The 113897-nt window shown below is 72.6% G+C and carries 100 protein-coding genes and 4 pseudogenes (2 of these 104 running past the window's edge); 48 read left to right on the forward strand and 56 right to left on the reverse strand.

Annotated elements, in window-relative coordinates; translation table 11 throughout:
• Positions 1 to 748, forward strand: the 3' portion of a protein-coding gene (locus ABZ454_RS00775) for an SDR family oxidoreductase (RefSeq protein ID WP_359535340.1). 11 nt of this gene lie to the left of the window's left edge; the window shows 748 of its 759 coding nt (coding positions 12–759); its start codon lies beyond the left edge, outside the window; it ends in the stop codon at positions 746 to 748.
• Between the two features lie 259 nt (positions 749 to 1007).
• Here the strand turns inward: ABZ454_RS00775 and ABZ454_RS00780 are convergent, their stop codons facing one another.
• The 6 genes and pseudogenes from ABZ454_RS00780 to ABZ454_RS00805 all read right to left on the reverse strand — a co-directional run.
• Entirely contained in the window at positions 1008 to 1517 is a 510-nt protein-coding gene (locus ABZ454_RS00780; RefSeq protein WP_359535342.1) for a GNAT family N-acetyltransferase, read from the reverse strand.
• A gap of 71 nt (positions 1518 to 1588) precedes the next feature.
• Positions 1589 to 2767: a DUF6596 domain-containing protein gene (locus ABZ454_RS00785; protein WP_359535735.1), complete on the reverse strand. Its 1179-nt coding sequence runs from the start codon at positions 2765 to 2767 to the stop codon at positions 1589 to 1591.
• 8 nt (positions 2768 to 2775) lie between these two features.
• Positions 2776 to 3183: a YciI family protein gene (locus tag ABZ454_RS00790; protein ID WP_356319313.1), complete on the reverse strand. Its 408-nt coding sequence runs from the start codon at positions 3181 to 3183 to the stop codon at positions 2776 to 2778.
• Positions 3184 to 3445: 262 nt separating this feature from the next.
• A complete protein-coding gene (locus ABZ454_RS00795) occupies positions 3446 to 3784 on the reverse strand; it encodes a MerR family transcriptional regulator (protein ID WP_356319312.1) in 339 nt (112 codons plus the stop codon).
• Positions 3785 to 4365: 581 nt separating this feature from the next.
• Positions 4366 to 5148, reverse strand: a complete 783-nt coding sequence (locus ABZ454_RS00800) for a polysaccharide deacetylase family protein (RefSeq protein ID WP_356319311.1) — start codon at positions 5146 to 5148, stop codon at positions 4366 to 4368.
• A 217-nt stretch (positions 5149 to 5365) separates the two neighbouring features.
• Positions 5366 to 5515, reverse strand: a pseudogene (locus ABZ454_RS00805) (SMP-30/gluconolactonase/LRE family protein); the annotation flags it as partial.
• Between ABZ454_RS00805 and ABZ454_RS00810 the strand changes: the two are divergent.
• Positions 5513 to 5665: pseudogene (locus tag ABZ454_RS00810) on the forward strand (Lrp/AsnC family transcriptional regulator); the annotation flags it as partial. The pseudogenes ABZ454_RS00805 and ABZ454_RS00810 sit on opposite strands and share 3 nt — an antisense overlap.
• Before the next feature lie 159 nt (positions 5666 to 5824).
• On the opposite strand, the gene ABZ454_RS00815 reads toward ABZ454_RS00810, so the two are convergent.
• The gene (locus ABZ454_RS00815) at positions 5825 to 6448 is read right to left on the reverse strand and encodes an SMI1/KNR4 family protein (RefSeq protein WP_359535346.1); all 624 of its coding nucleotides are present in this window, start codon (positions 6446 to 6448) and stop codon (positions 5825 to 5827) included.
• Between the two features lie 176 nt (positions 6449 to 6624).
• Between ABZ454_RS00815 and ABZ454_RS00820 the strand changes: the two genes are divergently transcribed.
• Positions 6625 to 7950: an ammonium transporter gene (locus ABZ454_RS00820; protein ID WP_359535348.1), complete on the forward strand. Its 1326-nt coding sequence runs from the start codon at positions 6625 to 6627 to the stop codon at positions 7948 to 7950.
• Positions 7947 to 8285, forward strand: coding sequence for a P-II family nitrogen regulator (locus ABZ454_RS00825; protein ID WP_356319305.1), 339 nt, complete (start codon positions 7947 to 7949; stop codon positions 8283 to 8285). Before ABZ454_RS00820 ends, ABZ454_RS00825 begins: the two co-directional genes overlap by 4 nt.
• 30 nt (positions 8286 to 8315) lie before the next feature.
• Here ABZ454_RS00825 and ABZ454_RS00830 read toward each other — a convergent pair whose 3' ends face one another.
• The 7 genes from ABZ454_RS00830 to ABZ454_RS00860 form a co-directional block, all read right to left on the reverse strand.
• Positions 8316 to 9050, reverse strand: a complete 735-nt coding sequence (locus tag ABZ454_RS00830) for a dienelactone hydrolase family protein (RefSeq protein ID WP_359535352.1) — start codon at positions 9048 to 9050, stop codon at positions 8316 to 8318.
• 152 nt (positions 9051 to 9202) lie between these two features.
• On the reverse strand, positions 9203 to 9874 hold the full coding sequence (locus tag ABZ454_RS00835; RefSeq protein ID WP_359535353.1) for a response regulator transcription factor: 672 nt from the start codon (positions 9872 to 9874) through the stop codon (positions 9203 to 9205).
• Entirely contained in the window at positions 9871 to 11064 is a 1194-nt protein-coding gene (locus ABZ454_RS00840) for a sensor histidine kinase (RefSeq protein ID WP_359535356.1), read from the reverse strand. Before ABZ454_RS00840 ends, ABZ454_RS00835 begins: the two co-directional genes overlap by 4 nt.
• Positions 11065 to 11069: 5 nt before the next feature.
• Positions 11070 to 13298, reverse strand: a complete 2229-nt coding sequence (locus ABZ454_RS00845) for an MMPL family transporter (protein ID WP_359535358.1) — start codon at positions 13296 to 13298, stop codon at positions 11070 to 11072.
• A 141-nt stretch (positions 13299 to 13439) separates the two neighbouring features.
• Positions 13440 to 14033: a GNAT family protein gene (locus ABZ454_RS00850; RefSeq protein WP_359535361.1), complete on the reverse strand. Its 594-nt coding sequence runs from the start codon at positions 14031 to 14033 to the stop codon at positions 13440 to 13442.
• A gap of 58 nt (positions 14034 to 14091) precedes the next feature.
• Positions 14092 to 14856, reverse strand: a complete 765-nt coding sequence (locus ABZ454_RS00855) for a peptidoglycan recognition protein (RefSeq protein ID WP_356319299.1) — start codon at positions 14854 to 14856, stop codon at positions 14092 to 14094.
• A gap of 294 nt (positions 14857 to 15150) precedes the next feature.
• Positions 15151 to 16698 (reverse strand): hypothetical protein, encoded by a 1548-nt coding sequence (locus ABZ454_RS00860; protein ID WP_359535365.1) that lies wholly within the window; start codon positions 16696 to 16698, stop codon positions 15151 to 15153.
• 300 nt (positions 16699 to 16998) lie between these two features.
• Between ABZ454_RS00860 and ABZ454_RS00865 the strand changes: the two genes are divergently transcribed.
• From ABZ454_RS00865 to crcB, 3 genes are read left to right on the forward strand one after another with little or no spacing between them, the layout of a single operon-like run.
• The gene (locus ABZ454_RS00865; protein WP_359535367.1) at positions 16999 to 17415 is read left to right on the forward strand and encodes a CrcB family protein; all 417 of its coding nucleotides are present in this window, start codon (positions 16999 to 17001) and stop codon (positions 17413 to 17415) included.
• Entirely contained in the window at positions 17412 to 17780 is a 369-nt protein-coding gene (locus ABZ454_RS00870) for a DUF190 domain-containing protein (protein ID WP_359535369.1), read from the forward strand. The genes ABZ454_RS00865 and ABZ454_RS00870 overlap by 4 nt, the downstream gene beginning before the upstream one ends.
• Positions 17777 to 18151: a fluoride efflux transporter CrcB gene (gene crcB / locus ABZ454_RS00875; RefSeq protein WP_356319295.1), complete on the forward strand. Its 375-nt coding sequence runs from the start codon at positions 17777 to 17779 to the stop codon at positions 18149 to 18151. The genes ABZ454_RS00870 and crcB overlap by 4 nt, the downstream gene beginning before the upstream one ends.
• Positions 18152 to 18229: 78 nt before the next feature.
• On the opposite strand, the gene ABZ454_RS00880 is transcribed toward crcB, so the two are convergent.
• The 9 genes from ABZ454_RS00880 to ABZ454_RS00920 all read right to left on the reverse strand — a co-directional run bounded on the left by ABZ454_RS00880 (position 18230) and on the right by ABZ454_RS00920 (position 30917).
• Positions 18230 to 18541: an SCO5918 family protein gene (locus ABZ454_RS00880; protein WP_356319294.1), complete on the reverse strand. Its 312-nt coding sequence runs from the start codon at positions 18539 to 18541 to the stop codon at positions 18230 to 18232.
• A 123-nt stretch (positions 18542 to 18664) separates the two neighbouring features.
• Positions 18665 to 20242 (reverse strand): DEAD/DEAH box helicase, encoded by a 1578-nt coding sequence (locus ABZ454_RS00885; RefSeq protein ID WP_359535373.1) that lies wholly within the window; start codon positions 20240 to 20242, stop codon positions 18665 to 18667.
• 421 nt (positions 20243 to 20663) lie between these two features.
• On the reverse strand, positions 20664 to 20867 hold the full coding sequence (locus tag ABZ454_RS00890; protein WP_015609674.1) for a cold-shock protein: 204 nt from the start codon (positions 20865 to 20867) through the stop codon (positions 20664 to 20666).
• Positions 20868 to 21230: 363 nt separating this feature from the next.
• Entirely contained in the window at positions 21231 to 24260 is a 3030-nt protein-coding gene (locus ABZ454_RS00895) for a glycoside hydrolase family 38 C-terminal domain-containing protein (RefSeq protein ID WP_359535376.1), read from the reverse strand.
• 50 nt (positions 24261 to 24310) lie between these two features.
• Positions 24311 to 26380, reverse strand: a complete 2070-nt coding sequence (locus ABZ454_RS00900) for an endo-beta-N-acetylglucosaminidase (RefSeq protein WP_359535379.1) — start codon at positions 26378 to 26380, stop codon at positions 24311 to 24313.
• Positions 26381 to 26453: 73 nt separating this feature from the next.
• On the reverse strand, positions 26454 to 27707 hold the full coding sequence (locus tag ABZ454_RS00905; protein WP_359535382.1) for a glycosyl hydrolase: 1254 nt from the start codon (positions 27705 to 27707) through the stop codon (positions 26454 to 26456).
• A 47-nt stretch (positions 27708 to 27754) separates the two neighbouring features.
• Complete coding sequence (locus tag ABZ454_RS00910) at positions 27755 to 28615, reverse strand: carbohydrate ABC transporter permease (protein ID WP_359535385.1); 861 nt, start codon at positions 28613 to 28615, stop codon at positions 27755 to 27757.
• Positions 28612 to 29481 (reverse strand): sugar ABC transporter permease, encoded by an 870-nt coding sequence (locus ABZ454_RS00915; protein ID WP_356319318.1) that lies wholly within the window; start codon positions 29479 to 29481, stop codon positions 28612 to 28614. The genes ABZ454_RS00910 and ABZ454_RS00915 overlap by 4 nt, the downstream gene beginning before the upstream one ends.
• Before the next feature lie 149 nt (positions 29482 to 29630).
• On the reverse strand, positions 29631 to 30917 hold the full coding sequence (locus ABZ454_RS00920; protein ID WP_359535388.1) for a sugar ABC transporter substrate-binding protein: 1287 nt from the start codon (positions 30915 to 30917) through the stop codon (positions 29631 to 29633).
• A 408-nt stretch (positions 30918 to 31325) separates the two neighbouring features.
• Here ABZ454_RS00920 and ABZ454_RS00925 point away from each other — a divergent pair, with 408 nt between their 5' ends.
• Positions 31326 to 32351 (forward strand): LacI family DNA-binding transcriptional regulator, encoded by a 1026-nt coding sequence (locus ABZ454_RS00925; protein ID WP_359535736.1) that lies wholly within the window; start codon positions 31326 to 31328, stop codon positions 32349 to 32351.
• 185 nt (positions 32352 to 32536) lie between these two features.
• On the opposite strand, the gene ABZ454_RS00930 is transcribed toward ABZ454_RS00925, so the two are convergent.
• On the reverse strand, positions 32537 to 32875 hold the full coding sequence (locus tag ABZ454_RS00930; protein WP_356319288.1) for a MerR family transcriptional regulator: 339 nt from the start codon (positions 32873 to 32875) through the stop codon (positions 32537 to 32539).
• A 622-nt stretch (positions 32876 to 33497) separates the two neighbouring features.
• Between ABZ454_RS00930 and ABZ454_RS00935 the strand changes: the two genes are divergently transcribed.
• From ABZ454_RS00935 to ABZ454_RS00955, 5 genes are all read left to right on the forward strand, one after another.
• The gene (locus tag ABZ454_RS00935) at positions 33498 to 33944 is read left to right on the forward strand and encodes a hypothetical protein (RefSeq protein ID WP_356319287.1); all 447 of its coding nucleotides are present in this window, start codon (positions 33498 to 33500) and stop codon (positions 33942 to 33944) included.
• 2 nt (positions 33945 to 33946) lie between these two features.
• A complete protein-coding gene (locus tag ABZ454_RS00940) occupies positions 33947 to 34507 on the forward strand; it encodes a toxin (protein ID WP_356319286.1) in 561 nt (186 codons plus the stop codon).
• A 50-nt stretch (positions 34508 to 34557) separates the two neighbouring features.
• On the forward strand, positions 34558 to 35823 hold the full coding sequence (locus ABZ454_RS00945) for an MAB_1171c family putative transporter (protein ID WP_359535391.1): 1266 nt from the start codon (positions 34558 to 34560) through the stop codon (positions 35821 to 35823).
• Positions 35820 to 36425: a hypothetical protein gene (locus tag ABZ454_RS00950; protein ID WP_356319284.1), complete on the forward strand. Its 606-nt coding sequence runs from the start codon at positions 35820 to 35822 to the stop codon at positions 36423 to 36425. Before ABZ454_RS00945 ends, ABZ454_RS00950 begins: the two co-directional genes overlap by 4 nt.
• A 104-nt stretch (positions 36426 to 36529) precedes the next feature.
• A complete protein-coding gene (locus ABZ454_RS00955; protein ID WP_359535394.1) occupies positions 36530 to 37594 on the forward strand; it encodes an NAD-dependent epimerase/dehydratase family protein in 1065 nt (354 codons plus the stop codon).
• 3 nt (positions 37595 to 37597) lie between these two features.
• Here the strand turns inward: ABZ454_RS00955 and ABZ454_RS00960 are convergent, their stop codons facing one another.
• Both ABZ454_RS00960 and ABZ454_RS00965 read right to left on the reverse strand, forming a co-directional pair.
• Positions 37598 to 38704 carry a HAMP domain-containing sensor histidine kinase gene (locus ABZ454_RS00960; protein WP_359535397.1) on the reverse strand — a complete coding sequence of 369 codons (1107 nt, stop codon included), beginning with the start codon at positions 38702 to 38704 and terminating at the stop codon, positions 37598 to 37600.
• A gap of 8 nt (positions 38705 to 38712) precedes the next feature.
• A complete protein-coding gene (locus ABZ454_RS00965; RefSeq protein WP_359535400.1) occupies positions 38713 to 39777 on the reverse strand; it encodes a response regulator transcription factor in 1065 nt (354 codons plus the stop codon).
• Between the two features lie 123 nt (positions 39778 to 39900).
• On the opposite strand from ABZ454_RS00965, the gene ABZ454_RS00970 reads away from it, so the two are divergent.
• The 3 genes from ABZ454_RS00970 to ABZ454_RS00980 are packed head-to-tail and all read left to right on the forward strand — an operon-like array spanning position 39901 to position 42088.
• Positions 39901 to 40653, forward strand: coding sequence for a glycosyltransferase family 2 protein (locus ABZ454_RS00970; RefSeq protein WP_359535403.1), 753 nt, complete (start codon positions 39901 to 39903; stop codon positions 40651 to 40653).
• Positions 40650 to 41309, forward strand: a complete 660-nt coding sequence (locus tag ABZ454_RS00975) for a DUF2064 domain-containing protein (RefSeq protein WP_359535406.1) — start codon at positions 40650 to 40652, stop codon at positions 41307 to 41309. The genes ABZ454_RS00970 and ABZ454_RS00975 overlap by 4 nt, the downstream gene beginning before the upstream one ends.
• Positions 41306 to 42088 carry a class I SAM-dependent methyltransferase gene (locus ABZ454_RS00980; RefSeq protein ID WP_359535408.1) on the forward strand — a complete coding sequence of 261 codons (783 nt, stop codon included), beginning with the start codon at positions 41306 to 41308 and terminating at the stop codon, positions 42086 to 42088. Before ABZ454_RS00975 ends, ABZ454_RS00980 begins: the two co-directional genes overlap by 4 nt.
• Here the strand turns inward: ABZ454_RS00980 and ABZ454_RS00985 are convergent.
• Positions 42040 to 42561 carry a hypothetical protein gene (locus ABZ454_RS00985; protein WP_356319277.1) on the reverse strand — a complete coding sequence of 174 codons (522 nt, stop codon included), beginning with the start codon at positions 42559 to 42561 and terminating at the stop codon, positions 42040 to 42042. The two genes, ABZ454_RS00980 and ABZ454_RS00985, sit on opposite strands and share 49 nt — an antisense overlap.
• A complete protein-coding gene (locus ABZ454_RS00990; RefSeq protein WP_359535737.1) occupies positions 42528 to 43772 on the reverse strand; it encodes a molybdopterin-dependent oxidoreductase in 1245 nt (414 codons plus the stop codon). The genes ABZ454_RS00985 and ABZ454_RS00990 overlap by 34 nt, the downstream gene beginning before the upstream one ends.
• A 220-nt stretch (positions 43773 to 43992) precedes the next feature.
• Between ABZ454_RS00990 and ABZ454_RS00995 the strand changes: the two genes are divergently transcribed.
• Complete coding sequence (locus ABZ454_RS00995; RefSeq protein ID WP_359535411.1) at positions 43993 to 45387, forward strand: hypothetical protein; 1395 nt, start codon at positions 43993 to 43995, stop codon at positions 45385 to 45387.
• Between the two features lie 49 nt (positions 45388 to 45436).
• Positions 45437 to 46285 carry a GNAT family N-acetyltransferase gene (locus ABZ454_RS01000; protein ID WP_359535414.1) on the forward strand — a complete coding sequence of 283 codons (849 nt, stop codon included), beginning with the start codon at positions 45437 to 45439 and terminating at the stop codon, positions 46283 to 46285.
• A 14-nt stretch (positions 46286 to 46299) separates the two neighbouring features.
• Here ABZ454_RS01000 and ABZ454_RS01005 read toward each other — a convergent pair whose 3' ends face one another.
• Together ABZ454_RS01005 and ABZ454_RS01010 are read right to left on the reverse strand one after the other, a co-directional pair.
• On the reverse strand, positions 46300 to 46686 hold the full coding sequence (locus ABZ454_RS01005) for a hypothetical protein (protein WP_356319274.1): 387 nt from the start codon (positions 46684 to 46686) through the stop codon (positions 46300 to 46302).
• Positions 46687 to 46775: 89 nt separating this feature from the next.
• Positions 46776 to 48143 carry an MFS transporter gene (locus ABZ454_RS01010; RefSeq protein ID WP_359535738.1) on the reverse strand — a complete coding sequence of 456 codons (1368 nt, stop codon included), beginning with the start codon at positions 48141 to 48143 and terminating at the stop codon, positions 46776 to 46778.
• A 215-nt stretch (positions 48144 to 48358) separates the two neighbouring features.
• Here ABZ454_RS01010 and ABZ454_RS01015 point away from each other — a divergent pair, with 215 nt between their 5' ends.
• On the forward strand, positions 48359 to 49006 hold the full coding sequence (locus ABZ454_RS01015; protein ID WP_356319273.1) for a TetR/AcrR family transcriptional regulator: 648 nt from the start codon (positions 48359 to 48361) through the stop codon (positions 49004 to 49006).
• On the opposite strand, the gene ABZ454_RS01020 is transcribed toward ABZ454_RS01015, so the two are convergent.
• Positions 48976 to 49737: a helix-turn-helix transcriptional regulator gene (locus tag ABZ454_RS01020; RefSeq protein ID WP_359535417.1), complete on the reverse strand. Its 762-nt coding sequence runs from the start codon at positions 49735 to 49737 to the stop codon at positions 48976 to 48978. The genes ABZ454_RS01015 and ABZ454_RS01020 overlap by 31 nt on opposite strands.
• A gap of 77 nt (positions 49738 to 49814) precedes the next feature.
• Here ABZ454_RS01020 and ABZ454_RS01025 point away from each other — a divergent pair, with 77 nt between their 5' ends.
• The 6 genes from ABZ454_RS01025 (at position 49815) to ABZ454_RS01050 (ending at position 55639) form a co-directional block, all read left to right on the forward strand.
• Positions 49815 to 51032, forward strand: coding sequence for an MFS transporter (locus tag ABZ454_RS01025; protein WP_359535420.1), 1218 nt, complete (start codon positions 49815 to 49817; stop codon positions 51030 to 51032).
• Positions 51033 to 51110: 78 nt separating this feature from the next.
• Positions 51111 to 51596: a peroxiredoxin gene (locus ABZ454_RS01030; protein WP_359535422.1), complete on the forward strand. Its 486-nt coding sequence runs from the start codon at positions 51111 to 51113 to the stop codon at positions 51594 to 51596.
• 105 nt (positions 51597 to 51701) lie between these two features.
• Entirely contained in the window at positions 51702 to 52211 is a 510-nt protein-coding gene (locus ABZ454_RS01035) for a hypothetical protein (RefSeq protein ID WP_359535426.1), read from the forward strand.
• A gap of 75 nt (positions 52212 to 52286) precedes the next feature.
• A complete protein-coding gene (locus ABZ454_RS01040; RefSeq protein WP_356319268.1) occupies positions 52287 to 53723 on the forward strand; it encodes an SPFH domain-containing protein in 1437 nt (478 codons plus the stop codon).
• 195 nt (positions 53724 to 53918) lie between these two features.
• The gene (locus ABZ454_RS01045; RefSeq protein ID WP_266417117.1) at positions 53919 to 54389 is read left to right on the forward strand and encodes a TrkA C-terminal domain-containing protein; all 471 of its coding nucleotides are present in this window, start codon (positions 53919 to 53921) and stop codon (positions 54387 to 54389) included.
• A gap of 2 nt (positions 54390 to 54391) precedes the next feature.
• Complete coding sequence (locus tag ABZ454_RS01050; RefSeq protein ID WP_359535431.1) at positions 54392 to 55639, forward strand: cation:proton antiporter; 1248 nt, start codon at positions 54392 to 54394, stop codon at positions 55637 to 55639.
• A 17-nt stretch (positions 55640 to 55656) separates the two neighbouring features.
• Here ABZ454_RS01050 and ABZ454_RS01055 read toward each other — a convergent pair whose 3' ends face one another.
• Positions 55657 to 56202, reverse strand: coding sequence for a MarR family transcriptional regulator (locus ABZ454_RS01055; RefSeq protein ID WP_356319266.1), 546 nt, complete (start codon positions 56200 to 56202; stop codon positions 55657 to 55659).
• A gap of 183 nt (positions 56203 to 56385) precedes the next feature.
• Positions 56386 to 57033 (reverse strand): class I SAM-dependent methyltransferase, encoded by a 648-nt coding sequence (locus tag ABZ454_RS01060; protein ID WP_359535435.1) that lies wholly within the window; start codon positions 57031 to 57033, stop codon positions 56386 to 56388.
• A gap of 180 nt (positions 57034 to 57213) precedes the next feature.
• On the opposite strand from ABZ454_RS01060, the gene ABZ454_RS01065 reads away from it, so the two are divergent.
• On the forward strand, positions 57214 to 57741 hold the full coding sequence (locus ABZ454_RS01065; RefSeq protein ID WP_356319263.1) for a nitroreductase family deazaflavin-dependent oxidoreductase: 528 nt from the start codon (positions 57214 to 57216) through the stop codon (positions 57739 to 57741).
• Between the two features lie 15 nt (positions 57742 to 57756).
• Here the strand turns inward: ABZ454_RS01065 and ABZ454_RS01070 are convergent, their stop codons facing one another.
• Entirely contained in the window at positions 57757 to 59301 is a 1545-nt protein-coding gene (locus tag ABZ454_RS01070; protein WP_359535438.1) for an MFS transporter, read from the reverse strand.
• 149 nt (positions 59302 to 59450) lie between these two features.
• The gene (locus tag ABZ454_RS01075; protein ID WP_359535440.1) at positions 59451 to 60536 is read right to left on the reverse strand and encodes a helix-turn-helix domain-containing protein; all 1086 of its coding nucleotides are present in this window, start codon (positions 60534 to 60536) and stop codon (positions 59451 to 59453) included.
• 301 nt (positions 60537 to 60837) lie between these two features.
• Here ABZ454_RS01075 and ABZ454_RS01080 point away from each other — a divergent pair, with 301 nt between their 5' ends.
• Complete coding sequence (locus tag ABZ454_RS01080; RefSeq protein WP_359535442.1) at positions 60838 to 61500, forward strand: hypothetical protein; 663 nt, start codon at positions 60838 to 60840, stop codon at positions 61498 to 61500.
• A gap of 176 nt (positions 61501 to 61676) precedes the next feature.
• A complete protein-coding gene (locus ABZ454_RS01085; RefSeq protein ID WP_359535445.1) occupies positions 61677 to 63686 on the forward strand; it encodes an NAD-binding protein in 2010 nt (669 codons plus the stop codon).
• Positions 63687 to 63715: 29 nt separating this feature from the next.
• Here the strand turns inward: ABZ454_RS01085 and ABZ454_RS01090 are convergent, their stop codons facing one another.
• Positions 63716 to 64126 carry a VOC family protein gene (locus ABZ454_RS01090; RefSeq protein ID WP_359535447.1) on the reverse strand — a complete coding sequence of 137 codons (411 nt, stop codon included), beginning with the start codon at positions 64124 to 64126 and terminating at the stop codon, positions 63716 to 63718.
• A 284-nt stretch (positions 64127 to 64410) separates the two neighbouring features.
• On the opposite strand from ABZ454_RS01090, the gene ABZ454_RS01095 reads away from it, so the two are divergent.
• The 3 genes from ABZ454_RS01095 (at position 64411) to ABZ454_RS01105 (ending at position 66719) form a co-directional block, all read left to right on the forward strand.
• Positions 64411 to 65502: an LLM class flavin-dependent oxidoreductase gene (locus ABZ454_RS01095; RefSeq protein ID WP_359535449.1), complete on the forward strand. Its 1092-nt coding sequence runs from the start codon at positions 64411 to 64413 to the stop codon at positions 65500 to 65502.
• A 4-nt stretch (positions 65503 to 65506) separates the two neighbouring features.
• The gene (locus ABZ454_RS01100) at positions 65507 to 66160 is read left to right on the forward strand and encodes an FMN reductase (RefSeq protein WP_359535451.1); all 654 of its coding nucleotides are present in this window, start codon (positions 65507 to 65509) and stop codon (positions 66158 to 66160) included.
• Between the two features lie 136 nt (positions 66161 to 66296).
• The gene (locus ABZ454_RS01105) at positions 66297 to 66719 is read left to right on the forward strand and encodes a universal stress protein (RefSeq protein WP_356319255.1); all 423 of its coding nucleotides are present in this window, start codon (positions 66297 to 66299) and stop codon (positions 66717 to 66719) included.
• A 175-nt stretch (positions 66720 to 66894) separates the two neighbouring features.
• Here the strand turns inward: ABZ454_RS01105 and ABZ454_RS01110 are convergent.
• Positions 66895 to 67287 (reverse strand): annotated as a pseudogene (locus ABZ454_RS01110) (hypothetical protein); the annotation flags it as partial.
• 119 nt (positions 67288 to 67406) lie between these two features.
• On the opposite strand from ABZ454_RS01110, the gene ABZ454_RS01115 reads away from it, so the two are divergent.
• The 4 genes from ABZ454_RS01115 (at position 67407) to ABZ454_RS01130 (ending at position 71729) form a co-directional block, all read left to right on the forward strand.
• The gene (locus ABZ454_RS01115) at positions 67407 to 68300 is read left to right on the forward strand and encodes a hypothetical protein (protein WP_359535455.1); all 894 of its coding nucleotides are present in this window, start codon (positions 67407 to 67409) and stop codon (positions 68298 to 68300) included.
• Positions 68301 to 68448: 148 nt separating this feature from the next.
• Positions 68449 to 69402, forward strand: coding sequence for an NADP-dependent oxidoreductase (locus tag ABZ454_RS01120; protein ID WP_359535739.1), 954 nt, complete (start codon positions 68449 to 68451; stop codon positions 69400 to 69402).
• A gap of 76 nt (positions 69403 to 69478) precedes the next feature.
• Positions 69479 to 69730, forward strand: coding sequence for a DUF2630 family protein (locus ABZ454_RS01125; RefSeq protein ID WP_356323344.1), 252 nt, complete (start codon positions 69479 to 69481; stop codon positions 69728 to 69730).
• 97 nt (positions 69731 to 69827) lie between these two features.
• On the forward strand, positions 69828 to 71729 hold the full coding sequence (locus tag ABZ454_RS01130) for an FUSC family protein (RefSeq protein ID WP_359535740.1): 1902 nt from the start codon (positions 69828 to 69830) through the stop codon (positions 71727 to 71729).
• A gap of 13 nt (positions 71730 to 71742) precedes the next feature.
• Here the strand turns inward: ABZ454_RS01130 and ABZ454_RS01135 are convergent, their stop codons facing one another.
• Entirely contained in the window at positions 71743 to 72150 is a 408-nt protein-coding gene (locus ABZ454_RS01135) for a S4 domain-containing protein (protein ID WP_356323347.1), read from the reverse strand.
• A 303-nt stretch (positions 72151 to 72453) separates the two neighbouring features.
• Between ABZ454_RS01135 and ABZ454_RS01140 the strand changes: the two genes are divergently transcribed.
• Positions 72454 to 74073, forward strand: coding sequence for a VWA domain-containing protein (locus ABZ454_RS01140; protein WP_359535459.1), 1620 nt, complete (start codon positions 72454 to 72456; stop codon positions 74071 to 74073).
• A gap of 147 nt (positions 74074 to 74220) precedes the next feature.
• Here the strand turns inward: ABZ454_RS01140 and ABZ454_RS01145 are convergent.
• A pseudogene (locus ABZ454_RS01145) lies at positions 74221 to 74391 on the reverse strand (ATP-binding protein); the annotation flags it as partial.
• A gap of 225 nt (positions 74392 to 74616) precedes the next feature.
• Here ABZ454_RS01145 and metG point away from each other — a divergent pair.
• The gene (metG, locus tag ABZ454_RS01150) at positions 74617 to 76221 is read left to right on the forward strand and encodes a methionine--tRNA ligase (protein ID WP_359535462.1); all 1605 of its coding nucleotides are present in this window, start codon (positions 74617 to 74619) and stop codon (positions 76219 to 76221) included.
• 121 nt (positions 76222 to 76342) lie between these two features.
• Here the strand turns inward: metG and ABZ454_RS01155 are convergent, their stop codons facing one another.
• Together ABZ454_RS01155 and aspS are read right to left on the reverse strand one after the other, a co-directional pair.
• Entirely contained in the window at positions 76343 to 77167 is an 825-nt protein-coding gene (locus ABZ454_RS01155) for a L,D-transpeptidase family protein (RefSeq protein ID WP_356323353.1), read from the reverse strand.
• 328 nt (positions 77168 to 77495) lie between these two features.
• A complete protein-coding gene (gene aspS / locus ABZ454_RS01160) occupies positions 77496 to 79280 on the reverse strand; it encodes an aspartate--tRNA ligase (RefSeq protein WP_359535465.1) in 1785 nt (594 codons plus the stop codon).
• 150 nt (positions 79281 to 79430) lie between these two features.
• Between aspS and ABZ454_RS01165 the strand changes: the two genes are divergently transcribed.
• Positions 79431 to 81530 (forward strand): SpoIIE family protein phosphatase, encoded by a 2100-nt coding sequence (locus tag ABZ454_RS01165; RefSeq protein WP_359535467.1) that lies wholly within the window; start codon positions 79431 to 79433, stop codon positions 81528 to 81530.
• 97 nt (positions 81531 to 81627) lie between these two features.
• On the opposite strand, the gene ABZ454_RS01170 is transcribed toward ABZ454_RS01165, so the two are convergent.
• The 3 genes from ABZ454_RS01170 to ABZ454_RS01180 all read right to left on the reverse strand — a co-directional run bounded on the left by ABZ454_RS01170 (position 81628) and on the right by ABZ454_RS01180 (position 84349).
• Complete coding sequence (locus ABZ454_RS01170) at positions 81628 to 82716, reverse strand: AI-2E family transporter (protein WP_359535470.1); 1089 nt, start codon at positions 82714 to 82716, stop codon at positions 81628 to 81630.
• Between the two features lie 84 nt (positions 82717 to 82800).
• The gene (locus ABZ454_RS01175) at positions 82801 to 83757 is read right to left on the reverse strand and encodes a pirin family protein (RefSeq protein ID WP_356323361.1); all 957 of its coding nucleotides are present in this window, start codon (positions 83755 to 83757) and stop codon (positions 82801 to 82803) included.
• A 151-nt stretch (positions 83758 to 83908) separates the two neighbouring features.
• Positions 83909 to 84349, reverse strand: coding sequence for an SseB family protein (locus tag ABZ454_RS01180; protein WP_136207169.1), 441 nt, complete (start codon positions 84347 to 84349; stop codon positions 83909 to 83911).
• Between the two features lie 205 nt (positions 84350 to 84554).
• Here ABZ454_RS01180 and ABZ454_RS01185 point away from each other — a divergent pair, with 205 nt between their 5' ends.
• The 4 genes from ABZ454_RS01185 to ABZ454_RS01200 all read left to right on the forward strand — a co-directional run bounded on the left by ABZ454_RS01185 (position 84555) and on the right by ABZ454_RS01200 (position 91323).
• Complete coding sequence (locus tag ABZ454_RS01185) at positions 84555 to 86381, forward strand: acyl-CoA dehydrogenase (protein ID WP_356323363.1); 1827 nt, start codon at positions 84555 to 84557, stop codon at positions 86379 to 86381.
• A 283-nt stretch (positions 86382 to 86664) separates the two neighbouring features.
• Positions 86665 to 87963 (forward strand): M18 family aminopeptidase, encoded by a 1299-nt coding sequence (locus ABZ454_RS01190; protein WP_356323365.1) that lies wholly within the window; start codon positions 86665 to 86667, stop codon positions 87961 to 87963.
• A 90-nt stretch (positions 87964 to 88053) separates the two neighbouring features.
• Positions 88054 to 88272, forward strand: a complete 219-nt coding sequence (locus ABZ454_RS01195) for a DUF6458 family protein (protein ID WP_359535474.1) — start codon at positions 88054 to 88056, stop codon at positions 88270 to 88272.
• A 123-nt stretch (positions 88273 to 88395) separates the two neighbouring features.
• Complete coding sequence (locus ABZ454_RS01200; RefSeq protein WP_359535476.1) at positions 88396 to 91323, forward strand: BTAD domain-containing putative transcriptional regulator; 2928 nt, start codon at positions 88396 to 88398, stop codon at positions 91321 to 91323.
• 215 nt (positions 91324 to 91538) lie between these two features.
• Here the strand turns inward: ABZ454_RS01200 and ABZ454_RS01205 are convergent, their stop codons facing one another.
• On the reverse strand, positions 91539 to 93350 hold the full coding sequence (locus ABZ454_RS01205; protein ID WP_359535477.1) for an NHL domain-containing thioredoxin family protein: 1812 nt from the start codon (positions 93348 to 93350) through the stop codon (positions 91539 to 91541).
• 64 nt (positions 93351 to 93414) lie between these two features.
• On the opposite strand from ABZ454_RS01205, the gene ABZ454_RS01210 reads away from it, so the two are divergent.
• Positions 93415 to 93906, forward strand: a complete 492-nt coding sequence (locus ABZ454_RS01210) for an LURP-one-related family protein (protein ID WP_356323374.1) — start codon at positions 93415 to 93417, stop codon at positions 93904 to 93906.
• A 63-nt stretch (positions 93907 to 93969) separates the two neighbouring features.
• Here ABZ454_RS01210 and ABZ454_RS01215 read toward each other — a convergent pair whose 3' ends face one another.
• A complete protein-coding gene (locus ABZ454_RS01215) occupies positions 93970 to 94770 on the reverse strand; it encodes a carbon-nitrogen family hydrolase (protein ID WP_359535481.1) in 801 nt (266 codons plus the stop codon).
• A 176-nt stretch (positions 94771 to 94946) separates the two neighbouring features.
• On the opposite strand from ABZ454_RS01215, the gene ABZ454_RS01220 reads away from it, so the two are divergent.
• The gene (locus ABZ454_RS01220) at positions 94947 to 95771 is read left to right on the forward strand and encodes a maleylpyruvate isomerase family mycothiol-dependent enzyme (protein ID WP_356323378.1); all 825 of its coding nucleotides are present in this window, start codon (positions 94947 to 94949) and stop codon (positions 95769 to 95771) included.
• A 55-nt stretch (positions 95772 to 95826) separates the two neighbouring features.
• Here ABZ454_RS01220 and ABZ454_RS01225 read toward each other — a convergent pair whose 3' ends face one another.
• A complete protein-coding gene (locus ABZ454_RS01225; protein ID WP_359535484.1) occupies positions 95827 to 97137 on the reverse strand; it encodes an MFS transporter in 1311 nt (436 codons plus the stop codon).
• Positions 97134 to 97808, reverse strand: a complete 675-nt coding sequence (locus ABZ454_RS01230) for a GntR family transcriptional regulator (protein ID WP_359535485.1) — start codon at positions 97806 to 97808, stop codon at positions 97134 to 97136. The genes ABZ454_RS01225 and ABZ454_RS01230 overlap by 4 nt, the downstream gene beginning before the upstream one ends.
• Positions 97809 to 98199: 391 nt before the next feature.
• Between ABZ454_RS01230 and ABZ454_RS01235 the strand changes: the two genes are divergently transcribed.
• Positions 98200 to 99114, forward strand: a complete 915-nt coding sequence (locus tag ABZ454_RS01235) for a D-alanyl-D-alanine carboxypeptidase (protein ID WP_356323384.1) — start codon at positions 98200 to 98202, stop codon at positions 99112 to 99114.
• Positions 99115 to 99613: 499 nt separating this feature from the next.
• Here ABZ454_RS01235 and ABZ454_RS01240 read toward each other — a convergent pair whose 3' ends face one another.
• Positions 99614 to 100276, reverse strand: a complete 663-nt coding sequence (locus tag ABZ454_RS01240; RefSeq protein ID WP_359535487.1) for a DUF4232 domain-containing protein — start codon at positions 100274 to 100276, stop codon at positions 99614 to 99616.
• A 475-nt stretch (positions 100277 to 100751) separates the two neighbouring features.
• On the opposite strand from ABZ454_RS01240, the gene ABZ454_RS01245 reads away from it, so the two are divergent.
• Entirely contained in the window at positions 100752 to 101783 is a 1032-nt protein-coding gene (locus ABZ454_RS01245; protein WP_359535490.1) for a helix-turn-helix transcriptional regulator, read from the forward strand.
• A gap of 44 nt (positions 101784 to 101827) precedes the next feature.
• Here the strand turns inward: ABZ454_RS01245 and ABZ454_RS01250 are convergent, their stop codons facing one another.
• Positions 101828 to 106129 (reverse strand): S8 family serine peptidase, encoded by a 4302-nt coding sequence (locus ABZ454_RS01250; RefSeq protein ID WP_359535492.1) that lies wholly within the window; start codon positions 106127 to 106129, stop codon positions 101828 to 101830.
• A gap of 293 nt (positions 106130 to 106422) precedes the next feature.
• Here ABZ454_RS01250 and ABZ454_RS01255 point away from each other — a divergent pair, with 293 nt between their 5' ends.
• A complete protein-coding gene (locus tag ABZ454_RS01255; protein WP_359535494.1) occupies positions 106423 to 107145 on the forward strand; it encodes an alpha/beta hydrolase in 723 nt (240 codons plus the stop codon).
• 79 nt (positions 107146 to 107224) lie between these two features.
• Here the strand turns inward: ABZ454_RS01255 and ABZ454_RS01260 are convergent, their stop codons facing one another.
• From ABZ454_RS01260 to ABZ454_RS01270, 3 genes are all read right to left on the reverse strand, one after another.
• The gene (locus ABZ454_RS01260) at positions 107225 to 108655 is read right to left on the reverse strand and encodes a S41 family peptidase (protein WP_359535497.1); all 1431 of its coding nucleotides are present in this window, start codon (positions 108653 to 108655) and stop codon (positions 107225 to 107227) included.
• Between the two features lie 328 nt (positions 108656 to 108983).
• On the reverse strand, positions 108984 to 109163 hold the full coding sequence (locus tag ABZ454_RS01265) for a DUF397 domain-containing protein (RefSeq protein WP_359535499.1): 180 nt from the start codon (positions 109161 to 109163) through the stop codon (positions 108984 to 108986).
• Between the two features lie 2 nt (positions 109164 to 109165).
• Positions 109166 to 110044 (reverse strand): helix-turn-helix transcriptional regulator, encoded by an 879-nt coding sequence (locus ABZ454_RS01270; RefSeq protein WP_359535502.1) that lies wholly within the window; start codon positions 110042 to 110044, stop codon positions 109166 to 109168.
• A 213-nt stretch (positions 110045 to 110257) separates the two neighbouring features.
• Between ABZ454_RS01270 and ABZ454_RS01275 the strand changes: the two genes are divergently transcribed.
• Positions 110258 to 110719 carry an ATP-binding protein gene (locus ABZ454_RS01275; protein ID WP_359535504.1) on the forward strand — a complete coding sequence of 154 codons (462 nt, stop codon included), beginning with the start codon at positions 110258 to 110260 and terminating at the stop codon, positions 110717 to 110719.
• Between the two features lie 271 nt (positions 110720 to 110990).
• On the opposite strand, the gene ABZ454_RS01280 is transcribed toward ABZ454_RS01275, so the two are convergent.
• The 3 genes in view from ABZ454_RS01280 to pdhA are tightly spaced (at most 11 nt apart) and all read right to left on the reverse strand, a layout consistent with a single transcriptional unit that may run on beyond the window.
• Positions 110991 to 112394: a dihydrolipoamide acetyltransferase family protein gene (locus tag ABZ454_RS01280; RefSeq protein WP_359535506.1), complete on the reverse strand. Its 1404-nt coding sequence runs from the start codon at positions 112392 to 112394 to the stop codon at positions 110991 to 110993.
• A gap of 11 nt (positions 112395 to 112405) precedes the next feature.
• Complete coding sequence (locus ABZ454_RS01285) at positions 112406 to 113386, reverse strand: alpha-ketoacid dehydrogenase subunit beta (protein ID WP_356322869.1); 981 nt, start codon at positions 113384 to 113386, stop codon at positions 112406 to 112408.
• Between the two features lie 2 nt (positions 113387 to 113388).
• A protein-coding gene (gene pdhA / locus ABZ454_RS01290) for a pyruvate dehydrogenase (acetyl-transferring) E1 component subunit alpha (protein WP_359535508.1) crosses the window boundary here: on the reverse strand, positions 113389 to 113897 show its final stretch. 655 nt of this gene lie beyond the right edge of the window; 509 of the gene's 1164 nt are visible here — the last part of the coding sequence; its start codon lies off the right edge, out of view — the gene reads right to left on this strand; its stop codon occupies positions 113389 to 113391.

The following is a 113897-nucleotide window of genomic DNA, read 5'->3' on the forward strand; positions in this document are numbered from 1 at the left end:
CACCGGCAAGACCGTGCTCGTCACGGGTGCAGGTTCCGGTCTCGGCCGCGCGATCGCGCTCGCCTTCGCCGCCGAGGGCGCGTCCGTGGTCGCCGCGGGTCGTACCGCGGCCACCCTGGACGAGACGGTCGGCCTCGTCGAGGCGGCGGGCGGCACGGCTGCCGCCGTCACGGTCGACGTCACCGACTCCGACCGGCTGCGGGACCTCGTACGCGAGAGTGTCACCCGTTTCGGCGGGCTCGACATCGCGGTCAACAACGCCGGGATACTCCGCGGCTCCGGACCGGTGGGAGACGTGAGCGAGGAGGACTGGGACACGGTGCTGCGGACCAACGTCACAGGCGTCTGGCTGGCCATGAAGCACGAGATCGCGCACATGAAGGACAACGGTGGCGGCGCCATCGTCAACATCGCCTCCAACCTGGGCGCGCACCGCCGAGTCCCGAACGCCGCCGCGTACATCACCTCCAAGGCAGCGGTGTCCGCGCTGACCCGCGCCGCCGCTCTCGACCACATCCACCAGGGCGTCCGCATCAACGCGGTGAGCCCGGGCGCCTCCGCCGCTCCCATGTCCCTGCGGCCCGGCGAGACCGAAGCCGGCCGCACCGAGCGGATGAAGTCGGAGAACCCGCTCGGCCGGGTCGCTGAGGCCGGAGAAGTGGCGGCCGCGGTGCTCTACCTCGCCTCACCCGCAGCCGGAGCGGTCGTCGGCGCCGACCTGGTCGTCGACGGTGGGGCATCCGCCTGACGCCGGACCACGTCGTACGCGCCCCCGGGGGCAGGCCGGGCCTCGCACTCGACCACCATGGGCAGGCCGGACCTCGCACTCGTCCAGCGGATGCAGGCCGGGCCTCGTGTTCCCGGGGCCGACCGTCCGAGGAGTACGGCGAGTGCCGCGGGGACCACGATCGGTCCGGAGCTCATGGGGCCGCCCCGGCTGTCGTGCCACGCCCCGCTCCCCTCCCCGCAGGCCACCCCGGGGTCCGCCCCGGACCACGTCGTCTCCCCTAGCACACGTCCTTGCGCATGAGCGTGCACATGGTTTCGTACCGGCGCAGCGAACCGTCCGGCGCCTCCACGTCCCAGGCGTCCGGCCGGCTGCCGTAGGCCTCGTACCCCAGGCGTTCGTACAGCGCCCGGGCACGGGGATTGCTCTCCTCGACCCCGAGTTCCGCGCGCCCCGGGCCGCGTGACCTGATGCGGTCCTCCGCCGCGCGGATGAGCACGGTACCCAGGCCGCACGACTGGAGCGCCGGGGCCACCGCGAGCTGCCACAGCGTGCCGGAACCGGCCGCGACCTGATAGTCGACGCCGCCGATCGCCACCGGAAGACCCACCGGCGTACAGACCGCCAGGTAGTCCACCTCCCCGGCCGCCGCGCGCTCCAACTCACGGGCCACCTGCACCAGATGGGCCGACGAGCCCGACCAGGCACAGGCCGGCAGATCGGCGGGCGTCAGGTCGCGGACGTGGACGGGGACGACCACCTGGGCCGGCCCGACGGATGAAGGACTCATGCGCCCATCCCAGCAGGGCGAAGGTGATCCGCCCAGTGCTTTTCACCGTGCTTTCGGCGGCCGTGGCGCTGTCAGCGGCGGGCGTTGAGCCGGGCGGCCTGGCGGGTCAGATGTTCGCGCTCGGCGAGGTTGGGTGCCTTGTGGGCCGCCTCGGCGTACAGCCGCGCCGCCGTCTCCAGGTCGCCGTCGTGCTCGTGGAGGTACGCCGCCACCGCGGTGTGGCGGGGCAGCGAGGCGTCCAGCGCGGCGAGCTCCTTGAGGCCGGCGCGCGGTCCGTCGGCCTCGGCGACGGCCACCGCGCGGTTGAGCCGGACGACGGGGTTGTCGGTCAGGCGCGTGAGCTCGTCGTACCACTCGACGATCTGCACCCAGTCGGTCTCCTCGGCGGTGGGCGCGTCGGCGTGGAGCGCCGCGATGGCGGCCTGGGCCTGGAACTCGCCCAACCGGTCGCGGGCGAGAGCCGCCTGGAGGATCACGACGCCCTCGGCGATCGCGTCGGTGTCCCACCGGCCGCGGTCCTGCTCGGCGAGCGGTACGAGACTGCCGTCGGGCGCGGTCCGGGCGGCGCGCCGGGCGTGGTGGAGCAGCATGAGGGCGAGCAGCCCCGCCGCCTCGGGGTGGTCGACCCGGGGTGCGAGCTGCCGGGTGAGCCGGATGGCCTCGGCGGCGAGGTCGACGTCGCCGGAGTAGCCCTCGTTGAAGACCAGGTAGAGGACGCGCAGCACGGTGGCGACGTCGCCGGGCTGGTTGAACCGCACGCCGGACACGGTGCGCTTGGCCCGGGTGATGCGCTGGGCCATCGTCGCCTCGGGCACCAGGTAGGCCTGGGCGATCTGGCGGGTGGTCAGCCCGCCGACGGCGCGCAGCGTGAGCGCGACCGCCGACGACGGGGTCAGGGACGGGTGGGCGCACAGGAAGTAGAGCTGGAGCGTGTCGTCGACGGCGGGAGCGGGCCCGGGCGCCGGCTCCTCGTCGACGCGGTGCTCCCGTCGGCGGCGGGCGGTGTCCGCCCGCGTCGCGTCGAGGAACTTTCGCCAGGCCACGGTGACCAGCCAGCCCTTCGGGTCGCGCACGGGGTCTCCCGTGCGCGAGCCGGGCTCCGAGCCGGCGGTCGGGTCCGCCGGCCGGACGCGCATCGCCTCGACGAGCGCGTCCTGCACCGCGTCCTCGGCCGCCGCGAAGTCGGCTCCGCGGCGGACGAGGATGGCGAGCACGCTCGGGGTGAGGCCGCGCAGCAGAGCCTCGTCCATCGGTGAGGTCACTCCGTGATGGTGGGCGGCGCGGTCAGGAACGGGCGCAGCTCCAGCCACTCGTGGATCGGCTTGCCGCCCGCGCCGGGTGCGGCCGACAGCTCCCCGGCCAGCTCGACGGCGCGCTCGTAGCTGTCGACATCGATGATCATCCACCCGGCGATGAGGTCCTTGGTCTCGGCGAACGGGCCGTCGGTGACCGGCGGGCGCCCCTCACCGTCGTAGCGCACCCACGCGCCCTCGGGGGCCAGGGCCTGACCGTCGACGAACTCGCCCGTCTTCTCCAGCCGGGCCGCGAAGTCGTTCATGTACTGCATGTGCGCCGAGATCTCCTCCGGCGTCCACTGGTCCATCCGTACGTCGTTGACCGAAGCCGGAGCGCCGCGGTAGTGCTTCAGGAGCAAGTACTTGGCCATCGTGTCTCTCCTCGCTGGAGCGACCCTTCGTGGTCGCGTTCAATGCGGGGACGGAGCCGGTCACCGGTTCTCGACATCGCCGTCCGAACTTTTCCGAACTTTCTTCGACGAGCTGGGTGAGGCGTCCCGCGGGGTCCTGGCACAGCGTGGCACGGGGGCCGGGGCTTCGGAGACCGGCATGGCCGGGACGCCGCGTGGACGCCGCGTCCCGGCCGGCGTGCGTGCGCGCTGCCGGGCAGGCGGGTGCTGCCCGGGTGCTGCCTCAGCCCGTGGGCGGAGAGCCCGCCGATGCGGTGGCGCGACGGTATTCGGCGTTGATGCGCTGTGCCTCTTCGAGCTGGTCCTCAAGGATGACGATGCGGCAGGCGGCCTCGATGGGGGTCCCCTGGTCGACTATTTCCCGGGCGCGGGCGGCGATGCGCAGCTGGTAGCGGGAGTAGCGGCGGTGGCCGCCCGCGGAGCGCAGCGGGGTGATGAGGCGGGCTTCACCGAGGGCGCGGAGGAAGCCCTGGGTCGTGCCGAGCATCTCGGCGGCCCGGCCCATCGTGTAGGCGGGGTAGTCGTCGTCATCGAGACGGCCGAACGAATCATCTGCTGTCATTGCACCTCTTCCATGGCACGCGTGGAGGGGCCCTGGTGCCACTGGCACCAAGGCCCCGAAGGAATTGCTACACCATCTGCCGGCCGTCGTGTCGCACCGGCCCTCTGAGTCCGCGGACCCGGCCGGTATACCGGCGGGGGTGCGGGGATCGTGGTTGCTCGACCGGAGACCACCTCACTCTCGATGTCCTGCGGCACCCGAGCGCAGTCGTTCCGCCCGGGCTCTGCTCTCGGCGGCCCCTGTTCACCGCGGGCCGCCCGGTCCGGTCGTCAGCCCCGTCACCGCCCCGACACACATGGCTCCGGAACTCCACCACCGCACCGTCCTGCGAACTGCTGTACCGCGACTACTTCACTGCGGTCGCGGGTCCTGCTGCCGGGCAGTTCATCTCTGCCCGGCCTTCGTCGATCTCGTCTACGAGAAGAACCATACGCAGCACTCGCCGCCATGTCTACTCTCGCCACAGTAGATTTTCGCGTGTCGGGCAGACAGATAGTCGGGCGTGCCACCGAGGGGCACGAGGACGGGGCGGGAACGAGGCCGGGGGCTGGGCCCCGGCGTCCGTGCGGGTGGTCCCCCGCTCACCGCACCGGAAAGCCGAAGGAGTAACCCTGCTGCCTCAGCCAGGGCAGAACCTGGCGCAGGGCGGCCAAGGTCTGGGAGCGGTCCCCGCCCGCGTCGTGGAAGAGGACGGTCGGCCCGTTGGATATCTCGCTCTTGACGGTGGCGACCATGGTGTCGACGCCGGGATGCTCGAAGTCCTTGGTGTCGACGTTCCAGCCCAGCGGCCGCATCCCCCGGGACGCGGCGAGCTGCCGGCTGTACGGGGTGAAGGCACCGCCCGGGGCGCGGTAGTACTGCGGCCGGACACCGCCGGACGCCTTGGTGATCATGCGTTCGGCGTCGAGGATCTGCTGGGACTGGTACGCCTCGGACTTGGTGTCCATGGTGGTGTCGTGCGAGACCGTGTGGTTGCACAGCCGGTGCCCGTCCGCCACGACCGCCTTGACCAGGTCCGGGTACGCCTGGGCCTGCGTGCCCACCATGCAGAACGTGGCCTTCACTCCGTTGTCCTTGAGCAGGCGCAGTACCTGGGGCGTCCAGGTCGGGTCCGGGCCGTCGTCGATGGTGATGTTGACGCCCTTGGCGCCGCGGTCCGAGGCGTGCGCGATGTCGGCCGCCACCTTGGTCACGGTTTGCTCCTGCTGCCGGGCGGCCGGCGTCGAGACGGACGCCTGCGGCTGCTGCCCTCCGGTGGTGCCGGCCTGTGCGGTCCACACCGAGGTGGCCGCGGCCATCGCCGTCACTCCGAGTGCCGCCGCGAGAAGCCTGGCGTGCCATCCCCTTCCCTTGTGCTTCGCCATGTCCGCCCCGCCCCTTTGCTGTCTTCGCCGATGCCCTGCCCCCATCAAGACATGCGAACGCGCGTACTGGCTGCCTCTGTTACCGATCGCAGACAAATCCGCAGGGGACCGGCGACAAACGCGGAGGGCCCGCGACGCACGGGGGGTGCCAGGGCCACCCGCCGGCCGGTCCGGCAACCGGATCGCCTGTCCGGCAGTCACCTCTCAAAAGGCAGTCACGGATGAAATCGGCCCGGGTGTCGGAGACGAACGGCTGCTGCTCGTCAGCCGAGAAGACCAGCCCGTTCGGTGCTCCGAAACAATCGGCCACCAGGCGCACTTCGCCGGTGAGTGGATCGACGCGGTAGACGTTGTTGGAGCCGATCTCGCCCGGCGGACCACGGCCGTCGTGGACCCGTCGGCACTGGGGTACGGCGTGCTGGCGTACGTGACGGTGGACTCCACCCGCTGGATGGGCGATACGGCACAGGAGTTCGCGGCGCTGCCCGAGATCGTGGAAGCTCATATCGTCGCCGGCCGGGACGGCGCAGTACGGGTTCGGCGGGTCTCCTCGATACACGTCGTCAGCCGATGGCGTGGGGGCGCTACCCGGAGAAGAGACCGGATTCCGGAGTAATCGCGGCTGGTCACACAGCCGTTGGCGGCCCACCGGCGTCGCGGCCCGGCCTGCGGCCGGTCACCGCGCCCCCGGCGGGAGCCCGGCCTCCCCGTCCCGGCCCTCGAAGCTCGTGAAGAAGTGCCTGTCGAAGTAGCGCGCGGTGGAGCAGGGATGCCGCCGGTCGGTGAGCAGACGGTGGATGAACTCCGCGGTCGAGCCGTCGAACCGGTGGCGGTCCGCGTAGTCCTCCCCCATGACGAGGATGGGCCACCGCTCGGGGTCGTCGCCCTCGGTGAGCCAGGAGAACGAGGTGCGCCCCTCCGTGCTCCCCCACTGCAACAAGCCGCCCGGCGCCGGGTGGAGGCCGTACGGCTCCCACCACCGGCCGCCGTCCTCCGCCGCCGCGCGAGCCCAGAACTCGTTGAACGTGACGAGGTCCAGGCTGCCGGGCGGGCCGTCGGGGAGCAGGAGGCCGAGGTAGTCGTCGAAATCGCCGTACCCGAACCGCTCGACCAGCTCCTTGTAGTCACCGGGCAGCGCCGTGCCGAGCCGGGTCTCGACCGCCGCCCAGTCGACCGCGGGGGCCCTGCGGTCGTCCGTCCAGCCCGTGACGGCGACGACCCGGTCCACCCAGGACGGCTCCGTCGCCGGGCGCGCCGGGGGTGCGGTCCGCCCGGGCGCGTTCGACTCCCGTTCTTCCATGCCCGGGAGTCAACCACGTGGTGCCCGCCACACGGACGGGCATCGTCCACGCCGTGAGACTTCGGCAACACCCGTGCAATGAAATGCGCCGGAAACATCCAGGTCCCTCCGACGAAACGCGCACCGGTCACGCTCACTGTCGCCCGCACCGCACACGCCCCGAGGAGGACTCCCCCGTGACCCCCGTGACCGTGGCCGCGGCCGGCATCGACACAGGTGACACCGCCTGGCTGCTCGCCGCCACCGCACTCGTCCTGCTGATGACACCCGGGCTGGCGCTCTTCTACGGCGGCATGGTCCGGACGAAGAACGTACTCAACATGCTGATGATGAGCTTCGTCTCGATCGCGCTCGTCACCGTCGTCTGGCTGCTCGCCGGGTACTCGCTGGCCTTCGGCGACGACGCGTTCGGCGGGCTCGTCGGGGATCTGGGGCACGTCGGCCTGGCCGGCATCGGGCCCGACAGCGTGACCGGCAGCGTGCCGACCCTGCTGTTCACCACCTTCCAGCTGACCTTCGCGATCGTCACCGCGGCGCTGATCAGCGGAGCGATCGCGGACCGTACGAAGTTCGCCGCCTGGCTGGTCATCGTGCCGGTGTGGACGCTGCTCGTCTACGCCCCCGTCGCGCACTGGGTCTGGGGTCCGGGCGGCTGGATCAAGGACTCGCTGGGCGCGCTGGACTTCGCCGGCGGGCTCGTCGTGGAGATCGCGTCCGGGGCGTCCGGGCTGGCGCTCGCGCTCGTCGTGGGGCCGCGCATCGGGTTCAAGAAGGACGCGATGCGCCCGCACAACCTGCCCATGGTGATGCTCGGCGCCGGACTGCTCTGGTTCGGCTGGCTCGGCTTCAACGGCGGCTCCGCCCTCGGCGCCAACGGCCTGGCGGCCGCCTCCGTCCTCAACACCCTGGTCGCCGGCTGCACGGGGCTGCTCGGCTGGCTCTTCGTCGAGCAGAAGCGCGACGGCCACCCCACCACGTTCGGCGCGGCCTCGGGCGCGGTCGCCGGGCTGGTCGCCATCACTCCGGCCTGCGGCACCGTGGGCATCCTGGGCGGCGCCGCCGTCGGGCTCACCGCCGGCGTCGTCTGCTCGTACGCGGTCGCGTGGAAGTTCCGCTTCGGCTACGACGACTCCCTGGACGTGGTCGGCGTGCACTTCGTCGGCGGCATCGTCGGCACCCTGCTCATCGGCCTGTTCGCCACGGCCACCATGACCGGTGGCGCGGACGGGCTGTTGTACGGGGGCGGGTTCGGCCAGCTCGCCCGGCAGGCCGTCGCCGTACTGGCCGTGGCGGCGTACACGTTCCTCGTGACGTACGGGATCGGCAAGGCCGTCGACCGGTTCATGGGTCTGCGGGCCTCCGCGGACGAGGAGCTCACCGGCCTGGACCAGACACTGCACGCGGAGAGCGCCTACGATCACGGCGCCCTGGGTCACGGCGCTCCGCAGGCCGCGACCGCCCGGCCCACGCCGCTCTCCAAGGACAGGAACCCCTCGCCATGAAGCTCATCACCGCCGTCGTCAGACCGCACCGCCTCGACGAGGTGAAGACCGCGCTGCGGGAACTGGGCGTGCACGGCCTCACCGTCACCGAAGCCAGCGGCTACGGGCGGCAGCACGGCCACACCGAGGTGTACCGGGGCGCCGAGTACCGGGTCGACCTGGTCCCCAAGGTGCGGATCGAGGTCGTCGTCGCGGACCCGGAGGCCGAACCGGTCGTCGACGCGATCGTGCGCGCCGCCCGCACCGACCGCATCGGCGACGGCAAGGTGTGGGTGCAGTCGGTCGACACGGTGGTGCGGGTCCGCACGGGCGAGCGCGGACCGGACGCGCTGTAGGCACTCCGTCCCGCGCTCCGGGCGGAGCCCTCACTTCCTGCTCAGGGTGCGGTCGAGGAGCGGGAGCAGGCGGTCCCAGTGCCGCTGGAGGCCGGAGGGGCTGAAGGCGTCGGTGTCGGACATGGTGAAGCCGTGGAGGGTGCCGGGGTAGATCTCGGAGGTGTAGTCGGCCCCCGACGCGTCCAGGGTCCGGTTGAGCGCGGCGAGGGCCTCGGGCGTCAGGTCGCCTTCGGCGTGCCCGAGGTGGACCTCCGCGGTCAGTTCGGCGAGGTGGTCGGTCACGTCGGCGGTCAGGGGGCCGTGGAACGCGGCGACGGCGGCCACCCGGCCGGGGTGGGCCACGGCGGTGCGCATCGCCACGAGACCGCCGATGCAGTAGCCGGTCACCGCGACCGGGCCGGCCCCGGCCTCGGGCCGGCCGGTGAGGAAGCTGAGGTAGGCGTCGGCGTCGCGCAGGGTGCGTTCGGCGGTGTGCGCCTCGATCAGGGGCATCAGCCGGGCGAACACCGCGGGCCGGGCCTCCGCCCCGATGAACTCGGGAAGTTCGATCACCGGTGTCGGGCCGTGCCGGTAGAAGATGTTGGGGACGAGCACGTAGTACCCGTGCCCGGCCAGTTCGCGGGCCATGTCCCGCAGCACGGGCCGGATGCCGAAGCCGTCCGGGTACATCAGCACCCCTGGGTGCCGCTCACCGCCGTCGGGGAAGGCGGCGAAGGCGTCGGCCTCGCCGTCCGCGGTGGGAATGCGCAGGGTCGTGGTGGGCATCGAGTTCTCCTGGTGTGAGAGATGTGTCCGGACCATGGTCCACACGACAGGAGGCGGAGCCCGCGCGGCGACCGGCAGGGGGCCGGAACCGGCCCGTACGGCCGCGGTCGGCGGTGCGCCGGGTCGCCGGTCCGGGCAGGCAAAAGGTGTGTCTACGCTCCACCGGCCAGTCCCTCACGCCGGTGCAGCAGACCCGCGTCCATCGCGACCACCACCGCCCGTGTGCGGTCGTTGACGTCGAGCTTGGCGAAGATCCGCAGGAGATGGGTCTTCACCGTGGCCTCGCCGATGAACAGCCGGCGGCCGATCTCGACGTTCGACAGGCCCTCCGCCACCGCCCCGAGCACCTCGGACTCGCGGGCCGTCAGGCTCACGGCCACGGGCCGGCGCATCCGGGCCACCAGCCGCTGGGCCACCCGGGGAGCCAGGACGGTCTCCCCCCGGGACGCCGAGTGGATCGCCTCCACCAGCTGTTCGCGGGTGGCGTCCTTGAGGAGGTAGCCGGTGGCGCCCGCCTCGACGCCCCGCTCGATGTCCGCGTCGGTGTCGTACGTGGTGAGGATCAGCACCCGGGTGGGCGCCTCGCCCGCGACGATCTCCAGGGTGGCGCCCACCCCGTCCAGGACCGGCATCCGCAGGTCCAGCAGCGCCACGTCCGGCCGGAGCCGTTCGACGAGACCGACCGCCTGGCGGCCGTCGCCGGCCTCGCCGACGATCTCGACGGTGGGTTCCGAGGACAGCAGCGCGACGAGTCCGGCGCGCATCACCGTGTGGTCGTCGGCCAGGATGATCCGCAGGGGCGCAGGGGTGGTCTCTGTCGTCATGTCACACCTTGACCGTCGAGGGCGAGCGGGATGGTGGCGAGTATCCGGGTGCCGTCGCCGAGCGAGCTGGTGACGGTGAGGCCGCCGCCGGACTCGGCGAGCCGCTTGCGCATCCCGTTCAGGCCGAAACCGTGGGCGTCCTCGACGACGAACCCGCGGCCGTCGTCCGTGATCTCCAGCTCCACGGCGTCGGGCCCGTGCGCCAGGACCACGCCGACCGTGGACGCCGACGCGTGCTTGCGGATGTTGGCCAGGGACTCCTGCGTGCAGCGCAGCAGGGCGATCCGGGTCGGCTGGTCGCACACGATGTCGGCCAGCTCCGACGTCACGTCGAGTCCGGTGTCCTCGGTGAAGCGTTCCAGCGTGCGGCGGAGCGTCGCGGCGACCGATCCGGGCGCCACACCGCTGCTGGGGGCGGCGCCGACCAGGACCCGGGCCTCGGCGAGGTTCTCCCGGGCCGTCTGCTCGATGGACTGGAGCTGCTGGGCGCTCCGGTGGACGTCCACGGCCAGCTGCGACCGGGCGGCCTCGGCGAGCACGATGATGGAGGCGAAGCCCTGGGCGAGGGTGTCGTGGATCTCCCGGGCGAGGCGTTCGCGTTCCTCCGCCGCGCCCTGGCGCTGGTAGACCTCGGCCAGTTCGAGCTGGGTGCTCTTCAACTCGGTCCTGAGCGCGGCCCGTTCGTCGCGCTGGGCCAGCACCCTCGGCGTCATCAGGGCCATCGCGGTGGCCACCACCCAGACGCCGAGGGAGGAGGCGCTGTTCTGGAGGAATGCCTCCACGTGTCCGCCCTCCCTCAGGCTGCCGCCGATCGTGATCCCCGCGGCCCCGAGGCCGGTGAAGAGGATGGCGCCCCGGGGGCTGTCGGCGAAGACGATGAACTGCGTGAGCATCACGGTGTAGAAGACCCCGAAACCGTCGCCCTCGTACGCCAGGCCGCCCAGCACGACGACGAGCACGCACAGATAGGCGTACGGCCTGCGGACCCGGTCGCCGGGGCGTAACCGCACCAGTGCGTAGCAGAGGGCGAGCACGGCCGTCAGCGCGAGGATCCAGGCCTTCCGGTGCGCCGGGGCGCCGCCCGTCGCCGTGATCAGGGTGACCAGGGCGAGGAGCGCCCAGGACAGGCCCTCCCACCCGTGGAGCACCCAGATCCAGACAGGGTCACCGCGCTGGGGCCGTTGCAGCATGCCCGTCAGACTACGTGGGGGAGCGGCCGGCCGGCCTGGGCGGACGGGACGGACGGGTCCCCGGGCTCCGTGCGGCGCGAGCGTCGCAGGGGGCGCCAGGCGCGCTCCCCGAGAAGCAGCAGGACGGACGGCAGGATCATCATGCGGATCACGACGGCGTCCAGCAGGACCGCCACCGCCAGGCAGAAGCCCATCTGCTTCATCTCGGTGAGGTGCAGGAAGACGAAGGCCGCGAAGATCGTGACCATGACCAGCGCCGCGCTCGTCACCACCTTGGCCGAGCGGGCGATGCCGTCGACCACCGCCTCGCGGGCCGTCATCCCGTGGTCCATGGCCTCCTTGATCCGGCTGACGACGAAGACCTGGTAGTCCATCGACAGGCCGAAGAGGAGCACGAAGAGGAAGAGCGGCACCCGGGAGGCGATGGCGCCGAGGGAGTCGAAGTCCAGCAGGCCTTCGGCCCAGGTGCCCTGGAAGACCAGGACGAGTGCGCCGAGCGCGGCGGCCGCGGAGAGCAGGTTCAGTACGACACCGAGCAGGCCGACGATCGTGGAGCGGAACACCACCGCGGTCGTCAGGAAGGTGAGCAGCAGGAGGAATCCGATCACCAGCGGCAGCTTGCCCCGCTCGTGGTGCACGTAGTCCTGGCCGCGGGCCACGTCGCCGCTGACCGCCACGTCGGTTGCCCGCAACGCACCGGCTGTCGCGGGGATGTAGCGGTCGCGCAGGTGGTCGAGCGAGGCGATCGCCTCGTCGGAGGGCGCCGGGTGCGGCACCGCCAGTTCCAGCACACTGATCCGGCCGTCGGCGGAGGTCCGCACCACGGGGTCGCCGGTCCGGGCGAACAGCGGGTCCGCCTGGGCGGTCCGGCCGAGCGCGGTCAGCGCCTGCCTGACCTCGGGCGCCCGGTCCGGGGCGCTCCGGGCCACCACCTCGTGCTTGACCAGGAGTTCGGGGTACGCGGCGGTCAGCCGGTCGTAGACCTGCATGGCCGGGATGGAGCGGGAGAAGGTGTCCTTGCCCGGGTCGATGAGCCTCAGGCCCAGTGCGGGGGCCGCCACGGCGAGCATGACCAGGACCGATACGCACAGGGTGATCGCGGGGTGGCGCTGCGCGGGGCGCATGAGCGCGCCGAAGATCCGGCCGTTCTCGGGCTTCGCCGCCTTCGTGCGGACCGGCACACCGCGCTTCGCCCGGCGGGCGGCCTTCTTCGCGGCGCGGCGTTCGGCGCGGTGGCCGAGCTTCACGAGCAGGGCGGGCAGGACGGTGAGCGAGCTGAGCACCGCCACGGCGACGACGAGGATGGTGCCGGTCGCGAGGGAGGAGAAGATGACGTCGGTGGCCAGGTAGAGGGTGGCGGTGGAGACGATCACCGCGAGGCCGGAGACCACGACGGCCCGGCCGGCCGTCGCCGCGGCGAGTTCCACGAGCGCCTCGGAGCTGAGCCGGCCGGCCGCCCGGGACCGCTCCTCGCGTTCGCGCTTGAGGTAGAACAGGGTGTAGTCGACGCCGACCGCGAGTCCCATGAGCAGGATCATGTTGGTGCCGACGCCCGGGTCGGGCATCAGGTGGGAGGCCAGCATGGCCAGGCCCATCGTCGCGGCGATCGAGGAGAGCGCCAGCAGCAGGGGCACACCGGCCATGACCACCGAGCCGAACACGACCAGCAGGATGACGAGCGTCACCGGCAGGGAGAGCCGCTCGGACAGCGCCAGGTCGTCGCCGCGCTGGTCGTTGACGCCCTTGCTGATGGCGGGTGAGCCGGTCTCCTCCACGATCAGGTCCGGGTGGGCGTCGGCCACTTCCGCGGTACGGCCGAGGAGCGGGACGACGTTCTTCTTGCCGTCCAGCTCGGCGCCCTTCATGACCACGGTCACCCGCAGGGCCGTGCCGTCCTTCGAGCGGACGGGTGGCGCCACGCTCTCCACCTCGGACAGCGCGGCCATCCGGGTCGTGAGCTCACGGGCCGCGGCGGTGGCCTGTTCCGTGTCCAGGGGGCCGGATCTGGCCCGGATCAGGACGTGTTCGGTGGGCCGGCGCTGGAGGCCGCCGTCGGTGGCCATCGACTCGGCGTGCCCCGCCTCGCCGACCCAGAAGTCCTTGGTGGTGGCGGGGTTGTTGCCGGCGGCGATGCCCGCGCCGAGGCACAGCAGCACGAAGACGAACCAGCCGACGATCGCGCGCCACGGATGCCGGGCGCTCCAACGAGCCATGTGTACAGGTCGGATTCTCATGCGTCCATGCTGGTTCGCAGGGGGGTCCGCCCGGCAGCCCCGGCCGGTGGAACCCCGTGTCCACCGGTCGGTGGACACGGGCCCGGCGACCCGCCCCCGTACCGACGCCGGCGGGCGGGCCGCGCTCTGCCCGACGCTCCGTCAGAGCCGGGCCGCGAGCCGTGATTTCGCCTCGGGCCATTCCTCGGCGAGCAGCGAGAAGTAGACCGAGTCGCGCCAGGTACCGTCGGGCCGGCGGCGGTGGCGGCGCAGCACCCCTTCGCGCCGGGCGCCGAGCCGGGCTATCGCCTCCTGCGAACGGACGTTGAGGTGGTCGGTCTTCAACTGCACCCGGCCCATGCCCAGTTCCTCGAAGGCATGACCGATCAGGAGCAGCTTCGCCTCGGTGTTGACCGCCGAGCGCCAGTGGGCGCGGCCGTACCACGTCCAGCCGATCTCCAGCCGTTCGTCGGTCACCTCGACGTCCAGGTAGGTGGTCCAGCCGATCGCCCGGCCGCTGCCGAGGTGGATGACGGCGAAGGGGACGTACACACCGCGTCGCGCCTCCGCCAGCAGGGTCGTGAGCTTCTCGCCGAGCTCCTGCACGGTGCGGGGAGTGGGGCCGCCCTGCCAGCGCCAGACCTCGTCGTCACCGCCGCCGGCGGCGAAGAGGTCGTCGAGGTGGTCCGGGGACAGCGGCTCGAGGCGCACGTGGCGGCCGGTCAGGGTCACGGGGAGCGGGGCGATGGCAGGCATGCCCGCATGGTAGCCCACTTCACACTAGGCGAAACCGTCGTATGCACTAGTGCAGAACTCAGGAGGGGGTCTCCGCGTCTTCCGTGCCCGTGCGCGCCTTGCGCAGCTCCGCCGCCGCGGCCCGGACAGCGGGCAGTTGCGCGTACAGCGCCTCGCCGGGGCAGTTGGTCTGGTACGCGTCGCGGTGCCCCGATATGACGTGCAGCACGGCCGTTTCGCCCTTCGCGTACCTGCTCGCGTCGTTCGTCGAGACCAGCCGCACCGTGCCGCGCGGATCCGCCCCGGGCCGCAGCTTCCACGCGGCCACCTCGGCCAGGGCCCGGACGATCGCCCGCGGCACCTGGGCCCCGCGCCCGTAGTTGCCCAGCACGGCTATCCCCACGCTGTCGGCGTTGAAGCCCGTGGTGTGCGCCCCGCGGACCTGCCGCGTGATGCCGCCGGCCCGGCCCTCGTAGATCGTCCCGCACCGGTCGACGAGGAAGTTGTAGCCGATGTCGTCCCAGCCGTTGCCCTTGATGTGGGCCTCCTCGACCGACCGCAGCATGCGCGGCACGTCCGCGCAGTCGTAGGTGTTGGACTCCCCCGTGTGATGGATGAAGACGGCCCGGGCCGCGCCCGTGTAGACCGCGTGCTCCCGCACCATGGCCTCGTCCGCGTGCCAGGCCGCCCGGGTGACGATCGGCGGCTGCGGCACCCCGGCGGCCCGCTCGTTCACCGGGGCGGCCGGCGGGGGCGGCGCGAGGCCCACCGGGGTGCCCCGCAGGATGAGGAGGGTGAGCGGGAGAACCGCGGCGGCCGGCCAGAGTCGGTGACGGAGCCACATGGGACCACCCTGCGGCCTCGCCGCCCAGCGCGCAGACAGGGTGGCCATTCGGGTGAAACCGCTGGTCCGGGCCATGCACGCACGGGGCGGTGTGGGCCGGTCGGGTGACACCGCCACCCCCGCCCGCCCCCGCGCGGGGCGGCCCGGGCAGCAGCCGCCGCGGCGCGACAGCCGGTACGTCCGGACAGCGGCTTCGGTCATCCGGCCACCCGCACGCCCGGCCGGCGACCACCGTCACGCGACAACCGGTGCGACGGCCGGCGACCACCGTCACCCGGCGTCCCGTACGCCCGGTCAGCAGCCGCTGCCACGCGGCAGCCGGTACGCCGAGTCCAGCCGGTACGTCCCGCCCTTCGGCACGGTCAGCCTCGTCCACTCGCCGTCCTGCCGCAGGCACCCCCCGGCGCCCCCGTCGGCGCCGCGCACCCGGAGCCACGGCGAATGGGCGATACGGACGGTCACCGATCCCGCCCGGGGCATCCGCACCACCAGCTCGGCGTCGCTGCCGCGCACGACCTCGGCGGGGGCATCCACCAGCGGCTTCGCGCCCCGGACCCGGTAGACCGTCCACCCGGCGTCCCGCCACACCTGCTCCAGCCAGGGCTGCCCGGCCCTGACCAGCTTCGCCTCGGCCTCGGCGGGGCCGTCCGGCCGCCCGTGGTGCAGCACCACGTAGCCCACGGCCCACCGGTCCAGCCAGGCACGGTAGCGGGCGGGGGTCAGCGTCCCGTCGTAGAAGAGCCGCCCCCGTTCGACGTCGAGCTGACGGTTCCAGCCGCGCGCCATGTTCACGTGCGGTGCGAGTGCGGCCGCCTCGCGGTGGTTGCGGGCCGGGACGACCTCCACGCGGCCGAGACCGGCGTCGAGGCGGCGCAGTTCACCCACCACGCCCTCGGTGCGGGACGCCCAGGCCGGCACATCGGTGGACACCTGGAGGTCGTCCACGGTCTTGTCGACGAGCCACTGGGCGGACAGGACGAGGGCGGTCGCCATCACGGCCGTCCGCCCCCATGCCTTCTCCCGTACGAGGGCGAGGGCCACCACGAGCAGCACGGGCACGGCGACGAGACCGAGCAGCCTCTCCACGTTCGTCCCTATCGGGGAGGCGATGAGGAAGGTGAGGAACACGCCGACGCCGTACACCACGGCGCCGTACCGCAGAAGACGCCATTCCCGCCCCGCCGGGGCCGCGACCGCCAGAACGGCGCAGACGGCGAGCGGCATCCACAACCTGCCGCTGGCCATGGGCTGTTCGCCCTCGAACGGGAAGATGACCGTGGTGGCGCCCACGACGGCGAAGAACGGCACCATCAGCACCGCGCCCTTGCGCCACTGACGGTCCAGGAGGTACGCCGCCCCCGCCACCACGAGGAACAGCCCCGCGACCGGGCTGGCCATCGTCGCCAGCGCCCCGGCCACCAGGGCGGTCACCGGGCGGTGCGCGTACAGGCAGGCGACGAGCCCCACGGCGACGCCGAGAGCGAAGGTCGTACGCCCGGAGGCGACGTTGCACCACAGGGCGAGGGCGGCCAGGACCGCGGGCAGGACCGCGTGCCGCACACCCCCGCGCACGAACAGGAGCGCCATGAGCCAGGTGCCCGCGATCCCGGCGGCCACGGACACCGTCCGGACGCCGAGGAAGGCCATCACATACGAGGAGAAGACGCTGTAGTTGGCCGTGTGCATCCCCCCGTACCAGGAGAGGTTGTAGGCCGCGTCCGGGTGGCGGGCGGTGAACCCCGACCAGGCCAGCTGTGCGGCGAGGTCGCCGCCGCCGGTGGCCAGGACGGCGGCCCACACGGCGTAGAGCGGGATCACGACGGCCACGGCGATGACCGGCACCGCGTTCCGCCGCCACCACGGCGGGCGGACCTCCGGCTCCCTCCCCCGTTGCCGGGGGACGCGACCCCGGCCCGGGCCGCCCACAACCGTCCGCAACTCCCCGCTGGCATACACCCGGGCCACCCTAGGACAACACGACCCCGCCGGGTACGGGCGATAGCCTGGAGGGAGCGGGGCCCGGCGGCGGTCGCTGCGCGGCGATGGGGCCCGCCGTACCCGACCCCGGCCGGAGCCGGTGACGGTCCGGCTCGCTGGCGTGCGCACCCGCGTCCGGCGTGCGAACCGGCGAGTAGGAGACGCGTGTCCGTGAAGTTCCGCACCCCGCAGACCGCGGTCGTGGCGGTGGTCGCGCTCGGCGGCGCGGTGGGCGCCTCCGCCCGCTACGGCGCCGCGCTCCTGTGGCCCACCGCGCCGGGCGGGTTCCCGTGGACGACCCTCGTGGTCAACGTCGTCGGCTGCGCGGTGATCGGTGTGTTCATGGTGGTGATCAGCGAGGCGTGGTCGGCCCACCGCCTCGTGCGGCCGTTCTTCGGCACCGGGGTACTGGGCGGGTTCACCACCTTCTCCACGTACGCCGTGGACATCGAGCGCCTCGTCGACGGCGGCCGGGCCCGTACCGGTCTGGTCTACCTGGGAGTGACACTGCTCGCGGCCCTCGCGGCGGTGGGAAGCGCGGTGTGGCTGACGCGCCGCGCACTGGCGTGGAGGCAGGCATGACGACGCCGAGCACGGAACCGGGCCTGCGGCTGACCGTCCTGGTGGGCGAGTGCGACACCTGGCACCACCGCCCCGTCTTCGCGGAGATCGTGCACCGGGCGCACCGGGCGGGACTGGCGGGCGCCAGCGCGTTCCGCGGGATCGAGGGCTTCGGCGCCTCCTCGATGATCCACACCCAGCGGCTGCTGTCGCTCAGCGAAGACCTGCCGGTGGCGGTGGTGATCGTGGACACGGAGGCGAAGGTCCGCGCGTTCCTGCCGGTGATCGCCGAACTGACCGGCGACGGCCCGGTCACGCTGGACGTCTGCGAGATCGTCCGTCCGGGACCGGCTTCCGGTGAGCGGGATTCGGGGGACCGCCCGTGAACTGGCTGCTGGTGGTCATCGGTGCGGCGGTCGGCGCCCCGCTGCGGTATCTGACCGACCGGGCGGTGCAGTCCCGGCACGACACCGTCTTCCCCTGGGGGACCTTCACGGTGAACGTGAGCGGGTGCCTGGTGCTGGGCCTGCTGACCGGGGCGGTGGCGGCCGGGGCCGCCTCCTCGCACACGCAGCTGCTGCTCGGGACGGGTTTCTGCGGGGCGCTGACCACGTACTCGACGTTCAGTTACGAGACGCTGCGGCTGGCCGAGGGCGGGGCGAGGTTCTACGCGGTGGCCAATGCCGTGGCGAGCGTGGTGGCGGGTCTCGGCGCGGCGTTCGTCGGCGTCACCCTCGCCGAGGCGCTCTGGACCTGACACGGCAGCGGACGCGCCGAGGCCCGGCCTCCCCCGCGGGGAGACCGGGCCTCGGTGTGTGCCGGGGGGCCGGACGCCTCAGGCGTCCTGGCCGGGCGTCCCCAGCGCGGCCGACGCCGCTTCCATGGGCGTGAGCACCACGGGTGCGGCGGGGGCCGGGACGGGCCGGCAGGTGAAGCCGAGGCGCGAGAGCGCCCTGGTCACCTCACCGGCCGAGAAGTCGCGGCGGTCCTGCCGGGTGATGACCTCGCCGACCTGCTTGACGGGGTACACACGACGGCTGATGATCACCGATTCGCCGGTGACGGGCTCGGGCTTGACGCCCTTCATCGATTCCTCGACCTCGTGCTTGAACAGGTCGAACGGGAAACGGGCGATGACGCAGCGCATGGTGCCTCCACGGGGACGGGGAGCGGAATGGGGCAGAACCGCGGATGCCGGTCGGACGGCGCGACCGGACGACGGCGGGGCCGCACGGCCGGACCTCGGTCAGGCAGTGCGGCCGGACGTCGGTCAGGCGGCTCGGTCGCCGGAGGAGCGGCGCGGCGCGCCTCCGCTCCGCGGCTGGGAGGACGAGGACGCCGAAGCCGAGGGGCGGCGCCCCTGGGCCGGGCGGCTGCGCCGGCCACGGGAGGAGGAACCGCCCTTGGGGCGCTCGGACGGCGGCGAGGTGATGGTGACGGGCACGCCCGAGGGCGCCTGCGCACCGGTGATCCGGCTCAGCTCGGCCTCGCCGGAGCGGACCTCGGCGATCTGCGGGGTGATCCCGGCATCGGCCATCAGACGCGTCATCTCGCGGCGCTGGTTGGGCAGCACCAGGGTGACGACGCTGCCGGACTCGCCGGCCCGGGCGGTACGGCCACCGCGGTGCAGGTAGTCCTTGTGGTCGCTCGGCGGGTCGACGTTGACGACCAGGTCGAGGTTGTCGACGTGGATGCCGCGCGCCGCGACGTTCGTGGCGACCAGCACCGTGACGTGGCCGGTCTTGAACCGCGTCAGGGTCCGGGTGCGCTGCGGCTGGGACTTCCCGCCGTGCAGTGCCGCCGCCCGTACCCCGCTGCTGAGCAGGTGGTCGGTGAGCTTGTCCACGGCGTGCTTGGTGTCCAGGAACATGATCACCCGGCCGTCGCGGGCCGCGATCTCCGTCGTCGTGGCGTACTTGTCGGCACCGCGGACGTAGAGCACGTGGTGCTCCATGGTCGTCACCGCACCGGCGGCCGGGTCGACCGAGTGGACGACCGGGTCGTGCAGGTAGCGGCGGACCAGCAGGTCGACGTTACGGTCCAGGGTGGCCGAGAACAGCATCCGCTGGCCCTCCGGCTGCACCTGGTCGAGCAGCTCGGTGACCTGCGGCATGAAGCCCATGTCGGCCATCTGGTCGGCCTCGTCCAGAACGGTGATGGAGACCCGGTCCAGGGTGCAGTCACCGCGCTCGATGAGGTCCTTCAGCCGGCCGGGGGTGGCGACGACGACCTCGGAGCCGCCACGCAGCGCGGCGGCCTGGCGGCCGATCGACATGCCGCCGACGACGGTGGCCAGCCGCAGCTTGAGGGAGCGGGCGTACGGGGTGAGCGCGTCGGTGACCTGCTGGGCCAGCTCCCGGGTGGGGACCAGGACCAGGGCCAGCGGGCGGCGCGCGTCGGCGCGGCGGCCGGCGGTCCGGGCCAGCAGGGCCAGACCGAAGGCGAGTGTCTTGCCGGAGCCGGTGCGGCCGCGGCCGAGCACGTCACGGCCGGCGAGCGAGTTCGGCAGCGTGGCCGCCTGGATCGGGAACGGCACGGTGACGCCCTCGGAGGCGAGCGCCGCCAGCAGGGGCGCGGGCATGTCGAGGTCGGCGAACGCCTCAGCGGCGGGCAGGGCCGGGGTGATGGTCTTCGGCAGGGCGAACTCACCCTGCTTGGCGGCGGGCCGGCGGCCGTAACCGCCGCCGGAGCGCTGGGCCGGGGCGCCGAAACGTCCCTGGCCGCTCGGCCGGCCCGAGGCCGGCGAGCGGAAGCCGCCACCCGAACGGGAGCCGCCGGAACCGGTGGCTCCACCACTACGGGTGCGGGAAAAGCGGTCATTGGAGCGAGCTGTGCGGTCGCGGTTCATACGGAACCTTTCCTCGATATGGCGCGTATCGAGGAATTCATTGCGGCGACGAGCGGCACAAGAATCGCAAGAACGGGCCGTTGGCATACGTGAACGAAGCCCGGCAGCCGGTCTTGAGCCGATACGGGCCCGGGAGAACCGGGTCCGGCGCTTCGCAATGACGGACGAGCCGGCCCGGGAACGGGCCTGCGGGTCATGTCACGGGGCTCCGGCGGACCGGTGGTCCGGGAGCCATGGCGGATCGTCCGCCGCACGGTGAAGAGCGTGGGTCCTGTGCGCTGCCCCGGCGGCTCGTGGCGGTGGTACCGACACGGCGTGCTCGGGGGCGGACCCTGAAAAGCAACGAGCTGGGGCCCGCACCCAAGGTGCGGGCCCCAGCTGTGGATGCGCACTCAGCGCGTGAGCGCCGGTGTCATCGGATTCACGCGGGGGTGATGTTCTCAGCCTGCGGGCCCTTCTGGCCCTGCGTGACGTCGAAGTTCACCTTCTGGCCCTCCTGCAGCTCACGGAAGCCGCTGGCGGCGATGTTCGAGTAGTGGGCGAAGACGTCAGCGCCGCCGCCGTCCTGCTCGATGAAGCCGAAGCCCTTTTCCGCGTTGAACCACTTGACGGTGCCAGTAGCCATGTTTATCTCCTTCTGGGGCAGAGCCCGGGGACTCGCACTGTGCCAGTCCCGCGTCGCCGCGATGATTACCCCATCCGGATAATGAGCCGGATAATACAAAAGTGCGCCCATCAGCCCATTTAGCTGAGGAGAGCACTTGGAGTCTTTGGGAACCACAACTGCAACTGAGATCTACAGTAGCACAATGAATGCGGGCGGGCGCGGCAAGTAATTACACTCCGCCCGGCGTGTCATAAACCTTCACCGCGCATTGCACAGAATTCTGTGCTTGCGGCTACAGATATCCGTCGCTCCGTGCTACGGCGCTTCGGGCCCGGCGCACCGCTCCTCCCCGGGCCGGGGCCAGGGGAGGAGCGGACGGGGTCAGCGGCGCGCGAACCTCAGCGTGACGAGCTCGAAGGGGCGCAGCGACAACTGCACGCCTCCGTCCCGGAGTTCCAACGCCGGCGCGTCGGCCGACGGACGCTCCAGCAGGTCGCACGCCACGACGTCGGCGGTCTCGAAGCCGGCGGAGAGACGGACCCGGGCGCGCCCGCCCGTGGACTCGTAGAGGCGCACGACGAGGTCGCCGCTCGCGTCGTCCGCCAGCTTGACCGCGCTCACGACGACCGCGTCGTTGTCGACGGCCACCAGCGGGGCCACCTCCCGGTCACCGGTCACCCGGCGCTCCGGCAGGTTGATGCGGAAGCCCTCGCGGACCGCGTCGCCGATCGCCGCGCCGGGGACGAGCGCGTGCCGGAAGCGGTGCACGCCCTGATCGGTCTCCGGGTCGGGGAACCGGGGGGCGCGCAGCAGCGAGACCCGCACGGTGGTGGTCGTACCGGCGTCCGCGTCGCGGACCGTGCGGGTCACGTCGTGGCCGTACGTCGAGTCGTTGACGAGTGCCACGCCCCAGCCCGGCTCCTCCACGTGGACGAAGCGGTGGTTGCAGGCCTCGAACTTGGCGGCCTCCCAGCTGGTGTTGGTGTGGGTGGCCCGGTAGAAGTGCCCGAACTGCGTCTCGGAGGCGTACCGCTCGGCATGGACGTCCAGGGGGAACGCCGCCTTGAGGAACTTCTCCGTCTCGTGCCAGTCGACCTCGGTGTCGATGTCGAGCCGCTTGGCGCCCGGCGCGAGGGTCAGCAGCTGGGTGACCTTCGAGTCGCCGAAGCTGCGGACGATCCGTACGCGGGCGGCGCCCGGGTCCTCGACCGGCGTAAGCTCGTCGAGGTCCGTCAGGTCGGTGACGGTGTTGCGGTAGAACGCGTCGACGTCCCACGCGTCCCACATGTTCGGGAAGTCGGGGTGGATCTGCAGCAGGTTCGCGGCCTCGCCGGGCGCCACCGTCTCGCGCTCGCCGCCGATGTCGTACGCCGAGACGACCAGCCCGCGGGCGTCGATCTCCACCCGGAGCAGACCGTTGTCCAGCACGTAGCCGCCACCCTCGCGCGGGGCGGGGGCCGGGACGCTGCCGGGGGTGACGGGCGCCGCCGCACCGGCTCCGACGCCGCCGCGCGTGTGCGGGGCGGAGTTGAAGACGAGGACCTCGCCCGTCGCGGACTCACCGGCCAGGGCGCGCTGGGCGGCGTCGACGATGCCGTTCAGCTCCTCGGCGACGGCCGCGTACGTCTTCTCCGCCTCGCGGTGGACCCAGGCGATCGACGAGCCGGGCAGGATGTCGTGGAACTGGTGCAGCAGCACCGTCTTCCAGATGCGGTCCATCTGCTCGTACGGGTAGGGGAATCCGGTCCGCACCGCGGCGGTGGCGGCCCACAGCTCGGCCTCCCGCAGCAGGTGTTCGCTGCGGCGGTTGCCCTGCTTCGTCTTCGCCTGGCTGGTGAGGGTGGCGCGGTGCAGTTCGAGGTAGAGCTCGCCGACCCACACGGGTGCGTTCGGATACTCCGCCTCCGCCTTGGTGAAGAAGTCGGTGGGGGTCTCCCACGTCACCGTCGCGGAGCCTTCGAGGCTGCGCATCCTGGCGGCCTTGGCGATCATCTCGCGGGTGGTGCCGCCCCCGCCGTCTCCCCAGCCGGTCGGCGCCAGGGAGTGCTGGGCCACTCCCTTGTCCTTGAAGTTCTTCGCCGCGTGGGCGATCTCGCTGCCCTTCATCGAGCAGTTGTAGGTGTCGACGGGCGGGAAGTGGGTGAAGATCCGGGTGCCGTCGATGCCCTCCCACTGGAAGGTGTGGTGCGGGAACTTGTTGGTCTGGCTCCACGAGATCTTCTGGGTGAGGAGCCACTTGGAGCCCGCGGCCTTGATGATCTGCGGCAGGCCGGCGGCGAAGCCGAAGGTGTCGGGCAGCCACGCCTCGTCGTTCTCGATGCCGAACTCGTCGAGGAAGAAGCGCTTGCCGTGCACGAACTGGCGGGCCATCGCCTCGGAGCCGGGCATGTTCGTGTCGGACTCGACCCACATGCCGCCGGACGGCACGAACCGGCCCTCGGCCACGGCCTTCTTGACCTTGGCGTAGACCTCGGGGCGGTGTTCCTTGATCCAGGCGAACTGCTGGGCCTGCGACATCGCGAAGACGAAGTCGGGCTCGTCCTCCAGGAGCGCGGTCATGTTGGACGTCGTCCGGGCGACCTTGCGGACCGTCTCGCGCAGCGGCCACAGCCAGGCGGAGTCGATGTGGGCGTGGCCGACCGCGCTGATCCGGTGGGCCGAGGGCTGGGCGGGCGTCGCGAGGACACCGGCGAGCTGCTCGCGCGCCGCGGCCGCGGTGCCGTTCACGTCCTGGAGGTCGACCGCGTCCAGCGCGCGGCCGACGGCGCGCAGGATGTCCCAGCGCCGGGCGCCGTCGACGGGCAGCTCCTGCATCAGTTCCCCCAGCACCTCCAGGTCCTGGACGAGGTTCCACACGTGCTCGTCGAAGACGGCGAGGTCCATCCGGGCGAGGGTGTACTGCGGTTCGTCGCCCGCGGTGTCCTTGTCACCGAGCCGGGTCGGCAGGAAGGGGTGGTAGTCGAGGATGACGGGGTTGGAGGCCGCCTCGATGTGCAGCAGCACCTCCTCGCCGCCGACGGCCGGAGCACCCACCCGCACCCACTGGTTGCGCGGGTTCAGGCCCTTCACCGGGGTGCCGTCGGGGCGGTAGACGAGGCCCTCGCACTGGAAGCCGGGCATGTTCTCGTCGAACCCGAGGTCGAGCAGCGCCTCGACGGTCCGGCCCGCCCAGGCCTCCGGGACGGTCCCGGAGACCCGGAACCAGCAGGTGCCCCACGGAGCGCCCCACCGGTCGCCGACCGCGATCGGCTCGGTCGGGCCGGCCAGCCCCTCCGCGACGGGGACGGGCTCACCCGGTGCGTTCCAGACGGCGACGTCCAGCGGGACGGATTCCGGGTAGACGGCCGGCCGGATGCGCTCGTCGAGGACGCGCTTCAGCCGGGCTTCGACCAGACTGCGGTCGTCGTGCATGAGGGTGGCTCCGTTGTGAGGTGGGTGCGGGCGGGGGGTGGTTGCGGTGCTTACCAGCGGTGCGCCGTCGAGGCGGCGCCGGAGGTCGTGTAGAGCTCGCCAACGGCCCTGACCTGGAAACGAGCGGCTTTTTCGCCCGGTTCCCGCTGGATGTCCGGAACGAAGAAGGCGGTGCCGCAGGTGCCGCCGAGGAAGCGCCGGGTGCCGTCGGGCAGGATCCGGTGCAGCTCGTAGTGGCGCAGGTTGCCGGCCGCCCGCTTCCAGCGGAAGCTCAGGTCGGTGCCGTGGGCGCCGGCTGCCGAGCCGGTGATGCGCAGGGCGGCCGGCGCGGCCGGGACCTCCGGGGTGTCACGGACGGCCAGGGCGCCCAGGCGCCAGCGCACGGGGCCGGCCCCGGTGAGCCGGACGCCCAGCGCGTGGACGGTTCCCGCGAGCGAGTGCGGCCGGAGGGTGGCCGTGGTCCAGCCGGTGCCGCCCGTACGCAGTTCGCCCGCCGGAAGGTAGGTGTACGCGACCGGGTCGCCCGGCCGGTCCGGCTCGTGCAGGGCGACGGCCAGTTCGACGGTGACCGGGCCCGATCCGGGATCGGTCCGGTGGGTGAGCTCGACGACGGTGCGCCTGGAGAGCGGCAGCCGGGTGCCGTACAGCTCGACGGTGGCCGGGGCGTCGAGGTCGCCGTCGACCAGCAGACTGCTGCCGCCGCGCCAGGCGTCGGCGAAGTCGAAGGCGACGGACGGGGTCGGGCCGTCGGTACGGACGACCCAGCGGCGGCCCGGCAGCCGGTCCTGCAACCCCAGGTGGTTCCACTCGCTGCGGGAGGTCACCCGGCCGTTCTCGTACCAGCGCAGGCCGTGGCCCGTGTTGAAGGTGGTGGCGAACGGCAGGCGGTCGACGGTGGAACGGTCGGCCACCGCCGTGGCGGGTGCGCGCCAGGTGTCCGTACGGTCCGGCCGGGCCGGGTCGAGCGACTGTCCGGTCCAGAACCGCTGGTCGGCGGCGTGGAACTGGGCGGGGGTGCGGCCCTCCGGAAGATGGCTGCGGGTCCACTCCGGGCGGTAGAAACCGTACGAGAGGGTGTGCGGCCCGTCGGCGGGGATGATCGCGTCCCAGTCGACGGCCTTGTTCCAGCCGGCCGATTCGACGTCGACGCCCGCCCACAGGTCGTAGCGGCTGCGGCCTGCGGCCTCGGCGTTCGCACCGGAGGAGGTGAGCGTCCCCGGCGTCCAGCGGAAGTCCACGAACATCGAGTCCGCTTCCTCGAACAGCGCCGCGTTCTCGGCGTTCAGCGCCCCCTGCCAGCCGACCTCGCCCCGCACCGTCATGGCGTCGTACCAGGTGATGCGCAGACCGGCGGCGTCGCCGCGCGCCCGCAGATCGGTGACGAAGGCCAGCATCTCGGCGCCGAGCGCGGCGTCCCCGCCCTCCGTCTCCGCGTTGATGAACCACCCGTCGAAACCGTGCGCGACGGCCACCTCCACGAGCTTGGCGGCCAGCGGGAAACGTCCGGCTCCGTCGCGCTGCACGAGGTCGCGCGTCCAGCGCAGATCGCCGCCGTGGTGCACGGGCGGCAGGAACACGGTGCCGAGGACGGGGACGCCGTTGCGGTGCGCCGCGTCGACGACCGGGGCGTTGGGGGCGAGCACCAGCCCCTCTCCCGCCGAGCCGCCCCAGAAGACGAGTTCGTCGATGTACGCCCAGTGGCTCAGGGCGTAGTGGTCGGCGGTGGCCGAGCCCTGGGACGGGTTGCCCGCGGTGTTGCCGAAGGCCACCAGGGCGCAGATGCGCGCCTGGTCGGTGCGGGCTGTGGTGTTCACCGGGACCGGGGTGAAGCGGTCCGCGAGCGGGACGGTCGCCGTGTTGAAGGGCAGGTCGGGGTCGTCCTCGGCGCGCCAGGCCTTCAGGCTGCGCCAGGTGATGCCGTCCCCGGGGGTGCCGGCGGGCACCGAGTCGGGGAACCAGTAGGAGGCGAAGGGCCGGGAGGCGGCCTGCGCCGAGGCGGGGGCGGCGGCCGCCGCGGATCCGGCGAAGGCCGGGGCGAGGAGGGCGGCGGCCGTTCCGGCGCCCGCGAGGACGACGGTGCGGCGGGTGGGCGCCGCAGGGCGGGACGGGGGCTGGTTCACGGTGTGCTCCGTATCGTGTGAGGTGCGATTCCGGTGCGGTGCGGGGTGGTGGTGCGGGGGCGGGGGAGTGCGGTCACCGGACCTGGTCCGGTGCGACGACCTCGGTGATGCCGCGGGCGGCGAGGTGTCCGGTGTCGTCGGCGTGGCTCGCGAGGACGGCCGTGGGGCGGACGCCGTCCGCGGTGAGCCGGGCGAAGGCTTCGAAGACCGCCCCGCCGGGGGCGCACACCGAGCGGTGGGGCGCGCTCGCGTCGTCGCCGGTGTCGACGACGACGGCCGTGGTCCGGGGAGCGGGCCGCCGGGTCCTGCCACGGTGCTCCTCGACGATCCGGGCGATGGCCCGGCCGGCCGGCTTGACCTGCCGGTCGTTGGTCAGCAGGCCCAGGCTGTACTCGAGTTCGGGGAAGTCGGCCAGTGAGCGGGACACGTCGTGCGAGCACCACCAGGTGACGCCCCACACGTCCTCGCAGTCCAGGGCGTTCTCGACGGTCGCCTCCGTGAACGCGGCGGCGTGCTCGGCGGGGATCAGCGGGGCGGGCGCGCCGACCTCCTGGAGCCAGACCGGCCGGTGCGGGTCGAGCGCCCAGGCCTTGGAGAGCTCGATCAGGTAGGCGGCGTGGTGCTCGGTGGCCGTGCCCGTGCGGCCGTGGCGCTGGGCGGTGCCGTTGAAGACCCAGGAGTGCACGGCGGTGACGGCCCCGGTCCGGGCCGCGTGCGCGGGGGTGAAGGGGTGGTCGTCCTGGTACCAGGCGGCGTCGTACTCGGCGTGCAGGTGGAGCTTGCCGGGCGCCCCCTGTTCGCAGGCGTCGAGCATCCTGGTCAGCCAGGCGCCCGCCTGCTCGGGGCTGATGCGGTCCGGGTCGGGGTGCGGGTCCCCGGAGAACTGGTTGATCTCGTTGCCGAGGGTCATCCCGATGAAGTGGGGCCGGTCGGCGAGGGCGGCGGCGAGGGTGCGCAGGTACTCCGCCTGTCCGGCGACCACGTCGGGGTCGGTGAAGAGGTTGCGCCGGTGCCAGGTGCCGGTCCAGGCGGGCAGGAAGTCGAAGCTCGACAGATGCCCCTGGAGACCGTCCACGCTGACGTCGAGGCCCCGCTCGGCGGCGGCGTCGGCGAGCTGGACGAGCTGCTCGACGGCGCGCGGGCGGATCAGGGTGCGGTTGGGCTGGAAGAGGGGCCAGAGCGGGAAGACCCGGATGTGGTCGAGGCCGAGGCCGGCGATCGAGTCCAGGTCGGCCCGGACGGAGTCGAGGTCGAAGTCCAGCCAGTGGTGGAACCAGCCTTCGCTGGGCGTGTAGTTGGCGCCGAAACGCAAGGGGGAGTCGCTCATACGGAACAGGGGTCCTGGTTCTGTGGTGCGGGGGGAGGAGTGGCCGGTCAGCCCTTGACGGCGCCTTCGCCGACGCCCCTGAAGAAGAAGCGCTGCAGGCCCGCGAACATCACGATGAGCGGGAGCACGGCGATGATCGTGCCCGCGGCGACGAGCCGTTCGTCGTTCGCGAACGTGCCGTGCAGGTAGTTCAGGCCGATGGTCAGGGTGAAGTTCTCCGGGTCGCTGAGGACGATCAGCGGCCACAGGAAGTCGTCCCATGAGCCCATGAAGGCGAAGATCGCGACGACGGCGAGCGTCCCCTTGACCGAGGGCAGGGCGATCCGCAGGAAGCGCTGCCAGACGTTGGCGCCGTCCACGAAGGCCGCCTCCTCCACCTCCTGCGGGAGGTTCAGGAAGGCGTTGCGCATCAGCAGGACGTTCATCGCCCCGATCGAGCCGGGCAGCAGCACCCCGAGCAGGGTGTTGTTCAGGCCCAGGTCACGCATGGTGGTGAACTGGGCGATGATGATGCCCTCCACCGGTACGAGCATGGCGAGGATGAACGCCAGCGTCGCGGCCCTGCGCCCCCGGTAGCGCAGCCGGGCCAGCGCGTAACCGGCCAGCGCGGAGCCCACGCAGTTGGTCACCACGTTGGCGGAGGCGACCTTCAGCGAGTTGAACGCGTAGTCCCACACCGGGATGGTGTCGGCGACCCTGCTGTAGTTGTCCAGGGTCGGGTCGCTGGGGAAGAACGTCGGCGGGGAGCTGAAGATGTCCTCGTTCGGACCCTTCAGCGAGGTCGAGAGCTGCCACAGGAACGGTCCGACGGTCAGCACGAGTACGGCGAGCAGCAGCACGTATCTCAGGACGAGCTGCCAGGCCGGGACGCGGCGTCCCTCGGCGTCGGTGGTCTTCAGGAAGCTCACGCGTCCTCCTTGCGGTCGGCCCGGAGCACCAGGAGCATCAGGCCGACGGTGACGACGAAGATGACGACCGAGATGGCGGACGCGTACCCGACCCGCCCGGTCAGCCCGGTGCCCACGCGCTGGACGAGCATCACCAGGGTGGTGTCCTCACCCGCCGGGCCGCCGGAGGGGCCGGCCATCAGATAGACCTCGGAGAAGACCTTGAAGGCCGAGACCGAGGACAGCGCCGCGACCAGCACCATGGTGGAGCGGATGGCGGGAACGGTGACGGTGAAGAAGCGGCGTACGGCTCCGGCACCGTCCACGGCGGCGGCCTCGTGCAGCTCCCGCGGTACGTTCGCCAGCGCGGCCAGGTAGATGATCATGTAGTAGCCCAGGCCCTTCCAGACCGTGACCGTCATCGCGCTGCCCAGCAGCAGCCACTGGTCGCTGAGGAAGCCGACCTTGCCGATGCCCACGGCCTCCAGCACCGAGTTGACCAGGCCGCGGTCGTCGAGCATCCACACCCAGATCAGTCCGACGACCACGATGGAGGCGACGACCGGTGTGTAGAAGGCGGAGCGGAAGAAGGCGATGCCGGGGATGTGCCGCTGGACGAGCATCGCCAGCAGCAGCGGCAGGATGACGAGGGCGGGCACGACGCCGAGGACGTACAGCGCGCTGTTGCGCAGGCCGATCCAGAACATCTCGTCGTGCAGCAGCTCCTGGAAGTTCGCCAGGCCGACGAACGTGCCCGGGACCAGGGTCCGCCGGTCCGTGAAGGCGTTGACCAGTGTGCTGAAGAACGGGAAGAGGCTGAAGACGCCGACCACGACGAGTCCGGGCGCCGCGAACAGCCAGGGGCTGAGGGGCAGATGGCGGCTGATCCGGCCGGCGGGCCGGCGGCTGCCGGGGCGGGGGCGCCGGGCCGCCGCCCCGGCCGCGCCGGAGCCCGGCGCGCTCGCCGGGGCTCCGGCGCGGACGGTCCCGGTGCGGGACGTCGCGGGGCTGGGGACGGGGGAGTTCACGAGGGGTCTCAGCTCTGCTGCAACAGCCGGTCACAGGCCTTGACAGCGTTGTCAAGGGCCTCCTTGGGACTCTGCTTCCCTTGCAGCGCCTTGGCGACCTGGTTACGCAGCTCGGTCTTCATCTGCTCGCTGAACAGGACCGGCGTGTAATTGACGGCCGTCTTCAGGGACTTGGCGGCGGCGACCCGTACGCGGGTCACGTCCGTGCCGTCCTCCTTCGTGAAGTACGGGTCGTCGAGCGAACCGGCGGTGCTCGGGAAGATGGCGACCTGCTTGGCGAAGTCCATCTGCCGCGTCGCGTCGGTCACGTAGTGGGCGAAGGCCACGGCGGCGGGCTTCTGCTTGGTCTGCGCGTTCACCATCAGGCCCATGACGTACATGTTGGCCTTGCCGGTGTTGCTGACCTGGTCGGTGATGCCGATGTTCTTGTAGAGGCTCGGGGCCTGCTTCTTGAAGTTGGCCAGGTCCAGCGCGCTGCCGGGGTTCATCGCCACCGACTCGGTGAGGAACTTGTGGCCGGAGGACTCGGGGGTCGCGGTCAGCGCCTGCGGGTCGAGCGCCTTGGCGTCGTACAACTCCTTGTACTTCGTCAGGAGTTGCACGCCCTTGGCGTCGTTGAAGGCGAAGCCCGTGCCTTCCTTGTTCATCAGCTGTCCGCCGTAGCGGCCGAAGTCCTCGATGGTGGGCACGTTGGCGAGGGTGGCGATCTTGCCCTTGCTCCGCTCGGCGAGCTTCAGGCCGTCCGCGAAGACCTCGTCGTAGGTGGCCGGGGGCTTCTGCGGATCGAGGCCGGCGTCCTTCAGCAGGCGCTTGTTGTAGAACATCGGCCCGGTGTTGAGGTACCAGGGGAAGGCGTACGTGCCCTGCGTGCCCGGTATCTGATGGGCCTTCCAGGCGCCGTCCAGGTACTCCTTGCGGTACTGCGGCGCCGCCTTGTCGAGGTCCAGGGCGAGGCCCGCCTTGGCGAGCGGGGCCACCAGGTCCGGGGACACGTTGACGACGTCCGGCAGGGTGCCGCCGGCCGCGTCCGCGCTGATCTTGTCCGCGTAGCCCTCGCCGGGGCGGTCCACCCACTTGACCTCGGTGCCCGGGTACTTTTTCTCGAAGTCCGCGATCACACCGTTGAAGTAGTCCTTGAAGTTCGCCTGCAGGTTCCAGGTCTGAAAAGTGATCTTGCCTTCGACCTTGCCCGAGGCGTCGGACGAGCCCGAGCCGGACTCACCGCCACACGCGCTCAGCGGCAGGACGGTGGCGAGGACGGCGGCAGTGACGACTGCCCTGCGGGAGATGCGCACGGTGAACGGCTCCTTTGCTCGGACCAGGCGTGCGGACGGCCGGCCGGGGTGTAGACCCACCGGCTGCGTTCGCCCAGCAGACCCTGCAATGCGTCTGGCGGAAAGTCAATACATTCATCGGAAGTTAGTCGCACACCCCCGCATACATGCAGGTCAGCGACATGTTGGAGTACATACAAGATCAGAGACTAATGCGCTTTAGGTGCGTTGAGCTCAAGCGCTTTAGTTGCTGCGGTTCATCGCTCGACCAATGGGCCGGGAAGCCCTACGATGCCCCCGGGGGCGAGCGAACCCGACGTCCGACGAGCGCCACAGGGAACGCAGGGAAAGAGGCACCGGGTGACACCGAAGCGGCCGCCGGCCGGGGACACTTCGACGGCCAGACGCACACCCGCGCGCCGGCCGACGATGAAGGACATCGCCCAGCGCGCCGGGGTGTCGGAGAGTGCCGTCTCCTTCGCGCTCAACGACCGTCCGGGCGTCTCGGAGATCACCCGCGACCGGGTCCGGCGCGTCGCCGAGCAGTTGGGCTGGCGCCCGAGCACGGCCGCGCGCGCGTTGTCGGGCGAGGGGTCGGCCACCGTGGGGCTCGTCGTGGCCCGGCCGGCGGCCAACCTGGGCGTGGACTCGTTCTTCCTGCAGCTGATCTCGGGCATCCAGGAGGTACTGGCGGAGCGTCAGCTCGGGCTGCTCTTCCAGGTGGTGGAGGACGTGGCGGCCGAGTGCGCGGTCTACCGCCGCTGGTGGGCCGAGCACCGGGTCGACGGGGTGCTCGTCGTCGACCCGCGCACCGACGACCCCCGCGTCGGGCTGCTGGACGAACTCGGCCTGCACGGCGTCGTCATCGGGGCCCTGCCCGGCAGCGACACCGGCCCCCACCCGGGGCTCTCACAGGTGCGCGCCGACGACGCGGGAGCCATGGCGGCCATCGTCGGCCGGCTGCACGAACTGGGTCACCGGCGCATCGTGCACATCGCCGGCCTGCCCTCGCTCGCCCACACCGACCGGCGCATCCGGTCCCTGCGCGTCGAGGCCGACCGGCGCGGGCTGACCGAGGCGCACTCGGTGACCACGGACTACTCCGACACCGAGGGCGCGGCCGTGACCCGCCGGGTGCTGGAGCGGGCCCACCCGCCGACCGCGCTCATCTACGACAACGACGTGATGGCCGCGGCCGGCGTGGCGGTCACGGCCGGCCTCGGCCTCGGGGTCCCGGGCGACGTGTCGGTGGTCTCGTGGGAGGACTCGGCGCTGTGCCGGCTCACCGCGCCGTGGCTCACCGCACTGTCCCGGGACACGGTCGCCTTCGGCCGGCTCGCGGCGCGGGAACTGACCGCACTGCTCGACGGCGGCACGGCGCGCACCGTCCAGGTCCCGCTGCCCCGGCTCATCGAACGGGGCAGCACGGCGCTCGCGCACGGCGGCGGGGGCTGACAGAGCGACCCGGCCTCGCGCACGACGACGAGAGCGGACAGAGCAGCACGGCCCTCGCGCCCGACGACGAGAGCGGACGGGCAGCACGGCCCTCGCGCACGGCAACGGCGGCAACGCGCGCTGACGTGGGCCGGAAGGGGGGTCGGGGCAGGGGGTGGCGAGGGCGCCGGCTGCCCGCATGCCGTTCAGGCCGTGTCGCGGTCCTGGTCGGGCCGGCGCAGCTCCTCGTTCAGCCGGAGGGCCTCTTCGAGCTGGTCCTCCAGGATGACGATGCGGCACGCGGCCTCGATGGGCGTCCCGCCGTCCACGAGTTCACGGGCGCGGGCCGCGATGCGCAGCTGGTAGCGGGAGTAGCGGCGGTGGCCGCCCTCCGACCGCAGCGGGGTGATCAGCCGGGCCTCACCGAGCGCGCGCAGGAATCCCGGCGTGGCGCCGATCATCTCCGCGGCGCGGCCCATGGTGTAGGCGGGGTAGTCGTCGTCGTCGAGCCGGTCGGTGGCATGCGGAGGGGTTTCGGGGGGCATGTGCACCTGCCGCGTGTCGCTGACTTCGTTGACCGTAGGAGGAACTCTCATTGTGCGAGCCATCGTGTCTAGCATAGTCGCGACAGATTTCCCGGGCCGGACGGGGGAATTTATCTCGTCCGACCCGGCTCCGGCGCTCCCCCGGCCGCTTCGGTCACGCGCGCCCCGGTCCACCCCCGCGCCCCTGCTGCCGCACGCCGCGTGAGGCCCGCCGGAGGGCGCGCCAAGGACGCTGACCGGTCGGTCAGTTGATGACGGCCTGACCAGAGGCCATAATGCAGACGTAGCCCTTCACGCATCCCCCGTCGTGAAGGGCTACACCCACGTGCGCGCCCGGCACTCGCAGGAGGCGGGCAGGCGCAGGCGTTTTCACGGGCAAGGGACTCCCCTCGTGGTCCCCTGCCCATGTTTTTTCGAGTTAACAGTGACGTAGAGTGTTTGCGCAAGCCCGCTTCGGACACCGGAGCGAGATGCTCCACTTCGTCCCTTTACGGTGTTCCACCGGGCCTCCCGGCCGACGGACGGCACGTCGGGGTTGGTTACAGTACGAGCCCGTTGACCGAATCGAGCACCGCGGAGCCGGACAGACGCCCGGGCGGTGGACGTGAACGTGGGGGCCGGGATGGACAGCGGCGAAGAACGCGCGCCGGAGCTGCGAACGCTGCGGCAGAAGGTCGAGTACATGGTCGAGAAGACCTTCCCCGGCCGCAAGATCTCGGGACGGGTCTTCGCCGACCTGGTCAAGGAGCGCGGCGGCTCCCTCTCCCACAGCTACTTCTCCAACATCCTCGCCGGCAAGGTCACCCAGCCCTCCGAGGACATCCTCAAGGCGCTCGGCCTCGGCTTCGGCGTGGACTGGCGCTTCTTCAAGGCGGAGTCCGAGGTCGTCGACGACGTCGTCGCGGGACTGCAGTTCCTGGCCAAGCGGCGGACCGGCGAGATCAGCGGTCTGGCCGGGCGGGGCCTGGACGAGGACGGGCTGCCGCCGGAGCTGCTGCAGTTCGCGCTCGACCTGCTCCAGGACGCCAAGGACCGGCAGCCCCCGGCCGACGGCGAACCACGGAGCTAGGCATGTCCATGCGCGAACTGCGGAAGGAGTGCGAGGCCGGGCTGGCCGACCTCCCGATCCCTTCCCCCTTCACGGTCGAGGGCCTGGTGGCGAACATGGAGGCGGCCCGCGGCCGCACCATCGTGCTGCAGGAGATGCCCGACCGGCTGGCCCGCGTCAACGCGGCCTGCGGGCTGCGGCTGAAGTCCGGCCGGACCAGCTTCGTGCTCTACCGCCGGCGCCCCACCGCGTACCAGACCCAGCACGTCATCCTGCACGAGCTGTGCCACGAGTGGTTCGACCACGGCACCTCGCTCGACGCGGAGCAACTCCGCCGCCTGCTCCCCGTGTTCGACACCTCCCTCATCACCCGGGTCGTCGGCCAGGACGCGCTGCGCAGCCCGGACGCCGTGCAGGCCCGCGCCCAGTACGACACCCATGACGAACGCATGGCCGAATTCGGTGCCTCGCTCATCCCCCGTATGGCGAGGGACGTGACGAGCGATGACATGGTGGGGCGGCTCGCCAACTCGCTCTCCCGCCCGGTCGCCCACCGCCGCCGTGGCCTGTTCCGCCGCCCGTAGCACCGCACGCCCCCGCTCCTTCCGATCCCCCCACCCCGAGGACATCTGCCGTGACCCCGCTCGACGTCGCCGGCTATCTGATAGCCGGCCTGATGACAGCCGTCGCCGTGTGGCGCATGCCGGCCGCCCTGTGGGGCGATGAGGAGGACCGGCGCCGCCGGGCCCTGTGGGGCTGTTACGCGGGGTTCGCCGCCGCGCTGTGGACCAAGACCCGGGCCGTGCGCATCGGGCTCAACGACAGCCCGGTCACCGACCTCTCCGTACTGATCAAGCACTACACGGCGACGGTCGCGATTCTGGCCATTCTCAGCTACATCGTCGCGATCTACGGGCAGTACGCGGATGCCGGGGCCGTTCCGCGCCACGTGCGGTTCGCGCGGCTGATCCAGCAGGTCGCGGCGAAGGCCTCCGTCGCCACGCTCGTGCTGCTGACGGTGCTGTTCTTCACCGTCGTCGACCGCTCCACCCCGTCCGACCGCTTCGTCGCCGACCACGCGGGGCAGTGGGGCGCGACGCTGTACATGAGCGTGTTCTACCTCTACCTCGGCGCCGCCTCCGCCGTCTGCGCCTACCAGTGGGCCCTGGCCACGGCGGGCGCGCGGCTGCGCCATCTGCGGGTGGGCCTGGGGATGATGACGTTCGCGATGTTCATCGGCGTCGCCTACACCGTCAGCCGGACGCTGTTCCTGTGGGTCAGCGTCATCGACCCGCCGAGCGAGGCCTTCGCGCTGGACTTCGACGAGGTCACCGAGGCCGCGCAGGTCGTGCTGTTCGCGTTCTTCGCGGTCGGCGCCTCCATCCCCGCGCTGAGCAACGTCCGCCGCCGGGTGAAGCTCTGGCGGGCCCAGGTGCAGCTGCACGCGCTCTGGTACGAGCTGATGGCGGCCTTCCCCGACCAGCCCTTCGAGCCCCCGGCGCCGCTGCTGCGCGAGCTGACCCGCCTCGACACCCCGGCCGACCTGCGGGTCGACCGGTGGGCCGCGGACATCGCCGACGCGGTGGAGAAGCTGCGCCACTACGTGCCCGACGCGCTGCTGCCGGCCGCCGAGGCGGCCGCCGCGGACGGGGCCGCCGGCCGGGACCAGGCCGGGCCGCTGGCCGACGCCTACTGGATCAAGGCGGCGCTCGCGGCCCGCAACGCCGGCGCGCCGGCGGGCGACGCGGCCGCCGTCGGCACCCAGCACGCCACCGACCAGGACGGCGAGGTCGCCTGGCTGGTGAGGGTGGCCGCGGCGTACCGCACGGTCACGCCCGAGCGGGCCCGCCAGGTCCTCGACGCCTCCACCGAGGCCAGGGAGCAGGAGCAGCAGGCATGAGCACCACCCATGACACCGGGACGAGCGGCGCCACCGGGCCGTCCACCGCGCGCACCGTGACCGACGTCCTGCAGCCCCGCAACCTCCTGCTGGCCGGCATGCTCGCCATCGGGCTGGCGGCGGCGGGCGACTGGACCGGGCTGCTCTGGGGCTTCCTCGGCGCCCTGTGCGCGGGGCTCGTCCCGGCCGGCTACATCGAGTGGGAGCGGGGGCGCGGCACCTGGGGCGACCGCCATGTCGTCGACCGGACCAAGCGGGCCCCGATCTTCCTCGTCATCCTCGGCTCCATCGGCGTCGGGTCGGCCGTCATGGTGCTGGGGGGCGCCCCCTCCGGCATCCTGGCCGCGATGCTGGGGCTCTGGGTGATGACCGTCGTCCTGCTGGCCGTCAACACGGTCTGGAAGATCTCGGTGGACGCCTCGGTCGCCTCGGCCGTGGTCGCGCTGCTCGCCGCGGCGCACTCGCCGTGGTGGCTGTCCGGATACGTGATGACGGCCGCCGTGTGCTGGTCGCGGGTCGCGCTCGGCTACCACACGGTGGGCCAGGTGACGGCCGGAACGGCGCTGGGCGCGGCGACGGCGGGCGCGTTCCTGTTCGTCTGACCGGCCGATCCCGCGCCGGCCCACCGCCGGACACGTCTTACGGTCCCGTGACGTGCCGACGCGGCAGCCCGGCGGACCGCCGCCGACGCCCTAGCGTGGCCGTCATGCGCGTACTCGTCACCGGCGGCGCCGGGTTCATCGGTTCGCAGATCGTCGGGGCCCTCACCTCGGCCGGGCACGAGGCGGTGGTGTTCGACGCCTTCCTGGCGTCGGCGCACGGCGGGGCGGACGCCCCTGCGGGCGGTGACGGGACGATCGTCGGGGACGTACGCGACCGGGCCGCGGTGGCGGCGGCGCTGCGCGGCGTCGACGCGGTGTGCCACCAGGCGGCCATGGTCGGCCTGGGGAAGGACTTCGCGGACGCCCCCGCGTACGTCGGCTGCAACGACCTCGGTACGGCGGTGCTGCTCGCCGCGATGACCGAGGCGGGCGTACGGGACCTGGTGCTCGCCGGCTCGATGGTGGTCTACGGCGAGGGCCGCTACGACTGCCCCCGCCACGGCGCCGTCCGCCCCGGCCCCCGGGCGGCGGCCGATCTGGCGGCGGGCCGCTTCGAACCGCGCTGCCCCTCCTGCGGTACGGAACTGACCCCCGGCCTGGTCACGGAGGACGCGCCCGCCGACCCGCGCAACGTGTACGCCGCCACCAAGCTCGCCCAGGAACACCTCGCCTCCTCATGGGCCCGCGCCACGGGCGGGCGTGCGGTGTCGTTGCGCTACCACAACGTGTACGGACCCGGCATGCCGCGCGACACCCCGTACGCCGGGGTCGCCTCCTTCTTCCGTTCGGCACTGGCCCGCGGCGAGGCCCCCCGCGTCTTCGAGGACGGCGGCCAGCGGCGCGACTTCGTCCACGTACGGGACGTGGCGTCGGCGAACACCGTGGCGCTGGCGGCCCTCGCGGAGCGGGAGCCCGGCCGGTTCACCGCGTACAACACGGGCAGCGGGGAGCCGCACACCATCGGCGAGATGGCCGAGGCCCTGGCCTCGGCGCACGGCGGCCCGCCCCCCGTCGTGACCGGCGAGTACCGGCTCGGGGACGTACGCCACGTCACCGCCGACTCCAGGCGGCTGCGCGCGGAGCTGGGCTGGAAGCCCGGGGTGGGCTTCGCCGAAGGGCTGGCCGCGTTCGCCTCCGAGCCGCTGCGGTCCATGCCCGGCGGCCGCTGAGGCTCACGCCACCGGCAGCGTGACCTCGAAGCAGCAGCCGCCCCGCACGTTGCGCACCGCCGCCCGGCCCGCATGGGCCTCGACGATGCCGCGCACGATGGCGAGCCCCAGGCCCGCTCCCGCGGGCGGGGTGCGGGCGTGGCTGCCGCGCCACCCCGTGTCGAAGACCCGGGGCAGGTCCTCCTCGGGAATGCCGCCGCAGCCGTCGGTCACCGAGAGCACCACCCCGTCGCCGTCGCGGTGCGCGGCCACCGCGACCGTGCCGTCGGCGGGGGTGCGGCGGATCGCGTTGATCAGGAGGTTGCCCAGGACCCGGCTCATCTCCTTGCTGTCGACCTCGACCGGCACGGCCTCGATCCCGTCGCCCACCAGGCGCACCCCGTGCTCGCGGGCGAGCGGGTGCGCGCCGGCGAGGGCGTCCCCGACCAGGTCGTACACGGAGGTCCGGGCGACGGCGAGGGCCAGCGAACCGGCGTGGATCCGGGAGAGTTCGAAGAGGTCGCCGACCATGTCGTTCATCCGCTCCACCTCGGTCCGGATCTGGCGCAGATAGCGGCCGGTGTCGGCGGCCATGCCGTCCTCCAGCGCCTCGGACATGGCCCGCAGCCCGGCGAGCGGGGTGCGCAGGTCGTGCGAGATCCAGGCGACGAGTTCGCGCCGCGAGGTCTCCAGCGCCCGTTCCCGCTCGCGCGAGAGGTCGAGCTTGGCGCTGGTGGCGGCCAGTTCGCGCGTGAGGCCGGCGAGTTCGGCGGTGGCCTGCCCGGCGGGGGCCGCGAAACTGCCGCCGTCGCCGAACGACCGCGCGGCCAGCGTGAGGTCGCGGCTCCTGGCGGCGATCCACCGGCCGAGCAGCATCGCCGTGACCAGCGAGACGACGGCGGCCATCGCGACGACGGTCGTGACCACGCTGAGGTCGTGCGGTGACAGGAACATCGCCCAGGCGACGGCGAGCGTCCCCGCGAGCATCGCGGTGACGGCGACGGCGGCCACCACGGAGAGCGAGACGACGAGGGAACGGTGCCGGGACAGCCGCAGGACGAGCGCCCCGAGCAGTCCGGCGGCGGCCGCGCCGAGGAAGGCGAAGAGGGCGATGAGGAGGAAGTCGGCCATGACGCTGCTCAGGCTCCGGGGGCGGGAACGGGCGGGGCGTCCGGCGGGGGCGGGGGCGGGGGCGGGGCGTCCGGCGGGGGCGGCGGCGCGGTCGGGGCGTCCGGCGGAGGCGGGGACGGGGACGGGGCGTTCGGGAGGGGCCGTACGGACGGCTTGTCCTGCGGGGGCGGCGGCGTTCCCGGCAGGGGTGGCCGCGCGGACGGCATGTCCGGGGCCCCCACGGCAAGGCCCTCCGCCCCTTCGGGGAGGTCCGCCGCCCCGGACGGAGGACCCGGCGCGCCCTCGGTGAGGCCCGGCGCTGCCGCCTCGACGTCCAGGCGGTAGCCGACGCCCCAGACCGTACGGATCCGTTCCGGGCGGGCCGGGTCCGTCTCGATCTTGCCGCGCAGGCGGCGGACGTGGACCGTCACCGTCGACAGGTCGCCGAAGTCCCAGCCCCACACCTCCCGCATCAGCTCCTCCCGGGTGAACGCCCGGCCCGGGTGGCGCAGGAAGAAGGCGAGCAGGTCGAACTCGCGCAGGGTGAGCGCCAGCGCGCGACCCGCCCGCGTCGCCCGGCGCGCGGACGGGTCCAGGACGAGCCCCGCGCCCTCCAGAAGCGCCGCCGGGGCGCCGGCCGGCGTGGCACCGGCGCGCCGCAGTACCGAGTCGACGCGCAGGACCAGTTCGCGCGGGCTGAACGGCTTGGTGACGTAGTCGTCCGCCCCGGTCTCCAGGCCCAGGACGCGGTCGTCCTCGTCACCCCGCGCGCTCAGCATGATCACCGGCACCGGACCGTGCGCACGCATCCGGCGGCACACCTCGAAGCCGTCCATGCCCGGCAGCATCAGGTCCAGGACCACCAGGTCGGGGCGGCGGGCCGCGAACCGCTCCAGCGCAGCGGGGCCGTCGGCGGCGCGCTCGACGTCGTAGCCCGCCCCGCTCAGATAGCCCGCGGCGACCTCGGCGACCGTCGGATCGTCGTCCACGACCAGCACCCGGCCGCCGCGCGGACGCGGGGCGGGAGATGCGGGCGGGGCCGGGTCCGGTCCTGACCGGGGGGCCTCGCCGGGGGCGTCCGGGATGTTCTGCATCCCCCCACCTTGGCACCCGGGCCCGCCGCGCCGGGGGCCGCAGGACGCCCGCCCGTGCGACGTCCACGTTTCGTAAGAACCTGGTGCCCTAAATGTCGGTTTCGGCTCCGTAGGGTGAGCGGCGTGACCGACTCCTCCCCGTCGAACGCCCTCCACCGCCGTGCCCCGGCCCCCGCACCTGTGGCGGACGTGGTCCTGCCCTGCCTGGACGAGGCCGCGGCCCTGCCCGGTGTGCTGGGCGCGATCCCGGACGGCTGGCGCGCCATCGTCGTCGACAACGGCTCCACGGACGGTTCGGCGGAACTCGCCCGTGCGCTGGGCGCCACCGTGGTGCACGAGCCGCGGCGCGGCTTCGGCGCGGCATGCCACGCGGGACTCCTCGCCGCCGACGCGGAGTTCGTCTGCTTCTGCGACTGCGACGGCTCCCTCGACCCCGCGCTGCTGCCCGGCTTCGTCGGCCGTCTCGCGGCGGGCGAGACCGATCTGCTGCTCGGCCGGCGCCGGCCGCAGGGCCGCGGCGCCTGGCCGCTCCACGCCCGGCTGGGCAATCTGGCGCTGTCCCGGATGCTGCGCCGCCGCACCGGGCTGCGACTGCGTGACCTCGGCCCGATGCGGGCCGGGCGCCGTGAGGAGCTGCTGGCACTCGGCCTCACCGACCGGCGCAGCGGCTACCCCCTGGAGATGGTGGTCCGCGCCTCGGACTCCGGACTGCGGGTCGCCGAGACGGACGTGCCGTACCTGTCCCGTACCGGGAAGTCCAAGGTGACCGGCACCTGGCGCGGCACCTGGCACGCGGTACGCGACATGCGCGGGGTGCTGCGCAGGCCGCAGGCTTCGGCCGGGGTGTCGGCCGTGCGGCCTCCGGTGTCGCGATGAGCCCCGGGGCGCGGCCCACCGGAGCGGCGACGCTGCTGGTCATCGCGAAGGAACCGCTGCCGGGCCGGGTCAAGACCCGCCTCACCCCGCCGTTCAGCCCCGTCGAGGCGGCCCGTCTCGCCGAGGCGTCGCTCGCCGACACCCTGGAGACCGTCCTGACCCTGCCCGCGCGGCGGCGGGCCGTCGTCCTGGCCGGGGCCCCCGGCCCCTGGCTGCCGGCGGGCGTCGAGGTGATCCCGCAGTGCGGGGGCGGCCTCGACGAGCGGCTCGCGGCGGCCTTCGGCGCCTGTACCGGGCCGACGGTGCTGATCGGCATGGACACCCCGCAGATCGACGCGGCCGCGCTGGCGCCCGCACTCCACGACGCCGCGTGGGACGACTGCGACGCCTGGTTCGGACCGGCCGAGGACGGCGGCTTCTGGGCGCTGGGCCTGGCGGCGCCCGATCCGGGACTCCTGCGCGGGGTGCCCATGTCCGCGCCGGACACGGGCGCCGTGCAGCGTGCGCGGCTGATCGCCGCCGGGCTGCGCGTGCGCGACCTGGTGCGGCTGCGCGACGTGGACACCGCGGCGGACGCCGTGGACGTGGCCGCCGCCGCACCGCACGGCCGGTTCGCCGCCGCGCTCGGCCGGCTGACCGGACCGGGGGCCCGATGACAGCCTCCCCCCGGCCCGCCACGACCCCCACGGCGCCGTCGCCGCCACCCGGCCCGGACAACGCCCGTCAGCACACCGCACCCCACCCGGCCCCCGCGCCACCCGGCCCGAACGCCGCGCCGTGGGGCGCCGACCCCTACGCCGACGCCCTGCGCAACGGCCGCGGCCCGCTCTTCCTCCGCCGCACCGACGGCTGGCTGCTGCCCCTGGAGGTCGAGCGCTGGTGCGCGGGCGCGGACGCGGCGGACCGGTCGGCGCTGCGCCGCTGCGAGGGGCCCGTCCTGGACATCGGCTGCGGCCCGGGCCGGCTGGTCGCCGAACTGGCCGGCCGGGGGCACCGCGCCCTCGGCATCGACGTCAGCGCGGCGGCGGTCGCCCGCACCCGGCGCCTGGGCGGTCCGGCGCTGCGGCGCTCCGTCTTCGAACCGCTGCCGGGCGAGGGGCGCTGGGGCACCGTGCTGCTGCTCGACGGCAACATCGGCATCGGCGGGGACCCGCGCCGGCTCCTGGAACGGGCGGCCGGCCTGCTCGCTCCGGACGGGCTGCTCGTCGCCGAGACCGTGCCGCAGGACATCGACGAACGGGTCAGCGTCCACCTGGACGACGGACGCGGCGCGGGCCCGTTTGCGCACGGCACCCGGCCGGCGGCGCAGGAGCCGTTCCCGTGGGCGCGCCTCGGGACGCCCGCTCTGCTGCGCCGCGCCGGGAGCCAGGGGTGGGAGCCGGTCGATCAGTGGGAGGCGGGCGGCCGGCCCTTCGTCGCACTGCGGCGGCCATGAAGCGTCGTGGCCGTCAGCCAGAGCGCCGAGAGGCCGAACAGAGCCGCCGTGACGAGCAGCCAGTTCCCCAGGAACACGTCGGGAGAGAGCCCGCTCGCCGGTGCGTAGCGCTCCGCCTGACGGGTGATCAACGGGAACCAGACGAGCAGCAGGAGGCCGGAGAGGAAGGCCGGCACCCGCACGAAGTTGACCAGCCCGGACCGGGGACCGCTCATCACCCCGCGCAGGGCCAGGTCCGCGCTCGCGTACAACGGGACCAGCACCAGGTCGTGGATCAGGGCCGCGCCGACGAACCAGACGAGGACGCCGAGGGCGTCCCCCGCCAGCAGCCGCACGCCCGCGTATCCCGCGAGCGCGAACGAGGCGGCCAGCAGGAGCAGGTGCAGCGGCCCCTCTCCGTACCAGCGCCGGAACGTCTGCCGGGGACTCGTCCTGTGCGTCACAGCGCTCCGAAGGTCAGCCGGGTCACCCATTTGGTGTTGAGCACTCCGGGGGCGGCCGGGACGATGACGCGGGCGGGGTACCCGTGGTCGGGCGACAGGTCCTCGCCGTTGACCTGGAGGGCCAGCAGCGAGCGCGGGTCACGCACCTGGTTGTCCCGCAGCGCCGCCCGGCGGAACGCGCCCCGCCGCTGCGCCGACTCCACGAGCACCCCCGGCGGCGAGTGCGGGTAGCCGGCGAGCGCCGCCAGGTCCCGCAGCCGTACGCCGCGCCACCACTGGTCCGAGGTCGACCAGCCCTCCACGCAGGCGATCGGCAGCGCGGCGCTGGACAGGTCCATGGCCAGCAACTGCGCCCGGGTGAACCGCAGGTCACCGGCCGGGCCGCTGACCGTGAGCCACCACCCCTCGCCCGTGTCCGCCGGGGTGACGCCGACGGACGCGGCGGTCTTGTTGATCTGGAAGCCGTTCGGGCCCGTGCCCGGGTCGGCGGCGCCGTGCGGGGTGAGTGCGGCGAGCTCTCGCAGCGGCCCGTCGAAGCTGCGGCCCGCCGAGGTGACGAACAGGACCAGCGACCCGGCTCCCACCATGGCGAGGGCGCCGCGCCGGGAGAGGGTCGGCTCGGCCGGGGCGGGCGAGGCGAGCGGGTCGTCCGCGGGGTTCCCGCGCAGCCCGCCCTCCCTCAGCACCCGTACCGCCGTCGGCACGCGCAGCGCGGCGTGGGCCAGGAAGGCGGCGAAGAACACCCACGCGCCGTAGAAGTGCAGCGGGTAGAAGGAGCCGGGGAACAGGTACTCCAGCTGGATGTCGAGCAGCCCGGTGACGAACTCGAACAGCGCCCCGCCCACCAGCAGCAGCAACGACACCCGCTCCAGCGCGTGCCCCACGGACCGGGCCGGCGGCAGCGCGAAGAGCTTCGGGACCACCGACCACAGCTTGGCCAGCAGGACGGGCACCAGCACGATGCCGACGGTGACGTGCAGCCCCTGCGTCAGCCGGTACAGCCAGTGCGGCCCGGTCGGCCAGGGGAAGAGGTAGAAGCCGAGGAGCCCCTTGTCGGGCGTCTTGTCGTTGACCCGGGCGAGGTCCGGGTTGTACGCGGCGTACGAGAGCAGGCCGGTCACGAACAGCAGCGTGATCCCGGCGAGCAGGACCAGCCCGAGCACCGCCGTGAACCGCACGCCGCGCACCGGGCTGCGCCAGAAGCCCGGCGCGGACGGGGTCCGTTCGAGGACCGCGGCCATGCGTGCGGAAACGGGGCCGGGAGGCCCGCTGTCATGTGGTTCGCCCATGGCGCGACGCTATGCCCGCGCTCCGGGGATGGCAGGGGTACGACTCCTGACGAAAGTCTGACGTCACTCCGGTGCCGGGCCCCCCGCCCCCTCCCGGGGCCGGATCTGACGGTTCGATGACGCGTGCGGGCGACACGCCTCCGCGGGCGCCCGCCGCGCATACCGTGCCCGGGTGAAGACCGAGGACCGCACCCCACCCCGTACCGAGGACCCCGTCACCGCGCGCGCCGGAACCCGTGGTGATCTGATCGCCGCCGCCGGGGCCGCCGCGCTGATCACCGCCGCCGCGCTCATCGGCCAGGCGATCGAGAACGCCGACCACACCCTGGTCGTCCACTGGGCGCCCCTGCTGGCGACCTGGTACCCGCACATCGGCCCCGGCACGGCCGCCGCTCCGGCCGTAGCGGTCGCCGTGATCGCCTACGGTCCGGCGCTCGCCGCCCGGCTGCGCTGGCGGACGCTCCTGCTCACCGGCTGGGCCGCCTCGCTCGCCTGGATCCTTTCGCTGGCACTGATCGACGGCTGGGGCCGGGGCGTCGCCGAACGGCTCACCACCAAGCACGAGTACCTGCGGGTCATCGACCGGTTCGACGACATCGGCGCCGCGCTGCGCACCTTCGACAGCCACATCCTGATCGGCCCGCCGGGCAACTGGCCCGCCCACGTCGCCGGACACCCGCCGGGCGCTACCCTCACCTTCGTGCTGCTGGACCGCATCGGGCTGGGCGGCGGAGCCTGGGCGGGCGTCTGGTGCATCGTGACCGGCGCTACGGCCGCGGTGGCCGCGCTGGTCGCCCTGCGGGCACTCGCCGACGAGCACACGGCCCGGCGCGCCGCCCCCTTCCTCGTCCTCGCCCCGGTGGCCGTCTGGGCGGGGACCTCCGCCGACGGCTACTTCACCGCGGTGGCGGCCTGGTCCGTCGCGCTCCTGGCCCTGGCCGCGCGGCGCACGGCCCGCGCCCCGGCCGTCGCCGCGCTCGGCGCCGGCCTGCTCTACGGCCTGACCTGCTACCTCAGTTACGGTCTGACGCTCATCGCCCTGCCGCTGCTGGCCGTCCTCGTGCTCGCCCGCACCTCCCGGCCGCTCCCGCTGTTCCTGCTGGGGGCCCTGGTGGTCCCGGCCGCCTTCACCGTGGCGGGCTTCGACTGGTGGCACGCCTACCGCGTGCTGGTCGAGCGCTACTACCAGGGCGCGGGCGGCGTCCGCCCGTACGGCTACTGGATCTGGGCCAACCTCGCCTGCACGGCGGTCATCATCGGCCCGGCCACGGTCGCGGGGCTGCGCCGGGGTGTGGCGGGCGCACCCGGAGCCGTGCGCGGGCTGCGCGCCGGTACCACCGCCGCCGACGGCCGGCTGATCCTGCTCGCGCTGGCGGCCCTGACCGCCCTGCTGGCCGCCGACCTCTCCGGCATGAGCAAGGCGGAGACCGAGCGGATCTGGCAGCCGTTCGCCCTGTGGCTGCTCCCGCTGGGCGCGCTGCTGCCCACCGGCGCCCGGCGCGGCTGGCTCACCGCCCAGGCGGCCCTGGCCCTGGCGGTCAACCATCTGCTGTGGACCGGGTGGTGATGCGGTGAAATGACGGCGGGCCGCCCTTCGACGGGGTAAAACGTGTTCGGTGCCGACATTCGAGATCACCACAGCAAGCGCGGACGACATCAGGATGATGGCGGACTGGGCCCATGCCGAGGGCTGGAATCCCGGGCTGACCGATGGTCAGGCGTTCTTCGCCGCCGATCCGTGCGGCTTCCTGATCGGGCGCCTCGACGGGGCGCCCGCCTCCTGCGTCTCCGTGGTCCGCTACGGCTCCGGCTTCGGCTTCCTGGGCTTCTACCTGACCCGCCCGCAGCTGCGCGGACAGGGGTACGGGAGCCGGCTCTGGGCCGCCGGGACGGCGCGGCTGGCCGGGCGGAACACCGGCCTCGACGGAGTCGTCGCGCAGCAGCCCGCCTACCGGAAGTCCGGCTTCCTGCCGGCCTGGACGAACCTGCGGTACGAGGGCCTCGTCCCGGTGGACGTCGCGCCGCCGCCCGGCGTCACCCTGGTGGACGCCCGCACGCTGCCCTTCGGCCAGGTCACCGCCTACGACCGCCGGTTCTTCCCGGCGGAACGGGACAGCTTCCTCGCGGCCTGGACGACCTCACCCGGACGCACCGCGCTGGTCGCGCTCGCCGAGGGCGAGGTGCGGGGGCTCGCCGTGCTGCGCGCCTGCCGTACGTCCTCGCGCATCGGCCCGCTGTACGCCGCCACGCCGGAGATCGCCCTGGCCCTGGTGAGCGCGCTGGCGGCCACCGATCCGTCCACGCCCGTCGCCGTGGACGTGCCCGACGTGAACCCGGCGGCGGTGCGGCTGGCCGGAGAGCTGGGGCTCACCCCGTCGTTCGAGACGGCACGCATGTACACCGGCCCGGCGCCGGACATCGATCACGCCGGGCTGTTCGGCGTCACCAGCCTCGAACTGGGGTGAGGGCCCGGGCCCCGCTACGCGGGCGTGCCCAGCCGCTCCAGGACCCGGCCGCGGAGCAGCTCGTACTCCTCGCGCAGCCGGACGATCCGCGGCGGGCGGGGAATCACCGTGCCGCCCGAGACGATCTCCTCGGGGCCGAACTGCTCGCGCGTCAGGTCGATGTCCGTCCCCGCACCCAGCCGGTTCCACCAGTGGTAGTCGGTGCGCACGCCGTCGACCCGGACCTCGCCGCGTATGAGCTCACCGCCCAGCAGGTCGTGCAGGACCAGGGCGGTGACGCCGCACTGGTCGCGGGCGGGGTTCCCCGGCGTCCAGTGCGGGCGGTGCTCGGGCGTGGTGGTGTCGGCGCCCCAGCTGCCGCGGACGGCGGCCTCGATGTCGGCGAGGAGCAACGGCTTCATGTCCGCGATCCTCGCACCCGCCTCTGACAACCCCGCCTGGGAGTCCCCGGGGCCGGCCGCCGCGAGCGCCTGCCGCCGCGCCGCGCGGTTCAGTGCACCGGCATCGCGCCCCCGGTCTCCGGCTTCCCCCAGGGCACCAGCGCCGCGGCCACCACCGCGCAGCCGCCCGCCGCCACCGCGCACACCAGGAAGGCGTCCGCGAAGCCGGTCACTGTGCCCGCGACGCCGCCGATCCCCGCGGCGGCCACCGTGGACACGACCGCGACCCCGATCGACCCGCCCACCTCGTGGAAGGTGTTGACCACCCCGGAAGCGAGCCCCGCCTCCCCGTGCGGGACCATGCCCAGCGCCGTCGTGGTGGCGGTGACGAACACCGCCCCCAGCCCCAGGGCGGCCACCGCCAGACCCGGCACCAGCACCCCGTACACGCTGCTGTCCGCGCCGATCCGGGACAGCGGGGCGCAGGCGGCGGTGGCGACGGCCATCCCGCCGACGGCGGTGGCCCGGCTCCCCACCGAGGTGACCAGCCGCGAGCCCAGGTGTGCGCCGACGCCGACGGCCACCGCCACCGGCAGGAAGACCAGCCCGGTCCTCAGGGCCCCGTAGCCGCGGCCGTGCTGGAGGTAGACCGAACCGAGGAAGAAGAACGCGATCAGCAGTCCGGTGGCGATCAGCATCAGGAACGCCCCGGCCAGCACCGGCCGCCGGGTGAACATCCGCAGGTCCATCAGCGGCTCCCGGGCCACCCGCTCCACCGCCGCGAACCCCGCGTACAGCAGCACGGCGGCCCCGAGCGGCAGCAGCGTGGCCGGAGCGCCCCACCCGCCGTCCCCGGCCTCGACCAGGCCGTAGATCAGCGCACCGGTACCGGCCGTGACGAGCACCGCCCCGGGCACGTCGAGCCGGGCCGACGGCTGCGGCGCGCGCGGTGGTACGAAGACGGGGAGGGCGGCCAGCAGGGCCAGGCCGACGGGCACGTTGACGTAGAAGACCCAGCTCCAGCCGGGTCCGCCGGCCAGCGCGCCGCCCACCAGCACCCCGATCGCCGATCCGGTGCCGCCGATCGCGGCCCACACCCCGAGCGCCCTGTTCCGTGCGGGGCCGTGGAACGAGGTGGTGACGAGCGCGAGCGCCGCCGGTGACAGCAGGGCCGCGCCCACGCCCTGCGCGACCCGGCCGCCGATCAGCGTCGCGGCGCTGCCGGCGAGCCCGGAGACCAGCGAGGCGGCGGTGAAAACGGCGAGGCCCGCGAGGAGGGTGCGCCGGGCCCCGAGGGCGTCGGCGAGACGTCCGCCGAGCAGCATCAGCCCGCCGAAGCAGAGGGTGTACGCGGTGACCACCCAGGTCAGCGCGGTGCGGTCGAGGTGCAGGTCGGCGGCCATGCCGGGCAGCGCCACGTTCACCACGGTGACGTCGAGCACCAGCATGAACTGGGCCACGCACAGGAGCGCGAGCATCACCCCGGGCCGGCGGACGGCGGGCGGCCGGTGCGGGCCCTGGTCGTGGCCGTGCCCGTGCGGCGGGCTGTCGCCCCGGCCGTGACCGTGGGCGTGGCGGCTGCCGGCGCCGTGCGCCGGGGACGTGCGGGAAGCGTCATGAGTCATAACTGAACTGTACGGCTCAGTACACATGAACTCAACTGTTCAGTTCAGGTCGCTGTTAGCATCGCTTCATGGACCCCAAGCCCCGCCCCGCAGGACCCCGCGCCGAAGCCAAGCGGCAGGCCATCGTGAAGGCGGCCCACGAGGCGTTCCTCCGGGACGGGTTCGGCGTCGGCATGGACGCGATCGCCGCCGGGGCGGGCGTCTCCAAGGTGACCGTCTACAACCACTTCGGCAGCAAGGAAGCGCTGTTCACCGCCGTCATCGCGGGGGCGCTCGACGAGCCGCTCGGCGGCGCGTCCACGACGGCGCTCGCCGCCCTCGCCGATGCCCCCGACCTGCGGGCCGCGTTCCTCGACGCCGCCCGCGCCTGGGTGGCGGCCGTCCGCGGCAACGCCGATGTGATCGCCCTGCGCAATCTGGTGACCGCCGAACTGCACCGCTTCCCGGAGATCGCGCACGCCTGGCAGGGCCACGGCCCCGAGGGCCACCACCCCGCCGTCGCCGACGCCCTGCGCGAACTGGCCCGCCGGGGCCGGCTGGCCATCCCCGACCTGGAGACGGCGATCGTCCAGCTGTACGCGCTGCTGGTCTTCCCGCACCTGGTCTTCGGCTCGTACGGCACGACGATCGACGACGACGCCACCGAACGGCTGATCACCCACGGGGTGGACATGTTCCTGGGCTACTACGCCCCGCCCGTCCCGCCCGCGGCGTAGGAGCCGGGCGTGGTGCCGAACGCGTGCCGGAAGGACTGGATGAACGCGCTCGGCCCGCTGTAGCCGCACGCCACCGCGACCGCGGTGACCGATCCGCCCGACGCCAGCAGGGTCAGCGCGTGGTGCAGCCGGAGCTGGGTGCGCCACTGCGGGAACGACATCCCGGTCTCCGCGCGGAAGAGCCGGCTCAGGGTGCGGGACGACGCGCCCACCTCCGCGCCGAGTCCGGCGAGGGTCCGTCCGTCCGCCGGGTCGTCCTGGAGGATCCGGGCCACGTCCCGCAGCCGCGCGTCCACCGGCGACGGCAGACAGACCCCGAGCGGTTCGACCCGGCGCAGCTGGTCCAGCGCGACCCGCTCAAGGTTGCGCCGCTGCCGTGCGTCCCCCGTCAGCTCCGAGTCGTCCGTCAGGCAGGCCACGACCTCCCGCAGCAGCGGGGTCACGGCCAGCACGGTCGGCCGGTCGAGCCGCAGCGGGTTGTCCGCGGGGGCGAACGAGAGCGCCCGCAACTCCGTGGGGCCGTACGCCAGATGGGCGTGGACCACGCCGGCCGGGATCCACACCGCCCGGTGCGGCGGCACGGCCCACACCCCCTGCGGGGTCGAGACCTCCAGCACCCCGCGGGACGGACAGACGAGCTGGTGCTCCAGATGGTGGTGCCGGTCGATGCGCTCCTGGTGCGCGAGCGGCACCCGGGCCGGCCCGTGGAGCGTGCGGCAGGTTGGCGACATAGGTCGGCAGAATATCGATAGCCCGCTGGTGGCCGCGGCCGGAATCCTCGAAGGGACCCCGACAAGGAGCCGCGCTCATGACCGGTCCCACGGCCCGACCGACCCCATCCGCCGTCCCCCCGCCCCTGACCTCGCCCGCCGCACGCCGGCCCCCGTCCGGGTCCGCCTGGCGCCGGATGCGGATGTGGGGCGCCGCGCACGCCGTGGACGACCTCTACCAGGGCCTGGTCCCCGCCTGCGTCCCGTACTTCGTGCTGGACCGCGGCTACAGCTACGTCGCCGCATCGGGGCTCACCCTCGCGGCGGCCCTGGGCAGTTCGGTCCCGCAGCCGTTCATCGGCGTCGCCGTGGACCGCTACCGGCTGAACCGGCTGGCCCCCGCCGGGCTCGCCGTCGCCGGGATCGGCCTGGGCCTGTCCGGGCTCGTCAGGCCGTACGCCGCGGTCTGGCTGCTGATCCTGCTCTCCGGGCTGGGCGTGGCGATGTTCCACCCGGCGGCCGGCAAGGCGGCCCGCGAGGCGGCCGGGGACAGCGCGTCCGCGATGAGCGTCTTCGCCGCGGGCGGCAGCGTGGGCTTCTTCCTGGCTCCGGTGCTCGCGACCCCGGCGCTGGTCACGATGGGGGTCGGCGCCACGGCGCTCTTCATCCCGCCGGCCGTGCTGATGGCGTTCGTGCTGCTCCGGCACCGCCCGGCCGCGACCACCCCGCACAGGACCGCGCGGACCGGGCGGGACCAGTGGCGGCCCTTCCTCGTCCTCACCGGCATCGAGGTGGTCCGGTCGGTGGCGTTCTTCGGCGCGATCACGTTCATCGAACTGTTCTGGATCCGCCATCTGCACTCCGGCCGCGGGCTCGCGGGCGTGGCACTCGCCTGCTTCCTCGTCGGCGGGGTGGCCGGCACGCTGCTCGGCGGCCGGATCGCCGACCGGATCGGCATGGTCCGTACGGTCCAGCTCGGCGGCCTCTTCGCCGTACCGGCCCTGATCGCCCTGCGGCTGACCCCGGGCACGGTCCTCCCGCTGCTGTTCGCGGTCCTGGCGGGCCTCGCGCTCAACGTCCCGTTCGCCGTCCTGGTCAAGCTCGGGCAGGACTACCTGCCCGGCCGCCCCGGCACCGCGGCGGGCGTCACGCTCGGCCTCGCGGTCAGCGTCGGCGGCCTGATCGCGCCCGCGCTCGGCGCGGCGGCCCAGGCGTACGGGCCGCAGGGCGTGTTCACGATCCTGTGCGCGATCCCGGCCCTCGCCCTGGTGCTCGGCCTGTTCCTCACGGAACCGGAACCGCCGCCGGGTGACTGACCGCCCCCCTGCCGGATGCATGCTGTACGTCAACAGGGCAGCAGCACCGCCGCAGCGCGGGAAACCGAAGGGCACACCATGGGATCGTCACCGCAACTCGGCTCGCAGGTACCGGAGTTCACCCTCGCGGGGGGCGTCCTGGACGGGGACTCCTTCGCACGCCGCGACTTCACCCTCTCCGCCGCGCGCGGCCGGGCCCTCGTCCTCGCCTTCTACCCGGGCGACAACACGGCCGTGTGCACCAAGCAACTCTGCTCGTACTCCTCGGGCATGGAGACCTTCGTAGGGCTCGACGCCGAGGTCTGGGGGATCAGTCCACAGGATGTGGACAGCCACGAGGCGTTCGCCCGCGGTCATGGGCTGCGGATGCCTCTCCTCGCGGACCCGGGCCGCGAGACGGCCCGGGCGTTCGGGGTGGCGGCGCCCGGGATCGGGGTGCGGCGCGCGGTCTTCCTGATCGACGCGGACGGGGTGCTGCGCTGGAAGCACGTGGCGCTGCTCGGCGCCACGTTCCAGTCGCTGGACACGCTGGCGGAACATCTGTCCGGCATCGGTAACAAGTAGAAGACTGCCGGGATCCGGCAGTGTCGGCGGTCAGGGATGTATGGGACCATCCAGCCAGTTCGACGGAAATGGTCGGGGGATTCCGTAGCCGGGAGGGGTGATCACGTGACCTTGTTTCTCGGTCTCGGCATTGCGGGGGTCGCGCTCCTGGCCCTGTCACTGATCTTCGACGGAATACTCGAAGGCCTCTTCGGGGGCCTGCTGGAAGGTCTCTTCAGCGGACTGGTCTCCCTTCCGGTGGTGGCCGGCTTCCTCTCCATGCTCGGCTTCGGCGGCGCCATCGTGCTCGGCACGACCGGCGCCGGAACGGTCGCCGCCACCGCGGTCGGTGCGCTGGCCGGGCTGGTCGCTGCCGGGCTGACCTGGAAGTTCAGCCGGGCCCTGATGCGTGATCAGACCGATGCCACACCACGCGACGAGGATCTCGTCGGCACCTCGGGTTCCGTGGTCACGGCCATTCCGGCCGACGGCTACGGGGAGGTGCTGCTGCGACTCGGCGGGCAGCCCGTGAAGCTGTCGGCGAAGAGCCCGGTCCCGGTCGCACGCGGTACCGAGATCTGGGTCGAGGCCACGCTGTCGACCACCTCGGTCTCGGTCCGCCCCGTCGAACGCTGAGCCGGCACGCCGGCCGGCCCGCCACCGCTCGCCACAGACTGCCGTCCCCGTCGGGAGGCAGAGGGGGACAGCCACATGAGTCCAGTCCTGATCGCCATCGTCGGAGTCGTCGTACTCCTCTTCCTGCTCGCTCTCGCCGTCATCACCCGTTACAAGGTCGCGGGCCCCAGCCAGGCCTTCATCATCACCGGCCGCCGCGGCAAGAAGTCCGTGGACCCGGTGACCGGGCGGTCCAGCATCGACAACAGCGGCCAGAAGGTCGTCGTCGGCGGCGGCGTCTTCGTCGTGCCGTTCGTCCAGCAGAAGTTCACCCTGGACCTCTCCAGCCGGCACATCCCCGTCGCCGTGCGCGGGGCCGTCACCCTGCGCGGGGTGAAGTCCCACCTCGAAGGCGTCGCGATCGTCAAGGTCGGCGGCAGCGAGGACGCCATCCGGGCGGCAGCCCAGCGCTTCCTGCGCCAGCAGGACGGCATCGTCGGCTTCACCCAGGAAGTGCTCTCCGGTGCGCTGCGCGCCATCGTCGGCCGGATGTCGGTCGAGGACATCATCCGCGACCGGGCCGCGTTCGCCGGCCAGGTGGCGGAGGAGGCCGAGGCCAGCCTGTCCGGCCAGGGCCTGATCCTGGACGCCTTCCAGATCCAGGACATCACCACCGAGGGCTCCTACCTGGAGGACCTCGGCCGCCCCGAGGCCGCCCGCGCCAAGCAGGAGGCGGACATCGCGGAGGCGAACGCCCGCCGCGCCTCGGAGCAGGCCCGGCTGAAGGCCGCCGAGGAGATCGCCATCGCCGAGCGGACGTTCCACCTGAAGCAGGCCGAGATCAAGGCCGAGACGGAAGCGGCCGCCGCCCGGGCGAACGCCGCGGGCCCGCTCGCCGAGGCGGCGCGTCAGCAGGAGGTTCTCCAGGAGCAGGAGAAGGTCGCCGAGCGCCAGGCCGCCCTGACCGACCGCGAACTCGACACCAAGGTCCGCAAGCCCGCCGACGCCGCGCGCTACCAGGCCGAGCAGGAGGCGGAGGCCCGCCGCATCGCGCAGGTCAAGGAGGCCGAGGCGGACGCCGAGCGCTCCCGGCTGACCGGTCAGGGCGAGAAGCTCCACCGCTCCGCGCTCGCCGACGCCGTACGCATCGAGGGCGAGTCCGAGGCCGCCGCCATCGCAGCGAAGGGTGCGGCCGAGGCCGAGGCCATGCGGAAGAAGGCCGACGCCTTCAAGCAGTACGGCGACGCGGCCGTCCTCCAGATGCTCGTCGAGGTGCTTCCGCAGGTCGTCGCCAAGGCGGCCGAGCCGCTGAGCGCCATCGACAAGATGACCGTGATCTCGACGGACGGCGCGAGCCGGCTGTCGCGCACGGTCACGGACAACGTGGCCCAGGGCATGGAGCTCCTCAGCTCCACCACGGGGGTCGACCTGGCCGCGCTGCTGAAGAACATCACGGGCCCGGCGCCCGAGCCGGAGGTCCCGGCCCAGCGGGACACGGCCGCGCCGAACGGCAGGGTCGAGATCAGCGACTGACTCCGGGCCCCAGCCCCCGTGCCCGGCCGGTGCCGCGTCGCCGGCCGGGCACGCGTGCGTGCGGCGCCGGCCCGGTCGGGACGGCCCGCCCCGAGCCCGTGCACACAGGCGGCGGAACCCTCCGGATAGGGTAATGCGGAGCTAAAGAGATCACCAAGTACACGTAGAGCACACCGCGCTCCTCGGGAGGAAGCCATGGGAACCCACCGCACCACGCTGCCCGGAGTCGGTGTGCAGTACGACTACACCACCGAGTCGGGCCAGCACATCTCCGTCGTCGTCCACCACGACGGCCGGCGCTTCATCGGCTTCTACGACCAGGACGATCCCGATTCCTGCCGGCTCTCCGTACCCCTGACTCCACAGGAGGCCACCGGGCTCGCCCACCTCATCGACGCGGCGCCGATCGACGCCGTGCGGACCGAGGGCATCGACCTGGTCACCGAGCACATCCCGCTCGGGACCCGTTCCCCGTACGGCGGCAGGCTGCTCGGGGACACCCGGGCACGGACCCGGACGGGGGCCTCGATCGTGGCGGTGCTGCGGACCCACAGCGCCCATCCGTCACCCGGGCCGGACTTCCGGCTCGCCATCGGGGACACGCTCGTCGTCGTCGGTACGCGGGAGGGCGTCGACACGCTCTCCGAGATCATTGCGGAGGGCTGACCGTGCATGACACGACCGCACTGCTGGTGGAGCTCGGCTCCGTCATCCTGGGGCTGGGCATCATCGGGCGGTTCGCCGGCCGCATAGGCCTCTCACCGATCCCGCTCTACCTGCTGGCCGGGCTCGCCTTCGGAGAGGGCGGGCTGCTGCCGCTCGGGGCGAGCGAGGAGTTCACCGCCGTGGGCGCCGAGATCGGCGTCATCCTGCTGCTGCTCCTGCTGGGGCTCGAATACAGCGCCTCCGAACTCGTCACCAGCCTCAAGACCCAGTATCCGTCCGGGGTCGTGGACTTCGTCCTCAACGCGACGCCGGGGGCCGTCGCGGCCCTGCTGCTCGGCTGGGGGCCCGTGGGCGCCGTGGCGCTGGCCGGGGTCACCTGGATCTCCTCGTCCGGGGTGATCGCCAAGGTCCTCGCGGACCTGGGCCGTCTCGGCAACCGGGAGACACCCGTCATCCTCGGGGTGCTGGTCATCGAGGACCTGTCGATGGCCGTCTACCTGCCGCTCCTCACCGCGATGCTCGCGGGCGTCGGTTTCGCCGGAGGCAGCCTCGCGTTGCTCGTGGCGCTCGGCACCGTGGGGTTCGTGCTCTACCTCGCGCTGCGGCACGGCCGCCTCATCAGCCGGGCGGTGTCCTCCGACAATCCGGAGATGCTGCTGCTCGTCGTGCTCGGGCTGACCGTCCTGGTCGCCGGTGTGGCGCAGCAGTTGCAGGTGTCGGCGGCGGTCGGCGCCTTCCTCGTCGGCATCGCGCTCTCGGGTGAGGTCGCGGAGGGCGCGCGCAAGCTGCTGACCCCGCTGCGGGACCTCTTCGCCGCCGTCTTCTTCGTGTTCTTCGGGCTCTCCACCGATCCCGCGGAGATCCCGCCGGTGCTGCTGCCGGCCGCGCTGCTGGCCGTCGTCACCGTCCTCACCAAGATCGCCACCGGCTGGTACGCGGCCCGGCGGGCCGGCATCGGATCGCGCGGGCGCTGGCGGGCGGGCGGCACGCTCGTCGCCCGCGGCGAGTTCTCCATCGTCATCGCCGGTCTGGCCGTGGCCACCGAGCCCCGGATCGGACCCATCGCCACCGCGTACGTCCTCATCCTCGTCATCGTCGGGCCGCTCACCGCGCGCTGGACCCAGCCGGCGGTCGAACTGATCCGGAAGCGGCGCGGCAAGGGCGACGGCCCGGGCGCCATGACCGGGGGGTCCCCCGCCGTGCGGACCGCGGCCGTCCCGCGGGAGGAGCTGGCCACGTCCGCGGAGTGAGCGGTGCCCGCGGGCCGTCAGAGGCCGTCGGGGGCGGGGACGTCGGGCGCCCAGCCCAGGGGGTAGACGTCCGCGCCGCCCCCGGGCACGACCGGTTCGCCGCCCGCGGCGGTGAACGCGGTCAGCGCCTCGATCAGCGCGGTGCACTGCTCCGGCGCGAGGCGTTCGACGATGGCGGCCACCTCCCGGCGGCGGGCGGAGGTGACGTCCTCCACCAGGCGGGACCCCTCAGGGGTCACCCGCAGCGAGGTCTCCCGGCGGTTGGCCGGGTTGAGCTGCCGTTCCGCCAGACCGGCGGCGATCAGCCGGTCCACCATGCGCATCGCGGTCGACGGGTTGACGCCGAGCCGCTCGGCGAGGGAGACCAGCTTGGCGTCCCCGTGCGTCGCCAGCACCACGAGGAGCCGGAACTGGGGCAGCGTCACCCGGTCCTCGACCGTCGCCAGCGAACGGGCGGACACCGCCACCAGCAGGCGCGACGCCGTGAGCACCGCACGCGTCACCGCGTCGACGTCCCTGCCCGGAGCGGCCGGTCGTTCCTCGGGCTGTTCCTGCGCGGCCATGCCTCTTTGTACCGTGCGCGACGGCCGTACTCGAATCCGGCCTACCGCCGCCGGGGGTGCGCGCGACGGCCGTGCTCGAATCCTGCCTGCCGCGGCGGGGTGCGCGCGCCAGTGGGTGGCCCCTGTCGTGCCTGGCGGGCCTGACGCCCCGCGTGGCCCCGCCCCGCCGAGGCGCCGGCGCCTTCAGGCTCTGCGGGCGAGCAGCTGGATCTCCCGGAACTGCCGGTGGTCGGTGGGCCGGGGCTCACGGACCAGCCGGGCCACCTCGGCCAGCCCCGCCGTGCGCAGCAGCGCGGCGAGGTGATCGGGCCACCACCGGTAGGCCGGCGCGACGGCGTGGTCGAAGCCCTGCGCCGGGTGGGACGGACCGTCGCTGGCCGAGAAGCCGATCAGGAGGTGCCCGCCGGGGGCCAGCACACGGTGGAACTCCGCCAGGATGCCGGGGAGCCGCTGAGGCGGTGTGTGGATGACGGACCACCGCGAGAGAACGCCGTCCAGCGCCCCGTCGGCGATGTCCAGAGCGGCCATGGAGCCGGTGTCGAACCGCAGGCCCGGATGGGCGCGGCGCGCCGTCTCGATCATCGCGGGCGACGCGTCGACGCCGAAGACGGAAAGCCCCAGCGTGGCCAGATGGGCGGTGATATGACCGGGCCCGCATCCCAGATCCGCGACCCGGCCGTCCCCCTCCGCGCGGACGGCCTCGGCGAAGGCGCCCAGGATCGCCCGGTCCAGAGGGCGGTCGCGCAGCTCGTCGCTGAACAACCGCGCGTAGGTGGGGGCAGCGGCGTCGTAGGCCTCGCGGGTGGCGTCGAGGGCATCGTGTTCGACCATGCCCGCGACAGTAATTCCCGCGCGGGCCCGGGGCTGGACTTCACCGTCTTTCCTCACACCCCGTCGCCGGGCTCGTCCCCACCCGGGACGCACGAGGGCCGAAAGGGTGTCGAAACGGTACCGAATCCTTGGCGCAAGTCCATGACACCCACCTTTGGACTGTGCAACGTTTGCACAGTGATGTCTGAACCCCCCGCCTCCGCGCCCGAACCTCACCGCCCGCCGCCGCCGGCCGGGCTGCGGCGCGTCGCCGCCCGGCTGCCCGTCCATATGTTCCGCGCCGGGCTGGGACCGCTGTTCCGGGGCCGTCTGCTGCTCCTCGTCCACACCGGGCGCACCACGGGCCTCTCCCGGCGGACGGTGATCGAGGTCGTCGAGTCCGTGCCCGTGGACGGCCGGCGCAGCTGGACGGTCGCCTCGGGTTTCGGCCCCGGCGCCGACTGGTACCGCAACCTGCTCCGTACGCCGCACGCCACCGTGCAGGTCGGGCGCGGGTTCCACGCGGTGACGGCGCACCGCCTGCCGGCCGAGGAGGGCGGAGACCTGATGGCGCGGTACGCGCCCCGCCACCCCCGAACCGCCCGCCGGCTCTCCGCGTTCATGGGGTTCACGGTCGACGGCAGCGCCGAGGACTACCGGCGGGTCGGCGCGTCGATCCCGTTCGTCCGGCTGGTGGAGGCCACCGGGCCCGGCGGGCGCTGCCGTTGAACCGGTGCGGCCGGCTCAGGCCCGCGCCGCCTCGGGCTGCTCCGCCAGGTGGGCGCGGGGTACGCCCCGGCGGTAGAGGAGCACCGTGACCAGCAGGCCGACGGCGAAGAACCCCGCCGACCACCAGTAGGCGGTGGAGTAGCTCTCCAGCTGCGCCTGGGCGACAGCGGCAGGCGTCGGTCTGCGGCCCGCCAGGTAGTCGGTGGCGGCGCTGGTGGCCAGGGTGTTGAGCAGCGCCGTACCGATGGAACCGCCCACCTGCTGACTCGTGTTGACCATCGCGGAGGCCACCCCCGCGTCACGCGCCGCCACCCCCGCGGTGGCCAGGTTCATCGCCGTGGCGAAGACCATGCCCAGCCCCAGGCCCAGGCAGATCAGCGGCGGCAGCACATGGGCGAGGTAGCTGCTGCTCAGGTCGAGGGTGGTCAGCCACATCATGGCCGCCGCCGCGAGACCCATGCCGAGCGGCACGATCGGTTTGGCCCCGAACCGCGGCACCAGGGCGTTGGTCGTCGTCACGGACGTCACGATCATGACGGCGACCATCGGCAGGAAGGCGGCGCCCGTGGAGACCGGCGAGTACAGCAGGCTCTTCTGCAGGTAGTAGGTGAGGAACAGGAACACGCCGAACATGCCGGCGCCGGAGATGAACATCCCGAGGAAGGACGCCGCGCGGTCCCGGTCCAGCACCACGCGCAACGGCAACAGCGGGTGCGCGGCCCTGGTCTGCCACCACGCGAACGCGGCCACGAGCACCGCGCCGGCCAGCAGGAACCCCCACGTCTGCGGCGAACTCCAGGGATGTGTCTCGGCGTTCGAGAACCCGAACACGATGCAGAACAGCCCGGCGGAGACGAGCACGGTCCCGGGGATGTCGAGCTTCGGACGGTCGGCCGGCGCCCCGGCGGTGAGCAGCCGAGCGCCACCCACGAAGGCGACGAGCGCGAACAGCAGGTTCACGTACAGGCACCAGCGCCAGTTCAGGTACTCGGTCAGCACCCCGCCGAGCAGCAGCCCCACCGCGCCGCCCGCACCCGCGATGGCGCCGTAGATCCCGAAGGCCTTCGCCCGCTCCTTGGGCACGGTGAACGTCGTGGTCAGGAGCGAGAGCGCGGCCGGGGCCAGGAGCGCTCCGAACATGCCCTGCAGGGCGCGGGCCAGCACCAGGATCTCGAAGCTCGGGGCGGCGCCGCCGATGGCGGAGGCGACCGCGAAGCCGACCAGCCCGGTCAGGAACACCACCCGGCGGCCGACCAGGTCGGCGATGCGGCCGCCGAGCAGCAGCAGCGAGCCGAAGGCGAGGGCGTAGGCCGTCACGATCCACTGACGGTTCCCGTCGCTGAAGCCGAGGTCCTGCTGGGCGGAGGGGAGGGCGATGTTCACGATCGTCGCGTCGAGGACCACCATGAGCTGGGCCAGCCCGATCACGCCCAGCACCCACCACCGGTGGGAAGGCCCGCGCTCCCGTCCTGGTGCGGGCCGGGGCGCCTGCTCGGTGGCCACCCGCCCCCTTCGTCCGCCCTCGGCGGGTTCCCCTGGCTGACGTGCGTGACGGGCCATGGTGCGGATCTCCCTCGCTGCGCACGACGCCAAAATCCCCCGACTGATCACGCTAGGCGGAGGGAGGCGTCCTCGCATGCGGGGAGCCCCGGCGACGCGCGATGCTGCCGGAACCCGGCAGCGGGCAGCGCGTGGTGGAGCGGGGGAATTCAGATCTCCTTGGCCGGCCAGTCCAGCAGCCGGGCGCCGATCACCGCGGTCTGCAGCGTGTAACGGTGCATCGGATCGGACGGGTCGGAGCCGGTGAGCTGGTGGATCCGCTCCAGCCGGTAGGTGAGCGCGCGCACGCTCAGCGCCAGCCGCCGGGCCGTCTCGGCCGCGACACAGCCCGCGTCGAAGTAGACGGAGAGCGTCTTCAGCAGCGGTTCCGCTCCGCCCCGCGCCTGCTGGAGCGGGCCGAGTTCGCTGCGCACCAGATCGGCCATGGCCTGCCGGTCCCGGGTCAGCACGGGGTAGACCAGCAGATCGGCGGCGTACAGCACGGGGTCGTCCAGCCCCATCCGGTCCGCCAGGCCGAGCGCGTCCAGCGCCTCGTCGTACGACTGCACCACACCGCCGGGCCCCCGGTGGGCCCGGCCGACCGCCACCCGGCCGCCGTCCGTGGCCGCGTGCGCCTGCTTGGCGAAGTACCGCAGGACGTCGGGCTGGCTGCCGGGCGCGATACAGATCAGCCGGCCGTCCTTCGTCGTGAGCAGGATCTTGCGGCCGTCGAACCGGGCCAGCAGCGCCGACTCCACCTGCCGGGGGACGGCGTCGGTCTCGGTGTACGCCTCCGGGCCCGACGCCACCGCGACGGCGTGGGCCCGGGAGAGCCGCAGCCCGAACCGGGTGGCGCGCTCCGCGAGCCGGCCCAGGTCGCTGCGTCCGTACAGCAGGTCGTCGATGAACTCCCGGCGGGCCGCCTCCTCCCGCCGGACGGTGAGGCGCTGGGCCCGCTCGAAACCCTCGGCGAACGCGTCGACCGCCTGCTCCACCGCCGCCAGCACGCTCTCGGTGGACGCGGCGGTGGCGGCCGGGGTCGCGCCGGGGGCGGCGGCCGGCCAGGCGGCGCGCGCCTCGGCCAGGTGCATGCGGACCAGCGCGCGCAGTTGGTGACCGGCCTCGGCGGCCTGCCTGCCGAGGGCGCGACGGGTGTCGAGCTCCCCGCGCGTGAGCCGCCGGCCGGAGACGGAGACCTCGCCCAGGATCTCGGCGTAGCCCTCCAGGAAAGTCCCGGGAATCTCCGGTTCTGCCACGCGCCCGCCCCCACTCCTGATGAGTCCCGATAGTGGCACAACGCGCATGGGCGCATGCCGGTGCCCGGCATCGAGGGCGCGGAAAGATTGCCGGGAACCGGCAATGCGGCCGGCCGGCCGCGAATGACACGATCCTGTCAGCACCGACCGGGGGACCACGGGGGAAACACGGGGGTGCGGGGGGACGGGGGAAGACCCGGCTGCCGTGGCGCCGCCCGCTGGGGCGGGGCCACGGCGCCGGGGTCACCGCGCCCCTCTCCGAGGCCGGCGGGACTGCCGGCACGGCACGCAGGGGGGACCGATGCAGGAGTTCCAGACCGCGACGCTCTCCTTTCCGGCCCTGCTCTTCTCCGCGGCCCTGGTCGTCGCCATCGCCTTCTGGCTGCTCGTCCTGGCCGGCGCCGCCGACCACCGCGCCTTCGACGCGGACCTCGACACCGATCTCGCCGGGATCGGCGGCGTGCCGGTCACCGTTTCGGTCTCCGTGATGGTGGCCGTCGGCTGGTTCACCGCACTGACCGGCTCGGTCCTGCTGCACCGCAGTCACGCCACGGGGACCGTCCGGGCCGCGCTCGCCTTCGGCTTCCTCGCCGGCGCGCTGCTGGCCGCCTGGGCCGTGACACGGCTGCTGGTGCCCCGCTTCCGCCGCTTCTTCACCGACCAGCCCCCTTCCTCGCGCCAGGACCTCCTGGGCCGGGTCTGCACGATCCGCACCGGCTCGGTGGGCACGGACTTCGGCCAGGCCGAGGTCGCCGCGCCCGACGGAACGACCGCCCTCGTGCGGGTACGGCAACTGCCCTGCTCGGAAGCCGCGTTCACGGCGGGAAGCCCGGGGCTGCTGTCCGCGTACGACGAGGCGGGCGCGTTCTTCTGGGTCTCCCCGTACGACCGTGCGCCCGACCCGGGACCGCCACCGGTCCAGCCGCACCCCCACCGCCGCACGCCGCCCGGCCGCACCGCCTGACCCCGGCAGCGCGCACCGCCCCCTCACGTACCGCACCCGCCGCGCGGCTCCGCGCTGCCCGGCAGCCGCCGCGGGCCGGCGTCCGCGCCGGTTCTCCACCGCCACCCGCTCGTCCGGCCGCCGCCGGGGACACACGAGGACCACGGACCGTACCGATCACCGGAAGGGAGCAGGGCATGCTGGGTCATGTGCCTCCTCTTCCCCAGCAGCCCCAACGCTCCCCACTCGCCGGACACATGGTCGTCTGCGGCGACGACGCGCTCGCCCAGCGGCTCGCCGTGGAGCTGCGGTACGTCTACGGGGAGCGGGTCACCCTCGTCCTGCCCCCGGAGCCGGGAACGGCCGGACCGGAGCTGCCCCTGACCGGGCGCGGCCGCGCCGCCGCCCTGTTCGGCCGGATGGCGTCGGCGATGAACCGCAACGGGGGCCTGGCCCACGGCAGTGCGGGGGACGGGGACACCAACGCCGGGGTGGAGGCGGTACGCATCCTCCAGGCGGCGGAGCCCTCCGACGAGTCGCTCGAGGAGGCGGGCATCGACACCGCCGCCGCGGTGGCCCTCGTCTACGACGACGACGAGCGCAACATCCGGGCCGCGCTGACCGCCCGCCGGCTCAACCCCCGGGTCCGCCTGGTGATCCGGCTCTACAACCGCAAGCTCGGCCAGCACCTGGAGGCCCTGCTCGACCAGGCGGCCGCCGTCGCCTCGCCCGGGCTCGACCCGGCCGCGCTCGACGCCTCCACCACCGTCCTGTCCGACGCCGACACCGCCGCGCCCTCCCTCGCGGCCACCGCGCTCGCCGGGTCCACCAGGGTGATCCGCGCGGAGGGCCTGTTCCTGCGGGCGGCCGAGCGCACCCCGCCCCGCGACGGCCAGGTCGCCGACCCCGGCCTGTGCACCCTGGCCCTGCTCTCCTCCACCACCCACGACCCGGCCGGCGCCGAGGGCTCCGACAGCAGCGGCGCCGAGGGACCCCAACTCCTGCCGGACGAGGCCCAGGTGGCCGCCGCCACCGGGCGCGGGACCGTCGTCCTGGAGGCCGTCACCCAGTCCGGTCCGGCCGCTCCGAAGCCCCGGATGAGCGGCCGGAGCGCCCCGCTGAGCCAGATCTTCTCGCGCCGGCTGCGCTGGTCGGCGCTGGGCGTCGGCCTGGCCGTCCTGGGACTCGCGGTGGCGTCCTCACTCACCACCGGCGACCACCCCCTGCACGCCGGATATCTCACCCTCCTCGACCTGTTCGCGATGGGCGACCCGGCGATCGGCGACCCCACCGCCCGCCAGATCATCCAGCTCCTCTCCGGTGTGGCCGGGTTGATGCTCCTGCCGCTGCTGGTCGCGGGTGTGCTGGAGGCCTTCGGATCGCTGCGTACGGCATCGTCGCTGCGGCGCCCGCCGCGTGGCCTGTCCGGACACGTGGTGCTGCTCGGCCTCGGCAAGATCGGCACCCGCGTCCTGGTGCACCTGCGGGAACTGGGCATTCCCGTGGTCTGCGTGGAGGACGACCCGGACGCCCGCGGCATCCCGGTGGCGCGGCGGCTGCACGTGCCGGTGGTCCTGGGGGACGTCACGCAGGAGGGCGTGCTGGAGGCCGCCAAGATCGAGCGCTCACGCGGCCTGCTCGCCCTGACCAGCGTCGACACCACGAACCTGGAGGCCGCGCTGTACGCCCGCTCCCTCAAGCCGGACCTGCGGGTGACGCTGCGCCTGTTCGACGACGAGTTCGCCACCGCCGTCTACCGCACCCTGCGCACGGCCCACCCGCAGGCGCTGACCCGCTCCCGGTCGGTCTCGCACCTGGCCGGGCCGTCGTTCGCGGTCGCCATGATGGGCCGGCAGATCCTGGGCGCGGTGCCGGTCGAGCGGAAGGTGATGCTGTTCGCCGCGATCGAGGTGGCCGGGCACCCGCAGCTGGAGGGCCGCACGGTCGAGCAGGCGTTCCGGGCCGGGTCCTGGCGGGTCCTCGCCCTGGACGCGGCCCCGGCCGCCGGCCGCCGGTCCGGCCTGGCGGCCCCCGCCCCGCCCCGGCAGGCCCCCACCGCCGGACCGGCCGGCGACCGGCCCGGCGGCCTCGTGTGGAACCTGCACCCCGGCTACGTGCTCCAGCCCACCGACCGCGTGGTGATCGCCGCGACCCGCCGCGGCCTGGCCGAGCTCCTGCGCAGACGCGGCTCGATGGCCCGGCGCTGACGGGCGCGCCCGCCGCAGGACGCCGCCCGTCAGGAGTTGGACCACCCGCGCCGGCAGAGCACGAGCCGGTACCCGTCCGGGTCCTCGACGGTGACGCCCCACTCGTTCCAGTACGGATTCGGCGAGGAGACCCGCGTGCCCCCGTGGGCCAGCAGCCGTTCCACCAGCTCCTGCGGCACGGGGCCGTCCAGGTAGAGGACGAGCAGGTCCTCCTCGGTGGGGCGGGGCTCGACGGGGTGCCCGCCGCCGTGCACGAGTTCCAGGTGCCAGGACCCGTCGGGGTACCCGAGCATGAGCAGATCGTGCGCGCCGGGCTCCTGGCCCCCCTCGGCGCGGAACAGGACCGTCAGCCCGAGCCCCGCCGCCCAGAACCGCTCGGCGGCGGCGAGGTCCCGGGTGGGGCGGGCCATGCGGATGTGGGTGTGAGCGGTGACCGGCACGGGGTTCCTCCCTGTCCTCGGCCCGCTCGGCCGCGCGCCGGGAACCGCAGCGTAGGCGCCCGCCCCGCGCGGCCGCATCGGCTGATGGTCCTGGTCCTCAGGACCTGGTGCCGGTGACCGCGCGCCGGTGTCGCGGCGGCCCGGGCGGGTCCGTGCCGCACGCCGCCCGCCCGCGCGGAACCGCTCCGGCAGGGGCGGAATAGGTGGCCGGGGCGTCCCGTTGTAGGGTGTGTTCAGATAGTTCAACGTTCAACCACATTGTTCGACCTCTGGAGGCGGGCGCCATGCAGTTCGGGATCTTCACCGTCGGCGACATCACCACCGACCCCACGACCGGCACGACGCCGAGCGAGCACGAGCGGATCAAGGCCACCGTCGCCATCGCGCGCAAGGCCGAAGAGGTCGGGCTCGACGTGTTCGCGACCGGCGAGCACCACAACCCCCCGTTCGTGCCGTCCTCGCCGACGACCACCCTCGGATACATCGCCGCCAGCACCGAGCGCATCATCCTGTCGACCTCGACGACCCTGATCACCACCAACGACCCGGTGAAGATCGCCGAGGACTACGCCACGCTCCAGCACCTCGCCGACGGCCGCGTCGACCTGATGATGGGCCGCGGCAACACCGGACCCGTCTATCCCTGGTTCGGCAAGGACATCCGTCAGGGCATCCCGCTCGCCGTCGAGAACTACGCCCTGCTGCACAAGCTGTGGCGCGAGGACGTCGTCGACTGGGAGGGGAAGTTCCGTACGCCGCTGCAGTCCTTCACCGCCACCCCGCGCCCGCTGGACGGCGTACCCCCGTTCGTCTGGCACGGCTCGATCCGCTCCCCGGAGATCGCCGAGCAGGCCGCGTACTACGGCGACGGCTTCTTCCACAACAACATCTTCTGGCCCATCGAGCACACGAAGAAGATGGTGAGCATCTACCGCCAGCGGTACGCCCACTACGGCCACGGCACCGCCGAGCAGGCCATCGTGGGGCTGGGCGGCCAGGTGTTCATGCGCAAGAACTCGCAGGACGCGGTACGGGAGTTCCGTCCGTACTTCGACAACGCGCCGGTCTACGGGCACGGTCCTTCGATGGAGGACTTCACCCAGCAGACGCCGCTGACCGTGGGCTCCCCGCAGGAGGTCATCGAGCGGACGCTGTCCTTCCGGGACGCCGTCGGCGACTACCAGCGCCAGCTGTTCCTCATGGACCACGCGGGGCTGCCGCTGAAGACGGTCCTGGAGCAGCTCGACATCCTCGGCGAGGAGGTCGTCCCCGTGCTGCGCAAGGAGTTCGCCGCCCTGCGGCCCGCCGGCGTGCCGGAGTCCGCGCCCCTGCACCCGGCCGTCGTCGCCGCCACCACTGTCGCGAAGGAGAGCTGACACCGTGTTCGCCACCGAACCTCTGAGGATCGTCGCCGTCTCGGCCGGGCTGAGCAACCCGTCGTCGACCAGGCTGCTGGCCGACCGGCTGGCCGCGGCCACCCGGGAGCGGCTGGAGGCCGAGCAGGACCGCCAGGTCGACGTCCGGGTGATCGAACTGCGCGACCTGGCCCTCGACATCGCGGGCAACCTGGTGTCCGGATTCCCGTCGCCCACGCTGGAGGAGGCCATCGGCGCGGTGGCGAAGGCCGACGGGCTGATCGTCGTCTCCCCGGTCTTCACCGCCTCGTACAGCGGCCTGTTCAAGTCGTTCTTCGACCTGGTCGAGAACACCGCGCTGACCGGCAAGCCCGTCGTCGTCGCGGCGACCGGCGGCACCGCCCGGCACTCGCTGGTGCTGGAGCACGCGATGCGTCCGCTCTTCGCCTACCTGCGGGCCGTCACCCTGCCGACGTCGGTGTACGCGGCGTCGGAGGACTGGGGCTCGTCGGGCGACGAGTACACCGAGGGCCTGCCCGCCCGGATCCGGCGCGCGGGCGGCGAGCTCGCGCAGGCGGTCACGGGCGGCCGGGCGGTCTCCGGGGCCTCCAAGACCCTCGGACTGGACGACGAGGTGGTCCCCTTCGAGCGCCGGCTGGCCGATCTCCGGCTGGACTGACCGACCCGCAGGCGGTGCTTTGTCCCGCTTTGACTAGAGTTGCCCGAGAAGGCGCGCCGTACGGACCTTCCGTACGACGCGCCGGCGCGACCGGCTGGACGAGGCCGGACCGAGCGGAACCGAGCTGGAGGCAGACATGGGCAGGATCGTGGTGGGCGTTGACGGCTCCGAATCGTCGATCAAGGCACTGCACTGGGCCGTACGCCAGGCGGAGCTCACCGGTGACACGGTGGAGGCCGTCAACAGCTGGGAGTACCCCGCGACCAGCTGGGCGTCCATGATGCCGGGCATGCCGGAGGACTTCGACCCGCAGGCGGTGGCCACGGTGTCGCTCACCGAGGCACTGGAGGAGGCCCTCGGAGCGGAGGGCGCCGCCGCGGTCAGCAAGATCGTGGTGATCGGCAACCCGGCGCAGGCCCTGCTCGACCGGGCCGAGGGCGCGAACCACCTGGTCGTGGGGGCGCGTGGGTACAGCGGCTTCAAGGCCACCCTGCTCGGCTCGGTCAGCCTGCACGTCACCCAGCACGCGTCGTGCCCGGTGACCGTGGTGCGCTCCTGACGACCGCGGCGGCCGTGAGGCCACCCGCCCGGCCACCGGGGCGGACCCGTGCACCGCGTGCACGGGTCCGCCCCGGCGCCGTCCCGGCGGCCCGTGACCGCCCGGGTCACCTCGCCCGTGCGCCCGGCCCTCCGCGTGCGGAGGCTGCGCCGGACGCCCCGGAGGCGGGCGTGTTCCGGGTGTAGAAGAAGTAGTACGCGCCCAGCAGCGTGCCCGCTCCGACCACCAGGCCCACGAACGACGAGGCCAGCACGCTCTTGCCCGGGGTCAGGCTGTAGAGGAAGCCGACCGCGCCGCCGGCCAGGGCGCCGTACGCGGCCGCCGCGAGCTCGACCGGAAGGCGGTCCTGCACCCGGCCGAGACCGAAGCAGAGCGCCGCGAGCACGGCTCCGGAGACCAGGCCGAGAGCGAGCCGCGTGCCCGTGAGCACGCCACCGAAGCGGACGATGGCGGTCGCGTAGCAGCCGAGGATCACGCCGAGCGTGACGGGGACGGCCCAGCTGAGGGTGGAGGGGTGCCTTGCACGCGCTCGCGTTCCGCGCGCCTGCACCGAGGCGTGTGCGGCCATGGCAGGAAGCTCCTTCCGTCGCCCCCGCTTTCCTCCAGAGCACACCCGGCCGGGCCACCCGGCAACTCGGACGGCCCACCGCCCGGGCGCCGCACCGCCGACCGGGGTTCCCTGGTGACGTGCGGAACTACTTCTCGGCGGCGCTCTCGGTGGCCCTACTGGTGCTGCTCGCCGTCCTGGTGCCGCTGAGCGCGCTCTCCGCCTGGGTCGACCTGGAGATCGACGACACGGACCGTTACGTGGCCGCGGTGGCGCCGCTCGCCTCCGACGACGCTGTGCGGAGCACCGTGACCGATCTGATCACCGACGAGGCGATGAAGCAGATCGACGTCGGCCCCCTCCAGGCCACCATCCGCGACTTCCTCCACCAGGCCGTGCTGTCCTTCACCACCACCGACGCGTTCCAGGCCGCCTGGAACGCCGCCAACCGCACGGCCCACGAGGCCGTCACCGCGGCGCTGGACGGGCAAAGCGGTGAGAGCGTCACCATCGACCTGGCGCCCGTGACGGAGAAGGTGAAGCAGAACCTGGTGGACAACGGGGTGCCGTTCGCCGACCAGATCCCCGTCCAGCACACCGACATCCGGATCATCTCCGCCGACCGCGCCGACCAGCTGCGCCAGAGCTTCCGCCGGCTGCGGGCCGCCGGCGTGTGGCCGGCCGTCGGCACGCTCGTGTGCGCGCTGCTCGCCGTCGTCCTGGCCTGGGTACGCGGCGGACCCGGCCGCCGGGGCTCGGTCCTGGCCGCGCTCACCGCCACCGCCCTCGTGGGGACCGGCTTCGCGCTCGGCGCCCTGCTGCTGCGCGGCGCGCTCGCGCTGGCGCGCAACCGGGTGCTGGCCGAGGTGCCCGGCAGCGAGACCGCAGGGGCGGCGGCGGTGTACGACGCGCTGACCGCGTCCCTGCGCACCACGGTGTGGATCGTCCTCGGTACGGGCCTCGCGGTGGCCGTGTGCGCGGTGGCGGCACGGATCTGGGCGCGACGGGTGCTGCCGGACCCCTCCGGGGAGTGACCCGGCCGCCGCACCGGCGTGCGGGAGCGAAACGCGGGGCCCCGGGCCGACGGGGCGTGCGGGGGCGGGCTCAGGCCGACGTGCGGCACCGCCCCGGCCGGGCAAAGGTGGGTAGGTGACTGCCAGGAGCTACTGGGAGGTCCTGCCTATGCGAGCCATCGCCGTCAGCACGCTCCGGGCCGATCCCGCCCTGATGGTCGTCCCCAAGCCGGAGCCCGGGCCGGGCGAGGTCCGGGTCCGCGTCGAGTACGCCGCGCTCGACCGGCGGCCCACGGACGGCGCCCTGGACGGCCTGGCGCCCCAGGCCTTCCCGCTGGTCCTCGGCGCGGACTACGCGGGCCGGGTGGACATGATCGGCAGCGGCGACAACCGCTTCCGGGTCGGCGACCACGTCTTCGGCCGGACCGGCGGTCCGGCGGCCGGTGCCGGGACGTACTGCGACTACGTCTGTGTGCCGCAGGACTCCGCCATCGCCCTCGTCCCCCGCGGCCTGGACGCCCGGATCGCGGCCGCGCTGCCGTCCGCCGGCATGGCTGCCGCGCAGATCCTCGAGGCGGTCTCGCCGCGGGGCCACGAGAGCCTGCTGATCGTCGGCGCGGCGGGCGGGGTCGGCAACTGTCTGACCCAGCTCGCCAAGGCCCGGGACGTGCGCGTGATCGCGGCGGTGCGCGGTGACGAGCGGGCCCCGATGGGGTCGTTGGGCGCCGCCGCCACGGTCGACGTCACGGACGGCCCGGCGGCCGACGCGATACGGGCGGCCTGCCCGGACGGCGTCGACGCGCTGGCCGACCTGGCCTCCGCGACCCCCGAGGCGTTCGCCGCGTACGCCGCGACGCTCCGGCCGGGCGGCATCGCGCTCTCCACCTGCGGCGTCGCGGCCGGGGCGGCGCTCCCCGGCGGGGTGCGGGGCATCGACTTCCGGCTCGATCCGAGCCCGGTCCTGCTGGACGTGCTGGCCGCGGGCGCCGCGGACGGCGTCCTGCGCGTCCCCATCGAGGCCGAACTCCCGCTGGAGAAGGCCCCGCAGGCCTGGGCGGAGAACAGGGCCGGCGGTGCGCGCGGCAGGACCGTCCTCGTCGTGAGGGAGCACGGACCCTGCTGAACCCGGCACGCACGCGGAAATCCGGCATGCTTGATCCGGCACCGCATCGGTGCGGCACGGCTGAGAGGAAGACGTCATGGACGAGAAGGAGCGGGACATCATCGGCGGCATCGACGGGCTCGTCGCGGAGGAACGCGCCCTGCGCGACCGCAGCGCCCGGGAGCCGGGCCTCACCACCGATGAGAAGGCACGACTGCGTACCGTGGAGGTCAGACTCGATCAGTGCTGGGACCTGCTGCGGCAGCGCCGGGCGCTGAGCGAGTTCGGTGAGGACCCGTCACAGGCCCGGGTCCGCCCGGCCGACGAGGTCGAGGGATATCGCGGCTGACCGCTGCGCGGAGGGGGACGCATTGACCGGCAGCAGGACGAACGGGGCCCGTTCCTCCTCCCCCGAGGCACAGCGGCGCGGGACGCCGCCCGTCTGGTTGCGCTACGGTCTGCGCCCCCTGCCCACCCCCGTGCCCTGGGCCGCCGTCGCCCGCGCCGGTGTCGCCCTGGCCGCGCCGCTCGCCGTCGGATTCGCCGCCGACCGGCCGGTGTACGGGGCGCTGGTCTCCATGGGCGCGCTCTCCGGCGTCATCGGCGACACCGCCGACGCCTACCGCATGCGCGTCCTCAACATCGCCGTACCGCAGCTGTTCGGCGCTCTCGGCATCATGATCGGCACGCTCGTGTACGGGACCGGCTGGGCGGCCGTCGCCGTCCTCACGCTCACCGGCCTCGTCTCGGGGATGATGTCGACGATCGGCGCCGTCGCCTCCGTGTCCGGGCTGCTGCTCCTGCTCAACTCCGTGGTGGGCGCCGGGCTTCCGATGCCGGATCCGTGGTGGGTGGCGCCCCTGCTGCTGACGCTGGGCGGTCTGTTCGTCCTCGTCCTGACGCTCCTGGCCTGGCCCTTGCGGCGGAAACTGCCGGAACGGGTCGCGGTCACGCGCACCTACCTCGCCGTCGCCGACCTGCTCGCCGCCGCGGGCACCGACGCCTACGAGGAGAAGCGGCAGGCCGTCACGGACTCCCTCAACACCTCCTACGACCTGGTCCTCGCCCGCCGCGCCCGGTACCACGGCCGCAGCGGCACGATGGTGCGGCTGCTGTCCCAGCTCAACGTCGTCATCCCCCTGGTCGAGGCGGCCCCCGCCGTGCACGTGCGGCGGCGTCCGCTGCCCGCCGAGATCCCGGCGGCGGTGCGGTCCCTGGCGGCGGAGGTGGCGGACGGCCGCGCCGGCGGCGCCGGACCCGCGCTCCCGGCCCCGGACTCCCCCGCCACCCGGGCGGTCGACAGCGCCCTGCGCCACGCCGTCGTGGTCGTCCACAAGGCCGAGCCCGACCCCTACAACGTGGACGACCGGCTCGGCCGGCCGGCGGCCCTCGGTGTGCGCGTCCGGCGCGCCACCCGCAACGTCCTGCTCTCCGGGTCCTCGTGGCGGTACGGGCTGCGTCTCGCGCTCTGCATCGGGCTGGCCCAGGCGCTGACCTCGCTGATCGACGTGCCGCGCTCCTACTGGGTGGCGCTGACCGTCACCTTCGTGCTCAAGCCCGACTTCGGCTCGGTGTTCTCCCGCGCCGTACTGCGTTCCGTGGGCACGGCCGCGGGCCTCGTCATCGCGGCCCCGATACTGGCGGAGGTGCCGATCGGCTGGTGGGACGTGCCGGTGATGGTCCTGCTGGCCGCGCTGATCCCGGCGCTCACGGCGAAGGGGTACGCCTTCCAGACCGCGGCCATCACCCCGGTCATCCTGCTGCTGTCCGATCTGCTGAACCACCAGGGGGTGCACCTGGTCTGGCCGCGCTTCCTGGACAGCCTGATCGGCTGCGGCATCGTGCTGATCGCCGGTTACCTGCTGTGGCCGGAGAGCTGGCACACCCGGATCGGCCACCGCCTGGCCGACGCGGTCACGGACATCGCGGACTACGTGGGGTGCGCGTTCGAGCCGGGCGGCGACGGTGACCGGGCCGAGCGCGTCCGCGCCCGTCGCCGCATCTACCGCGACCTGTCCTCCGTACGCTCCGAGTTCCAGCGCGCCCTGACCGAGCCGCCTCCCACCGGGACCCGCGCCGCGGCGTGGTGGCCGCTGGTCGTGGCCGTGGAGCGGATTGTGGACGCCTCGACGGCGGCCCGCGTCCGGGTCAACCACGGGGCCCCGGAACCGGAACCGGCGGAGGTGGCCGCGGTGCAGGCCGAGCTCCGCGAACTGGCCGAGGGGCTGCGGGCGAGCGAGGTCCTCGTGGAGGTGCGCACCGAGCTCCCCGGGGACGAGGAGGGCGTCCTCGCGCCCCTGCGCCAGGAAGTGGCGGCGGCACGGGCCATCGCCTCGCCCGAGCCGTAGGCCGGCCCGCCCGTCACTCCGTGGGGTCGGGGCCCGCACCCCGCAGCCGGTCCATCTCGCGCCGGTCCCGCTTCGTCGGCCGGCCCGCGCCCCGGTCCCGTACCGGAACCTGGATCGCGGTCTCGCGCGGCGGTGGGGGCGGGCTGTTGTCGACGAAGCACTCCGCCGCCACCGGCGGCCCGACCCGCTTCTTCACGATCTTCGACACGACGACGACCCGGTCCCGGCCCGCGTGCCGGAGCCGTACCTCGTCGCCCACGCGCAACGCCTGAGCCGGCTTGGCGCGCTCGCCGGCGACCTTCACATGACCCGCGCGGCAGGCGGCAGCGGCCTGCGCGCGGGTCTTCGTGAGCCGGACCGACCAGATCCAGACATCGACCCGAACGCTGCCTGCCGCCTGCGGCGCCTCACCGGAAACCATGCGTCCGACTCTAGTGCGGTGGAGCCCCCCTCAACCGGCCGAAAGCCCCGATCGCCCCGGCCGGAAGCCGGTAGCACCCCTCCCACCTGCCCGGCCCGTTCCGCGTCGGCACTCTTGTCGCATCTGCTGATAACCGGCAACGGGACTCGATACGGAATCCGTTGGGGCTCAGTTGTCCCACAGGCGGGCCGCGCCACCGAAGGGCCGGATCCGGCCGCTAACCTTACGTATCCGCCCTGGCCAGGGATCAATTCCCGCAGTACGGACATTCATCGCACCCAACTCACGTGAAAGGCCTCGCCCATGGGCATTCGGAGCTTGCTGCGCAAGGTGTTCGGCCGTGACCGCACGGAGCAGGACGAGCCGACGACGGCCACGGTCCCGCCCCAGGGCGAGCGCACCCTGGCCACGGAGTCGGTGACGGTGGACGAACCGGTCGCCGGGACCGAGCCGGCGGCCGAACCCGCCCCGGCCGTCAAGGCGTCGGTGCCGGCCCCGGCCTCTTCGGAGTCGGCCCTGACCAACGCGTCCCGGTCCACGAAGGACGAGAGCGGGGCGGCGGCGGACCTCGTGGCAGCGGCCTTCGACAAGGCCGCCGCGCCTTCCGCCAAGCCGGCTCGCACGGTTCCGGCGCAGGGGTCCGGGTCCCGGACGAAGCCCGCCGAGCCCGCGCGGCCGGCGGCATCGCCCGCGCCGGAGGCCGAAGCCGAGGCCGAGGCCGAGGCCGTGGTTCCGGAGCCCGCGGCAACGCCCGCCGAAGCCCCCGTCGCCGAGCCCGAACCGGCCGTCGCCGAGACCCCCGCCACCGTCACCGAGCCCGAGCCGGTCAAGGCCGAAGCCCCCGTCGCCGAACCCGAACCGGCCGTCGCCGAGACCCCCGCCGCCGTCGCCGAGCCCGAACCGGTCAAGGCCGAAGCCCCCGTCGCCGAACCGGAACCGGCCGTCGCCGAGCCCCTCACCATCGACATGGACCCGGAGCCCGAGCCCGAACCGGAACCGCTCGCCGCGGCCGAGACCGTGCCCGGACCGGCCGCCGAAGCAGAGCCGGAACCGGCCGCCGAGCCCGAGCCGGAAACCGGACCGGCCGCCACCGAGCCCCAGCCCGAACCGGCCGCCGCCGAAGCAGAGCCGGAACCGGCCGCCGAGCCCGAGCCGGAAACCGGACCGGCCGCCGCCGAGCCCCAGCCCGAACCGGCCGCCGCCGAGGCCGCTGCCGAGGCCGCCCCCGCCGGCAAGCCCGCGCTCACCCTCGCCAAGGTCAAGGGGCGCGCGCCCGAGCTCGTGGGTCCGTACAAGGCCGCCCAGGCCGCGCTGAAGGCGCACGGGCTCACCGGTCTGCGCGCCACCGTCTACCTGGTCCTGGACCGCTCCGGCTCCATGCGGCCCTTCTACAAGGACGGCAGCGCCCAGCACCTGGGCGACCGCACGCTCGCGCTCGCCGCGCACCTCGACGAGAGCGCCACCGTCCAGGTCGTGTTCTTCTCGACCGACATCGACGGCACCGGCACGGTCGGGCTCGACGACCACGAGGGCCGTGTCGACGAGCTGAACGCGGGCCTCGGACGGCTCGGCCGGACGAACTACCACCGCGCCGTCGAGGAGGTCATCGCGCACTACGAGAAGTCCGGGGCGACCGGCCCGGCACTGGTGATCTTCCAGACGGACGGCCCGCCGGACGTCAAGCAGGCCGCCCGCCAGGCGCTGACGGACGCGGCACGGCTGCCGCTGTTCTTCCAGTTCGTCGCGTTCGGCGACGAGGACGCGAAGGGCTTCGACTTCCTGCGGAAGCTGGACGCCCCCAACGCCGGCTTCTTCCACGCGGGCCCCGCCCCCCGTGAGGTCGCGGACGCCGCGTTCTACCGCGAGGTCCTCGCCGCACCCGCCGCCTGGGCCGCCGCCCGTGAAACGGCCGGCGAGGCCTGATCCACCGGCAGGCGTACGGTCACGGCGAGCCCGCCCTCCGGGCCCGGCACCGCCGTGACCGTACCGCCGTGCCCCCCGCCATAGAACGCACGATCGAAAGCCCAGTCCGGAGCCCGGCCCCATCCGGTCCTTGCCCCCGCCGCGCCGGAACGGCTCGAACAGCCCGGGGATGTCCGCCGCCGCCACGGGCCCCGTGTTGCGCACCTCCAGCAGCGCCCCTGTGCCCGCCCGCGCCAAGGACACCCCCACGCTTCCGCCGGGCACGTTGTACGTCACCGCGTTGGCCGGCGGATTGGCCACCAGCTGGGCCGGCAGCATCCGGTTCCCGCGTACCGCGCAGCGCTCGGCATCGGCGACCACCCCCGGGTGCCGCCCCGCCTCCTCCGCGACCACCCGAGCCAGGCCCACGGCCTCGTGCACGCGTGTCCACTCCCTCCCAGGATGCGTCTTCGCCACGGCACGGGATGTTTCGCAAAGCTCCCCGCGACGCCGCCGGGTTTATCGGTGTGAGTGGATCTCCCACGGACCGTTAGGATTTCGACCATGGCGGCCACTGGATCCGAGAAGCAGGCGGCGAAGGCGTTCTACGTCTCGACCCCCATTTACTACGTCAACGACGCTCCTCACCTGGGCCACGCCTACACGACCGTCGCAGGCGACGTGCTCACCCGCTGGCACCGCCAGCGCGGCGAGAAGGTGTGGTACCTCACCGGCACGGACGAGCACGGTCAGAAGATCATGCGCACGGCCGAGGCGAACGACGTCACGCCCCAGGCGTGGTGCGACAAGCTCGTCGAGGAGGCCTGGAAGCCCCTCTGGGAGCACCTGAACATCGCGAACGACGACTTCATCCGCACGACGGAGAAGCGGCACACCGACCGTGTGCAGGAGTTCGTGCAGGACCTGTACGACAAGGGCGAGATCTACAAGGGCGGCTACGAGGGCCCTTACTGCGTGGGCTGCGAGGAGTACAAACTCCCCGGCGACCTCATCGAGGACGAGGCCGGCGTCAAGCTGTGCGCGGTCCACAAGAAGCCGGTGGAGATCCTCAAGGAGGAGAACTACTTCTTCAAGCTCAGCGAGTACGGCCCGAAGCTGCTGGAGTTCTACGCGGCCAACCCCGGCTTCGTCCAGCCGGAGTCCGCGCGCAACGAGATCGTGAACTTCGTCAAGCGGGGCCTGCAGGACCTGTCGATCTCCCGCTCGACCTTCGACTGGGGCGTCCCGGTGCCGTGGGACGACAAGCACGTCATCTACGTGTGGGTCGACGCGCTGCTCAACTACGCGACGGCGGTCGGCTACGGCGCCAACCAGGAGAAGTTCGACGGTACGTTCCCGGCGAACGTGCACCTGATCGGCAAGGACATCCTGCGCTTCCACTCGGTCATCTGGCCGGCGATGCTGATGGCGCAGGGCCTGCCGCTTCCCGGCAAGGTCGTCGCCAACGGCTGGCTGATGGTCGGCGGCGAGAAGATGTCGAAGTCGAACCTGACGGGCATCAAGCCGCAGGACCTGACCTCGCACTTCGGCGTGGACGCCTACCGCTGGTACTTCCTGCGGGCCATCGCGTACGGCAGCGACGGCTCGTTCTCGTGGGAGGACTTCACCGCCCGCTACACCTCCGAGCTCGCCAACGACTACGGCAACCTGGCCTCGCGCCTGGCCGCCATGGTCGGCAAGTACTACGGCGGCGCGCTCCCCGGGGCCGCGGCCTCGGGCGAGGCCGAGCAGGCCGTCCAGGCGGGGCTGGCCAAGGCCGTCGCCACGGCCGACCGGAAGATCGGCGAGGAGCTGGACTTCCAGGGCGGCATCCTGGCCGTCTTCGACTTCGTGAAGCAGGTCAACGGCTACATCACGGAGCAGGAGCCGTGGAAGGTCGCCAAGGACGAGTCGCCGGAGGGCAAGGCCCGCCTCGCGACCATCCTGTACACGGCCGCCGAGGCGCTGCGGGGTGTCGCGGTCCTGCTGAACCCCGTCATGCCGGAGACCTCGCAGCAGCTGTGGGAGTCGCTGGGCGCCGAGGAGTCCCTGGGCGCGCTGTCCGACCAGCTCGTGCAGGACGCCGGCACGTGGGGCCGGCTGCCGGCGGGCGCGACGGTGACGAAGGGTGCGGTGCTGTTCCCGCGCCTGGAGGAGAAGCCCGCGTAGCGGGTCCGCGTACGGCGAAGGGGCGGGACCCGCGTAGCGGGTCCGCGTACGGCGAAGGGGCGGGACCGCGCGACGGTCCCGCCCCTTCCGCGTGTCCCGCGCCGGCCGGACGCGCGGTCGCTCACCGGCTGAGCGACGCCGCGTCCCCCATCACGATGACGGGCTCCCTCGCCGGGTCGAGCACTCCCAGCAGCTCCTTCATCCGGTCCTCGGTGATCGAGACGCAGCCCTGGGTGGGGCCGCCGTGGTCGACGTGGATCCAGATGCCACCGCCGCGCTCCTCGCCGAGGGGGCGGGTGTGGTCCAGCGGGGAGGTGCCGGGGACGCGGTTGTAGTCGATGGCGATGACGTAGTCGAAGGAGCCCTCCAGCGGTTCCCCGCGGAAGCCCTCCCCCTCCACCTTGAAGTCCGGGCTGAGGTCGTACGGGAAGGCCGTGGCCGGCGGCTCGAGGCGGCCGCCCGCCGCGGTCAGGGTGAAGACGCCGACGGGCGAGCGCAGATCCCCCTCCCAGTGCTCGGCCGTCCAGCCGTTGAGGGCGTTGTGGGCGGGCCAGGGAGCCAGAGCGGCCCGCCAGCCCGTGGCGGGGTCGTCCCGGGTGTAGAGCACGGCGGTGGAGCGGTTGGAGTCCGGGGACCGGCCGGTGACGACGAACGCCTGGCGGGTCCCGGCCGGAATCCGTGCCCGGGTCTGCGGCCCCAGCCCCGGGATCTCCCGCGGCGGGGCGGGCGGTGAGGGGGCCGGCGGCACGGCGGCCCGGGCCCGCGCGGGTGCGTCGGCTGCCCCGGGCGGTCCCGCCACGCCGCGGGCGCCCGTGGCCTTCGTGGTGGCGCCGCTCCCGTCCATGCCGGCGAGGGAGCCGGCCCCGCACCCGGCCAGCAGCAGCAGGAGGGCGGCGCAGACGACGAACGGCAGGCGCAGCGGAACGCGCGATCGGGGCACGGGCACGGAGGGCTCCTCAGCGGTAGGTGGCCGGGTGCGGGCTCTGCGGACCCGGGCCCGGGTCCGCTGTGCGCCAGGGTCGGCCCAGGCAGTCTTTGCCGCAGTCGAAGCCCGCCAATCCGGCACTGCCGCCATCCGGGTCTCACCGTTCGGGTGATTCGTCTACTTGTATGCGCGCGGCCCTGTGTGCGCGCCTCCGGGCATCGCGGCGGGACGCGACGCGAGCCGCACTTCCCGCCCCACCGGGGGCCCCGGACGTGAAAGAGCCCCCGGCCGGTGGGCCAGGGGCTGTTTCACGTGAAACCCGGTGGAGCGCGCCGGTGAGCGCGTCGGGCTACTTCTCGGAGGCGTCCTTCGAGGAGGCGACCGGCTTGCGGAGCTGGATGTTCAGCTCGCGCAGCCGGGTCTCGTCCAGCTCGCTCGGGGCGCCCATCATCAGGTCCTGGGCGTTGCCGTTGAGCGGGAAGGCGATCGTCTCGCGGATGTTGGGCTCGTCGGCCAGCAGCATCACGATGCGGTCGACGCCCGGGGCGATGCCGCCGTGCGGCGGGGCGCCCAGGCGGAACGCGCGCAGCATGCCCGCGAACTCCCGCTCGACGGTCTCCGCCTCGTAACCGGCGATCTCGAAGGCCTTCAGCATGACCTCGGGCTCGTGGTTACGGATGGCGCCGGAGGACAGCTCGATGCCGTTGCAGACGATGTCGTACTGCCACGCCAGGATGTCGAGCGGGTCCTTCTCCTCCAGGTCCTTCATGCCGCCCTGGGGCATGGAGAACGGGTTGTGCGAGAAGTCGATCTTGCCGGTGTCCTCGTCCTTCTCGTACATCGGGAAGTCGACGATCCAGCAGAAGCGGAAGACGCCCTCCTCGAAGTGGCCGGCGCGCTTGGCGGCCTCGACGCGGACGACGGACATGATCTTGGAGACCTCGTCGAACTCGCCCGCGCCGAAGAAGACGGCGTGGCCGGGCACGAGGGACAGACGCTCGGTGAGGCTCTTGACGTCCGCCTCGGTGAGGAACTTGGCGATCGGGCCCGCCAGCGTGCCGTCCTCGCCGACGCGGACCCAGGCGAGGCCCTTGGCGCCGTGCTCGACCGCGTACGCACCGAGGCCGTCGAAGAACTTCCGCGACTGGCCCGCGGTGTCCGGCACCGGGAGGGCGCGGACGTGCTTGCCGGCGAAGGCCTTGAACTCCGAGTCCGCGAAGACGTCGGAGATGTCGACCAGCTCCAGCTTGGCCCGCAGGTCCGGCTTGTCGTTGCCGTACTTCAGCATCGACTCGCGGAACGGGATGCGGGGGAACGGGGAGGTGACGTGGCGGCCGTTGCCGAACTCCTCGAAGAGCTCGATCATGAGCTTCTCGATCGGCTGGAAGACGTCCTCCTGCTCGACGAACGACATCTCGACGTCGAGCTGGTAGAACTCGCCGGGCGAACGGTCGGCGCGGGCGTCCTCGTCGCGGAAGCACGGCGCGATCTGGAAGTAGCGGTCGAAGCCGGAGATCATCAGCAGCTGCTTGAACTGCTGCGGCGCCTGGGGCAGGGCGTAGAACTTGCCCGGGTTCAGGCGGGACGGGACCACGAAGTCACGGGCGCCCTCGGGGGAGGTCGCGGCGAGGATCGGGGTCGCCATCTCGTTGAAGCCGAGGGCCACCATCTTGGAGCGGATGGAGGCGATGACGGACGAGCGCAGCATGATGTTGCGGTGCATGCGCTCGCGGCGCAGGTCGAGGAAGCGGTACTCCAGGCGCCGCTCCTCGTTGACCCCGTCCTCCGCGTTGATCGTGAAGGGCAGCGGGGCGGCCTGGCCCAGCACCTCGACCTCGGTCACCTCGATCTCGATCTCGCCGGTCGGCAGCTCCGGGTTGACGTTGTCGGCGCCGCGGGCGGAGACCTTGCCGTCGATCCGTACGACGGTCTCCTTCGTCAGCTTCGCCAGGGCGTCGTTGCCGGGGGTGCCGGGACGGGCGACGAGCTGCACCAGACCGTAGTGGTCGCGCAGATCGATGAAGAGGATGCCACCCAGGTCTCGGCGATTGTGCAGCCAGCCGCTCAGCCGGACGTCGGTGCCGACGTCAGAGGCGCGGAGCTCGCCGCAGGTGTGGGACCTGTACCGATGCATCGTCGTTCATCCAGTCTTCGCGGTTGGGGATGATTCAGCACCCCAGGCTACCGCCCGCGACCGGACCGCTTCATTGTCATGCTCCGCAGCAAGATCGTCAGCGGGCCGTCGGCGCTGCCCCGTGAATACTGATCGGTCTAAAGTGGGGCAATGCGCACCGAGGATGTTCTGGCCGCCCTCGCGACCGGCCTGTGGCGCTGGGACAACGGAGCCGGCACCGTCACGCTCGACGCCGAGGCGGCCCGGCTGCTGGAGCTGCCCGCCGAGCACAGCGTCTTCCGCGAGTCGGAGGTGCGCTCGCGCTTCCACCCCGTCGACTGGAACGAGATCAACGGGGTGGTGAACCTCGCGGTGGCCGAGGGGACACTCGCCGAGGCCCGGCTGCGGATCGTGGACGAGGGCGGACGGGTGCTGCGGACCGTACGCAGCCGGTCCCGGCCGATCCTGCCCGAGGTGGGCTCCGAGTCGGGATACGTGCTGGTCGGCACGGTGCAGGAGGTCGCCGAACCGCAGCCCGGCACCACCGGGGCGCACACCCCGATCACCGGCGACTGGCGGCGGTCGCGCGAGGCGTTCCTGCTCGACGCGGGCCGCGCCCTGGCGGAGGCCCGCTCGACGGCGGAGGTGCTGCGGGTGGCGTCCTCGCTCTCCATGCCCGGGTTCTCGCCGGACGGTCTCGCGGTCTTCGGGGTCGAGGGCGAACGGCTGACGATCATCGGGCACCACGGGCACGCCATGGGCGACGAGGGCCCGTTCAGCGAGATGCCGCTGGAGACCGACTACCCGGCGGCGGAGGTCGTACGGACCGGACGGGCGGTCTACATCCCGACGGCCGACGACTACCGCGACCGCTACCCGGCCACCTGGCCGCTGGCCCGGCGGTTCGGGCGCCGTTCCTGGGCCTTCCTGCCGCTGATCGTGGCGGGACGCACGATGGGGACCTGGATGGCCGGGTTCCGGCATCCGGTGGCGTTCTCGCCGGACGAGCGGTCGGTGCTGACGACCGTGGCCCGGATGCTCGCCCAGGCGCTCGCCAGGGCGGGGGTCGCCGAGACGGAGCGCGAGCTGTCGCTGGGGCTCCAGCGCTCGATGATGCCGTCCCTGGGACCCGACATCCCCGGCATGACGGTGGCCGCCCGCTACGTCCCCACCGGGGGCGGCCTCCAGGTCGGCGGCGACTGGTACGACATGATCCCGCTCCCCAACGGCCGCATCGCCCTCGTCATCGGCGACGTCCAGGGGCATGACGTGCGGGCCGCGGGGCTGATGGGCCAGTTGCGGATCGCCCTGCGCGCGTACGCCTCCGAGGGGCACCGCCCGGACGCGGTGCTCTCGCGCGCCTCGCGCTTCCTGTCCGGGCTCACCGAAGCCCACGAGGACGGCGAGCAGCCGGGGGTGCGCTTCGCGACCTGTCTGTACGCGGAGGCGGACCCGGGCACCGGCACCCTCGACATCGCGCGGGCCGGCCACCCCGATCCCGTGGTGATGACCGGCGACGGGACCGCCGTCATCCGCCGGACCGAGGGCGGGCTGCCGCTCGGCATCGAGGCCGACGCGGACTATCCGACGACCCGGATCACGCTGGAGGCCGGAGAAACGATCATGCTGTGCACGGACGGGCTGATCGAGACCGGCGGGCACGACCTGGCCACCGGCTGGGTCCGGCTCCGGCCGGTCCTGGAGCGGCACACCGGCGATCTGGAGAAGCTCGCCGACGCGCTGGTAGAGGCGGTCCACGGTCCGGCCTCGCACTACACGACCGGGCCGCTCGCCGACCGGCGCGAGGACGACATCGCCGTCCTGCTGCTGCGGCGCGAGGCCTCCACGGCGCACCCGCCCGCGCCCCGGCGGACCGCGCTGACCATCGCCCAGGCCGAGCCGGAGCGGATCGCCGCGGCCCGGACGCTGCTGCGCGAGATCCTGCACGACTGGGCGGACCCGGAGCAGGTCGACTCGGCCGTGCTGATGGTGTCCGAGATGGCCACGAACGTGCTGGTCCACACGGACGGCGACGCGTTCATGGTCGCGGAGGCGACCGGTGAGCACGGCGAGCGGCGGCTGCGGGTAGAGGTGGCCGACGGCAGCGACGAACTGCCGCACAAGCGGCGGCCCGGCGAGATGGCGTCCAGCGGCCGGGGCCTGGTCCTGATGGAGGTGCTCGCCGACGCGTGGGGGGTGGATCCGCGGGGCGAGGGAAAGTCGATCTGGTTCGAGCTGTACGAGTCGGCGGACCCGGAGCCGCGACCGTAGCGCCGCGCCCGGGGCGAGGCGTCGCGGGCGGACGCCGGACGGTACGCAGGGCGGGCCCGGGCGGGAACGCCGTGGTCCCGGGGCGTGGGGCGCGTGCTCAGGGGCCGGGCTGTCCCGGCGGCGTGTCGGAGGCGGGGTCCACGGGCGGCAGGTGGCCCTCGCGCAGTTCGCCGAGGATGCCGAAGGCCGCCGCGCACACCGGGACCGCGAGCAGCATCCCCAGCAGGCCCGCCACGCTCGCCCCCGCCGTCAGCGCGATCATGATCGTGGCGGGGTGCATCTGGACCGTACGGCTCTGGATGACCGGCTGCAGGATGTGGCCCTCCAGCAGCTGCACGGCGAACACGACCCCGAGTACCCAGAGCGCGATCACGAAGCCCCGGTCCGCGAGCGCCACCAGGACCGCCACGGCACCCGAGATGAAGGCGCCGAGGTACGGGATGTAGGCGCCGACCAGGACCAGCGCGCCCAGCCCCACCGCGCCGGGCACCCGCAGGATCAGCAGGCCGGTCGTGATGCAGACCGCGTCGATGAGCGCGATGAGCGTCGTCCCGCGCATGAAGCCCTCGACGGCCTCGAACGCCCGCCGGCCCATCGCCTCGATCAGGTCGCCGGCTCCGCGCGGCGCGATGCGGTGCGCGAGGTGCGCGGCCCGGTCGGAGTCGCGCAGGAAGAAGAAGGTCAGCAGGAGCGCGAGCACGCTCGTGGCGATCAGCGATCCGACCAGGCTGAGGCCGGTCAGGAGCCCGCCCGCGGCGCTCGCGCCGAACTTGTCGACGAGCTTCTTGCCGTTCGCGGCCAGATCGTCCACGTTCGTGTTCCCCGCGACCCCGAAGTGGTCGGCGACCCACTGACCGGCGTCCTTCAGCGACCGGACGATCTGGTCCCCGGTGTCGATGAGCGCGGTGACCACGATGTATCCGGCGCCGCCGACCACCGCGACGAGGAGGACGCAGGTGAACCCGGCGGCCACCGAGCGGTTCACCCCGTGCGCGGTCAGCCGGCGGTGGACCGGGCCGAGCAGCGCCGTACCGAGCAGCGCGAGCAGCACGGGGGTGACGGCGGTCTTGAGGGCGACGCAGAGCCAGATGACCACGGCGGCGACACCGGTGACCAGCAAAAGGACGCCGCACCAGGCGGCCAGGCGACGCGCACCGGCGGGCAGGAGGGGCTTCTGGGTCTGCACCCTCCCACCCGATCACGCGGCGGGGGCGGTGTCCCGCCCGTGCCGCCGTACGAGCGACGGCCCGTCATACGGCGGCTGCGCGGCTCACATTCCGTGGACGGCGGGCACGGTGCCGAGGCGGCCGGCCTGGAAGTCCTCGAAGGCCTGCTTCAGTTCGGCCTGGCTGTTCATCACGAACGGCCCGTAGTGCGCCATCGGCTCCCGGATGGGACGGCCGCCGAGCAGCACGACCTCCAGGTCCGGGGTGTTGCCGTCCTGCTTCTCGTCCGCGCGGACGGTCAGCGAGGAGCCGGCGCCGAACACGGCGGTCTGGCCCTTGTGGACGGGACGGCGCTCCTCGCCGACGGAGCCGCGGCCGGCGAGCACGTACGCGAGGCCGTTGAAGTCCTCGCGCCACGGCAGCGTCACCTCGGCGCCGGGGCGCACGGTGGCGTGGATCATCGTGATGGGGGTGTGGGTGACGCCCGGGCCCTCGTGGCCGTCGAGCTCGCCGGCGATCACCCGGAGCAGCGCGCCGCCGTCCGGGGAGGCGAGCAGCTGGACCTGGCCGCCTCGGATGTCCTGGTAGCGCGGGGCCATCATCTTGTCGGCCTTGGGCAGGTTCACCCAGAGCTGGAGGCCGTGGAAGAGGCCGCCCGACATGACGAGGGACTCCGGCGGGGCCTCGATGTGCAGCAGCCCGGACCCGGCGGTCATCCACTGGGTGTCGCCGTTCTGGATGGTGCCGCCGCCACCGTTGGAGTCCTGGTGGACGAAGGTGCCGTCGATCAGGTAGGTCACGGTCTCGAAGCCGCGGTGGGGGTGCCACGGGGTGCCCTTCGGCTCTCCGGCGGCGTACTCCACCTCACCCATCTGGTCCATCATGATGAACGGGTCGAGGTGCCGGTAGTTGATCCCCGCGAAGGCGCGGCGGACCGGGAAGCCCTCACCCTCGAACCCGGTCGGCGCCGTGGTCACGGTGAGTACGGGACGGGCCGTGGCGTCGCCGGCGGCGGCCACCTTGGGCAGGGTCAGCGGGTTTTCGACGGTCACTGCGGGCATGGGAGCCACCTCCGGGGGACTGTTCTGGAATCAATTTAGTTGAATGGTGAACATCTTGCAAGGCGTCATCCATTCCCGCACCGTTCCCGACAGCCGGAAGGGGCCCGTACCGAGCGGTACGGGCCCCTTCCGGGCGGGTCGGCCGACGGCCTCAGCCGTACATGCGGCGCATGGCGAAGTCGACCATCTGCTCGACGGCCTTGGCGTCGAAGACCATGCGGTGCTCGCCCTCCATGTCCAGGACGAAGCCGTAGCCCGTCGGCAGCAGGTCGATCACCTCGGCCCCGGTGATCACGAAGTACTTGGACTCCTTGCCCGCGTACAGCCTCAGCTCCTTGAGCGTGGTGAACATCGGGATCACGGGCTGCTGGGTGTTGTGCAGCGCGAGGAATCCCGGATTGTCGCCGCGCGGGCAGTAGACCTTCGACGTCGCGAAGATCTGCTGGAAGTCCTCGGCGGACAGGGAGCCGGTGGTGAACGCCCGTACCGCGTCGCCCAGCGAGGGCGGCGAGGGTTCGGGATACAGCGGCTGCTCGCCGTAGCCGCCACCCATCGGCTGCTGTGCGCCCTGGTTCTGGTCGTAGCCGTACATGGGGCAAAGAGTAATCGGACACATCTGCCCGTTGAGGGGTTGCGTCTTATTACTGACGGGTAGCATCATCGGACAGGTCAGCTGACACGTCCGGGTCCTGCCAGGTCCCCGGCGGCGCGGCAGACCGGTATCCGCCAGCCCGTCGCCCGATCTCACCCCTCCACGGGGCGCTGCGCGCCACTGCTATTGATTACGGAGCCTTCCCATGGGGCACTACAAGTCGAATCTCCGCGACATCGAGTTCAACCTCTTCGAGGTCCTCGGGCGCGACAAGCTGTACGGCACCGGACCGTTCGCGGAGATGGACGTCGAGACCGCGAAGAGCATCCTCGACGAGGTCGCCCGCCTCGCGGAGAACGAGCTCGCCGACTCCTACGCCGACGCCGACCGCAACCCGCCGGTCTTCGACCCGGAGACCAACACGGCACCGGTCCCGGACACCTTCAAGAAGTCCTACCAGGCCTTCATGGACTCCGAGTACTGGCGCCTGGGCCTGCCCGAGGAGATCGGCGGCACCACGTCGCCGCGCTCCCTGATCTGGGGCTACGCGGAGCTGCTGCTCGGCGCCAACCCGGCCGTGTGGATGTACTCCTCCGGCCCGGCGTTCGCCGGCATCCTCTTCGACGAGGGCAACGAGGCGCAGAAGAAGATCGCCGAGATCGCCGTCGAGAAGCAGTGGGGCTCGACGATGGTGCTGACCGAGCCGGACGCCGGCTCCGACGTCGGCGCCGGCCGCACGAAGGCCGTCGAGCAGGAGGACGGCTCCTGGCACATCGAGGGCGTGAAGCGCTTCATCACCTCGGGCGAGCACGACATGTCCGAGAACATCCTCCACTACGTGCTGGCGCGCCCCGAGGGCGCGGGCCCCGGCACCAAGGGCCTCTCCCTCTTCATGGTCCCGAAGTTCCACTTCGACTGGACCACCGGCGAGCTGGCCGAGCGCAACGGCGTGTACGCGACCAACGTCGAGCACAAGATGGGCCTCAAGGCGTCCAACACCTGCGAGATGACGTTCGGCGACCGGCACCCCGCCAAGGGCTGGCTGGTCGGCGACAAGCACGACGGCATCCGCCAGATGTTCCGCATCATCGAGTTCGCCCGCATGATGGTCGGCACGAAGGCCATCGCCACGCTCTCCACGGGCTACCTCAACGCGCTGGAGTACGCCAAGGAGCGCGTCCAGGGAACCGACCTGTCGCAGTTCATGGACAAGACGGCCCCCAAGGTCACCATCACGCACCACCCCGACGTGCGCCGCTCGCTCATGACGCAGAAGGCGTACGCCGAGGGCATGCGCTCGCTCGTGCTGTACACCGCCTCCGTCCAGGACGCGATCCAGGAGAAGGAAGCCGCGGGCGAGGACGCGAAGGCGCTGCACGGTCTCAACGACCTGCTGCTCCCGATCGTGAAGGGCTACGGCTCGGAGAAGTCGTACGAGCAGCTGGCGCAGTCGCTCCAGACGTTCGGCGGCTCCGGGTACCTCCAGGAGTACCCGATCGAGCAGTACATCCGCGACGCCAAGATCGACACCCTCTACGAGGGCACGACGGCCATCCAGGGCCAGGACTTCTTCTTCCGGAAGATCGTCCGTGACCAGGGCGCCTCGCTCAACGCGCTCTCCGAGGAGATCAAGAAGTTCCTCGCGGGCGCCCAGGACCACGAGGAGCTGGCCGGTGCGCTGGACCACCTCGCGAAGGCGGCCGTGGACCTGGAGGCGATCGTCGGCACGATGATCACCGACCTCACCGCGACCGGCGAGGACGTCAAGAACATCTACAAGGTCGGCCTCAACTCGACCCGTCTGCTGCTGGCCTCCGGTGACGTCGTCGTCGGTTACCTGCTGCTCAGGGGCGCGGCCGTGGCCGCCGAGAAGCTGCCGACCGCCGCCCCGAAGGACGTCGCCTTCTACCAGGGCAAGATCGCCGCCGCGAAGTTCTTCGCCGCGAACATCCTGCCGGGCGTCGGCGCGGAGCGCGCGCTCGCCGAGGCCGTCGACAACTCCCTGATGGAGCTGGACGAGGCCGCGTTCTAAGGCCCTTCGCGACCTGAATCGCCGGCACGCACCGCCACCCGGGCACGCTTCGGGTGGCGGTGCTGTCGTAGGGGCCGGGGCCGCTAGGACGACGCGCCGGGGTCCCGCTCGTGGAAGGACGGCGACCGCCGGCGGCCACGGCGATGTCCGCCGCACGGGCCCCGCGGGCGCGGAGCGGCGAGGAGCCGTCCGCGGCACTGCCCGGGTGTGGCCGCATGCGGCCGCGGGGCTCCCGGGGGGCGACGGTGAATCTCCCGGCCCGCGCCTGGTTACAGTGAAGAACATGAGTTCCTCCCTCCTCTTCGACCGCGGCCACACCGACGACCTGATGGCCTTCCTGATGTCCGCTCCCTCGCCGTACCACGCTGTGGCGAGCGCCGCGGCGAGGCTGGAGAAGGCCGGTTTCCGGCAGGTCGAGGAGACGGCGGCCTGGGACGGAACCACCGGCGGGAAGTACGTCGTGCGCGGCGGCGCGATCGTGGCCTGGTACGTGCCGGAGGGCGCCGCCGCGCACACCCCGTTCCGGATCGTCGGCGCGCACACCGACTCGCCGAACCTGCGGGTGAAGCCGCTGCCCGACACCGGCGCCTACGGCTGGCGGCAGATCGCCGTGGAGATCTACGGCGGCACCCTCCTCAACACCTGGCTGGACCGCGACCTCGGCCTCGCGGGCCGGATCACGCTGCGCGACGGCACGCACCGGCTGGTCGACATCGACCGGCCGCTGCTGCGCGTGCCGCAGCTGGCCGTGCACCTGGACCGGTCGGCCAACACCGACGGGCTCAAGCTCGACCGTCAGAAGCACATGCAGCCGCTCTGGGGCCTCGGCGACGTCGAGGAGGGCGACCTCATCCGCTTCGTCGCCGGGGAGGCGGGGGTCGACGCCGAGGACATCGCGGGCTGGGACCTCATGCCGCACCCCGTCGAGGCGCCGTCCTACCTGGGCCGCGACCGCGAGCTGGTGGCCGGTCCGCGCATGGACAACCTGCTGTCGGTGCACGCGGCGACCGCGGCGCTCGCCGCCGTCGCCGGACAGCCCGACTCCGAGCTCCCCTACATCCCGGTGCTGGCCGCCTTCGACCACGAGGAGAACGGCTCGCAGTCCGACACCGGCGCGGACGGCCCGCTGCTCGGCACGGTCCTGGAGCGCTCGGTGTTCGCCCGCGGCGGTACGTACGAGGACCGTGCGCGCGCCTTCGCCGGCACCGTCTGCCTCTCCTCGGACACCGGACACGCGATCCACCCCAACTACGCGGAGCGCCACGACCCGACGCACCACCCGGTCGTCAACGGCGGGCCGATCCTCAAGGTCAACGTCAACATGCGGTACGCCACCGACGGCGGCGGCCGGGCCGTGTTCGCCGCGGCGTGCGAGAAGGCGGGCGTGCCGTGGCAGACGTTCGTCTCCAACAACTCCATGCCGTGCGGCACGACGATCGGCCCGATCACCGCCGCCCGGCACGGCATCCAGACGATCGACATCGGCGTGGCCATCCTGTCCATGCACAGCGCGCGCGAGCTGTGCGGAGCCGACGACCCGCACCTGCTGGCGACCGCGCTGGCGTCGTTCCTGGCGGGCTGAGCCGCCGGACGCCCATGCATGTACGCCGCCGGGCCGGGTACGCGCTCCGTACACGGCCCGGAGTTCCCGGGCCTCAGGGAGGCGGAACTCATGGGACTCGGAGGGTGCATTCTCCTCATCGGTGCAGGGGCGATTCTCGCCTTCGCGACCGACTGGCACATGGACACCGTCAACGTCGGCATGGTCGGCTGGATCATGATGGTCGTCGGCGTCATCGGCGTCTTCGTCTACGCGAGCGTCATGCGCAGGCGACGCATGGTCGTGCCGCCCACCACCACCGTGGTGTCCGACGACGAACGGCGGCTGTGACCTGAGCGGGCGCGCCCCGCCCACCGGGCGCACCCCTTCGCCGGCACCTCGCAATCCCCGATATTCTGGGCACTTGTCCGTGACCCGGCACCGGGCGCACCCGACCCGGAAGGGGAGCCGCTCGTGGAGTTCCGGTTGCTCGGCACGGTTTGCGTCGACACGCTGACCGGGCCGCTGCCGCTCGGCCCCGCCAAGCGCCGCAGCCTGCTCGCCGCACTGCTGCTGCGCGCCAACACGCCCGTCTCGATGGCCCGGTTGACGGACTGCCTGTGGGACGACTCCCCGCCCCTGCACGCCCGCACCGTCATCCAGGGCCATGTCTCCCGGCTGCGCGCCCTGTTGATGGGTGCGGACGCGGAGGCGTACGGGGTCGAGCTGGCCACGCTCGGCGACGCGTACGTGCTGCGGGCGCCGGAGACCCTGCTGGACTCCCAGCGGTTCGAGGAACTGCTGATGCTGGCCCGGGAGCAGCGCAGCCCGGCCGACACGGTGCTCATGCTGAAGGAGGCCCTGTCGCTGTGGCAGGGGCCCGCGCTCACCGGTACGTACGCCAGCGCACCCCTCCAGGCGGCCGCGCAGGCGCTGGAGGAGTCCCGGCTGGCGACGGTCGAGCAACTGGCGCGGGCCTACGCCGTGCTGGGGGAGCACCACCGCGCGGCGGCGGTGCTGCGGGCGGAGGCCGTCGCCCATCCGATGCGGGAGTCGCTGGCGGCCGCCCTGATGACGGCGCTGTACCGGTCGGGGCGTCAGTCCGAGGCGCTGGACTGGTTCCACCGCACCCGGCGGCTGCTCGCCGACGAGCTGGGCATCGACCCGGGGCGCGAGCTGGCCGACGCGTACGCGCAGATCCTGCGCGGCGATCCGGACCCCGCGGGTGACCGCTCCCCGGCCGAGCCGGGAGCCACCGGACGCGGGGGCCAGACCCTGGCCGGTCCCCGCCCGGCGCCCGGGGCGGAGGCCCCGCAGCCGTCCCCGGCCCACGGCGGACCCGGCCCGCACGGCGTGGCCGGCGCCGCCGCCCCGCCCCATCCGGCTGGGGGCGCCGGAACCGTCCAGGTGCTCGCCGGGGTGAGTGCCGCCGCGCCGCCCCGCTCCCCCCGCGTCCCACCGCCGCCGCACCCGGGCGCCGGGGCGCACCCCACCGACCTCCTGCCACGCGCTCCCCGGGGCTTCCACGGGCGCGGCCCCGAACTCGTCGCGCTCTCCCGGGCCGCGGCGGGCGAGGCCCCCGTCTGCCTGGTCACCGGCCCTGCCGGAGTGGGCAAGACCGCGCTGGCCCTGCACTGGGCCCGCCGGTCCCCCGCCGCCTTCCCGGACGGGCGGCTCTACGCCGACCTGCGCGGCTTCAGCGACACCGGCGAGCCGACCCCTCTCGAAGTCCTGCGCGAGTTCCTGCTCGCACTCGGCGTCGCGCCCCGGCGGGTCCCGGAGTCCGTCGCCGGCGCCGCGGCGCTGTTCCGCTCGCTGACCGACCGGCTCAGCCTGCTCGTCGTCCTCGACAACGCCCGGGACTCCGCCCAGGTCAGGCAGCTGCTGCCGGGCGGCACGGACTGCGTCACGCTGATCACCAGCCGGCACCGGCTGGAGGGGCTCATCGCCTCCGACGCCGCGGTGCCCGTCCCGCTGGACGTGCTCGAACCGCCGGACGGCACCGCGCTCCTGGCCGGGGTGCTGGGCGAGGAGCGGGTCGCCGCCGAACCGGTGGCGGCGCGGCGGCTCGCCGAGCTCTGCGGCGGACTGCCCCTCGCCCTGCGGGTGACGGCGGCCCGGCTGGCGGGCCGCCCGCAGTGGACGCTCGCCGGCCTGGCGGACGAACTGGCCGACGAGCGCAGCCGGTTGTCGTACCTCGCGGTGGAGGACACCGGGGTCTCCGCCGCGCTGCGGCTGACCGTGCAGCAGCTGCCGCCGGACGCCGTCCACCACTTCGCCCGGCTCGGCCACCACCCGGGCAGCCGCTTCGACCCGTACACGGCCGCCGCCCTCGCCGGCAGCGACCCTGTCGTCGCCGAGGCCGCGCTGGAGCGGCTCGCCGCCGCCCACCTGGTCACCGAGGCCGGACCCGGGCGCTGGATACTGCACGATCTGGTGCGGCTCTACGCCCGCGGGCTCGACCCCGAGGCCGGAACCGCCGCGCTCACCGGCGTGCTCGACCACTACATCGCCACCGCGCTCGCCGCCGCGGACACCGCCGAACCCGGGGGTGAGCCCTGTTTCGTCCTGCCGGACGGCTTTTGCCGGCCCGCCGCCGTGCGGGACTTCACCGACCGGGCCGCGGCGATGGACTGGCTGGCGGCCGAGCGCGACGACCTCGCCCTGGCCGCCGCCGCCGCCCGCGCCGCCGGACTGGAGGACCGGGCCTGGCGGATCATCCTGCTCCAGTGGCCCCACGTGGTGTGGCGGGCGCGGGACGGCTGGGTCCCGATGCTGGAACTGGCCCTGGCCGCGACGGCCGCGCGCAGGGATCCGTACGCCGAGTCCCGGGTGCGCAATCTGCTGGGCTGGGTGCTGTCGGAAGAGGGCAGGACCGCGGAGGCCGCGGCCCTGCTGGAGCCCTCGCCGGGACTGGCCCGACAGGCGGGGGACCGGCTCGGTGAGGCGACGGCGCTGGTCAACCTGGCCATCGTCCAGGCCGAACAGGGCGGTCTCGACGTGGCGCTGGAGGGCTGCGGCCGGGCCCTGGAGCTGGCCAGGAAGGAAGCCGACCCGCACACCGGGATGCTCGCTCTCCAGCACCTCGCCCGGATGCAACTGGCCGCGGGGCGCCCCCAGGACGCCCTGGACTCCGCCCGTGCGGCCTTCGATCTGGGCCCGGAGCACGAGGAGGCCGGCCGCCGGGTGCTGCTGACGACCGTGAGCGGCGAGGCGCAGCTCGCCCTGGGCGCGGAGGACGAAGGCGTCCGGCTGCTGGATCTGGCGGCCACGGAGGCCGAGCGCGTCGGCTACGACGAGGGCGCGGTACGGGCCCTGGAGGCCCTGCTGCGGGTGACCGCGGCGCCGGATTACGTGCGGCGGTACGAGGAAGCGGTCCGGCGGCTCGCCGACGACGGGTGAACCCGGGCGGGGCGGGCGCCGGAGCCGGCCGCGCCCCGGCCGGCTCCCCGCTTCGGAGACGGGCGGCGCACGTCACCCCGCGCCGGGGCCGCCACCGGGCGGGGCCGGCGCGGGGTGATCGCGTGGCACCCGGGGCCGCCCCCGCCCGCCCCGCCCCGCCGCGTCCGCGCTCGCAGCGGCGGTCGGGGGGCGGCCGGGAGTCACCCGTCGGCCTCTCAGCCCTGCTCGTCCATCCCGGCGAGCACCAGCGGCAGCCGCGAGGCCCCGTCGGCGGTCACCGTGACGGGGACGCCCCAGTCCTGCTGGTGGACGTGGCAGGCCGGGTACTCGTTCGCCGGGTCGTCGTCGCAGGACGCGGCCATCGCGGACACGTGCAGGACGCCCTCGGTGACGCCGTCGGCGAGGACCAGGTCGCGGAAGAGGTCGGTGCCCGCCCCTTCGCCCCCGGCCAGCAGCTCCGGCGGGGTCGAGGAGACCAGCAGCCGGGTGGAGGGCCCGTACCGGGTGTCCAGCTTCTGACCGGCGGGCGCCTGGAAGACGACGTCGAGCCGGAGCGTGCCCGGGGCGATCCCGGTCGCCGCGCGCTGGGTCCGGTGCGCCTGGTCCGCGACCCGTACCGCCTCCTCGGGCAGCCGCAGCCGGGTCAGCCGGTGCCGGGCGGACTCGACGACCACGAGATCGCCGTCGACGAGCACGGCGTCACTGGGCTCGCGCAGATCCGTGGCGAGGGTGGTGACCTCGTCGCTCACCGGGTCGTAGCGGCGCAGGGCGTGGTTGTACGTGTCGCAGACGGCGACGGACCCGTCGGGCAGGGCGGTGACGCCCAGCGGGTGCTGGAGCAGTGCCTGTCCGGCGGCCCCGTCGCGGTGGCCGAAGTCGAAGAGCCCGGTGCCGACGGCGGTGTGCACGACGCCCTGGCGGTCGACGTAACGCAGTGCGGACGTCTCCGAGTCGGCGACCCACAGGCGCTCCTGCGTCGCCGCGAGCCCGGACGGCTGGGCGAACCAGGCCTCCGCACCCGGACCGTCGACGAGTCCTTCGTTGGTGGTGCCGGCCGCGACCCGGACGGTGCCGTCCTCGGGGTCGTACGTCCACAGCTGGTGCACGCCCGCCATGGCGATCCACAGCCGGCCGTCGAACCAGGCGACGTCCCACGGCGAGGAGAGGTCGACCTCGTGGCCGGCGCCACTGGTGGGCGCGCCCTGCCACCACTGGCGGCCGGTGCCCGCGAGCGTGGTGGTCAGACCGGTCGTGAGGTCGAGTGCGCGGATCGCGTGGTTGACCGTGTCGGCGACGGCGATCCGCCCGTCGGGCAGCAGCGCCAGCCCCTGCGGCTCGCTGAACCTGACCTCCCTGGGGCCGCCGTCCACGAGCCCGCGCTCGCCGGACCCGAAGTGGCGGCGGACGCTCTCACCGTCCGCGTCCAGCTCGACCAGGCGGTGGCGGGTGGTGTCGGAGACCAGGAAGCCCCCGTCGGCCAGCAGCAGGGCCTTGCCGGGGAACCGCAGATGCGTGGCCACCGGCTCGGGCGCCACGTACGGGCCGTCGCCGCGGCGCAGGGTGCCCTTCGCCGCGTGCTCGGCCTCCAGCTCCTCGACCAGCTTCTCTATGGCGTGGGCGTGGCCCTCGCCGGCGTGCTGCGCGACGACATAGCCCTCGGGGTCCACGACGACGAGCGTCGGCCAGGCGCGTACGGCGTACTGCTTCCAGGTGGCGAGCTCGGGGTCGTCGAGCACCGGGTGGTGGACCTCGTACCGCTCGACGGCGTCGACGACGGCCTGGTGCTCCGCCTCGTGGACGAACTTCGGCGAGTGCACGCCGATTATCACCACGGTGTCGCGGTGCTTCTCCTCCAGCTCGCGCAGCTCATCGAGGACATGCAGACAGTTCACACAGCAGAACGTCCAAAAGTCCAGAATCACAATGCGTCCTCGCAGGTCAGCGAGGGTGTACTGCCGGTCGCCTGTATTGAGCCAGCCGCCCTTGCCGATCAGTTCGGGGGCCCTGACGCGCGCACGTGTTGCCATGTGAAGAGTCAACAGCACCGTGGCGTTCCCACATTCCACCGGGGGCTCGGGGAACCTGTGAGCCATGAGACTTCTCGTGCGTGAGCGCCTGTTCGGCATCGGTGACGACTACTGGATCGAGGACGCGGACGGCCGCAAGGTCTTCCTCGTCGACGGCAAGGCCATGCGGATGCGTGACACCTTCGAGCTGAAGGACGCGGAGGGCCGGATCGTCGTCGAGATCAAGCAGAAGCTGCTCAGCCTGCGCGACACGATGCTGATCGAGCGGGACGGCGAGCAGCTCGCGAAGGTCAAGCGGAAGCGGCTGTCGCTGCTGCGCAACCACTACCGGGTGACGCTGGTGGACGGGACCGAGCTTGATGTCAGCGGCAAGATCCTGGACCGCGAGTTCGCGGTGGACTACGACGGGGAGCTGCTGGCCCAGATCTCGCGCCGCTGGCTGACCGTCCGGGACACGTACGGGATCGACATCGTGCGCGAGGACGCCGATGCGGGGCTGCTGATCGCGGTGGCGGTGTGCGTGATCGTGCTGGCGGAGAAGGAGCACGAGGACTGAGGAGCGACGGAGGACCGAGGAGTGACGGCCGCTGTTTCACGTGAAACAGGGGCCGCCTTCGGGTCAGCCCGGGATCGACGGTGGGACGAGCCCCAGTCGGCGGTCCTTGAGCGCGGGAAACTGCTCCCGGGTGGTGGCGACCCTGGCCGGGTCGAACTCCACGGTCAGCACCTCCTCGTCCGCGCCCGCCTCCGCGAGCACCTCCCCCCAGGGGTCGACGACGATGCTGTGCCCCGCCTGGGGGACGCCGGCGTGGGTGCCGGAGGAGCCGACGGCCAGCACGTACGCCTGGTTCTCCACGGCCCGGGCCTGGGCGAGCAGCGTCCAGTGGGCGCGGCGGCGCTCCGGCCAGCCGGCCGCGACCACCAGGGTCTCGGCGCCCGCGTCGACCAGGCCGCGGAACATCTCGGGGAAGCGCAGGTCGTAGCAGGTGGCGAGGCCGAGCGTGGTCTGCGGCAGGGCCAGCGTCACCAGCGTCTCGCCGGCGCCCATCATGACCGCCTCGCCCCTGTCGAACCCGAAGCGGTGGATCTTGCGGTACGCGGCGGCCCGCTCGCCCTCGGGCGTGAAGACGAGCGTGGTGTTGTAGAGGGTGCCGTCGGCGGCCCGCTCGACGAAGGACCCCGCGTGCAGCCAGACCCCGGCCTCGGCGGCGGCCTTGGCCATCACCTCGTGCGTGGGGCCGTGCAGCGGTTCGGCCTCGTCCTCGAAGGCCGTGTAGGCGAAGGCCCCGACCGGCCAGAGTTCGGGCAGGACCACCAGGTCCGCGCCCCGCTGGGCCACGACGAGTGAAGCCGCGCGTTCCCTGCGGGTGTTGACGGATTCGTCCGGGTCTACTGCGATCTGGATGAGGGAGGCGCGCACACTACCACCGTCCTGGCATTCGAGCCGTCAACACGGGCCTACGATCGTCACACGAAAGCACTGCCGGGGTGCCTGCCCGCAGCGTAACTTAGCCACCGAACCTCATCGCCGCTCGCAGCCCGCCGTCCGCGCCCAGCTCTCCAGCCCATGCACCGCAGAACCGCACGAGGGGTCCCGTGACCGTCCATCCCAGCCTCCAGACCTACGCCGACGCCTGGACCCACTCCATCGAGTCGATAGCCGAGCTGGTGAACCCGCTCACCGAGGGGGAGTGGAACGGCCGCACGCCCTGCCCCAACTGGTCGGTCCGCGACATCGTCTCGCACATCATCGGCATGGAGTGCGAGCAGCTCGGCGACCCGCGCCCCATCCACACACTGCCGCGCGATCTCTTCCACGTGCAGAGCGACATCGCCCGCTACATGGAGATGCAGGTCGACGTGCGCCGGCACCACACCGCGCCGGAGATGACGTCCGAGCTGGAGTACACGATCATCCGCCGGTCCCGTCAGCTGCGCAACGAGACGCGCGACCCGGAGACCATGACGCGGGCGCCGCTCGGCGCGGAGCAGACCCTCGAAGTGGCGCTGCGGATGCGCGCCTTCGACGTCTGGGTGCACGAGCAGGATCTGCGGACGGCGCTGGGCAAGCCCGGCAACCTGGATTCCCCCGGAGCCGCGATCGTCCGGGACACGCTGCTCCTGGCGCTGCCGAAGGTCGTGGCCAAGGACGCGGGCGCCCCGCCCAACTCGGCGGTCGTGCTGGATGTGCACGGGCCGGTGGAGTTCCTGCGCACGGTCAGGGTCGACGCCGACGGGCGCGGTTCGGTCGACGGTGCGCCGTCGCTGGGCCCCGCGGTCACCCTGGCGATGGACTGGGAGACGTACGTCCGCCTCGCCTGCGGACGGGTGCGGCCGAACGCGGTGGCGGACCGGATCAAGGCCGAGGGCGATCAGGACCTGGCCGCGGCCATCCTGGGGAGCTTCGCCGTCACCCCGTGACCCCCGCGCACGGCGGCGCCCGCCCCCGCGGGGGACGGGCGGCGCCGCCGAGCGGTCACACCGGCACGTGCACGGCCTCCACGCGGCTGATCACGTGGTGCTCCCGCTCCCGGTGCGCGGCCCTCGTGCGCAGCCGCAGGATCTGTACGACGCCGAGCGCCTCCAGGACGAAGACCGAGGCGAAGGCGATGCGGTAGTTGTCGCCCGTCGCGTCCAGCAGCACACCGACGGCGAACAGCGTGGTCATGGAGGCGACGAAACCGCCCATGTTGACGATGCCCGACGCGGTGCCCTGGCGCTCCGGCGGGTTGGCCGGACGGGCGAAGTCGAAGCCGATCATCGAGGCGGGCCCGCAGGCGCCGAGCACCACGCACAGGGTGATCAGCAGCCACATCGGCGCGTGCTCCCCGGGGTGCAGGATGGCCGACGCCCACAGCAGGGCCGTCATCGCGACCGTGCCCAGCGCGAGCGGGATCCGGGCCGCGTGGTGGCGGGCGATGACCTGCCCGTAGACCAGGCCGACCGCCATGTTGGAGAGCACCACCAGGGTGAGCAGCTCCCCCGCCGTCCCCCGGCTCAGCCCCTGGTCCTCCACCAGGAACGGCAGGCCCCACAGCAGCAGGAACACCATGGCCGGGAACTGCGTCGTGAAGTGCACCCACATCCCGAGCCGGGTGCCGGGCTCCCGCCAGGCGGCGGCGATCTGCTTGCGCACGTACGTCGCACCGGCGTGCTCGGCGGGCGGCGGCTCGAACCCCTCGGGGTGGTCCTTGAGGAAGAGCAGGAGCAGCACCAGCACCAGCACCCCGGCCAGCGAGCTGCCGACGAAGGTGGTGGTCCAGCCGAAGCCGTGCAGGGACCGGGCGATGACCAGTGTCGAGACCAGGTTGCCCGCCATGCCGAAGAGGGCGGCGACCTGTCCGATCAGCGGGCCGCGCCGGGCGGGGAACCAGCGCGCCCCCAGCCGCAGCACGCTGATGAACGTCATCGCGTCGCCGCAGCCCAGCAGGGCGCGGGAGGCCAGCGCGGTGCCGTACGTAGGGGAGAGCGCGAAGCCGAGCTGCCCGAGGGTGAACAGGGTGGCGCCGAGGGCGAGCACCTTCTTGGTGCCCAGCCGGTCGACCATCAGGCCGACCGGTATCTGCATCCCGGCGTAGACGAGCAGCTGGAGGATGGAGAACGTGGAGAGCGCCGAGGCGTTGACGTCGAAGCGGTCGGCCGCGTCGAGCCCGGCGACGCCGAGGCTGGTGCGGAAGATGATCGCGACGAAGTAGACGGCGACACCGATGCCCCAGACCCGGGCGGCGCGCCGGCCGCCGGGCGGGTCACCGGGCAGGGACAGGGTGGGGGAAGCGGCGGAACTCACCGGTCCTCCCCCCTGACCAGCACCTTGACCCGGCTGACGTGGCGGCGCACGACGTGCGCGGCGCCGTCCGCGTCACCGGCCCTGATCGCCTCCAGCAGCTCACCGTGCTCGGTGATGTTGGCGGCGATCCTGCCCGGGTGGGCCTCCATGACGGCCACGCCCATCCGCAACTGACGGTCGCGCAGCTGGTCGTAGAGGCGGGACAGGATCTCGTTGCCCGCGTGGCGGACGATCTCGGCGTGGAAGCAGCGGTCCTTCACCGCGACGGCGGCCAGATCGCCGGCCTCGGACATCTGCCGCTGCTCCTCCAGCAGCTCTTCCAGCCGGGCGATCAGCTTCGCCGACGCGGGCACGGCCCTGCGCACGGCGAACTCCTCGACGAGCAGCCGGGTCTCCACGACGTCGGCGATCTCCTGCGCGGAGACGGCGAGCACCAGGGCGCCCTTCTTCGGGTAGAGCTTGATCAGCCCCTCGACCTCCAGGCGCAGCAGCGCCTCGCGCACGGGCGTGCGGGACACCCCCACGGCCTCGGCGAGGTCTCCCTCGGTCAGGAGCGTCCCGCCCTCGTAGCGGCGGTCCAGGACCGCGTCCTTGATGTGCGTGTAGACGCGCTCGGCGGCGGGTGGCCGCTTGACGGGCGGGCGGACGGGGGACGCGGCTGGGGCAGGCATGAGCACAGCATAGATACAACATGCGCACATGAGGGAAAGCGTCCGGAATCTGGACCGGTCCGTAGCGGGACAGGGGGTCAGGCGGCAGCACCCGCCCCTGTCGCCGGCGGGCAGGGCGGCAGCACCGAGCCGGGCTGCGTGCGGTGAGGGCGTCCCCGGCCTCGGCGCCGCGCTGGTGCCGGATCCGACGATGCCCCGGACGGCCTCGTCCCGGCATCCGGGGCGAAACCCCGGTCGAGCGGGGCCATTGCGGGGCGGCACTGCGGCACCGGGCGACGAACTGGATCAAATTCACCCCTGAAACGGCACATCCATTCATGTGCGCCGTGAGTCTCATCAGCGAGCGGCTCCCCCATGTAGCCGCATTCCAGGGGCCTTTGGAGCGTTCAACTTGAGATTCGTCATTCAACGTACAAGGCGCGCCTCCGTAGCCGCCACGGTGGCGCTCACGGCAGGCGCGGTCATCGCGGGCAGCGCGTTCGCCTCGACGGCACAGGCCGCCGGTCCGCCGGTTCCGACGATCGTCGCCAAGGGCGGCTTCGTGATGAACAACGGCACCGGGAAGGCCTTGTTCACCAAGGCCGCGGACACCCGTCGCTCCACCGGCTCGACCACGAAGATCATGACCGCCCGGGTGGTGCTGGCCCAGACGGGCCTCAACCTGGACTCCAAGGTCACGGTCCAGAAGGCGTACAGCGACTACATCGTCGCCAAGGGCGCATCGTCGGCCCACCTCATCGTGGGCGACAGACCGACGGTCCGTCAGCTGCTGTACGGCCTGATGCTGCCGTCCGGCTGCGACGCCGCGTACGCCCTGGCCGACAAGTTCGGTTCCGGCTCCACCCGCGCCGCCCGGGTGAAGTCGTTCATCGGCAAGATGAATTCCACGGCCAAGTCCCTCGGCCTGACGAACACGCACTTCGACTCGTTCGACGGCATAGACAATGGGTCCAACTACTCGACCCCGCGCGACCTGACGAAGCTCGCGAGCAGCGCGATGAAGTACTCCACGTTCCGCACGGTCGTGAAGACGAAGTCGACGAAGCAGAAGGTCACCACGAAGACCGGTGGCTACCGCTACATGTCGTGGTCCAACACCAACAAGCTGCTGAGCACGTACAGCGGCGCGATCGGCGTGAAGACCGGCTCCGGGCCGACGGCCAAGTACTGCCTGGTCTTCGCCGCCACCCGCCACGGCAATACCGTCATCGGTGCGGTCCTGACCTCCACCTCGGAGGCGACCCGCACGGCGGACGCGAAGAAGCTCATGGACTACGGGCTCACGAGGTACATGAACCAGGTGTGACGAAGTGCCCGGCGTACGCACACCGCGTGCGCCGGACGACGGTGCCCGGCCCGCGCACAACCGCGTACGCCGGGCATCGTCGCGTCGTCGGCAGCGGCGGTCGACGCCGGCCCCGGGCTGTCGCGGACGGCCACGGCGTGCCGGACCCTCGCGGGGCCCGCCCTAGGAGCCGGTACGGCAGAGCTCCACGGGCCGGCGGGCGTGCCGGGGTGGCGGAGCGCAGCCGACGCCGCCGCCTTCGTGACACCTGCATGAGGGACCCCGTCTTCTGCCGAGTTGCCCAGCCGCCCGGAGGCTGCTGCCCGGGCCGTGGCCCGCGGCACCTCGGCCGCCCGGCGCGGTGGACGGTCCATCCCACCAGCGGATCGGCGGCCGGCCCATCCGGCTTCCCCCCCGGCCCTCGGCGGCGCTTTCGTCAGGGCGGCCCGGGGGTTACCCGGCGGGGAGGGCTGGGGCATCCCTCCCCGGACGCCCCCTGAGCGGCACCCCTGCCCACGGGTCAGCCGCCCTGACCGGCGCTTCCGATCGGGCCGACCGTCACCGGGGACCCGGAGCCGTCCGTGACGGGCAGCGTGCCCTTGCCCGGCCAGGCCAGGGTCACCGACTTCGTCTCGTTCGGCGGGGTCACCACCAGCCCCGTGATGCGGACGCCGGAGCCACCCGATTCATTGAGCGGGTAGCTGACGTAGAAGTCGATTTCCTTGCCGTTCTTGAGGATGTACGGGTCACCGGGGTCACCCTTGCGCGTGGCGGAGATGTCCCCCGCATCGGTCTTCAGGTCGACGCCCGCGAACCCGGAGATCACACAGTCCGCACCGCTGCCGTTCGTCAGCCCCACCGCGACGGTCCCCTCGGGGTCGCCGTCGATGAAGTTGTCCTTCGCGGTGATCTCCAGCCCGTCGGTGGTGCACTTGGGGGCCTTGCCGCTGGAGTCGGACCCGGACCCGGCAGCGGTGTCCTTCCCCCCGGAGGCCGCCCCGGTGGATCCCTTCCCGCCGTCCTGATCCGAACCGCCCGAGCCCGACCCACCGCTGGTGGAGGACGCGGACGAGGCCGACGACGGGGCGGGCTGCCCCGCGGCGTCATCGTCGTTCTGGCAGGCAGTGAGAGAAAGGCCGGCGGCAACGGCCAGGGTCAGGAAGGTCAGCTTGCGAACGCGCATCATTCGTCCTCAGAATCGGTTGGTCAGTCCCGGTCCACTGCGTACAGGCCAGTACGAGCGAGCGTTTCTGATCTCCAGGAGCGGCTCTCACGGCCGAGCCGTTCCGTTCAACCAGCGCTTCATACATTCCTGTTACACACACAGGCTCCCAAAGGGCCCGTCCCCACCGGGCTCACCACGCCGAGGACCCGCCCCCGGCCTGCCGGGACAGGGGGTTGCCTCCACCGCCTTTGCACCGGTGCGTGAACACGGCCCGCCGGGACAGACCCGTGACCCTGGACATCTTGACCACCACCAGTGGCTTACCGGCGTGGAGAGCCGATGGACCAGCATCCCTGCCCGCCACTGGTGCCGCGTCAGCCAAGGTTTGGGCCTCGACCTGCCTCAGAGCTTGCTCAGAAGCTGCGTCACACCGCCGGCGAACGCTGGTGCGACGCCGACGCAGCCCGCCGGTTCGGGGATACAGTCAGGAACCATGGGTGCCGACTCCGCCGCGCAGATCCCCCTGGGGCCGGCGCCAGTACCGCTGGGGTCGTTGTCCGGCGTCGGTCTCACGGAGGCCATGGAGTCCGTGTACCGGTCGATTGTCGCTCAGCCGGCGATCCGGCCGGATGGGCTCGTCCTGGCGACCGGAATGACCATGGACGGTGTCGCAGCCTCTGTCGAGGCACTCGTCGCCCGTGGCCTGGTCGGCAGGAGCGGCGGCACGTTGACCGCTGTCTCCCCGTTGTTCGCACTCGGCGACCTGGTTGCCCACAGCGAACGTGAGGCCAGGATGGCCCGCTCGGCACTGGACGAACTCGCCGATCAGCATCGGTCGATCCGTCACCAGGACGAGTTCCGCGGTCTTGAGGTGGTCCGCGGGCGGACGAACATCGGCGGCTGGGTCAACCACCTGATGCGTTCCACGGAGCAGCAGCTGCGGATGTTCGCCAAGCCGCCGTTCGCGGTGGTCGGTGTCGCCGAGACGGAGCAGGAGAAGGAGCTGGCGGACCGCGGGCTGGTCGAACGGGTGATCATCGAGCGGTCGTTGCTCGACGAACCGGAGACCGAGAAGGACTTGCTGGCCTCCCTGGACCGCGGCCAGCGCATCCGGCTGGCCGAGACGCTGCCGAGCAAACTGCTGATCGCCGACGACTCCTTGGCCCTGGTGCAACTCGACGACGGCGGCCCGGCCCATGACGTGGTGGCGGTGGTGCGGCCCGGCGGTCTGCTCACGTCCCTGACGACACTGTTCGAGTCGTTGTGGGAGCGCTCGGTCCAACTACGGGAGGCACCGGGCCGGCGGGTCGAGCCGTATCCGGCGTCGGCGGACGACCTGGACGATCCGATGGACCGGGAGGTGCTGACCTTGCTGCTCGCCGGGCAGACCGACACGGCCGTGGCGGCTCGGCTCGGCGTCAGCCTGCGGACCGTACAGCGCCGGGTGCGGCATCTGATGGATCTGGCGGGCACCGACTCACGGATCCTGCTCGGCTGGTACGCACGCGACCGCGGCTGGCTCTGAGTCGACTCAGGCCGGCCACGGTCGCGGTCGGTACGCGGGAGCTGCTAGGAGATCTGCTCCGGGATGTGCAGCAGGACAGTGCTCGACGAGGAACCGGCGGGCCCGCCTTCGCCGTAGACCATCAGTTCGTGCTTGTCGTTGATGCCGAAGCTGTAGGTCGGCAGGAACCAGTCGTCCCCGGGGATCATCGCCGACAGATCCCAGAGCCGGCCCTGCGGATCCCACATCGCCGACACCTCGTAGTCGGGCTGCAGTTCCACGGTGCCGAGGACCCAGCCGTCGGCGGTGACCTTCTCCGCCTTGGCGTTGAACCCGTAGTCCGGCAGGCGCTTCATCCCGGCTTCCGGCGTCCAGACGAACGCGTCGTCTCCGCTGGCGCCGACCACCGAGCCGGTGGCGTTGACGCCCAGGGCGATCGAGTCGGACTGCCCGGGAAGGGTGCCGAGATCGGTGATCTTCCCGGTTGAGGTCTTCCAGGTGACGGCTCGCGTCCGCCACTCGGTGGTGAGCGACGACCCGACCGCGGTGCCTTGGGCGTTGACCGCTCTCGGCTGGGTCTCCGCGGTGTTGTCCGACAGATGGGCCAGCTTCGTGTACCCGCCGCTTCTGGTCCAGCTGAACGGGTCCACGTAGGTGTGCCCCTGGTTGTTCTCCCGGTACTGAAGGCTCGCGAACCCGACGACGGTCCCGTTGTCGTTGACGCCGGTGGCGTACCCGCCGTCGTAGGCCTTTTCCCGCCCGTCCGGCAGCCCGAGATCCGTCACACTCCCGTCGGCCGCCCACACGGCCGGCCGGGTGCCCTCGGCACCGTAATAGAGCATCCCGGCCGATTCCCGGCGCTCGTTCATGTCCAGTGCCGAGCCGTACCTCGCGCTCCCCAGGGCCAGGTCGGTGAACCCCGTCTCCTTGGTCCAGGTGGTCGGCGTCATGTTGGCGTTGAACTGCCGGTCACCCGCGACGACGCCGCTGTTGGTGAGTTTGGCACCGACGAAGGGCTTCTCCCACTTCACCGCCGCCAGCTTCGGCGCGACGACGCTTTTGATCATGACCTTCGCCGCGCCGACCACGGTGCCGTCCGCGTTGGCCACCCGGACCCGGCCGATCAACGGCTCGCTCGTCGGGGTGACCGCGCTCAGGTCGATGTCGGCGGCCACCGCCATCGACTGTCCCGGCTCCAGCCGCGACGCCTTGTCGGACCGCGCCGTGATGGTCCCGATGCCGCGGGAGAACATCTCCTCGTGGTAGTCGAAGGTCACCGGGCCGGACACGACATCGGCGCCGGTCACCACCACGTAGTAGGTGCCAGGTGCCGGATCGTCCATGACGATGCGCTCCGTGCCCGGGCCGATGTCCATGCTGGTGGCGGCGATGCCGCGGGCTCCGACGATGTACATGTCGAGATCGGCATCGTCGGCACGCGGGGTCAACGTCACGTCCAGTCGCGTCGACTGCCGCGGCACGTCGACCCGGTTCGACGTGACCTGTCCGTTGTCGACGGTGGAGAACAGGTTCCGGACGAACCCGAGCTCACCGTCGGTGGCCTTGAGCTTCGCCGTACCCCAGGTGTTCGTCCCGGTGAACTCGACCGATTCCTTCCGGTGCACGGTGGCCGAAGGCAAGGTCGTCACGTCCGGCGCGAACGACATTCCCTGCAACGAAATCGATGCGGTGAAAGGGTTCTTGGCGGCCTGGGAGGTCCGCCGGGCTTCCACGACGAACTCCCAGACACCCACCTTGGGCCGCTGCACGGCCCTGGACAGCGGATCGCATCCGGACGGATCGCTGTATCCGGTGTAGCAGTGATCGCTGGCGTTGGAGTCCGCCGGCATCCCGTCGGGAGCGATGGGCAGGACTCGCAGCTGGCTGCCCTTGGCCAGTCCTCCAAGGTTCAGCTGGAGGGATTCGACGCCCTCCGGCACCGCAACCAGGAACGACGTCGCCTCTGCGCGGTCAAGGGTTCCGGTTTTCCTGACCTGATAGGCCGGGGCGCGCACCCTGTCCGCCGCCAGCACGGTCACCGCTACGAACCGGTCGATGCCGGACGTCGCAGGATCGTCGATCGTCATGATCGCGCTGTGCACACCGGTGGTCGCCGGAGTGGCGGTCACCGACACGGTGTTCGAGGTGCCGCGCGGCGTCGAGAGGGTCTTCGGCGCCCGGAACGTGCCGTCGTTGCCGATCCAGCCGATCCGGCTGCTGCTGTTCCCGGCCTTCCCATCGGTCCTCGTCACCTTCACCGGGTAGGTCTTGCTGGTCGCGACCGGCTGCCCACCCTTCCAGGGCAGGCACCGGTTGTAGATCCCGGCGCCGGTGTCCGGGGTGGCCAGATTGCCCGACAACGCCGAGCACACCGGGGCGGAGACGTCATAGTTGTCGACCTTCACGCCCTTCGAGAGCTGCTTCCAGGCGGCCGGGATGTCGACCAGCCCGGTGCCCTGGGCGGTGGTCGGCACTCCGTCGATGTGGGTCGCCGTTCCGGTCAGCACCGCGCGCAGCGCCGTGGGACCGGATTCGACGTGCCGGGACTTCGCCGCCGACAGCAACAGGGCAGCGGCTCCGGCCACCTGGGGTGCCGCCATCGAGGTTCCGTTCGCCATGCCGTATCCGGCCGGCAGCGAGTAGCCCGCTTCCGGCACGGCCTCACCTTCCAGCCAGCCGGGGATCGAGGAGATCGCCGATCCCGGGGCACTGACCGCGGGTGCGAGCGCACCGTCCTCGGACGGGCCGTGGGAGGAGAACCCGAACAGTCCCTGCCGTGCACGGACCGCGGAGCCGTAGTTGGCCCACCAGGTTTCCCTGCTCACCGACGCTGCGACGGCCAGCACCGACGACGAGACCGCCGGGGCGCCGACGGTGTTGGTGCCCGCGCCCTCGTTACCGGCCGCCACCACGATCTGCACGCCATAGCGGCTGGTCAGCGTGTTGTACAGCTGGGAGATCACGTCGGATCCGTCGTTGAGCGCCGGCAGTCCGCCGATCGACAGGTTGACCACGTCGACACCGCGATTGACGACCAGGTCGATCATGCCTTCGGTGAGCGCCGCCTCCGTGCAACCACCGCCCCAGGTGCAGGCCCGGGACGAGACGATCTGCGCGCCCGGAGCCACACCGTGCATCGCGCCGCCGAGCAACGACGTGCCGGCGGTGATTCCCGCGACGTGGGTGGCGTGCGACCCCGACGGCAACCCGATGTTCACGTAGTTCGCCACCTTGCCGACGTTGCTGCCGCCCAGCGGCGACAGGTCGACGTCGTCCCGGTAGTCCACGACGTACGGAATCCGCTCGGTGACAGCGGTGTGCGGATCTTCGGCGCCGAAGTGGCCGATCTGCCGCTCCCGGCCGTACGGGACCATCGCCGGCGCATCGGTGAAGTCGTGGTCGCCATCGGCATCCACCCACACGCGGTGGGTCTGCGGGTCGTACAGCGCCCCGAACTTGTCGTCGGTGGAACCGTTGTTGTTGAGATCGCCACCGAAATCGCTCTGGGTGGTGGTCATCTCGTAGAAGAACCCGAGTTGGAACGAACCCTCCGGGGCCGTCCAGTCGGCTCCGGCGTAACTGAACCGGGGACCGGTCACCGCCTTGCTCATCCGGACCCAGGTTCCGTCGCCGTCCGTCACCGGATCGGTGGCCGTCACCCAGTCGACCACCTTCGGCCGCCCGTCACTGGTCTTCTGCAGGGCCGGATGATCAAGGTCGACGCCGGTGTCGAGCACCCCGACAGTGATCCCGCGCCCGTCCCACTGCTGATGCTCCGCGACGAAATCGACGGCACCGATGTCGTTGACCGGCATATACGGATTGTCGGCCGGCGTAGTCGCGTTCGGCGCCGCCGGATGAGCAGCCCTCGCTCCGGCTCCGGCCGGACTGACCGCGTTGCCCGGCTCCGGGCTCGGGACACGGAACGTCTTGTCCAGATCGACAGCCTTCACCGCCGGGAGCGCGGCCAGGCCCTGGACCTTGCCGGTCGGGACAGTGGCCCGCACATAGCCGATCTCGGACCGGACCTTGCCCACGGTTCCGCCGGCCTTGCGGACGGCCGCCGCCACCTCCTCGGTGTTGCCTGACGTGGCGAGCAGCATGACCGTGACGGTCTTGGTCTCGGTGGCCTGCGCCTGCTGCAGCACCTGGGTGTCGTGGGAGCCGAGCTTCTCCGAACTCCTGCCGGCCGGCGCGGCGCCGTCCAGCGGCTGGAATCCCTTGACGTCCGTAGAAAGCTGATACGGGTCGTCGGCCGCCTGCGACGGATCCGCAAGAGGCACCCGCGTGCCGCTCGTCCCCGGACCGTCCGTCGCTGCCGCGGCGACGGTCGGCTGACCGGTGACCAGGACCGCAGCGGCCAACACCGCTGCGCCGATCGTAGTGAGTGGTTGGAGTCGCTTACGTCTCACGCTGCTCCTTCTGATGACATGTCCCGGCTCAGTCGCGAGCCCGTTCCGGAATCTGGCAGTCACCACCAGCGAGCAGCAATGGGCCGGGCACGGCGGATGTGCGACATGGCGGCATCCCGCCTGCCTCAACGCGCCCGGCCCTTATGCGGCGTTGAGTCCTGGGCGCCTACGTCCGCAATCGCACCCACAGCGTTCGCCGACAGCCGAGCCGGTCGCGACCGGTGGTGGCCCGGCGTCACGATGCCCGTATGCCATCGACCTTCGTTCTCGTCCACAGCCCCTCGGTGGGCCCCGCCACCTGGCACCCGGTGGCCGACCTGCTGGTCGCCTCGGGTCACCAGGTGCGCGTGCCGTCCCTGCTCCACGTGGGCGCCGGAGAACCGCCGTTCTGGCCCCGGGCCGCCGAAGCCGTCCGGGACGACCTGACGGAGATCCCCTCGGAAAGCACCCTCGTCCTGGTGGCCCACAGCAACGCCGGGCTGTTCCTCCCCGCCATCCGAGCCGGACTCGATCACCCGGTCGCCGCCTCGGTGTTCGTCGACGCCGCACTGCCGGCCCGCACCGGGCCGACGCCCGTCGCCCCGCCCGAACTGCTGGAGTTCCTGCGCCCCCTGGCGGTGGACGGCACGCTGCCGCGCTGGACGGACTGGTGGGACGAGAAGGACGTCGCGCCCCTGTTCTCCGACCCGGCCATGCGGCAGAAGCTCGTCGCCGAACAGCCGAGGCTGCCGCTCTCGTACTACGAGCAGGACATCCCGGTTCCGGCGGGCTGGGACGACCACCCCTGTGCGTACCTGCTCTTCGGCCCCCCGTACGAGGAAGTGGCGGCCGACGCACGCGCACGCGGCTGGCGGGTCGCGCACCTGCCCGGAGAGCACCTGCACCAGACCGTCGACCCGCTCGGAACGACCCGGCTGCTGCTCGAACTCGCCGTGGGGGCGGACCGGCCCCCGGGTGGCCTCACTTCGTAGGGTCCGGCTGCCGGCCCATACAACTCGTCGGAGCCCCCTTCCCGACCACGGGCGGCTGGAGCACGGCTTCCGGTTGCTGTCACTGCCCTGACGGATCGCGGCGGAGAAACGTGACCGACGCCAGACGCCCACCGCCCTCGTCGGGGGTACGGGTCTCCCGAACACCCGCAACCCCGCGAGCCCGGCGCTGTCCGAGCGAGGGGCCCTGGGCGCGCAGCGCCGCGACCGCCGCGTCGAAGGCCGAGTCGCGGTCCGTCGCGAACTCCTCCTCGGTGAAGACCGGCGTACGGATGTGGGGCGGGATGCCCGCGCCGTCGAAGGTCTGCCCCTGGCGGGTGAGGAACTCCTCGTTCGGGAGCCAGACCGCCATGCCGCCCGGCAGCGTGCGGTCCAGGGTGTCGGAGAAGACGCCCTGCGTGTTCTCCCCGATGCGGACGGTCCGGCCGGGCCGGTCGATGAGGGCCTGGGTGAACGTCTCACCCGCGCTGAACGTGGTCGCGGCCGTCAGCACGGCGACCGGACCGCCGTAGCGGGGGACGCCGTGAGCGGGCTTCACGGGGACGGGCTGCGGCCGGGTGTACTGGGTGCGCTTGCGGTAGGCGGTGTACGAGGAGTCGGTCAGGCGCTCGGCGAGGTGCAGACCGAGGGCGTCCGCGCCGCCGCCGTTGATCCGCAGGTCGATGACGAGACCGGTGAGCGAGGCCGTGCGCTCTGCGGTGAACACGGTGTCCAGCGCCTTGTCGAGCTCGGCCAGCTCCGCGGCGTACGAGGGCTCGTCGGCGCTGCTGTAACCGGCGAACCCGGAGAGCCGCAGATAGCCCTGCCCGCCGGGCATATCCGAGTAACTGATCCGCCCGTTCGCGAACTCCCGCAACCTCCTGCCGTGGAGATCACTCCGCACGATGTAGTCCTTGACCTTCGTGTCCAGATCCCCACCGATCACGGCCGTGCCTGGACGGACCTCAAAGTAGCGGCGCTCCCCGTCGAAGACGGTGACGTGTGCGTCGTACAGCGGCTTCACCATGTCGCTGAAGAGGGTGAAGAGTTCGTCCCTGGTCGTGTCGGCGTGCACCTTCGGCCGGTAAGTGTCGCGTACGGCATGCCAGTCGATGCCCTTGGCGGCGAAGAACGGGTAATTCTCTTCGAAGGACTGCCAGAAGACGTCGAACGTCGTCACCGGGTCGTCCGTTGACGTCGGCTGCTTGCACGCCGCCGGAAGCCTGCCGAGCCGACGCAGTTCCCGGTACCCGGCCGAACCGGACAGCCGCAACGACCCGGACGCCCGTACGGTGAGGAGCGTCCCGTCGCCGGACCTGTACACGCCCGGTGCCGTCTGCTGCGCGGACTCGCCCTTGAGGCAGCCCAGTGCGGTGGTCTGGTACTCCTGAAGTCGCCCGTCCGCGATCGACAGGACGGTGCCGTAGCCGTTGACGCGCCAGACACCGTCGGTGGTGGGCCGTGGCGCCGCTGCGGCGGGGACCACCGCTCCACCGCCAAGGGCCAGTGCCACGAGCGCCGTTGTTGCCCTGGAAATCCCGTGTCGCAAGGTGTTCCTCTCCCCGTACGCGATCTGCGTCAGAGGATCGACGATCGCCGACCGCGCGCCGGGGGAACATCCGGTGGGCCGGTGAACGGACAGGGGGATACCCCCCGAGTGTCCCCTGACAGAGAGGGTCAGCACACCTCTCGGGCAGCTGCCCGCCAGGACATCAACGGACAGCGCTACAAGCTCCGTTCGAACCCCGGGCTCCGGGCTCCGGGCACCGCGCATCACTGCACGTGGCAACTTCGATCTGCCGTCCCGGGTCCGCGCCGGCCAGGTCCAGGTCGGCCGACACCTATGCCCGGCGCAGTCCCGCCTGGAAGGCGTCCCACGCGGCGGGAGCGAGGAGGAGGACTGGGCCGGCGGGGGTCTTGGAGTCGCGCACGGCTACGGTGCCGGGGACGTTGCGGGCCACTTCGACGCACTCGCCGTTGCCGCTGCTGTAGCTGGACTTGACGAACTCGAAGCGTGACACGACTACAACTCCTTGCGAATACGCCCCATCAGAGCGATGGAATCGCGGGGAGCGAGCCCGTTTCTGGCAACACGGCCGAACGTGACGTTGTGACGCGCGGCATCTGTCTCGCTCTCCAGCCACAGCGTAGACGACGTCGTGTCCATGTAGACCACGTCCATTGCACCGGGTTCGGCGAACGATACGACGCTGAACGCACTGGTCATGCCCGGGTGAGAGCCTGCCAGGAAGGGGACAACCTGCACCGTGACATTTGGCTCCTCAGCAGCCTCCGCGAGACGCTCCAGTTGTGTGCGCATCACTTCACGGCCTCCGACCAGTTGCCGCAGCGCGCCTTCCCCGACGATCGCCCACAAGGTGAGAGGGTTGCCGTCCTTGAGTCGAACCTGGCGGGCCATCTTCGCTTCGACAAACCGCTCGATCTCGTCCGGGTCGCCCCAGTCTGCATTCCCGACTGCGAGCGCGCGAGCATAGTCCGGTGTCTGCAACAGCCCTGGCACGAATGCCCCCTGCCAGGTTCTGATTCCCGTTGCGATGTCTTCAAGTGCGACGTACTCAACCAGCGAGCGCAGTTCCGGATACTGATTCCACCAGCCCTTTGCCTTACGGCGCTCCCGGTCCACCCGAGCCACCTCCAGCAGACGGCTGACGAGGTTCCCGTCTTCAAGGCCGTAGAACTCGCAGAGGGTGCGGATGTCCGGGTCCCTCATCGGAACCCACCCTCGCTCCATCTTTACGATCTTCGAGTTGGTCGCGCTGATGACCTGTGCGGCTTGCTGCTGCGTTTTCCCGGAAGCGTCCCGCAGGCGCAGCAACTCGCTACCAAGCCTGCGCCCCAGCACAGTTGACGTCCGATTGCCTTGCTGTGTCGCTCGATTCACCACCTCAGTGTGGCCTCCCGAAGTGCCCTGCGTCGACTGATCGCCCCTCGTTCGGGACAAGTGTCTCCGTTTCACTTGCACCCACGCGGAGAGAATCGCTACGTTCAGCACACAGCCGCTCACACAGCGATTTCATCCGGCGCGGAAGTGCACCGCCCTGCCCCTACGCAGGAGCGACATCGCCACCGCCCGTACCGACGGAGGCACGCGACCATGACCGCAGCCCAGGAGATCCCGGCACCCGAGCCCGATCCCGGTTACCCACTCCACGAGGACCGCCTCGACTACACCCCCACCGCCCGCAGCGTCACTCTCTGCCGCCGCCGCGCCGCACGACTGGTCACCGAGTGGGGGCACCCCGACCGTGCCGGAGAAGTCGCGCTACTGGTAAGCGAGTTGGCGACCAACGCCTTACTGCACGGCTGCATGCGAGGACGTCTCTTCCGGGTACACCTCGCCCTCACCGCCACCACCCTCCGCATCGAGGTCAGCGACCCCCGCGGCGAGCGACTCCCCGGACTGCGTGAGGCGGGCGCCGACGACTGTTACGGGCGCGGGCTCCTCATCGTCACCCAGATCGCCGACCGCTGGGGCGTCGAGCCGCGCACCGTCGGCAAGACCGTCTTCGCCGAACTCCTCGTGCGGCAGAGGGCGGACACGCCGGCGACTCCGTGACATGTACGGCCCGCCCCGCAGCACCCGCCGTCGTCAACGGCGGCAGCGGCAGAGAGCTGGAACTTCGGCGCCGGTTGACTACTGGGCCCGCCCGGCCGGGCGGGGGCTCGACCTGGCCGTGGCCCGCCGCAAGGCCACCGACCACGGGGCACCGTCTGCCCCGCCGTGCCGTCCTGACGACGTGCCGATCCATCATCAGGTGCATCGAGACCACGAGGGGGCCCGCACGAACTTCGCACGGGCCCACCTCGTACACGTACCTCTGGGGCACCTACCCCCAGGTGATCAGCCGCTTCGGCTGCTCCAGGATCGCGGCGACGTCCGCCAGGACCTTGGAGCCGAGCTCGCCGTCGACCAGGCGGTGGTCGAAGGAGAGGGCCAGCGTGGTCACCTGACGGGGCTTCACCTTGCCCTTGTGGACCCAGGGCTGGAGCTTGATCGCACCGACCGCGAGGATCGCGGACTCACCCGGGTTCAGGATCGGCGTGCCCGTGTCGACGCCGAAGACGCCGACGTTGGTGATGGTCACCGTGCCGCCCGCCATCGCGGCGGGGGACGTCTTGCCCTCGCGGGCCGTGGAGACCAGCTCGCCCAGGGACGCCGCCAGCTGCGGCAGCGTCTGCTCGTGCGCGTCCTTGATGTTCGGCACGATCAGCCCGCGCGGGGTGGCGGCGGCGATGCCCAGGTTGACGTAGTGCTTCCGCACGATCTCCTGGTTCGCCTCGTCCCAGGCGGCGTTGACCTCGGGGTTGCGCTTGATCGCGACCAGGAGGGCCTTGGCGATGATCAGGAGCGGGTTCACCCGCACCCCGGCCATGTCCTTGTCCTCCTTGAGCTCCGCCACGAGCTTCATCGTGCGCGTCACGTCGACGGTCACGAACTCCGTGACGTGCGGTGCGGAGAAGGCGCTGCCGACCATCGCCTGCGCGATGGCCTTCCGTACGCCCTTCACGGGGATACGCGTCTCGCGCGCACCCGCCGCCACCGGGACGGGAGCCACGACCGGGGCGGGGGCTTCGGCCTGCACCGGTGCCGGGGCGGGCGCCGGCTGCGCCGCCGCATGCACGTCGTCGCGGGTGATGACGCCGTTCTCGCCGGTCGGGGTGACCGTCGCCAGGTCGATGCCCAGGTCCTTGGCGAGCTTGCGCACCGGCGGCTTGGCGAGCGGGCGGGCCTCGGGGAGGGCCGCCGGGCCGTGCCCGTTCATCTCGCCCTGGACCGCGGCGGACGCCGCGGCCGGCGGTCCCGTCTCGGCGCCCTTGCGGGCCCGCCGCTTGGTGGAGGACTCGGCCACGCCGTAGCCCACCAGCACCGGCTGGCGCCCCTTGGGCGCCTCCGGTTCGGCCTCGGGCTCCGCGGCGGGGGCCGGCTCGGCCGCCACGGGGGCGGCGTCACCGGAACCCGGCGCCACGTCCACCGCGATGATCACCTGGCCGACGTCGACGGTCGTGCCTTCGGGGAAGCGCAGCTCGTGCACCACTCCGTCGAACGGGATGGGCAGCTCCACGGCCGCCTTCGCCGTCTCGACCTCGCAGACGACCTGGCCGTCGGTGACGGTGTCGCCCGGCTGGACGAACCACTTGAGGATCTCGGCCTCGGTCAGTCCTTCGCCCACGTCGGGCATCTTGAACTCGCGGAAGCGAGCAGCGTTGGAAGTGTCGGTCATCGTTGTCACGTCCCCGTCCCTCAGTACGCCAGCGAGCGGTCGACGGCGTCGAGCACGCGGTCGAGACCGGGCAGGTACTCGTCCTCCAGCCGCGCCGGCGGGTACGGGACGTGGTAGCCGCCGACCCTCAGCACGGGTGCCTCCAGGTGGTAGAAGCAGCGCTCCGTGATGCGAGCGGCGATCTCCGCGCCGGAGCCGTAGAACACCGGCGCCTCGTGGACCACCACCAGCCGGCGGGTCTTCTCGACGGAGGTCTGGATGGCGTCGAAGTCGATCGGGGACATCGAGCGCAGGTCCACGACCTCGATCGACTTGCCCTCCTCCTGGGCGGCCGCGGCGGCCTCCAGGCAGACCTTCACCATCGGGCCGTACGCGACGAGCGTGAGGTCCGTGCCGGTACGGGCGACGGACGCCCGGTGCAGCTGGCCGGGGATGGACTCGGTGTCGACCTCGCCCTTGTCCCAGTAACGGCGCTTCGGCTCGAAGAAGATGATCGGGTCGTCACTCTGGACGGCCTGCTGCATCATCCAGTACGCGTCCGACGCGTTGGAGGGCGAGACGACCTTCAGGCCCGCGACGTGCGCGAACAGCGCCTCGGGCGACTCGCTGTGGTGCTCCACCGCGCCGATGCCGCCGCCGTACGGGATCCGCACGACGACCGGCAGCTTGATCGTGCCGAGGGAGCGGGCGTGCATCTTCGCGAGCTGCGTGACGATCTGGTCGTACGCGGGGAAGACGAAGCCGTCGAACTGGATCTCCACGATCGGCCGGTAGCCGCGCAGCGCCAGGCCGATGGCCGTGCCGACGATGCCGGATTCGGCGAGCGGGGTGTCGATGACCCGGTCCTCGCCGAAGTCCTTCTGGAGCCCGTCGGTGATCCGGAAGACCCCGCCCAGCTTGCCGACGTCCTCACCCATGATGAGGACCTTGGGGTCGGTGTCGAGGGCCTTGCGCAGCGACTCGTTGAGCGCCTTCGCGATGGACATCTTTTCCATGGCCATGGCTACTTGCCCTCCTCGGCGAACGATGCCTGGTAGGCGGCGAACTGGGCGCGCTCCTCGTCGACGAGCGGGCTCCCGTCGGCGTAGGCGTGGTCGAAGATCGCGAGCCGCTCCGGGTCGGGCATGGCCCGTACCGCCTCGCGTACCCGCTTGCCCAGGGTCTCGCTCTCCTCCTCGAGACCGGCGAAGAACGCCTCGTCGGCGGCGCCCTCGCTCTCCAGGTACCTGCGCAGGCGCAGGATCGGGTCCTTGGCCTCCCAGGAGGCGCGCTCCTCGTCGGCCCGGTACTTCGTCGGGTCGTCGGAGGTGGTGTGCGCGCCCATCCGGTAGGTGAACGCCTCGACGAGGGTGGGGCCCTCGCCCCGGCGGGCCCGCTCCAGCGCCGACTTGGTGACGGCGAGGCAGGCCAGGACGTCGTTGCCGTCGACCCGGACGCCGGGGAAGCCGAAGCCCTGGGCGCGCTGGTAGAGCGGCACCCGGGTCTGCTTCTCGGTCGGCTCGGAGATCGCCC

This window comes from Streptomyces sp. NPDC005803 (assembly GCF_040630435.1).
Classification (GTDB): Bacteria; Actinomycetota; Actinomycetes; order Streptomycetales; family Streptomycetaceae; genus Streptomyces.

Coding starts and splice junctions, on each gene's coding strand:
- ABZ454_RS00780 (WP_359535342.1), bottom strand. CDS start 1,517: ATGAGTCCTTCATCCGTCGGGCCGGCCCAGGTGGTCGTCCCCGTCCAC.
- ABZ454_RS00785 (WP_359535735.1), bottom strand. CDS start 2,767: ATGGACGAGGCTCTGCTGCGCGGCCTCACCCCGAGCGTGCTCGCCATC.
- ABZ454_RS00790 (WP_356319313.1), bottom strand. CDS start 3,183: ATGGCCAAGTACTTGCTCCTGAAGCACTACCGCGGCGCTCCGGCTTCG.
- ABZ454_RS00795 (WP_356319312.1), bottom strand. CDS start 3,784: ATGACAGCAGATGATTCGTTCGGCCGTCTCGATGACGACGACTACCCC.
- ABZ454_RS00800 (WP_356319311.1), bottom strand. CDS start 5,148: ATGGCGAAGCACAAGGGAAGGGGATGGCACGCCAGGCTTCTCGCGGCG.
- ABZ454_RS00815 (WP_359535346.1), bottom strand. CDS start 6,448: ATGGAAGAACGGGAGTCGAACGCGCCCGGGCGGACCGCACCCCCGGCG.
- ABZ454_RS00825 (WP_356319305.1), top strand. CDS start 7,947: ATGAAGCTCATCACCGCCGTCGTCAGACCGCACCGCCTCGACGAGGTG.
- ABZ454_RS00830 (WP_359535352.1), bottom strand. CDS start 9,050: ATGCCCACCACGACCCTGCGCATTCCCACCGCGGACGGCGAGGCCGAC.
- ABZ454_RS00835 (WP_359535353.1), bottom strand. CDS start 9,874: ATGACGACAGAGACCACCCCTGCGCCCCTGCGGATCATCCTGGCCGAC.
- ABZ454_RS00840 (WP_359535356.1), bottom strand. CDS start 11,064: ATGCTGCAACGGCCCCAGCGCGGTGACCCTGTCTGGATCTGGGTGCTC.
- ABZ454_RS00845 (WP_359535358.1), bottom strand. CDS start 13,298: ATGAGAATCCGACCTGTACACATGGCTCGTTGGAGCGCCCGGCATCCG.
- ABZ454_RS00850 (WP_359535361.1), bottom strand. CDS start 14,033: ATGCCTGCCATCGCCCCGCTCCCCGTGACCCTGACCGGCCGCCACGTG.
- ABZ454_RS00855 (WP_356319299.1), bottom strand. CDS start 14,856: ATGTGGCTCCGTCACCGACTCTGGCCGGCCGCCGCGGTTCTCCCGCTC.
- ABZ454_RS00870 (WP_359535369.1), top strand. CDS start 17,412: ATGACGACGCCGAGCACGGAACCGGGCCTGCGGCTGACCGTCCTGGTG.
- ABZ454_RS00880 (WP_356319294.1), bottom strand. CDS start 18,541: ATGCGCTGCGTCATCGCCCGTTTCCCGTTCGACCTGTTCAAGCACGAG.
- ABZ454_RS00885 (WP_359535373.1), bottom strand. CDS start 20,242: ATGAACCGCGACCGCACAGCTCGCTCCAATGACCGCTTTTCCCGCACC.
- ABZ454_RS00890 (WP_015609674.1), bottom strand. CDS start 20,867: ATGGCTACTGGCACCGTCAAGTGGTTCAACGCGGAAAAGGGCTTCGGC.
- ABZ454_RS00895 (WP_359535376.1), bottom strand. CDS start 24,260: ATGCACGACGACCGCAGTCTGGTCGAAGCCCGGCTGAAGCGCGTCCTC.
- ABZ454_RS00905 (WP_359535382.1), bottom strand. CDS start 27,707: ATGAGCGACTCCCCCTTGCGTTTCGGCGCCAACTACACGCCCAGCGAA.
- ABZ454_RS00925 (WP_359535736.1), top strand. CDS start 31,326: ATGAAGGACATCGCCCAGCGCGCCGGGGTGTCGGAGAGTGCCGTCTCC.
- ABZ454_RS00930 (WP_356319288.1), bottom strand. CDS start 32,875: ATGCCCCCCGAAACCCCTCCGCATGCCACCGACCGGCTCGACGACGAC.
- ABZ454_RS00935 (WP_356319287.1), top strand. CDS start 33,498: ATGGACAGCGGCGAAGAACGCGCGCCGGAGCTGCGAACGCTGCGGCAG.
- ABZ454_RS00940 (WP_356319286.1), top strand. CDS start 33,947: ATGTCCATGCGCGAACTGCGGAAGGAGTGCGAGGCCGGGCTGGCCGAC.
- ABZ454_RS00950 (WP_356319284.1), top strand. CDS start 35,820: ATGAGCACCACCCATGACACCGGGACGAGCGGCGCCACCGGGCCGTCC.
- ABZ454_RS00955 (WP_359535394.1), top strand. CDS start 36,530: ATGCGCGTACTCGTCACCGGCGGCGCCGGGTTCATCGGTTCGCAGATC.
- ABZ454_RS00960 (WP_359535397.1), bottom strand. CDS start 38,704: ATGGCCGACTTCCTCCTCATCGCCCTCTTCGCCTTCCTCGGCGCGGCC.
- ABZ454_RS00965 (WP_359535400.1), bottom strand. CDS start 39,777: ATGCAGAACATCCCGGACGCCCCCGGCGAGGCCCCCCGGTCAGGACCG.
- ABZ454_RS00975 (WP_359535406.1), top strand. CDS start 40,650: ATGAGCCCCGGGGCGCGGCCCACCGGAGCGGCGACGCTGCTGGTCATC.
- ABZ454_RS00980 (WP_359535408.1), top strand. CDS start 41,306: ATGACAGCCTCCCCCCGGCCCGCCACGACCCCCACGGCGCCGTCGCCG.
- ABZ454_RS00985 (WP_356319277.1), bottom strand. CDS start 42,561: ATGGGTGACCCGGCTGACCTTCGGAGCGCTGTGACGCACAGGACGAGT.
- ABZ454_RS00990 (WP_359535737.1), bottom strand. CDS start 43,772: ATGGCCGCGGTCCTCGAACGGACCCCGTCCGCGCCGGGCTTCTGGCGC.
- ABZ454_RS01005 (WP_356319274.1), bottom strand. CDS start 46,686: ATGAAGCCGTTGCTCCTCGCCGACATCGAGGCCGCCGTCCGCGGCAGC.
- ABZ454_RS01010 (WP_359535738.1), bottom strand. CDS start 48,143: ATGCTCGCGCTCCTGTGCGTGGCCCAGTTCATGCTGGTGCTCGACGTC.
- ABZ454_RS01015 (WP_356319273.1), top strand. CDS start 48,359: ATGGACCCCAAGCCCCGCCCCGCAGGACCCCGCGCCGAAGCCAAGCGG.
- ABZ454_RS01020 (WP_359535417.1), bottom strand. CDS start 49,737: ATGTCGCCAACCTGCCGCACGCTCCACGGGCCGGCCCGGGTGCCGCTC.
- ABZ454_RS01025 (WP_359535420.1), top strand. CDS start 49,815: ATGACCGGTCCCACGGCCCGACCGACCCCATCCGCCGTCCCCCCGCCC.
- ABZ454_RS01030 (WP_359535422.1), top strand. CDS start 51,111: ATGGGATCGTCACCGCAACTCGGCTCGCAGGTACCGGAGTTCACCCTC.
- ABZ454_RS01040 (WP_356319268.1), top strand. CDS start 52,287: ATGAGTCCAGTCCTGATCGCCATCGTCGGAGTCGTCGTACTCCTCTTC.
- ABZ454_RS01045 (WP_266417117.1), top strand. CDS start 53,919: ATGGGAACCCACCGCACCACGCTGCCCGGAGTCGGTGTGCAGTACGAC.
- ABZ454_RS01055 (WP_356319266.1), bottom strand. CDS start 56,202: ATGGCCGCGCAGGAACAGCCCGAGGAACGACCGGCCGCTCCGGGCAGG.
- ABZ454_RS01060 (WP_359535435.1), bottom strand. CDS start 57,033: ATGGTCGAACACGATGCCCTCGACGCCACCCGCGAGGCCTACGACGCC.
- ABZ454_RS01065 (WP_356319263.1), top strand. CDS start 57,214: ATGTCTGAACCCCCCGCCTCCGCGCCCGAACCTCACCGCCCGCCGCCG.
- ABZ454_RS01070 (WP_359535438.1), bottom strand. CDS start 59,301: ATGGCCCGTCACGCACGTCAGCCAGGGGAACCCGCCGAGGGCGGACGA.
- ABZ454_RS01080 (WP_359535442.1), top strand. CDS start 60,838: ATGCAGGAGTTCCAGACCGCGACGCTCTCCTTTCCGGCCCTGCTCTTC.
- ABZ454_RS01085 (WP_359535445.1), top strand. CDS start 61,677: ATGCTGGGTCATGTGCCTCCTCTTCCCCAGCAGCCCCAACGCTCCCCA.
- ABZ454_RS01095 (WP_359535449.1), top strand. CDS start 64,411: ATGCAGTTCGGGATCTTCACCGTCGGCGACATCACCACCGACCCCACG.
- ABZ454_RS01105 (WP_356319255.1), top strand. CDS start 66,297: ATGGGCAGGATCGTGGTGGGCGTTGACGGCTCCGAATCGTCGATCAAG.
- ABZ454_RS01120 (WP_359535739.1), top strand. CDS start 68,449: ATGCGAGCCATCGCCGTCAGCACGCTCCGGGCCGATCCCGCCCTGATG.
- ABZ454_RS01125 (WP_356323344.1), top strand. CDS start 69,479: ATGGACGAGAAGGAGCGGGACATCATCGGCGGCATCGACGGGCTCGTC.
- ABZ454_RS01135 (WP_356323347.1), bottom strand. CDS start 72,150: ATGGTTTCCGGTGAGGCGCCGCAGGCGGCAGGCAGCGTTCGGGTCGAT.
- ABZ454_RS01140 (WP_359535459.1), top strand. CDS start 72,454: ATGGGCATTCGGAGCTTGCTGCGCAAGGTGTTCGGCCGTGACCGCACG.
- metG (WP_359535462.1), top strand. CDS start 74,617: ATGGCGGCCACTGGATCCGAGAAGCAGGCGGCGAAGGCGTTCTACGTC.
- aspS (WP_359535465.1), bottom strand. CDS start 79,280: ATGCATCGGTACAGGTCCCACACCTGCGGCGAGCTCCGCGCCTCTGAC.
- ABZ454_RS01165 (WP_359535467.1), top strand. CDS start 79,431: ATGCGCACCGAGGATGTTCTGGCCGCCCTCGCGACCGGCCTGTGGCGC.
- ABZ454_RS01175 (WP_356323361.1), bottom strand. CDS start 83,757: ATGCCCGCAGTGACCGTCGAAAACCCGCTGACCCTGCCCAAGGTGGCC.
- ABZ454_RS01180 (WP_136207169.1), bottom strand. CDS start 84,349: ATGTACGGCTACGACCAGAACCAGGGCGCACAGCAGCCGATGGGTGGC.
- ABZ454_RS01185 (WP_356323363.1), top strand. CDS start 84,555: ATGGGGCACTACAAGTCGAATCTCCGCGACATCGAGTTCAACCTCTTC.
- ABZ454_RS01190 (WP_356323365.1), top strand. CDS start 86,665: ATGAGTTCCTCCCTCCTCTTCGACCGCGGCCACACCGACGACCTGATG.
- ABZ454_RS01195 (WP_359535474.1), top strand. CDS start 88,054: ATGGGACTCGGAGGGTGCATTCTCCTCATCGGTGCAGGGGCGATTCTC.
- ABZ454_RS01205 (WP_359535477.1), bottom strand. CDS start 93,350: ATGGCAACACGTGCGCGCGTCAGGGCCCCCGAACTGATCGGCAAGGGC.
- ABZ454_RS01210 (WP_356323374.1), top strand. CDS start 93,415: ATGAGACTTCTCGTGCGTGAGCGCCTGTTCGGCATCGGTGACGACTAC.
- ABZ454_RS01230 (WP_359535485.1), bottom strand. CDS start 97,808: ATGCCTGCCCCAGCCGCGTCCCCCGTCCGCCCGCCCGTCAAGCGGCCA.
- ABZ454_RS01240 (WP_359535487.1), bottom strand. CDS start 100,276: ATGCGCGTTCGCAAGCTGACCTTCCTGACCCTGGCCGTTGCCGCCGGC.
- ABZ454_RS01245 (WP_359535490.1), top strand. CDS start 100,752: ATGGGTGCCGACTCCGCCGCGCAGATCCCCCTGGGGCCGGCGCCAGTA.
- ABZ454_RS01255 (WP_359535494.1), top strand. CDS start 106,423: ATGCCATCGACCTTCGTTCTCGTCCACAGCCCCTCGGTGGGCCCCGCC.
- ABZ454_RS01275 (WP_359535504.1), top strand. CDS start 110,258: ATGACCGCAGCCCAGGAGATCCCGGCACCCGAGCCCGATCCCGGTTAC.
- ABZ454_RS01285 (WP_356322869.1), bottom strand. CDS start 113,386: ATGGCCATGGAAAAGATGTCCATCGCGAAGGCGCTCAACGAGTCGCTG.